This window comes from Micromonospora fulviviridis, assembly GCF_014648395.1.
In the GTDB taxonomy this organism is placed as follows: domain Bacteria; phylum Actinomycetota; class Actinomycetes; order Mycobacteriales; family Micromonosporaceae; genus Micromonospora; species Micromonospora fulviviridis.
Map to the genome: position 1 here is coordinate 647,090 of NZ_BMRA01000002.1, position 97,642 is coordinate 744,731.

Consider the following 97,642-nt stretch of genomic DNA (forward strand, 5'->3'; position numbering starts at 1 on the left):
TCCGAGTCGGCCAGGGTGAGCAGCCCGTCGATGAGCCGTTCGTGGCGTTCGTTGACCGCCATCAGGGTCTCGCCGAGCTGCCGCAGTTCGGCGGAGGCACCCGGCCGGGACATCGCCACCTCCAGCAGCGACCGGTTGAGCGCGAGCGGGGTACGCAGCTCGTGGGACGCGTTCGCCACGAACCGCCGCTGGACGTCGAAGGACCGGTCGAGCCGCTCCAGCATCAGGTCGAAGGTGTCGGCCAGTTCCTTCACCTCGTCCCGCGGCCCGCGCAGCGCGATCCGCTCGTGCAGCCCCCGCCCGCCCGCGTCGGCGGCGGCGATCCGCCGCGCGGTGCCGGTGATCTGGTGCAACGGCTGCAACGCCCGCCCGGCGATCAGCCAGCCGAAGCCGAGGGCGACCGCCGAGATCAGCAGCAGCGCGATCCCGCCCTGGGTGAGCAGCGACTCCAACGCGTTCCGCTTCGCCTCGTCCTGGGCCTCCTGGATGAGGACCCGCAGCTGATCGGCCGCCCCCACGCCTGGCAACTTGCCGAACGGGGTCTGGACGATCTGAGCCTTCACCCCCGTCAGCGGCTGCCGCATCCGCTGGTCGACCAGCACGTACGTGACGGCGAGCAGGACCACCCCGGCGAGCAGCAGGAGCCCGCCGTGCACCAGGGTCAGTCGGGCCCGGATGGTCAGTCGTTTCACCGGATCTGATACCCCACTCCCGGCACCGTCTCGACCACCTGTGGGTCGCCGAGCTTGCGGCGCAGCTTCATCACGGTCACCCGCACCACGTTGGTGAACGGGTCGATGTGCTCGTCCCAGGCCCGGTCCAGCAGCTCCTCCGCGGAGACCACCGCCCCGCCGGCCCGCACCAGCTCCGCCAGCACGGCGAACTCCTTGCGGGACAGCGCGACGTACCGGCCGTCCCGGTAGACCTCCCGGCGGGCCGGGTCGACCACGATGCCGGCCCGGCTCAGCCTCGGCGGGACCGCCGGCCGGGCCCGCCGGGCCAGCGCGTGCACCCGGGCGGAGAGTTCGACAAGCGCGAACGGTTTGACCAGGTAGTCGTCGGCGCCGAGGGCCAGCCCGGCCACCCGTTCCCGGACGGCCGCGGCGGCGGTCAGCATGAGCACCCGGGTCTCAGCGCCGCTGTCCACCACCGCCCGGCAGACGTCGTCGCCGTGCACCACCGGCAGGTCCCGGTCGAGCACCACCACGTCGTAGTCGGTGACGCCGAGCCGTTCCAGCGCCGCGTCCCCGTCGTACGCCACGTCCACGGCGAACGCCTCCCGGCGCAGCCACTCGGCGATGGAGTCGGCCAGCAGCGTCTCGTCCTCGACCACAAGCACTCGCACGTTCCCCATGGTGCCGCGCCCGCGGATAACGGCGGCGTTAACGCCGGCGGTTACGCCCGGGATACCGCCGCTGCGGTCGACTCGTCCGTATCGGCCGGCGATCGGCGCCGGCCGGGAGGAAGGAGTTGTGCCATGCGCCGACGAATGTCGGGCACACTGCTCGTCCTGCCCCTGCTGCTGGGTCTGGCGACCGCGGGCTGCGGGGGTACCGACCGGGACGGGGAGCGGGTGGCCACGGCCGGAGGCGGTGCGGGCGGGGCCTCGCCCAGCGCCAGCATCGCCCCGGTCAGCGACGAGGACCGGCAGCGCGAGTTCGCCAGGTGCATGCGGGAGAACGGGGTGCCGGACTTCCCCGACCCGGAGCCCGGCGAGGGCGGTGGCTTCCGCATCCGCATGCCCGCCGGCGCCGACAAGGAGAAGGTCCAGGCGGCCATGGAGCAGTGCCGCAGCCTGATGCCCAACGGCGGCAAGGCGCTCAAGCTCGACCCCGAGCAGGTGGAGAAGGTGCGGAAGCTGGCCCGGTGCATGCGGGAGAACGGCGTGCCGGACTTCCCGGACCCGGGCCCGGACGGCAGCATCGAACTCAAGGGCGGCGCCAACATCGACCCGGAGAACCCGACCACGCGGGCCGCGCTGGAGAAGTGCCGCGAGGGTGACGCGCCGCTGCTGATGAAGAGGACGCAGTGAGCGCGAGGAGTGAGCCGGGTCTTGCGAGCCCCACAGTCGCGAACAACAGCGGCCCCGTGAGCGCGAGGAACGAGCCGGGTCTTGCGAGCCCCGCAGTCGCGAACACCAGCGGCCCCGTGAGCGCGGGCATCACCACGCCGGTCGAGGCGACCATCACCGCCGATCCGCCGGCTGCCGCGCCGGCGAGCGCCGGGCGCAGCCGCCGCCGGCGCGCGCGTACCCGGCTGGTGGTGGCTTCGGCGGTGGTGGTCGCCGCCGCGGCGGGCGTCACGGCCGCGGTGGCGGCCGGTGGCCGCGACGGGGGTACGGCGGCCGCTGGTGGCCTGCCGCCGGCGACCGCCGAGGTCACCCGGCAGACCCTTGTGGACGCGGAGAGCTTCGACGGGGAACTCGGCTACGGCGCCACCCACCACGCGGCGCCACGCGCGGGCGGCACGCTCACCTGGCTGGCCGCCACCGGCGCCCAGGTCACCCGGGGCAAGCCACTGTTCGCGGTCGACGACGCCGAGGTCGTGCTGCTGTACGGGAAGCTGCCGGCGTACCGGACCCTGGGGCCCGGCATGTCCGGCGCGGACGTACGGCAGTTCGAGCGGAACCTGGCGGCGCTCGGCTACTCCGGGTTCACCGCCGACGACGAGTACACCTCGGCCACGGCGGACGCGGTGCGGGACTGGCAGGAGGACCTCGACCTGCCCGAGACCGGCCGGGTCGAGCTGGGCCGGGTGGTCTACGCCGAGGGCGCGGTCCGGGTGGAGAGCCACGAGGCGGAGCCCGGCGATCCGGCCCAGCCCGGGCAGGCGGTGCTGAGCTGGACCGGCACCACCCGGGTGGTGACCGTGTCCCTCGACGTCGACGACGAGCGGCTGGCGAAGAAGGGCGCCAAGGTGACCGTCTCCCTGCCCGACGGCAAGGAGGTCGCCGGCACGGTCGCCGACACGGAGACGGTGATCGAGACCGGCGCCGACGGCGGGGCGGGCGGCCAGGGCGAACCGGAAACGAAGATCGAGGTCACCGTGACGGTGGCCGACCCGAAGGCGCTGACCGGCTTCGACCAGGCCTCGGCCAAGGTCGCGTTCACCGCCGCCGAGCGCCGCGACGTGCTCACCGTCCCGGTCGCCGCGCTGCTGGCGCTGGCCGAGGGCGGCTACGGCGTGCAGCTGGTCGAGGGCGCGAGCACCCGGATCGTCGCCGTGCAGACCGGGCTGTTCGCCGCCGGCCGGGTGGAGGTCTCCGGCGCCGGGCTGGCCGAGGGGGCGACCGTGGGGATGCCGACGTGACCGGCGAGACGGTCGTCGAGCTGACCGATGTCAGCAAGGTCTACCCGGGCGGCGTACGGGCCCTGGACGGGGTCTCGCTGACCATCCGCCCCGGCGAGCTGGTGGCCATCGTCGGGCCCTCCGGGTCGGGCAAGTCCACCATGCTGCACCTGATCGGCACCCTGGACCGCCCGTCCACCGGCCGGGTCCGCATCGACGGGCACGACGTGGCCGCGCTCGGCGACCGGCAGCTCTCCGCGCTGCGGTCCTCCCGGATCGGCTTCGTCTTCCAGCAGTTCCACCTCGCCCCGAACGTGCCGGTGCGGGACAACGTCGCCGACGGGCTGCTCTACGCGGGCGTACCTCTGCGGGAGCGGCGGCGGCGCGCGGAGGCCGCGCTGGCCCGGGTCGGGCTGGGGCACCGGCTCGACCACCGGCCGCACGAACTGTCCGGCGGCGAGCGGCAGCGGGTGGCGATCGCCCGTGCGGTGGTCGGCGCGCCCGCGCTGCTGCTGGCGGACGAACCGACCGGCAACCTGGATTCGGCGTCCGGCGCCGGGGTGCTGGCGCTGCTGCGCGACCTGCACGCGGCCGGGACCACCATCGTGGTGATCACCCACGACCTGGAGATCGCCGCCGGCCTGCCCCGCCGGGTCCAGATGCGCGACGGCCGGATCGTGGCCGACCACCGCCCGGTGGGGGTGCCGGCATGAGCGGGCCGACCAGGCTGGCGCCCGCCCGGCTCCGCCCCCGGGACGTCCTGCGGGTCGGCGGCGTCGGGCTGCGCACCCGGCCGCTGCGGGCGTTCCTCTCGGCGCTGGGCATCGCGATCGGGATCGCCGCCATGGTCGCGGTGGTCGGGATCTCCGCCTCGTCCCGGGCGGAACTGGACCGCACGCTCGCCGAACTCGGCACCAACCTGCTCACCGTCGGCCCGGGCAACACCCTCTTCGGCGACGACGCCGAGCTGCCGGCGGAGTCGGTGGCGATGATCGGGCGGATCGGGCCGGTGCGGGAGGTCGCCGCGACGGCGCTGCTGGCGGACGCGCGGGTGTACCGCTCGGATCTGATCTCCCGGGGCGAGAGCGGCGGGATCGCCGCCCGCGCCGCCGGCCTGGAGCTGCGCGACACGGTCGGGCTGGAGGTGGTCAGCGGCACGTGGCTGAACGCCGCCACCGCCCGCTACCCGGCGGTGGTGCTCGGCGCCACCACGGCCCAGCGGCTCGGTGTCGGCGCCGCCGGACCGGACGTGCGGATCCAGCTCGGCGGGCGCTGGTTCACCGTGGTGGGCATCCTGGCGCCCGCGCCGCTCGCGCCGGAGCTGGACCTGTCCGCGTTGGTCGGCTGGGACGCGGCGCGGTCGTACCTCGACTTCGACGGGCACCCGACCGCGGTCTACACCCGGACCTCGGAGACCGCGGTCGAGGCGGTACGCGCGGTGCTCGCCGCCACGGCGAACCCGGAGGCGCCGAACGAGGTGAAGGTGGCGCGGCCCTCCGACGCGCTCGCCGCGAAGCAGGCGACCGACGAGGCGTTCACCGGGCTGCTGCTCGGCCTCGGCGCGGTCGCCCTGCTGGTGGGTGGCGTCGGGGTGGCGAACACGATGGTGATCTCGGTGCTGGAGCGGCGCCCGGAGATCGGCCTGCGCCGGTCGCTCGGGGCCACCCGGGGACAGGTCCGCACCCAGTTCCTGGCCGAGTCGCTGCTGCTGTCCGCCCTCGGCGGTCTCGGCGGGGTGCTGCTGGGTAGCGCGGTCACGGCGGGTTACGCGTTCTCCCGGTCGTGGCCGGCGGTGGTGCCGGCCTGGGCGCTGGGCGGCGGGGTCGGCGCGACCCTGCTGATCGGGGCCCTCGCGGGGCTGTACCCGGCGATCCGCGCGGCCCGCCTCGCGCCGACCGAGGCGCTCGCCACGCCGTGAGCGCCGGCCGGCGGATTGTGGCCGGTGACCGGTCACGCCCGCCGGCCGTTTCACCCGGATCCTCCCGGGTATCCGGGTCGCCCGGCCGGATCGCCGTCCCGCGACGACCCGCCGGGCGGCGGTCGTCGCGTGAGGTCGGGTAACGGGGCAGGTTCGGGGGACGCATGCGCGCGCTGCTGAACGTCGTGGCCTGGGTGGTCGCCGCCCTGCTCGTGGCCTGGCTCGCCGGGCTGTTCTTCCGCTGGGCGTGCCGGACCCGCTACGGGTGGATCATCAAACCGGTCTACGAAGCGTGCCGCCGGCCGGCGGTGGCCGTGCTGGTGATCGGGGCGTTGTTCGCCTCGGTCCCCGGCCGGCGGTACGAGTGGTTGTCGGCGTTCCGGCACGGGCTGCTGCTGGCGTTCGCCGCGGCCTGCGCGTGGCTGGTGATCAGATTCCTGCAGGTCACCGAGGGCCTCGCGTTGGGGCGCCTGTCCCACGAACCGACGGCGAACCGGCAGCACCGGCGGGCGCGTACCCAGATCCGGTTGGTCCGGGGCTTGACCGCCGTGATCGTGACCCTGGCCGCGATCGCCGTCGCGTTGATGAGCTACCAGCAGGTGCGGGTGGTCGGGGTCTCCCTGGTGACCTCCGCCGGCGTGATCGGCGTGCTGATCGGGGTGGCCGCCCGCACGTCGCTGTCGAACGCCTTCGCGGGCCTGCAGATCGCCTTCACCGACGCGATCCACGTCGACGACGTGGTGGTGGTCGACGGCGCGTGGGGTCGGGTCGAGGAGGTGAAGCTGACCAGCGTCGTGATACGGATGTGGGATGAGCGCCGGCTCATCCTGCCGACCACCCACTTCACCGACCGCCCGTTCCAGAACTGGACCCGGCACGAGTCCCGGGTCGTCGGCGAGCTGCGGCTGCACGTCGACTACACCGCCGACGTGGAGCAGATCCGGCGCGAGGCCCGCCGGCTGGTCGAGGAGTCACCGCTGTGGGACCGGGCCCTCTGGGTGCTCCAGGTGGTCGACGTCACCCCGCAGACGCTGGAACTCCAGGTACGTGTCTCGGCCGCGGACGGGCCGAGCAGCTGGGACCTCCGCTGCGACCTGCGCGAGGGCCTCATGAAGTACATCCGCGACCAGCACCCGCAGTGGCTGCCCCGGACCCGCGCCGAGCCCCAGCCCTAGTGCGGTGTCCACGAACCTTCACCGGGTGTCCGGTGGTTGTTGTGGATCCTCGCCTGCTGGGCAAGCGACTCCCCACTACTGGGTGGGGCGGGCCTCCGCGGGCCAACTGATCTTCGCGCCGCCCGTTCTGGGCTGCGGGGCACCACCCCTACGACAATCTTCCTCGGCGGCGAACCCGGCGAGCGTTAATGGACACAGCACTCGCTGGGAGTTGGTGGACACCGCGCTAACGGAGCACGGCTTCGCCGAGGGGTGTACGCCGATAGCGGATCTCGTGCCGGTGTCGTTCCCCGGCGACAAACCCGGCGTCGCGCAGCACCGACAAATGCTCGGACACCGTCCCGGCTGCCAGCGCGTGGCGGTGGGCCAGCGTCGTCGTGCTGGCGGCCTCGTCGAGGCTGAGTAGCAGCGCCGCCCGGGTTCTGCCGATCAGCCGCCCCAGAGCCGCATGCCGATCCGTGGAAAGGGGCTGCCAGAGCGTGCCGAGCCCCCGCGCCGGATAGATCACTGTGGGCTGCCACGGCGGGTCCACGATGACCACGACCTGATCCCACTTGAAGGCGCTGGGCACGAGGGCCAGCCCCTCGCCGCGCAGATCGCGATGCTCTTCGTCGCCGTACTCGCGGGTCAGCACGCCGCTGTTCCAGCGCAGTCGGGGATGCAGCTCGGCGAACAACCGGTCCAGGCCGCCTTCAGCGAGACGTCGGGTCTGGAAGGCCACATCGGCATCGAGCAGCCCACGTACGTGCGGCCAGACCGGTTCGACCAGGACCTCCCATGCCTGCTTCACGAGTGAGACCAGGGTCTGGAGAGCAACCGCTGGGTCGCCCAGCAGGAGCCGTCCGGTCGCCGACTCGGCCGCACCCGGAGTGTCCGCCAGTGACCGTCGCACCTCCGCACGTACCCGATCATGGTCAGTGGCCGTTACGGCCGCGAGCTCGTCCTCGAACCGGGCGTGTGGGCTGACCGGAGGCGGCGAGAGGAAGTCGGGGGTGTAGCCGCGACGCGGCTGGAGCAGGGCGATCGGTCGCAGGTCGAGTTCCCGCGTGTCGAGGGTGTCGAGCCAGCGGCGGTGGGGGCCGACGCCTTCGCGCGGGGAGAGCAGGCGCACCGCGGACAGCGTCTCGAGCATGGGCGAGATGGCGAAGCGGCAGCGCAGCAGGTCGGCGGGGGTGAACCTCAGCGTGACCGCCATCCGCAGCACCTTCCGGGAGAAGAGATTCGGCGCTTGCCGAATCACTCGCAACCACGCTACCCGTGCTCGCAGAGTGTCTCTCGCCTGAACCGACGATCACGAGGAGAACGACGATGAACCCGAGCGCCGACTGGGAGCAGCGCAGCGCGGACCTGTGGGCGGCCTTCAACGCGGCACCCGACGACTGGGACGAGGTGGAGTTCCGCGAGCGGGTCGACGTCCTCGCCGACGAGTTGGGGCCGGATCATCCGGTGGCGGCGTTCGAGCGGGCCTGCGCCTGGGACTCGACCGGTCATTCGGACAAGGCGGTTCCGCTCTACCGAAGGGCACTGGAGCTGGGCATCGACGGCATCCGCCGCCGGCGCTCGGTGATTCAGATGTCCAGCTCGCTGCGGAACACCGGGCAGCCAGAGGAGAGCGTCCGGCTGCTGACCGAGGAGCGCCAGCGCGGCTCCGACGAGCTCGACGACGCGGTCAGCGCGACGCTCGCGCTGGCGCTGACCAGCGTCGGCCGGGAGCGGGAGGCGGTCTCGATCGCCGTCGGGGCACTCGCGAAGCACCTGCCGCGCTACCAGCGGTCGATGGCCAACTACGCCCGGCTCCTGGTCGAGCCCAACTGACCACGGAACTACTCGTCTAGGTGCTGGCCGGGAAGCGCTCGTGCCCCAGCACGGCGAGCAGTTGCAGCTTCTCGTAGCCCTCGCTGCGCGGCGGCGCTGTGAGCACGAGCAGCGCCTGGGACTGGTCCTCGGTGAACAGCACCTGGCAGTCCAGCTCGATCGGCCCGAGCTCGGGATGGATCAGGGTCTTGTGGTCCGCGAAGCGCTGGGCCACCTCGTGCCGCTCCCACAGCTCCGCGAACTCCGGGCTGACCTTCTGCAGCGCCCGCACCAGCTCACCGGCCCGCGACTGCGGCCCCATCGACCCGTACGCGGCGCGCAGGTTGGCGACCTGGGCGCGGCTCTGCCGGTCGCGGTCCTCCTCGGGGTAGCGGATCCGCTCCGCCGGGTCGGTGAACCACCGGTAGATCTCGCTACGGGCCAGGCCCGTGTGGCCCGACCGGTCGCCGAACAGCGCCTCGGCCATCCGGTTCTGCACCAGGGTCTCGCCGAGGTTGGACAGGATGAGCGCCGGGGTGTCCGCCAGCCGGTCGAGCACCCGCAGCAGCGCCGGGGAGACGTGCGTCGCCACGGACACCGAGGCCGGCGGGTTGTGCCCCGCCACCCGGAACAGGTAGTCGCGTTCGTCGCTCGTCAGCCGCAGCGCCCGGGCCAGCGAGGCGAGCAGCTGCGGACTCGGCTGCGGGCCGCGCTGCTGTTCCAGCCGGGTGTAGTAGTCGGTCGACATGGTGGCCAGGGCGGCCACCTCCTCGCGCCGCAGTCCCGGGGCGCGTCGGCGGACGCCGGCGGCCAGCCCGACGTCCCCGGGCTGCAGCGCCTCGCGGCGGCGCCGGAGGAAGTCGGCCAGAGCTGCACGGTCCATGATCCCAGTATCCGCCCGTCGTGCGGGCCAACCAGGGATTGCCGATCCCCCGACAACCGCTCTCTTCATCCGCCGGTCGGAGCCGGCCAGGCTCGGAGCATGAACATCTCCGGAAACACCATCTTCATCCCCGGCGCCACGAGCGGGATCGGCCTCGCCCTCGCCCTCGAACTGCGAGCCAGGGGCAACACGGTCATCGTCGGCGGCCGGCGTACCGACCTGCTCGACACGATCGCCGCCGAGCACCCCGGCATCGACACCGTGGAGATCGACACCGCGGAACCGGCGAGCATCGACTCAGCCGCCAAGGCGGTGCTGGCGCGGCACCCCGACCTCAACGTCCTGGTCACCATGGCCGGCATCATGCGGATTGAGGACTGGCACCGGCCCGAATCGTTCCTCGCCTCGGCCGAGGCGACCGTGACGACCAACCTGCTCGGCCCCATCCGCCTCATCGCCGCCTTCATCGAGCACCTGCGGGCGCAGCCGGACGCCACGATCATGACGGTCTCCTCGGGCCTGGCGTTCACGCCGCTCAAGGTCACCCCCAGCTACAACGCGTCGAAGGCCGCGATCCACATGCTCAGCGAGTCGCTCCGGCTGCAGCTGGCGGACACGACCGTGAAGGTCGTGGAGCTGGAGCCGCCGGCGGTGCGTACCTCGCTGCTGCCCGGCCAGGAGACCAGCGAGTTCGCCATGCCGCTCGACGAGTTCGTGGCGGAGGTCGTCGCGCTGATCGAGTCGCAGCCCGACGCCCGGGAGATCCAGGTCGAGCGGGTGAAGTTCCTCCGCTACGGCGAGGCGCGCGGCGACTACGACCAGGTCGTCGCGACCCTCAACGCGGCCGACCCGCACGGCAACTGAGCGACCGCGGTCAGCGGGCGTGGTGCGCGGCCAGGTGGGCGAGCATGGTGTGGTTGGCCTCCCAGCCGTCCGGGAACTTCACCGGCACGTCCAGGTGCACCCGCTCGGTTGAGGGGTGGGCGTCCAGCAGCTCGGCGATCCCGGCCCGCGCCACCACCACGCACGCGTGCCGGTGCCGGGACGCCAGTACGCAGAGCCGCCCCGACTCCAGATGGAACGCGGTCGCGTCCCGCCGGCCCGAGAGCGGGTGCAGCACGATCGTCACGTCGTACTCCCGGCCCTGGAGCCGGTTGGCGGTGTCGACCGTGATGCCCGCGCCTGCTGTGCCCAGGTGCGACCGGATGGCCGCCACCTGGTCGCGGTGCGCGGCCCCGACGGCGATCCGGTCCGCGGTCACCGGCGCGCCGCCGGGCGCGTGCTCGTCGAAGCCGACCGGTTTCCGGTCCAGGAATCGCAGGGCGAGGGCGGCGCAGGCCGCGGCGGCCTCCCCATCGGTACGCAGCGTGTGCCGGGCCGGCAGCTCGTGCAGCGCCCAGCCGGCGGCGGCCGCCACCTCGACCGTCGCGTCGAAGCGGTCGCCCGGCCCCGGCTCGGTGAAGGTCAGCGCCCTCTCGGCCGGCCCGGTGCCGGCGCGGAACCCGGTGAACGGGTAGAACGCGGCGGCCACCACCGGCGCGGCGGTGGCGGGCAGCCGCCACGACACCGGCAACCGGTGCACTGGCAGCTCCGGGTTGTGCCGCAGCAGGGTGGCCACCGCCGACTGCATGGGATCCCACGTCAGCCCCGTCCACCGCGCGGTCTCCACCGTCGAGAACGGGTCGAGCTGCCCCGGATCGCCCACGAACAGCGCCCGCTCGAACCGCCCGGCCACGCGCAGCAGCGCGTCCGAGCGCATCTGGTACGCCTCGTCCACGATCGCCCACGGCCAGACGCCCTCGGCGACGGTGGCCCACTTCGCGGCCGTACCGATCACGACGGCCGAACCACCGAGGTCGGCGACCTTGGCGGCGACCCGGACCGTGTCGTGGCCCTTGACCCGGTCGGTGGGCTGGTAGTCGGTGGCGGAGAGCCGGCCGATGCGCAGCTCGGGGGCCTTGCGGGCGAGCCGGTCGATGAGGTCGTCGACCTGCTCGTTGGTCTGCGCCACGACGATCAGCGGCTCGCCGGCGGCGGCCAGCTCGACCGCGGCGCGGACCACGAGGGTGGACTTCCCGGCACCTGGCGGCGAGTCGACCACCACGCCCCGGTGGTCGCCGGAGCGCAGGTCGGCCAGCACGGCGGTGATCACCCGCTCGGCCGCGACGGCCGGCGGAGCTGTCAGTTCCGCGAGCATGAGCCACCCTCCCCGAGCCGACTGCCACGCCCCGCCACCATACGAGCCGGGTCCGTCAGCGGCGACGCTGCCCACCTGCCGACACCCGGGGCCCGGGCAGGTCCTGTTGGTCCTGCCCGGGCCCCTCTCTGTCAGCGGTGCCCGCGGGTGTTCAGCACCATGGCGGTGATGATCAGCCCAGCGCCGACGAGCCCGGTCGAGCTCAGGCGATCGCCGAGGAACAGGGTGGCCAGGAGTGTGGCGACGAGTGGTTCCAGCAGCGCGATCAGCGCTGCCGTACCGGCCGGGGTGGTGCGCAGGCCGCGGAAGTACAGGGCGTACGCCATCGCGGTGGGCACGGCGCCCAGTAGGAGCAGCAACCCCACTGACGTCGGCGTCGGGACGAAGCTCATGCCGGACGTCAATGTCGACGCGGCGGCGAGCACGGCCCCGCCGATGGCGAAGCTCACGCCGGTGGCGGTGAGATCGTCGAGACCGGCGACGGGCCGGGTGCCGATCAATGTCATCGCGGCGAAGCCGGCGGCCGACAGCAACGCCAGTCCGCCCCCGGTGAGCGCGCCGGTGGTGGTGATGTCGCCAGCCGGCGTGCCGACGAGCAGGGCCAGACCGGCCACGGCCAGCGCCACTGCGGCGAGCATCGACGCGCTGACCCGCCGCCGTCCGGCGACCCGTTCAGCGAACAGGACCAGGGCTGGTGAGGCGCCGATGGTGAGCAGCGTGGCGAGGCTGACGTTGGTCAGTGACACCGCTGCGAAGAAGCAGGCCTGGAAAACCGCGGCGAGCAGTGCGTTCACGGTTATCCGAGCCCAGGCTTCCCGGCCGCGGGGCAGCGGTTTTCGCGCCAGGCAGAGCCAGCTGATGACGAGCATGCCCGCGACGGCGAGCCGGTAGGACGCCACCGCCAGCGGTGACAGCCCCGTTTCGTGGGCGAGGAGGCTGCCGGTGGGGCCACCGGTGCCCCACAGCACGCCGGCGGGGACAAGCGACCACAGGCCGGTGGCGGAGCGTCGGGCGGCGGCCACCGGCTGTTCGGAGACAAGCATGAGGAAATCGCTCCTGCGACGAGAGGAATTGGGGTCGCGGAAGCGGGGCGTGCCGGACTCAGCGCTGGGTGAACCGCGCGTCCAGCCGACACCGGCGGGACACGATGAGCAGAGGCGCCCCGCTCAGGAGCGCGGCGGGGAGATGATGTCGAAGGTCCGGCCCATGACCCGATCCTAGGCACCGCCACCGGACGCCACGAACCCGATTTCGCCGGCGCCTCTCATGGGTCGGGGCCACCAGGGGCCACGACGGCTGTGCGAGACGCCACACCGCAGGGTCATCACACGTCCGACCGGCACTCCGTCCATAGAGGCGGGACCTACAGGAAGGAACCGAAGCCATGAGAGTGCTGCTCGCCGGCGCGTCGGGCGCGATCGGTACGCCCCTCACCCGCCAACTCATCGCCGCCGGCCACCAGGTGGTCGGCATCAGCCGCAGCGAGTCCAATGCCGAGCGGCTGCGCAACGCCGGCGCCGAGGCCGTGGTGGCCGACGTGCTGGACCGCGAGAATCTGCTCGCCGCCGTACGGGACGTGCGGGCCGACGCGGTCGTCCATGAGTTGACGGCGCTGGGCACCACGAAGATGGGCGAGGCGCTTCAGGGCACGAACGCCCTGCGTACCACCGGCACGGCCAACCTGCTCGCGGCGGCCCGGGCGGTCGGCGCCCACCGCTTCCTCACCCAGTCGATCGTGCTGGGCTACGGCTACCGCGATCACGGCCCGCGCGTGATCAGCGAGGACGACCCGTTCGCCGAACCGGTGAGCGGCAAGCTGGGAGAGGCCGTCGCGGCCATGGGCTCCACCGAGGAGCAGGTGTTCTCGGCCGACGAGATGGAGGGCATCGCGCTGCGCTACGGGTTCTTCTACGGGCAGGACCGCATGACGAACATGATCGTCAACCTGGTGCGCAAGCGCCGGTTGCCGGTGCCCTCGTCCGGTGGCTTCGCCAACTTCATCTACCTGGAGGACGCCGCCGCGGCGACCGTGGCCGCGCTGGAGAAGGGGCGGGCCGGGCAGGCTTACAACATCGTCGACGACGAGCCGGTGCGCTGGGGCGACTACCTGGACACGCTCGCGGCCGCATTCGGGGCCCGCCGGCCGTGGCGGGTCCCGAGCTGGATGCTGCGGCCCATCCCGTACGCGCACGCGATGATGACCACCTCGATGCGCGTCTCCAACGCCAAGGCCAAGCGCGAACTGGGCTGGGCTCCGGGGGTGCCGACCTACCGTGAGGGCATCCCGCTGATCGCGAGGGCGACCAGCTGAGCGCCCGCCGCCCGGTCAGCTCCAGCGGTCGTGAAACAGCGCCATCTCCACCTCGTCGGGCTCGACGCCCCGGCGGTGCGCCTGATCCGCCGCCCAGCCCAGGTAGGCGAGCCACTCCTCCGACACCCACCCGGACTCGCGTCGCATACCGGCGTCGACGGGCAACCGACGCCGAACGACGCTGTCGAGGATGAGCGGTTGCCGGCCGGCCGCGCCGCGCCGGTAGCCGGCGAAGTAGAGCAGCTTGGTGAAGAACGCGGGGCCGAGACGCGGCAGCCGCGACTCCTTCGGGTCACGCAGGCGCTGGTAGGCGGTCCGCAGGGCATCCTCGTCCGGGTCGGGCGTGCGCAGCCCTTCGAGCGCGTACGCCAGCCGCTTGCCGTCCGGGTCGCCCTCCAGCGACCGCGCGGTGCGCCACGGGCCGTAGCCGATCGGGCCGTAACCCCACATGAGCACCGCGCTCAGCAACTGCCGGGGGTGCGCCTCTCCGACGCGCCACGCCTTGGCGACGGTGAAGACGTCCCGCCGCCACACTGACCCGACCTCGGGAAAGCCGTCGGGCCAGGCGTCCGGCGGAAGCGCGGCACGCCACTTCTCGATGTGCACGGTCACGGGTTTCGGCTCGCCGGGGAGTGCCGGGCTGGGTGGCTGGCTCACGCATCCTCCTCGATGTGGTGGGGATCGCTGACCGGTCACCCGAACGCTATTGGCGGCGCCGGGGCCCACGCCGCCCCGCCCGGGCAGGTGGCGGTATCCCGCCCGGGCCGCCGTTCGGGCCAACCGCGAGGGTTCGGTGGTGAGTCAGGCTTCAGTGCGGCCTCCAGAACCTCTACGACCCGGCGCTGGATGAGTGGTTCACGATGGGCGAGTTCTGGCACCAGCCGGGGCAGACGACGCTGCCCGACAGATGCTCCCCCACCCGGTAGCTGACCAGGTTCGGGTCGGCCCGCAGCTGCCGCTCGGTGAACTTGATCGTGTCCCAACCCTTCCGGGAGTAGAGCGTGGTCTGGTCGGCGTACCAGGGTGAGTTCGGGTTGGCCGACTGCGAGTAGGTGAGCAGCTGCCGGCCCGACGGCCCGCCCGGGCCCAGCTCGACGGCCATGAGGTACGAGGTGCCGTGCCGCACCTTCGGGTAGCCGACGCCGGGCACCAGCATGTCGACGGCCATGTTGAACGCGCCCGGCTCCGGACGACCGCCGTGGATCGGAATCCGCCGGCCGGCGCGCGGCTCGGTCTGAAGGTCGCCGAGGCGGGCATCGAGAGGGATGCCGACCAGGCGGCGGACGGCGTCGGCCAGCGCGGTGCGTACCTTCGGGTCGTCGACGGCGAGGCGGCGCGGGGTGGTGAGCGGGGCCGCCGGGTCGAAGCGGTCGGCGAAGCGCAGCCCGCCGGCCAGGGTGAACTCGCTGAACAGGTGCGCGCCGCGGCTGTCCAGGTCGACCCGCAGGTCCCAACCGCGCAGCGCCCTGCAGGCGGCGGTGAGGTCCGTCCTGGTCCCGTCCGACGCGGGGGCCACCGGGTGCGCGGTGCAGACCTTCACGAGGTCGTCGCGGACCAGCTCGCCGGCGTACGTCCGGTTGCCGAGGGTGACCGCCCACAGCCGGTCGACCGTGAAGCGGGTGCCCGGGAGCCCGTCGCTGCCGGCCAGCCGCTGCCGCACCTGGTCCACGCCGAGGCGGGTACGCAGACTGCGCTCGGTCCGTTCGTCGCCGATGACGCGCGGGAAGCCGGTCAGCGGTCGGGCCGGGTTGGCCAGCCAGTAGCTGTCGTTGGAGTTGGTGACATAGTCGCGGCGGACCAGCGTGGGCAGGTGCGCCGGGCCGAGGATGCCGGGCACCGCGGCGTCGGGATCCCGGCCGAGCGCGCAGCGGGACCGGGAGCCGTCGAGGACGGCCTGGCCGGTGGTGGCGTAGAGGTCGCGCCAGACGGGCGGGATGCAGGCGGCGGCGAGCCGGTCGGTGACCCGGGGCACGACCGAGTGGTCGGCGTAGAGGGCGGTGCCGGAGCGGTCCGCGGCGATCACGTTGACCCAGGGCAGGAACTGCCGCCGGTCCAACTCTTTGCGCAGCTCCCTGGTGGCTCTCGCGCGGCCCATCGCGAGCCAGCCGTCGAGCGCGCGGAGGTTCGCGGCATTGGGGTCGGAGATCGCGTACGCGGTGTCGGCGGTCCAGTCGAAGACGCCGGGAACCAGCACGACCGGGCCGAAGTGGGTGTCGTAGAGGATGCGGCGCTCGCCTGATCCGCTGATGGCGACCGTGCGGGCGGTCATCTTTCGGGATCGACCGTCGTAGAGGTAGCTGGTCGGGTCGCCGGGGACGAGGGTCAGCTTGTGCCAGACGAAGCGGCGGGCCGTGGAGACGGTGTGGCTCCAGGCCAGCTTGCCGTTGTGGCCGATCTCGACGATCGGATCGCCCACCAGGGCCGCGCCCTCGACGTCGTAGCGGCCGGGCAACTTGAGGTGCATCCGGTAGAACCGCTCCGGGCCGTCCCACGGGAAATGGGGGTTGGCCAGCAGCATCCCGTTGCCGCTGGCCGTCGCGTCCCGGCCGAGGCCGTACGCGTTGCTGCCCAGCCCTGCCGGCGCGCCGTCGCGGGCCTTGACCACGGCGGCTGCTCTCGGTGCGGGCAGTTGGCCCGTGATCACCTTCGCGCTTCCGGTTGCCGATTCTGTCGCTGCGGGCGTCCCGCTGACCCGGGTTGACCGGGTGGACTGCGTGGTGCGGCTGGATTGCTCAGCGGTCCCCCGCCTCCCCGGAGTGGTCATGGCGGTTGAGGGCACGGCATCACCGGAGGCGCCAGCATCGGGCTGGGGGGTGCGCACAGCGGGTGGGGCGGCGGCGATGATGCCGTCGGCGAGGGCCACGGAGCCGGCACGGACCATGGTCGTCCAGTGAACGCGCCAGACGTCCAGCTCGGTGATCGGACGCATCCAGGGCTTGCCAGCGCAGGCCGGGTCGGTGATGCCGGCCGGGCCGGTGCGGCGCAGGTAGGCGTTGTAGCCGGAGGCGAAGCCGCCGACCAGGTCGCGCACCTCCTGCGACGGCGCGTGGATGCCGTCGCGGGGGCCGGTGAGCAGACGCTCGACGGTCCTGTCGTCGATGGCCTTCTGGTGGAACAGGTCGCTGGTGACGTTGCTGCCGTCCTCGCCCGTCGGGCCGAACCAGCGGGTGCGCTGGCCGCGGACGGTCACCACGTTCTCGGCGATGAGGCAGATGTTGTCCTCGGCCTGGGCGTAGCCGACGCCGAAGCCGAGGCTGCCGAAGTCGCGAGCCGTGATGTGCGGTACGCCGTAGGAGGCGCGGCGGATGAGGGCTTCGTACCCGGCCTCTCGGGCGGCGGCGGGCCCGGTGGGAACGGTCAGGGTGACGGCGAGCAGGGCGAGGGCGGTGATCGCGGCGAGCCGGCGTCGCCACGGATGTGAATGGGGCATCAGAGTCCTCCTCGCCTGTCAACCGTCCAAATCGGCTTGAAGTTCACGATGCCTGTGTGATGCGAACATCGAGGGAAATTGCTATTTCGATCCGTTTTGGTGGCTTAGCGAGGAGTGCCAGGAGCGGAGGGCGTCTCTGATTCGCTGACCCTCATGGCACGCCTCGTCCCGCTTCTGCGTACGGCGTTGCAGCTCGAAGGCGAGCCGGTGCAGCAGCGACCGGATGACGGCGGTCTGATCGGTTCCGCGGCTCCGGGCGCATGATGGGGCGCCAGGCCCGGCCGCCTGGCGCAAGCTGTCCCTGATCCACGCCGGCGATACGGCGAGCCTCGGCGCCACCTCACTGGGCGCGCCGCGTTGGCCGTTTCTCAGCGCGAACGCTGGTCGGTCGACGGCTGGGCCACCAGCCGAGGTTCCACATCCTCCGGCAGCTCAGCACCGCAGAGCGCGCAGATGTAGTCGTCGTCGCGGACGAGGTTGCGCTCGCCGCAGTCAAGGCAGCGCCGGAAGACGACGGCCGCGGTGAAGCATTCCGGGTGACAGATACCGGCCTTGTCGAGGGCGCCCGCGACCGCCGTCCAGGAGGTGGGATCGGGGCAGTACCCGGTGGAGTGGTTGCTCACCTCGGTGACGACCCAGCCGCCCCGCTCGTCGGCGAAGGCGATCTCCCCCGCTCCGAGGACCTCCCCACCACCGGCGCAGGCGACGTGCTCGCTGCGTCTCGGCGCGAGCCGCAACGTAGCGTCGAGGTCGATGACATAGGTGAACGGCTCGTCATGGTCGCGCGGATCCGCGGCCGCCAGGTAGGTGTCGAGATCGACCGGCGATCGGACGGGCCAGCCCTCGGGGACGTCGGCGGCCGACGCCTGCACGTCCGCCGGGCCGACGTAGCGGTATCGACGCCCCACCCCTGCCACGGCACCGACCCTACGCCCGCGCGGCGGCCGCGGTGGACGATCACGCTGGTCCGGCCCGCTGGACCTGTCGCGGGCATCGGGTCGATCGTGGGAGTGCCTCATCGGAGTTGAGCGCGCCGGCTGGGCTGACAGCTCATGTCCGAAGTGGCTGGACAACGTGAGTATACCGAGTATCATACCCGGTATAATCACGCTGGATGGTGGACCATGAGCATCCGACATGCCTTGCTGGCGCTGCTGACCGAGGGAGCCAAGTACGGCCTGCAACTCCGGCAGGAGTTCGAGGCCCGCACGGGTGAGGTGTGGCCGCTCAACGTCGGCCAGGTCTACACGACGCTGCAACGCCTCGAACGCGAAGGGCTCGTCGAGTCGGACGAGCGCGACGGCGCGCAGCGACGGTTCCGGATCACCGCCGGCGGCGAGCGGGAACTGGACACGTGGTTGCGGACCCCACCCGACGCCACGGCGCCACCGCGCGACGAACTGGTCATCAAGGTGCAGGTGGCGGTACGCATGCCCGGCGTCGACGTACGGGAGATCCTCCAGGTCCACCGCCGGCGCCTGGTCGAGGAGATGCAGCGGTACACCCACCTCAAGGCCGAGGCGGACCCCGAGGACATCGCGCTCGGCCTCGTCGTCGACGCGGAGCTGTTCCGGCTCGAGTCGGTCGTCCGCTGGCTCGACGCGGCCGACGCCCGACTGCGCCGCCTACCGGCCACGCCCACCGCCGGCGCGGCGCCGAGCGACCGCGCCAAGCCGGCCGCAGCCGACGAACCGGCCCAGCCCGCGCCGGCACGCGAGGAGGCCCGTCGATGAGCGCGGTGCTGAGCATGCGCCAGGTGTCCAAGGTGTACGGCGCGGGCCACGCCGCCGTATCCGCGTTGCGGCAGGTGGACCTCACCGTCGACGCCGGTGAGCTGGTGGCGATCATGGGGACGAGCGGCTCCGGGAAGAGCACCCTGTTGACGATCGCCGGCAGCCTCGAGGAGCCGACCGACGGTGCGGTGCTGGTCTGTGGTGACGACGTGTCGACCATGTCCGCCGACGCGCGGGCGAGGCTGCGCCGCCGGTCCATCGGCTTCGTCTTCCAGGACCTGAATCTGCTCGCCGGGCTCTCCGCCGTCGAGAACGTGGCGCTGCCGCTGGAACTCGACGGCGTCGGCGCGCGGGCCGCCCGGGCCGCCGGCCTGCGCGTACTCGAGGAACTGGGGCTGGCCGAGCGGGCCACGCGCTTCCCCGACGACCTGTCCGGCGGCGAACGCCAGCGGGTCGCGATCGCCCGCGCGGTGGTCGGCGACCGGCGCCTGCTGCTCGCCGACGAGCCCACCGGCGCGCTGGACTCGACCAACGGCGAGGCGGTCATGCGGATGCTGCGCGCGGCCTGCAAGCGCGGGATCGCCGGGGTGATGGTGACCCACGACGCGCAGCTCGCGTCCTGGGCCGACCGGGTGGTGTTCCTCCGGGACGGCCGGGTGGTCGACCAGACCGCGCCGACGGTCGGCCCGGACACGCTGCTCGCCGGGGACGTGGCCCCGTGACGGCGACCACGGCCACCCCGCCGGCCACCGACCGGCCGACGCCCCGCCGCGCCCCGGGCGGCGGCCTGCCGGCCCGCCGGGCCGTGATCCGGTGGGCGGTACGGCTGTTCCGCCGCGAGTGGCGCCAACAGGTACTCACCCTCGCGCTGCTCACGGTCGCGGTCACGGGTGCCACGTTCGCCGTCTCGGCGACCTACAACATGGCCTCCTCCAGCGACGCCACGTTCGGGCGCGCCGACCACCTCCTGCAGCTCGACGGCGGCGACCCGGCCGCCCTGGACTCCCGGCTCGCCGCCGCGCGGCAGTGGTTCGGCACGATCGAGGCGATCGGTCACCGCTACGTGTCGGTGCCGGGCCTGTTCGACCCGATCGACGTCCGGGCGCAGGACCCCGCGGGTGCGTACGGGCCACCGATGCTGGCGGTGCGGCAGGGGCGGTACCCGGCCGGCACGGGCGAGGTCGCGCTCACCGACGCGGTGGCGCGCACCCTGCGGACCGGACTCGGCAAGCGGGTCAGCCTCGACGGCCACGACCGGCTGGTCGTCGGGATGGTGGAGAACCCCAGGGACCTGACCGACGAGTTCGCCCTGGTGGACGCGGCGCACGCCGACCCGCCGAAGACCGTCACCGTCCTCGTCGCCGGGGGCCGGGCTGACCTGGAGGCGTTCCGCGCGACCATCGACGGTCCCCTCGTACGCGAGTCGCGGCCCGGCACGAGCCGTACCGTGATCGCCGCCACCACCCTGGCGCTGGCCACCGTCGGCCTGCTGCTGGTGTCGCTCGTCGCCGCGGCCGGGTTCATCGTGGTGGCGCAACGCCGGCTGCGGCAACTCGGCATGCTCGCCGCGATGGGCGCCACCCGACGGCACCTGCGGCTGGTGATGCTCGCCAACGGCACCGTCGTCGGGGCGGTCGCGGCGGTGCTCGGCACCGCCGTCGGCGTCGCCGCCTGGCTGCTCGTCGCCGAGCGGGTGGAGACCGCCGCCGGGCACCGCATCGACCGGTTCGACCTGCCCTGGGCGACGATCGGCGCGGGGATGGTGCTGGCCGTGGCGACCGCCACCGCCGCCGCGTGGTGGCCGGCGCGGGCCATCGCGCGTACCCCGATCATGAGCGCATTGTCGGCGCGGCCGCCACGGCCCCGACCGGCCCGGCGCACCGCGGTGGTCGCCGTGGTCCTGCTCGCCACCGGTGTCACCTGCCTGCTGCTCTCCGGCGGGACCAGACCGGTGCTGATCTCCGCCGGCACACTCGCCACGGCCGCCGGTGTGCTCTTCGTCGGGCCGGCGGCGATCCGGTCGCTGGCCGCGGCGCGCGGCGGGATGCCGGTGGCCGTCCGGCTGGCGTTGACCGACCTGGTCCGCTACCAGGCCCGGGCCGGCGCGGCGCTCGCCGCGATCAGCCTGGCCCTGGGGATCTCGGTGGCGGTCGTCGCCGGCTCCGCCGCCGCCGACTACCAGGCCAAGCAGGCTGCCGGTCTGGGCAATCTGGCCGAGGGCCAGCTCCTGATCCGCATCGGCCGACCCAGCCCGGTGATCCCGGTACGCACCCCGGAGCAGATGGCCGGCCTGCAGGCCCAGGTCGACACGATGGCCGGCAACCTCGGCACGCCCACCGTGACCCCGCTCGACATGGCGGTGGTCGCCTCCTACACCGACCCGGGCGAGCCCGGAGGCCAGCCCGGCCATCCCGCCGTCGAGATCGGCACGCCGGTTGCCGACCGCCAGCACATGACGACGTACCCCCTCTACGTCGCCACCCCGGAGCTGCTGCGGCTCTACCGGCTGGACAGTGCGGCGGTCGCGGCCGACACCGAGGTGCTCACCGTCCGCACCGGCGCACTCGAGCTGGTGAACATCCCCGAACGCCGCGTGTACCCGAAGACCCAGGCGCTCCCGGGCGCCCGCTACTCCTCGATGCCGAACTCGATGGTCACCGCGAGCATGATGTCCCGCCACGGCTGGCAGCCCACGCGGGTCGGCTGGCTCATCGAGGCGAACCACCCGCTCACCGAGCACGAGCTGACCACGGCACAGAACCTCGCCGCGAGCGCCGGCTTCACCATCGAGTCCCGCCACGAGCGGGCCTCGCTCGGGTCACTAAGGACCGGGTCGGTCGCCGCCGGGGCGCTGCTCGCCCTCGGCATCCTGGCCATGAGCGTCGGCCTCATCCGCGGCGAGGCGGCCGGCGACCTGCGCACCCTGACCGCGACCGGCGCACCGAGGCGGGTCCGACGCACCCTGACCGCCACGACCGCCGGGGCGCTCGCGCTGCTCGGCGCCCTCCTCGGCGTCGTTGGCGCCTATGCCGGGTTGGCCAGCGTGCTGCACCGCGACCTCGACGCGCTCACCGACGTGCCGGTCGCGCACCTGGCGGCGACGACTCTCGGGCTGCCGGTGCTCGCCGCGGTCGCCGGCTGGGTGCTCGCCGGCCGCGAACCACCATGGCTGGGCCGCCGCAGGCTGGACTGACTGCCCGAATTCGGGTGCTGGGCCCGTCAGTCGATGGTGTTGAGCTCGGTCAGGGCCTCGTCGGGGAGGGTCAGCGCGGCGGCGGCGACGTTCTCGCGCAGGTGCGCGACGGATGAGGTGCCGGGAATGAGCAGGATGTTCGGGGACCGGTGCAGCAGCCAGGCCAGCGCGACTGCCAGCGGGGTGGCCTCCAGGCGGGCGGCGACGGCGTGCAGTTCCTCGGACTGCAGCGGGGAGAAGCCGCCGAGCGGGAAGTAGGGAACGTAGGCGATGCCCTGCGCGGCGAGGGAGTCGATCAGGTCGTCGTCGTCGCGGTTGGCGATGTTGTAGAAGTTCTGCACGCACACCACCGACGCGATGGACTGCGCCTCGGCGACCTGCTCGGCGTTGACGGTGCTGAGCCCAAGATGCTTGATCAGCCCCTGCTGTTGCAGCTCCGCAAGGACCGTGAACGGCTCCTCGATCGAGCCGGGCGTGGGCCGGTCGAACCCGCCGACGCGCAGGTTGACGACATCGATCACGTCGAGGCCGAGGCGGCGCAGGTTGTCGTGTACGGCCTGGCGTAGCTGCTCCGGAGCGAGGGCCGGCGGCCAGTTGCCCTCGGCGTCGCGCAGCGCCCCGACCTTGGTGACGATGTGCAGGCCATCCGGATACGGGTGCAGGGCCTCCCGGATGATCTCGTTGGTGACGTACGGGCCGTAGTAGTCGGACGTGTCGATGTGGTTGATCCCCAGGTCGACGGCCTCCCGCAGCACGGCCACGGCAGCGGCACGGTCGGCCGGTGGGCCGAAGACGTGCGGGCCGGCCAGCTGCATCGCGCCGTACCCCATCCGGGTGACCGTCAGATCCCCCATGCGGAACGTGCCGCCGGGCAGGCTGGTCGACGTCATGCGGCTTCCTCTCCCTGTGGTGACAAACCCGCGGGTTTCCCGCGGGCCCGGCCACCAAACCCCGGCGGCACAGACGGCGAGGCGCGTTCTCGTCGACCACGTTGTCCTGGTTCGCGGTGGCCACGATGGGCACTGAAGGTATGACGATTTTCGTGGCAAGCAGAAGGGAGCCTGTGGTGGCGAGATTCGTGACGATCGGATATGGGGACCGGGAGGGCTACGACAGTACCGAGGCTGCGGTACTCGACGAGGCGCACGCCCATGACATGCGCCTGCGCGAGGCCGGGACCGTGATGGGTATTGCCGACTCTCCCGTACAGGTGCGGAACCTCAACGGCGCCGGCATGACCGTGCAGAGCGGCTCGTTCCTGTCCTCCGCGCTGCCGGTGGCCGGATTCGCGATCATCGAGGCGGAGACGCTGGAGGAAGCCACTCAGATCGCGTCGAGGACGCCATGCGCCGTCGCGCAGGGAGTCGTCGAGGTTTGGCCGTTGCTGGAGGCACCGTAAGGCCGAGGTGGTGGTGGCCGCGGCCGCCGACCGGCGTGGGTGGGTTGCTCTCGGCTTACCTGCGCGACCCCGAGGGCAACCTGATCGAGGTACAGACCCGGACGGCCCACTGAGGGTGCGGCCGGCACCGCCGTACCAATTTCGCCGCTCCCCCGGCTCTGCTCCCGTCCGTGGCGGCATCAGTTCCTGCCTGCCGGGGCTGACGATCAGCCGGCTCCTGTCGTCAGCGCGAACGCTGGTCGGTCGCCGGCTGGGTCGTCAGCCGAGGTTCCACATCCTCCGGCAGGTCAGCACCACAGAGCGCGCAGACGTAGTCCTCGTCGCGGACGAGGTTACGATCGCCGCAGTCCAGGCAGCGCCGGAAGACGACTGCCACGGTGAAGCCTTCCGGGTGGTCGAGACCCGCCCGGTCTAGGGCGCCCGCCACCGCCAGCCACGAGGTGGGATCGGGGCAGTAGCCGGTGGAGTGGTTGCTCACCTCGGTGACGACCCAGTCGCCTCGCTCGCCCGTGAAGGCGATCTCGCCCGCGCCGAGGACCTCCCCACCGCCGGCGCAGGCGACGTGCTCGCTGCGTCTCGGCGCGAGCCGCAGGGTGCCGGCAGGTTCGATGACGTACGTGAAGGGCTCGTCGCGGTCGCGTGGATCCGCGGCCGCCAGGTAGGCGTCGAGATCGGCCGGTGATCGGATGGGCCAGCCCTCGGGGGCGTCCGCGACCGAGGCCCGCACGTCGGCCGGGCCGACGTAGCGGTATCGATGCCCCGCTCCTACCACAGCGCCGACCATACGCCCGCGCCGCGGCCGCTGGGGACGATCGCAGCCGAGCTGGGCCCGGCGGCCGGCCGGCTGGCCGGCCGCCGGGCCCTCGCTCGCGAAGCGGGTGCTCCCGGCCTACCGCTCCCCCACCCGGTACGTGATCAGGTTCGGGTCGGCCTTGAGCTGCCGCTCGGTGAACTTGATGGTGTCCCAGCCCTTGCCCGAGTAGAGCCGGGTCTGGTCGGCGTACCAGGGTGAGTGCGGGTTGGCCGACTGCGAGTAGGTGAGGATCTGCCGGCCCGACGGCCCATTGCGGCCCAGCTCGACGGCCATCACGAACGACGAGCCGTGCTGCACCTTCGAGTAGCCGACGCCGGGCTGCAGCACCCCGATGATCATGTTGAAGACGCCGGCTTCCGCGCGGCCGCCGTGGATGGGGATGCGCTCGGCGCCGCGCGGCTCCGTCTGGATGTCGCCGAGGCGGGCGTCGAGCGGGATGCCGTCCAGTTTGCGGACGGCATTGGCGAGGGCGGTGCGTATCCGCGGGTCGTCGACGGCGAGCCGGCTCGGCGTGGTGAGCGGGGCGGCCGGGTCGAACGGGTCGGCGAAGCGCAGGCCGCCGGCGAGAGCGAATTCGGTGAACAGGTGCGCGCCCCGGCTGTCGAGGTTGACCTTCAGGTCCCAGCCGCGCAGGGCGGCGCAGGCGTCGGTCAGGTCGACGGTGGTGCCGTCGGAGGCGGTGGCGGTCGGGTGCGCCTCGCAGACCCGGACCAGGTCGTCGCGGACCAGCTCTCCCCCGTACGCCCGGTTGCCGAACGTCACGTCCCACAGCTTGCCGGTGGTGAAGCCCTTGCCGGGGAGCCCGTCGGTGCCCGCGATCCGCTGCTGCACCTGGTGCACGCCGAGCCGGGTCCGCAGGCTGCGCGGGGTGCTCTCGTCGCCGATGATGCGCGGGTAGCCCTCCAGCGGGCGGGCCGGGTTGGCCAGCCAGTAGCTGTCGTTGGAGTTGGTCACGTAGTCGCCGCGGACCAGCGCGGGCAGGTTGCCCGGGCCGAGGATGCCGGGCACCGCGGCGTCCGGGTCCCGGCCCAGCTCACAGGCGGAGCGGGAGCCGTCGAGGACGGCCTGGCCGCTGCCGGCGTACAAGGCCTGGAAGGGCGCCGGGATGCACGCGGCCGCGAGGGAGCCGGTGACCCGGGGCACGACGGAGTGGTCGGCGTAGAGGGCATTGCCGTCGCGGTCGGCGGCGATGACGTTCACCCAGGGTAAGAACTGCCGCCGGTCGAGCACCTTCCGCAGCTCACCCACCGACTTCGCCCCGCCCATGGCGAGCCAGCCGTCGAGCGCGCGGTTGTTGGCGGCGTTGACGTCGGTGATCGCGTACGCGGCCTGCGCCGTCCAGTCGAAGGTGCCCGGCACCACGACGACCGGACCGAAATGGGTGTCGTAGAAGGTACGGGTAACCGGGCCGCCCGGCGTCTGGACGGTGACGGTGCGGGAGGTCATCTTCCGGGGCTGGCCGTCGTAGAGGTAGCTGGTCGGGTCGCCGGGTACCAGCGTGAGCCGGTGCCAGACGAAGCGGCGGGCGGTGGAGACGGTGTGCGACCAGGCGATCCGGCCGTTGTGGCCGATCTCGACAATCGGGTCGCCGACCAGGGCCGCGCCCTCCACGTCGTACCGGCCGGGCACCTTCAGGTGCATTCGGTAGAAGCGCTCGCCGCCGTCCCACGGGAAGTGCGGGTTCGCGAGCAGCATGCCGGCACCGCTGGCGGTGGCGTCACGGCCCAGGCCGTACGCGTTGCTGCCCACCCCGGCCGGCGCGCCGTCGCGGGCGGCGACGACGGCTTCGGCCTGCGGGGCGCTCGCGGTCCCGCCGGCACCGGGTGGCGTGGCGGCGACGATGCCGTCGGCGAGCGCGCCGGAGCTGGCCCGGATCATCCGGGCCCAGTTCGCCCGCCACATGTCCAGCTCGGTGATCGGGCGTACCCAGTCCTTCCCCTTGCAGGCCGGGTCAGTGATCTTGTTCTTGGCGCTGCGGAGGTACGCATTGTAGCCGGCGACGAAGCCGCGGATCTGGTCGCGTACCTCGTTGGAGGGTGCGTGGATGCCGTCGCGCGGGCCGGCCAGCCAGCGCTCGGCGGCGCGGGCGTCGACGGCCTTCTGCTGGAACAGGTCGCTGGTGACGTTGCTGGTCGTCGCGCCGAACCAGCGGGACCGCTCGGCGCGGACGGTGACCATCTGCTCGGCGATCAGGCAGATGTTGTCCTCGGCCTGGGCGTAGCCGACGCCGTAGCCGAGGCTGGCGAAGTCGCGGGCGGTGATGTGCGGTACGCCGTAGGACGCGCGCTGGATCAGGGCGGAGTAGCCGTTGCCGTGGGCGGAGGCGGTGCCGCCGTTGATGGTGAGGCCGGCGGCGACCAGGACGGTGGCCGTCGCCGCGGCGGCAAGTGGGCGCGCCCTCATCGGGCGCTCTGGTGGTGGTGTGGACGGAACATTGGACGTCCTCCCCGAGTAGTGACTGTCCAGGTCCGACCGACGCTAGTAGTGAAAGTTGCTCAAGTCACCCATCGATCACCGCTGGCGACGTGGGGGGCCTCGACCCACCGGCGCGTTGCGTGCCTGGTGGTCAGCCCGGTACGGTCACCTGCTGCTCCGGGGTCGGCTTGCCGGCGCCCGGGAAGTGCACCTCGGTGTCGAAGGCCAGCACGCCGTAGTGTCCGCCCGAGGTGTATCCGGTGAATCGGATCGTGTAGGCATCGCTGCCGGTCGTCGGGGTGACCGCATGCGGCACCAGCCGGCCGCAGGACGCGGTGTGGCCGGGCCCGTTCCCGCTCGGTGAGGTGGCGGTGAGGGAGTAGTCCTGTTCGCCGGCGTGGACGACCCGGCAGGTAATGGAAAGGCTCACCGGCTCACGGGAGTCCGGGAGCCAGCGGCCGCCGTCGAGGTAGAACGGCTCAACGAAGACGTACGGGTTCAGGTAGTAGCCGCCCGTGTCGTTCTTGCGCAGCCGTTGGGTGCAGAAGCGGAAATTGCCCTTCGTCTTGCCGCTGCGCGAGACGTACACCTGCTGGCCGACCTGGAGGGTGCAGGTCTGCGACAGCAGGGTGTAGCCGCGGGGGAATTCCGGGGCCGGGGTGGCCTTGGCGGCCGGGACCGGCGGCGGGGCGGCGGCCGAGCCGCCGAGCGCTGCCCCCGTCGGGCGCGGTTTCGGCTTGGCGGAGGGGCTCGCGGAGCGGTTGCTCGGCGTTGGTGACGCCACAGCGCTCGTGGTCGCCGCAGCGGCACTTCCCGTCGGTTCGGCGGTGGGCGCCGGGGTGTCCCAGACGGCGCCGGCGGCACCTGGTCGGGCGCAGCCCGCGAGGCCGGTGGCGAGCAGCAGCAACGCCAGTGCGCTGCGGCGGACGAGCGGACCGCGACGCCGGGTCGGTGCGCTCACCGCTGCAGCACTGCGGTTGCGTAGCCGTCCGGGTAGAACTGCCAGTAGTCGCGGTACCGGACCGTGAAGGTGGTGGTGCCGCGTGGCAGCGAGTAGGTGAGGGTGTACCGGCCGCTGGCGTCCATCTTGCCGCGCCAGAACTCCCGCTCGGCCCCGCCGTTGGTCGAGGCGGTGATCCACCAGTAGTTGTCGTCGCCGATCGGCGAGCTCCAGGTCACGGCGAGCTGTGCGACGCTCTTGTCCTTGCCGGTCCCCACCTGGGCGGTGACGGCCAGGTCGGTGACCGGCGGCCTCGGCGGGTGCGCCGGCCCGAAGGAGTGCAGCAGCTGCGTTTCCTGGTAGGGGTCGGTCGAGCTGACCGCCCAGGCCCGGGTGCCGTCCCGGTTGACCAGCAGCGTGCCCTCCCAGAGGCTGTCGCCGTTGCGGAAGTCGACGGCGTACGTCGGGACCGTGCTGCCCTTGCCGTAGAGGTAGACGTCTGCGTCACCGGAGGCGGTCGAGGCGCGGCCGATGGCGACGGTGGAGCCGTCCCCGGACCAGGCGGCGTCCTGCGGATAGACCCCGCTGGGATAGACGGTGGCGTCGGCGAGATCCGGCAGCCGGTACGAGTGGTGCTCGTACGGGTAGCCGACCGTCTCCACCACCTCGGTGCCGTCCGGGCTCACGGCGTAGTCGATGAGGTTGCTGCCGGTGTTGTCCCGCCGGGCGATGATCTTCGGGCTGTCACCCGAGACGTCGATGACGTACGTGGTGACCGGCGAATACCCGGTGTCGCCGGCGACGAGGAGGCCGGACGCGCCGGGGCTGGCGTCGATGATCGGGTGGTAGTTGGGGCCTGCGGTGTAGACCACCGGCGGGGTGCCGGGCGCGGACCAGATCAGCAGGCCGCCGGAGCCGATGCCGGCGTCGATGAAGCCGCCGACGACCTTCTCGCCGGTCGGTTCGACGGTGTACAGGTGGGCGCCGGGGGGTGCGGGGTAGCTGGCGATGATGGTGAGGGTGTCGGCGTCCAACGCGACGATCCGGTTGAAGCCCTGGGCCGCGTACAGGGTCCGCCCGTCGTCGCTGAGGACGAGGTCGGAGATGTCGGCGATGGCCGTGACCCGGTTCAGCAGCCGGCCGTCGAGGTCGGTCACCACCAGCGGCAGCCCGCCGCCGACCCCCTGGGCGATGTAGAGGCGGCCGCGCGCCTCGTCGAGCTCGATCGCGCGCAGGTCGTTTACCGGCAGCTGGGTGCCCACGCTCTTCAGCGGGGTTGTCTCGGCGGCGGCCGGCGCTGCTGTCAGTAGCTCGCCGGCGCTGAGCCCGATCGCCGTGAACATCCCGGACGCCAGCAATTGACGACGCCGCATGACACCTCCCCGTGTCGGCCAGCCGCCGTTTCGACGGCCAACGGAGACCCTAGTACCGGGCTCGCCGCTGCCGCTGTACCCCACCGTCCGGCCCGCTCTAGAGCGAGGTCCCACAAACTACTGTGAGGGGCGATGACAGGACCGCTGGACAGCGTCGAGGCGCTGCTACCGCCCGAGCACGGCATCATCATCGTTGCCGGTGCGGCCGCCGATTTCCTGGATGATCTCTTCGCCGGTGAGGTGCCGCTCTGCTCCGCCGGCGACGACATCCTGTACCTCATGAGCGCCTCGGATTCCTACCACTGCGCCCGGGTCGTGCTTGAGTCCTGGGCCGCGACCCCACCCGACGACCGGCAGGACGCGGATGCTCAGCAACAGGTGACCCTGGCCCTGAGCGAGGGCACCGTGCACGTGTCCGGCATGTTGGAGTTCCAGGCCAGCCCGATCCTGACGCTCGGGCCGCCGGGCCGCTACCACGCCCAGGTCAGTATCACCGGACGGAGCCAGTTGTGCCGGATCGCAGCACAACCAGACCACCCCATCCCGATCATGGACGCCGAACGATTCCGGGTCCGATTCTGGGCTGCCGACAACTGACAACCAGGGCGGCCACAAAGGGTGGCCACCGATACTCAGGCCGCACGTTTGCGCCGCTCAAGGACTACCCCAGCTAGAACGCCTCGAAGGCGGCGGTCCACCGGCTCAGCGTCGTGTGGCGCCCGGTCAGGCGACCCCGGGCAGGCGGCGCTGGCCGACGACAAGTGCCGCCTCAGGATCGACATCGATCAGACGCAGAAACCAACCTGCCAGGCCGGAGGGGTCGGCCAGCAGCTCGACGAGCAGCTGGGTCGTGCCGGCGTACGGGTCGCGGCGCCGGAAGGCGGCGAGGCTGGCGCGCCGCTGTGACAAGCAGCTCAGATGGTGAGGACCACCTTTCCTGCCGGGTGCCCGTCCCGGAGGTGCCGGATCGCGTCCGATGCCTCGGCAAGGGGGTAGGTGCGGTCGACCACCGGGGTCAGCGCGCCGGACTCGATGAGATCTCGTAGCTCGTCCAGGTCCTCGGCCCGCTCCACGGCGCTCACGCTGCGAAGCCGTTGGCCGACGAACAGGGACAGCAGCGGCGCGCGGATCATCTGCCGGTCGTAACCGCTGAGCATCGGGCCCTTGGCGTACGCGCCACCGACCAGCGCCAGCGTCCCGTGCGGGGTGAGCGCACGCCGCAGCAATGACAACGGCCGATCACCGCCGGTGTCGATCACCACGTCGTGCACCGGACCGTCGCGGTCGACCTCCTCGCTCGTGTAGTCGAGGACGTCCTCAGCGCCGAGGGAGCGGACGAAATCGGCCTTGGCCGGGGCGCAGACTGCGGTCACCGTCGCCCCGTACGCCTTGGCGATCTGCACGGCCAGAGACCCGACACCGCCCGATGCGCCGATCACCAGCACCCGGTGCCCCGGGCGCACCTCGCCGCTGTCGCGTACGGCGCGCAGCGCCGTCATCCCGGAGACCGGCACCGCGGCGGCCTGCGTGAACGACACGTTGGCCGGCTTGCGGGCCAGTCGCCGCTGCGGTGCGCTAGCGAACTCGGCGTACGAGCCGCGCAGGCAGGTGCCGTACACCTCGTCGCCCGGCCGGAACCGGGTCACCCGGGCGCCGACCGCGGCTACCACCCCGGCCAGGTCCCGGCCGCGCACCGGTGCCCGGGGCCGGCGCAACCCGCTCGCGAGCCGCGCCAGGTAGGGGCGGCCGGCCATGAAGATCCAGACTCCGGGGTCGACCCCGGCCGCGCGGACCTGGACGAGGACATCCTCGTCGCCGATGGCCGGCCGTCCGATGTCGCGGAGCTGGAGCACGTCCGCCGGGCCGTAGGTGTCCTGGACGATGGCCTTCATGGTGCCGCCTCCTCGGGATACTGGAACACGTCGTCGAGCCGTACGCCGAACACGCGGGCGATCCGGAACGCCATTTCCAGCGAGGGCGAGTAGCGGCCCTGCTCGATGGCGATGACGGTCTGCCGGGTCACGCCGATCCGCTCGGCGAGTTCGGCCTGGGTCATCTCGTCATGCGCGAAGCGCAGTGCGCGGATGTTGTTCGTGACCTGGGTCGGCTTCACCACTGCGGGACACCCGTGCGGTAGACGATCACCTTCGTGAGGGAGCCGACCACCGCCGACAGGACGAAGCACAGGTAGACGACGTTGGCGATCCAGAACCAATCCCACTCGGCCAACGCCATGAGCATCGCCGACACCGCGCCGATGACCACGAACGCCTGGCCAACATGGTCGCCGAGCCGCCCGATCTCCCGGTCGCGAACGTCCTTGACGTGGGACGCCCGCGGGTTCACCACGCCCATCGCGATCTCGGCCACGATGTTCGCGACGATGGCGCCGCCGACCGTCCACAGGAGAACGTCGACGTAGGGGGTCGCGGAGAGCGGCCCACCGTCGACCCGGCTCAGGACGACCGCCGCGTAGACCGCGTACCCGACGACGCTGACCACCAGCATGGTCCAGGCGCGTTTCTCCTCATGCGTCATGATCGACTCCCCATGTAAAGAATCCTTGACACTCCTAGAGTAAGGCGTCCTTGACACCGTGTCTAGAAACTTTTACATCGCGTGGGCGGCGGGAACCGGTGACAGGCCCGGCGCGGTCGCGCCGGCCGAGGTTTGGTGCCGGTCAAAAGGGCATTGTCGCCCTGCCGGCCCACGCCTAGCGTGGGGCGATGAGCTCGCGACTTCTCTCGGTGACGTTCGATGCGCGCGATCCGGACCGCGTGGCGCAGTTCTGGGCCGGCATACTCGGCCGGGAGATCCTCGAGGACGCCGGTGGTGTACTCCTGCCGGGACACGGAACCCAGCTCAGTCTCCGGTTCGCCCGTAGCGGCGCGGAGATGGTGCGGCCGAACCGCATGCACCTCCATCTGACCAGCGCCAGCCTTGACGACCAGCAGCAGACGGTGACGACGGCGCTGAGGCTCGGCGGAAGTCACCTCGACGTTGGGCAGCGCCCCGAGGAGGGGCATGTCGTCCTGGCCGACCCCGAGGGCTACGAGTTCGACGTGATCGAGCCGGGCAACAACTACCTCGCCGGGTGCGGCTTCCTCGGGGAGCTCACCTGCGAAGGCACCCGGGACGTCGGCCTCTTCTGGAGCGAGGCGCTGGGCTGGCCGCTGGTGTGGGACCAGAACGAGGAGACTGCGATCCAGTCACCGCACGCCGGCACGAAGGTTGCGTGGGGCGGCCCGCCCGTGGCCCCGAAGCAGGGGCGGAACCGGCAGCGTTTCGACCTCGCCCCGGCCGGTGGCTACCAGCAGGCGGAGGTCGAACGGCTGCTGTCTCTCGGGGCCACTCGGCTCGAGGTCGGTGACGACGGCACCGTCGTGCTGGCCGATCCGGACGGCAACGAGTTCTGCGTACGAAGGAACTGACCGGAGCTCCCCGTCGCCGGTCCCGCTGGAACATCCACTCCCCGGGCCTTGCTCGGGTCGATGGTGAGCACGTTGACCACCCATGGACCCCGGGTGGTGTTGATCTGGTCGGCCGGCGCCGGCTCGCTGCCCCGCTCGATCCGGGTCAGGGTGACGCCGTCGGCTAGGGCGCGGCTGATGCGTACCACCGTCAGGTTGGCGTCGCCGAGTGAGAGCGTGCTGGCGGCGGCCTCGGCCCGGGCCCCCGGGGCGACGCCGAGGGCCGCCGCGGCGAGGGCGGCCGCCGCGAGCGCCGCAGCCCGGCGGAGGCGGGACAGGCCTGAGTGGAAACAGTCATGACCGAAACCCTGTCGGCGCCGTGGAACGACGTACCCGACGCAGCCTGAGTTGGCGAAATGTGCTGTAAGGAGAGTCTACCTGTGGCGGGGCTTCGGCACCTGGCGGCGTCAACCTCCGCGCACGCGTCGGCCCGTGGACTCCAGCAGCTCGTGCAGCGCCTCCAGCTGCGCCCACCCGTTGACGCCGATCCGACCAGAGGCATCGACAGTGACCTCATGGCGGTCCGGGGTGGAGTCGAAGTCGACGAGAAGATCCGGGAACTGATCGGTCAGCAGGACGAACTCCTGGTTTGTCGAGCCGACCCAGGGCCGGACCGTGGCGATGTGATCGGCGAGGAACCGACCCGCGACGAGCAGATCTGTCTGGGCCAGCAGCCTGGCTACATCCTCGCGGCCCCCGTCCACAGCATCATTTAGTTGCTTCATGGTGTAGCCGGTGAAGGTCATGACCGACCGGCCGGCCCGGCGTACCCCCGCTGCGACCGTTGATAGCGGGGCGGCCTGGTCGAAGGGCTCGCCACCGAGCAGCGTGAGGCCCTCGGTGTTGGCATCGAGGATCCTGGCGATCAAGCCATCCGGTGCGACCGTCTCCCCGCCCCGGAAGCTCCACATGTGCGGGTTGAAGCAGCCGTGGCAGCGAATCGAACAGCCCTGCACCCAGATCGCGGTGCGTTCGCCCGGCCCCTCGGCGCGGGTCGATGAGACGAATCTGGCGATCGACACCAGCGCCGGGTCGGTGACGGTGCGCGGGAGGTGACGGGCATCAGACATCGAGTACTCGGCCGTGCGGCGAATAGCCCGCCGGCGGCTGTGGCGGCGGCGTGCAAGTCAGCAGGTTCCTGAGGTGAGCGAACTCGTGCGGCGCGAGGTTCGCGACCATCGCAAAGTCCTCGATACTGCCGAACCCGCGTCGGTGGTGCCGTTCCGCCAGCACCCGGCTCGCGCGCTCCGTCCCGAAGCCGGGCAGGGCGGCGAGTTCCTCGAACGTTGCCGCGTTGACGTCCAGGGGCCGCGGGGCCGTGGCCGGCGGCGACGGGGGAGCCGGTGGGGTCACGGGCGGTGCCGGCTGCTGGGGTACGGATGTCGCGGCTGGACCCGCACCGTAGTACGCCTGCGCGCTTGTCGTCAGGTCGGCAATCGTGGGCGGCGCGGTGGTGGGAGGGTAGGGGTTGCCGGGCCAGGTGGGAGGCGGCGCCGTGGGCTGGGCGTACCAGGGAGTGTGGCTGGCCCGCCAGCGCAGCCAGGCCGGGTTGATCAGGCAGGCGTGCAGGATGTTGGCAATCCAGCTGGCCAGGACAACGGCGGTTGCCACGCTGCTCAGCGCACTCTGCTGGTCGGCGCGTCACTCCGCTCCCCCGGCTCAGCGAGCGGATCATGGGAGAACGCCGGCACGAGGGTCAGCCAGTCGTGGGCCTGCTGAAGCTTGTCGAGAGTGATCGCGTCGTACAGGCTCGCCACGTCACGGCTTCCCACGATCAGCGTCACGTGCCGACTGTCCGGGGCGGCCGCGACCTGCTCGACGATCGCGCGCAGCGGCGCGCCAGCCCGGTGCCGCCGGCGATCAGCAGCAAGTCCCCGTCGTGCAGGCTCAGCCCGGTGTCCGTTGGCGGGCCGAGGTAGAGCAGCTCTTTGGGGCGGACCTGATGGACCAGGCTGGTGGAGACGGCGCCGCCGCGGACCGCGCGGACGTGCAGCTCGAGGGTGCCGTCCGGGCGCGGCGCGTTTGCCGGGCACAGCCAGCGCCACCGGCCGGGCCGGCGCGGCGTGCAGACCGGCACCGCCTGGCCGGGCCGGTAGGGCAGCCGCCTCCAGGGCCGTACCGTGATGACGGCGACCCCGTCGCAGGCCGGGTCGTGGTCGAGCACCTCGACCGGCCACCAGGCCGGGCCGTCCCCCGCTGTTGTGGCTGCCGACTCGACTTCCTGCCAGGGCACGGTGGTCCGTAGCGCGTCGTCGATGACCGTCTGGTGCTCTGGTCGCAGGCCGTAGCGGCGGTGCGCGCGGCCCAGGACGCTCAGCAGCGCCAGCTTCTCGGAACGGTCCGGCCGGTCGGTGAGCCGGCGCAGGGTGGCCTCGATCAGCGGGGCGTCCCGCTCGGGCAGCAGGCCCGGGCAGCGGTCCTCGACCTCCTCCCAGAACGAGCGCCGCCGCAGGTAGCTCTCCGCGCGGCGCTGCTCAGCCTCCGACCAACCGAGATACGGCAGGTCCGCGTTGGTGGCCAATGCTCTTGCAACCTGTTCCGTCGGCCGGTCCCGGTCCACGCCGATCAGGTACGGGGACAGCTCCGCGTCCGCAGCGACCAGACTGAGCCAACGGGCGACCGCCTCGGGTGTCTCCTGTTCCGTCACGCCGGCTCCCCGAACTGCTCCCCCTTTAGGCCCGCGGCGTGGGTCCAGCGGGCCAGGCGACACGGGTACGGGACGCGTTCGCTGCGGCACAGCTGGCCCTGCGGCCAAGGCCCGAGGGCGTGGACGCGGGCCGCGTGGGCGGCGAAGGCCAGGTCCTCGTCGGTGATCGGGGTGAGCACGGGAAAGTCGGGGAGTACGGCGGACATCGGCAGGCGCCTCCGGCGGTGGGATGCGTGGAGTGGCGCCGGGGCGGGCGGGGACGGCCGCTGCCGTACGGGGGAACGACGCGGCCGGAGCCCAGCACCCGCCCCGGGCCATGCGTTCACCCTGGTCAGCCACTCGAACTCACAACATGACTACGCACTGCACCTCAGCCGTAACTGTGCTGCACGTGATGGAGCTAGGCTGCCCGAGAACTGATCTCAACGTGACCTGAGGCGGCACGATGACGACCGTGCACCGGTGGACCGGCCTGGAAACGCGAGCTCTGCGCCAAGCCCTACGAATGAGCATCCGGGACTTCTCGGCGCACCTCGGCGTTGCTGAACGGACAGTGTCAAAATGGGAAGCCGGGCAGGAAGCGGTGTGCCCGCGACCTGAGATGCAAGCCGCCCTCGATACAGCGCTGAGCAAGGCGGGTGAGGACGTCCACGACCGGTTCACGGTCGTGCTCCGCGCAAACGAGTCAGGTCCCGTCACTGGTGCTGCCCAGCCAGACCTCGGCACGCTTGCGCGCCGGCGGGTGGCCGGCGCCCGTGCCGCCACCGCCCTGACTCCCGACGAATTCGCCCAACTGCTCGCTTCAGCCCTCGGCTGGCGCCCGAACGGCGAGGCGGTCCTGCGCTGGGAGAGCAGCGAAACCCCGCCCGGCGACGTCATGCTCGCGCTCAACATGCTTGACCGGCAAGCCGCGCCGCAGCCGTCCGATGCGCTTGCCGGTTTGACAGCCGTCTACCCGAGCCGGTCCCAGCTCTCTGCGCACCTACCGCCGGATCAGCTGCTCGACAGCGCCCAGGACATCCGGGCGGTCGGCCTGTCGCTCAACATGCTGTGCCAGGGCTACGCCGACCGCCGCTGGCAGGCACTACTCGCGAACGGTGCCCGAGTCCGATGCCTATTCCTCGATCCGGCCGGCTCGGCGATCCAAGCCCGGGAGGTGGAGGAAGGGTTCCCGGCTGGTCAGCTCTCGGCTCTGACGAAGCTCAACATGGAAACGTTGCTACGAGTGCGCGACCGGCTGCCTGCCGACATGCAGGACAGCATGAACCTCGCGACTTACGACGAGACCCTTCGCTTCAACATCGTTTTGGTGGACGATCTGTGTGTGGCGCAGCCCTACCTTGCGGACAGCCGAGGTATCGACTCTCCCGCCTTCGTCATTGGCCGAGATCAGGCGGGGACAGGGTTGTACCCGGTGTTTGAGCAGGTCTTCGAGTCACAGTGGCAGCGGCGGCGGATGCTGTGAGCGAATACCGTAACCTGCTGCCGATCGCAGAGGAAGCCGTGATGCGTGCGTCCGAGGCGATGCGACGGCGGCCAGCAGGCGCTCTGACGGTGAAGGGTGACCGCGATGTGGCCTCGGAACTGGACTACGCGATCGAACGAGAGGTCCGGGCGTTCCTGGTCACGGAGACGCCAGAGATCGGGTTCCTCGGCGAGGAAGAAGGACGGGTCGGCTCGGCCGAGATGCAGTGGGTCCTTGATCCGATCGACGGCACGGCAAACTTCGTACGCGGCCTGCCCATGTGTGCCGTCTCACTCGCACTCGTGAACGGGAGCGAGGCGGTCCTCGGCGTGATCGATTTGCCCTTCCTCGGATCTCGATTCACCGCCGCCAAGAGCGACGGCGCCTACGCGAACGGTCAAGCGATCAGCGCAAGCAGCACCAGCCGCCTGAGCGACGCCATCGTCGCAGTTGGCGACTACGCGGTGGGCCCGGACGCCGAGCCCAGGAACCGCTTACGACTCGCCCTGGCAGCTCAGCTCGCCGCTGAGGTACAGCGGGTACGGATGACGGGCAGCGCCGCACTCGACCTGGTATGGCTCGCCGAGGGCCGGCTGGACGCCGCACTCACCCTGTCGAACCATGCCTGGGACATGGCGGCAGGAGTTGTCATCGCGCGGGAAGCGGGAGCGGTTGTCATCGACCAAGACGGTGCGATTCATGACGTCGACTCGACTGTCACTCTCGCGGTCGCACCTTTGCTTGCGGAGGCTGTCCTCGCGACTTACCACCAGGCCGCCTCGATGGCGACGGGCAATCAATAACCCTCGGACTGCGGCCCGACCGTTGGACACCCCGGACCGCAGCGTCACCCATTCCGCCGTGCGCGACGCCGGGAATTCTTGACTGTCACAGTCTTCTTCCTCGTCTGAGCGATCCGTCGCACGACAGACACTCATAGCGCACGTCCGGCGCTCCTCGGCGAGGCAGCTCCAAGCGGACGAGCATCCGTTGGCAGCGCCCGCATTCGTCGCCGAGCTGGCCAGTGCCCGGTACCGCCGCCGATCGCCTCCGACGCTGAGTGCGACGCACCAGGTCGGCGAACCCGGGGCTCTCTGTGCGTAGAACGACCCCCGGATCGGAGCCGAGGAGTGATGCCCCAGCCGACCAGACGATGTCGCCTACCACGGCGCTGGACTCCAAGATCGGAGTGCAGGGACGAATATTGACGCCTTCGCGTCTGGCGTGAAGCGCCTCCGCTGGCAGATACCCGTCTCCGTCTGGCTCCACCCAGATCGTGTTCGACTGAATTTCGCCGTGGGCTGCCGGTAGCGACCGCAGGGCCGGCAGGAGTTTCGGCAGACCGACCAGCGGAGCGGACGGTAGCCACATGTCGACGGCGGTGGCATTGGCGATGTCCTCGCGCAGCCGCGGCAGCACCTCCGTGGATGGGACGTGCTCCGTGGTCCCGTCGGAGAGATCGACTGCCTCCTGCCAGGACAGGTGGACCGCCTGGTCGAGCAGGTGGGCGAAGAACCGCCACAGCGGGTCGGCGGACGAGCCGGTGCGGTGCAGCTGATCGAACGCGCCCACCACGACGAGGTGATCCTTCGCCCGGCTGGCCGCCACGTTGAGCAGGCGCGTTCCGGTGCTGTCCGGATCAAGATCGGTGAACCAGGAATGAAGTTTGGCCACGCCACGTCCTGTGTCCACCGTGTCGTAGACGACGATGTCGCGCTCGCCGCCCTGAAAGCGGTGCACCGTTGAGGACGCCCACCCGTCCAAGCCAAAGTCGATCAGCAGCGACTCCAGCAGCCGCGCCTGCGCCGTGAATGGGGTGATCATCGCCAAGTCGCGGGTCAGGGTGGTGGCGCTGCCAAGTAATGCGGCGATCACCTGCGCATGCATGAGGTTGTACCGCGAGGTGCTGCCCTGCCGGCGGGCGGTGCGGGCGGCAAGCCGTGAAGTGTCCAGTGCCACCAGTTCGCCGCTGGCCCAGCGAATTCGGCTGCGCCGTTCGCGTACGAGGACCGTGTCGTCGGTGATGAGGGGGCTCTCCCGGTAGAAGGCCGTGCTGACGACGTGGCCGATGGCGGGACGCATCCGGTACTGCGCGGTCAGCGCCGCGAGCCGATCCGGGAGGTGGCCCTCCTTGATGACGGCACGCGCTACGCCGGCCTTCTCGAAGGGACCTTTGTGCAGCCACTCCCGCGCGGCGGGCGTGTCGGCGACGGCTACCGGCGGAAGCTGCCGGAAATCGCCGGCGATGACGGTGTGCCCGTGCCCGGTGCCGGCTACCAGCATGGCCAGCACAGCGGTGGTCATACTCGCCTCGTCGAGCACCACCACGTCGAACGTCAATTCCTTGAGGGTGTCAAGGACAGTCTGGTGAGCGGTGGCGGCCACGACCGTCGCCTCGCGGCAGATCTTGCGGCGAAACTGCAGCAGGAGGCGATCCAGCCCCTCTGCCAGCGACGCAAGTTCAGCCGCCTTGCTCTCCAGCTCGGAACGCCTCTGCTGCTGCTCATCGGTGAGCGGTCCCTTGACGCGCCGCAGCTCGGCCAGATCATGCCGCGCCTGTTGCAGCCGTTGCCCGACGTCCACACGCTCGGCGGCAAGCACGGCACCGCGTTGCGCGGCGACGACGTCAACCAGGACGGTGCCGCCGGCGGGGTGGTTCAGAAGCTTGTCGGTCGGCTGGCCAAGCCGGACGACCGCTCCGTTTTCGGCAAGCTGCGGCGCACGGTCGAACAACGAGGTGACCGCCACGTCCAGCGCCGCGTTCGTGGGCGCAGCCAGCAGCACCCGCTTGCCCCGCGCCGCCAGAGCGGCAACCAGGGCCGAGATCGTCGTGGTCTTGCCCGTGCCGGGTGGTCCCCACAGCCAGGTGACTCCATGCGTGAGGGCCAGCTCGACGGCTCGGCGCTGGCCCTCGTTGAGCCGCTCGACCTCGCCGGACCCCAGCCGTACCTCAGCGGGTGGCGAGGTCGGCGTGGCGGCCGGCTTCTCGGGCGTAACGGCTGTCAACGCTGCCGCAGCATCAAAGCCGGGACCGCCGTCGATCAGCTCCCACAGCCGCCTGCTCTGGGCGCTCAACAGCCATGACATGTCGAGCCGCAGCGTCGCTTCGCGCGTGACCGGCGCGTCCGACGGCAACGAGAGGGTGACAACCGCGCCGAACACCGAGATCACCTCGACCTCGATCTGCAGATCCTGAACGATCAGCAGGCCACTGGTCCCCTCAGCGGTACCGATCTCGCTCTGCGCCTCGAAGCGCACCAACCGCCGCGTGGCGGTCTGGCCCGTCTCTTGACCATCCATGAGCGGCACATCCGTCTCGGTGCGGCGGCTGGTGACCTTCGCCAGCTCGTCGGCCAGCGCCCGGGATGCACCCCGCGCCACTTCGTTCCAGCCGGCCGGCACCGGCCCGACCGGCGGTACGGGTTCCGGCGTCCCCAGTCCGACCGAATCCGCCAGCCGCTGTACCTGCGCGTCCGCGCGCCGTGCCACACGATCCTGCGTCGGCGGACCCGCCTTGGTTCGTTGCGCCGGCAATCCGGGCCCCAGAACACCCGCCGAAGCTGACCCAGCGGCCTCGCAACGTTCGTTGACCGCTGCCGCCCACCCCCTCGGTACCCAGAGGTCGCCGCGAAGATCGGCCAAGCCGTGGATACGGCATGTCTCCCACAGCACGCCCACGTCCACGCGAATTCCAGCCTGATGCAAGCTCGTGATCAGCTCGTCCTGGGACACCGGACCAGCCTCCAGCGCCCGCTGCACGACCTTCACGAGTCTCCTGGGCTGGCCGCTGGCCATACACAACCTCCAGAAACAGGCGCTGGCCGGCTCGTCAACGACATGATCGGGCCAGGAGCGGGGTGATGGAGCAATGACGCTAACCGCACCGTGCCGTCGCGTGGGTGCCGCCTCGCGTACAAGATCTTTTACCGATCCGAAGGATGTGGCGGCCCGGCGGAACCGCGCGGGGACATCTGGCTCCGGTTCGTCATGATCGACGACCCGTGCAGAGCATGGTCTCTTCGAAAGTCGACGGCTTGGCGCAGGTGCTCGCCGGCCTGGCGGAGACCCGACAGGTCATCGTCTTCACCCACAACAACCGGCTACCCGAGGCGGTACGCCGGCTGCGCATAGGGGCCACCATCTGGGCCGCTACCCGCCGCGACGAGTCCGTGATCGAGATCCGGAAGAACAGCGACCCGATCGAGCGATACCTGAGCGAGGCCGCCTCGATCCTCAAGGCCGAGGAACTGGCCGAGACTGCGCGGTCCCCTTGGTGGCCGGCTGCTGCCGCTCAGCGCTGGAAGCAGCCTGCCACGAGCGCATCCGACGCGAGCGCATCAGTCGCGGGGAACGGCATGGCGGTGTGGAGGAGCTCATCGAGAAGGCGATGACGCTGAACCAGGTCACGGCCCTGGCCCTTCTTCGGCGACATGCACGAGGGCGGCAAGATGCTCAGCCGGCTGAACAAATTCGGCGGATGGGCCGGTGACGTGTTCCAGGCCTGCAAGCAGGGGGCGCACAAGCCCGGGATGTTCGATCTCGAGGTGCTCGTACGGGACACCCGCCGGCTCGCCGAGCAGCTGCGATGACCGAGACCGCGACTCTGTCTCAAAGCTGCCTCGACGCGGCCGACCAGCTGCTGACCAGCGTCGTGCGCGGCACACGTGGCGCATGGCCGGGCTTGCGCCCGGCTGCTCCGGCTGGCATTGGAGGCGGCGATGGACGACTACTGGAGGCGGCTTCATCCCGAAGTCGCTGGCATGCGTGCCCCGTCGCCGCAGTTCCTGATCCTCGACCGCTATGCTGGCCGGCACATCGCCGGCCGGGCCGGTTACGCCTGGTCAGCACTGTCCCGCGCGGGTCACCACCACTGCTACGAGCTCGGCCTCATCGCTGGGGAGCTTCGCCGGCTACGGGAAATCGTGGGCGCAGTAATCAATGACCTCGCTACGCAGACGGAACCGCAACCGAAGGCTGACGCCTGACGTCCGGTAGCAGCATGAACCTCACCGCGTGTCATGTGCAGCGGGCCAAGCGTTCGAGGCCTGAGGTGACAGTGCCGTTCACATCCAGGTTTTCATGACGGCCTGACTCAGCGGCCGGACTTACGAACAGGGGCTGCGCCGTACGTTCCCTGCGGTTGGAGGGATTCGTCCACCGTGTCGATCAACGACCGGACAGCGCCGCTGAAAACTTCGGTCATCAGCTCAGCCAGCTGCTCGTCATCCAGCGCCTCCAAGCTGACAAGCACGCTCATTCGCCGCAGGCGGAGAGCAGCGACCCGTAGCAGACTGGTGCGAGCGACCTCGGGATACCGGTCAGCGAACGCGAGGTGGGCACCTGCGATCGCTCGCGCGGTACGAGGGTTGCTCCCGAGTGATGGCCGCTCGAGCAGTCCGACGGCCTCGTCCTCGAACAGCCTGCCGCCCAGGTCCGCTCCAAGGATGTGAACCCTGTGCCAGAGACGGCGGAACACGTTGCGCGGTTGGCCGAGGATTCGTTCATACCTGGGCCGCCTGTCCGGGTTGGGCCATCGCCAGAAGGCAACGTCAGGCAGCAGGACGAGGCTGAGGAAGGACCACACCTCTTCAGATGCCGCGTCCGCAGGCAGGATCCGCATCTGCCGGTAGAGCTCCCCGGCCAGCTGTCGGTCGAATTGTGTGGCGGCCTGGCGGGACAAGGCTCCGGGCCAGCCGTTGTCCCGCGCGATTCTGCGAACCAGCTGCTGTAGCTCACTGAGCTGTTCTGCCGCGACCCGGTTCGGCGCCGTGGGATACCAGGTTGCCCGGGTGTGTGTGGTCTCTGCCTGCGGCGCGAGCTGCACCGGATCCACCGCGGAGTGGGCGTGCAGGAGCTCTTCGGCGATGCCCGCAGGGAGTCGAGGGTAGGCCCAGAGGACATTCACCTGTTCACCACTCCCAGCGCGGCCTGGATGCGGGCCTCGAACTCGCCTGGATCGCTCTGGCGGTCTCCGCGCAGCTCATTGAGTGTTCGCAACGGAAAGCAGCGACGCAGCAGGTTCGCGAGCAGATCACCGAGCGTGCCTGACTCGTATCCGCCATCGAGGTCCAGCTCCTCATGGCTGAGGGCGTGCAGGACCAGTTGCCGTGCGGCGTCATAGCGAATGACGTCGGCCAGGACCTGTGATCTTTCACTGTCGGGCGAGTTGAGGAGCGAAGCTGTAGCCGGGTGATCGGTGTTGAGGTAGAGCCGGATGCTGCCGGTGTCAGAGGAGTCAAGATCGGTGCCACAGCTGAGGTACCACATGGCCGGTCGCCCGTCGGCAATGCCGGAGTTGGCGAAGCTTGTCTGCACAACTGGGAATCGACTGCCGGATCCCTCCAAGACAGCGATCGTAGTGTCCTGCCAGAGAATGCTGCCCGGGCGGCGGGGGGCGAGACGACCAGCAGCCGGATCGGTCTCGGCAAGGACGATCCGTAGACGGAGGTGGAGCTTTCCACCCAGTTCCTCACCGGGAATGTCGGCCATGGCGAGGTTTTGTCCGTCTTCGATGCCGATGACGGGGCCGGCGCCCCGCGTCCCTGTGCCGGAGGCGTGCCAGGCGATGACGGCGTGCACTCTCGCCCTGCTCGTCAGGGTGCAGTCATCGAGCAGGGCGGCGAGGTCAACAGAAACCGGCCAGTGCACGGTCAGGTTCTTGAAGTAGTCCCACTCCGGGACCACCCCGCCGGCCAGCATGGTCCTGCCGTCCGCCGTAGTGATGGTCACTTCTCCGCCGAGGATGCGATCGGTGGCCGGCAGCAGGAACCCGACGCTGAGCGGGCTGTTGCTCATGCCGCCCCCACTTCCGTTCGTACTGTCACCGTGACAGCGGCATCGTTCGGCTGGGTGACGCGAATACTCCAGGCCGTCGGGGTCGCCGGGGTGACAGTGAGTCGACTACCGGGCTGGAATTCGCCGGTGTCCCTGCTTCGCCATCCGATGACCGTGACCCGGACGCCATCATCCGCCTTCTCGGGCCGGCCGTCCGCCACAGCGATGAGTGGGTCCGCGACGAGGACCACCCCGTCGCCCGCTGACCGCGTGTCGAGGTCGACCGCGAAATCGGCACACGGGACGCCGTTGGGCATCAGGGCGGGCTGCGCCTGCGGGTGGAAGCGGACAGTGACGCTGCCCCGCCTGGGTGCTGGAACCGAACGCCCGCGTTCATCCTGTCCCCGCCCCACGTCAGGTCCCGGTCCGGATCTGCGTTCCTCGGGGGTAGTTCGCGATCCGTTGGGGGACCGATGGTCGGATGCATCGACGGGGGAAACGTCCGCTCTGCCACCGGCACGGGGGGCGGGAATGCGCGGGTCCGTGCCGCCGGGCTGCGTATCGAGCAGGGAACCCAGCAGCGAGGCCAGTCGGGTGATGCCGGGACCGTTTTCCGCGTCGACCATCTCCGCACGATCCGCTCCTCGCCGGTCTTTGAAGATCCGGTCGATGTGGTTCAGAGCCTGACTCACCGGGTTTCTTGCAAATCGCTGGCGCTGCGCCAGACGGGGCTGCCACCGGTCATGAGTTGGCGGCTCGGCGGCCGCGAAGTCGTCGTTCAGCTCTGGATCGGCGATGAAGACACCTGTGATGGCCTGCCCTGACGCGTCCGCCGTGACGTCGCGGTAGTCAACGACCATGCGCGGCCCCCGCATGAGGGCGATCTGGGCATCCGCCCGCTCGTGTGCTCCGGCGGCGCCGGGCAGGTGAGTCCGCCAGGCCAGAACCCCCAACCGTTGCACCGGTCGGGACCCAAGGACCTCCTGCACATTCCAGGGATAAGAGGTGGGCGTTGCAGCAGTTCCCCTCAAGACCGTCTCGCAACGGCGGTACGCCTCGACGAAGTGTTTGAGGCGCTGGTCGGTTGCCGGATCCGGTGCCGGGACTGCTTGACCGTTGCAGGTGACCTCGACCGTCAACCTCGGTCGTCCACCGGTCGGCGCCGTCAGGTGGGGCCATGCGTAGTCAGCGGCCGCCTGACCGAGGGCGTCGATCACCTGCCGCAGGCTGTCGTCCTCGTCGATCCGGGGCGCCAGGATCATGATTGTCGTCCCGGTCGCACCGGCTTGGAGGCGGTTCATACCCAACGCGAGCGCGAGCCGCTCGGCAGGCTCTCCGGTCAGTGGCTCTGCGCCGCTCTCCGGGTCCGGCACGCCCCACCAGTGCCGGCCGGTGAACGTCCTTCCCTCGAAGTCGTACGGCCTGGTCAAGGCCATCGCGATGAGCCGCGACACGGGCCTGTCTTCAACTTGCGTGCGGGTGAAGATGACGACCGTGGCGCAGGAGCTGGCTTCGAAGAGAACGGCCTTGCCGTAGCCGTAGGTCCCGCCGTCGTAGCCTTTGGCCGGGTCGCGTCCGATGTTGCGCACCAGGTCGACAAAATCCCGCCTGCCGCTGCTCACCTGGTCCGCGCGAGTGGGACCGCCGAGGCCCCGGGTGCCCGTGTCAGTGACGGTGAGCACGTCGATCGGTTCGCGGCGGAGGAGAGTCCCGAGCTCAGAGCCCACCGGTCGGTCCCGGAGGAGGTCGCACCGCAAGGAGTCGTACTGGCCGTCGGTCAGGCGCCACGCGTCGACGGCGAATGTCACTCCTTCGCTGGCATCGGCCCGCGCGTCCCAGCTGTTCTGCAGCGTCTCCCGCAGGAAAAGCTGCCAGAAGTCCATGGAAAAGGTGCCAAGCGTGCGGCGAGCGGAGTGCGCATCGATGCCGCCGTAGGGCGGGAACGGCTCCGCGAACATGCCGAGTGAGGTCATCGCTTCCCCAACAGGTCGTCAATCGCCTGGCTGGTGTCGCTCTGCCCGGGCACGGCGGTCAGGTCGAGTGTGTATCTCATCCGCAGTATGTGATCGAGAACTTTTGGATCGGCAAATGATCCGTGGGTGATCCGAGGAAACCCGGGACGGTTGACCAGGTAGATGCGCCGCTGCCGCAGGCCGTAGCGGACGCGTTTGTAAGCGGCGGAATCCGCCGTCCGGTAGCCGAGGGATGCCAGCCTGGTCAGTAGGGCGTGCCGGTCGGCTCCGACGCCGAGCAGGCGGTCGACCGCATCCGGGACACTGTCGCCGTCGCCGTCGCCGCGTTCGAGCTGTTCAATGTAGAGGTACAGATGCGTGCCGGGCCGCTCCTCGAGCTGTCCGACACCGTGAATCTCCACCTGGAGTCGCTCCCGGGCGCTGGTGGACTTGACCTCGACACTCGCGCCGATTCCGGTGAAGTCGGCGCGCGCGGCATCCGGCCCTGTCCAGAGCCGCACCGCGGCATCCGGGTCCCGCTCGGCGACCTGTTCCATCAAATGAAGTTCGGCCAACAGCCCGGCGAGTGCATCCATCCCCAGCAGCGGACTGTCGCTGGGCGAGAGAAGGTCTCGCCACCTGTCCAGTACGGTGAGGCAGACGAAGCCCGGTTGCGTTGGGCTGCCTGCGAGGCGACCGATCATCTCGTCCGTCAGCTCTGCGAAAAGGTCGTGCAGGTGATCCAGTTCGCAGACAACGTCCTGATACCGCGTGGGCATCGCCCCTGGCCCTTCGACAAGCCGCCGTGTGGTGAGGGTGACGCCCCGGCTGCTGGCGTCCTCGACGCCACGCTCGTCTTCACCCAGGGGCACCAAGAGGTGCCATCGGCCCCGGGAATCGATCCCATGGGCGATGGCTCCCGCGGCGACCCGGGTGTCACTGCGGCGTATGCGCAGGTCGGCCGGGAGCCCTGCCCCCTCGAGGAGGCCGAAGATCTCCTCTGCGCGGTCAGCCATCGGCTCGGCCCGCCGCGTTTTCCTCGCCGGCGCGTTCGTCCTCCGCGTCGAGGGCCTCGACGTCGATGACGTCAACCCCTTCCGCTGGCGGTGCGATGCCCGACAGATCCACCGAGACGTAGTCCTGCTCCTCCGGCCCCCATGCTTCAGGGAAGAACAGGCCCACACCGATGATGTGTTGCTCGGCCCGCAGATCGACCCGCGGATATTTTCCCCTTGTGTGAGACTCGTCGACCGAGTCCCGGCTGATCGGGTAGAGACACAACAGGCCGACCGGCCCCAGCTCCCCGTCGCGGAGAACCCGCAACCGATCGTCGGTGGGTTCACCGTCGAGTCGGGCCCGGATTTCTGCGACGGTTCCCGGGAGGTCGGCGACCCGGTCCCACGTCGATACCAGAGACTTGATGTCGGCATAGGTGTCCGGGGTCCTCAGCCGGCTGCGGTTGATGAGATTGACTCTGCAGCCGCCCAGGTCCATGTGTCCGACTCGGTCCCGTTCCTGGCCGACCACGACGACGTTCCAGTTTCGGAGCGCGCCGTGAGCGTTCTGCTTTCGGATGTAGTCCCGCAGAGCCTGAGAGCGCAGGTTGGGGCTCCGCTCGTGGAACTCGTAGTCATTGAGGAACTTCAGCACCAGGTCGGCCGGCACGGAGCGCAGCAGACGGCGGCCGGCCCGTGCGGTGACCTCCGTCACGCCGGGCGTCACCGCAGCACTCCGGAGCAGCCGGTCGGCTGCGGTGATGTTGTGCTTCAGCCAGTTCCCATCACGATGATGAAACTTGATCGTCTGTGCCACCTGGCAGCTGTAGCTGTTCCTGACTGTGATGCCCGCGCGCATCTTCGCCGCAGACGTCACGGCCAGCGAGGGATGCTTGCGTATCTTGACGGCAAGCTGGTGGGGCGTCAGGTGTTCGTCCTCGTAGCGGCGTATCTGCTGGCGAATCTCCGCCTCAACAGTGGCCAGGTCGATGAACCAGGATGCGAGCTCGTTGGTCATCCAGATCCGAGGCAGATCCTGGTAGCCCGGGCGGTACCCGAACCAGCGTCCCATCTGCAGGAGCGTGTCGTAGGCGGATGCGGCCCGGACGAAGTAGCTGCAGACCAGGCCCTCCAGCGTGAGACCGCGCGCGAGGGTGTTGCCGCCGATGGCGACGGCGGTCACCGGGGCATCGCCATAGACCAGCCGATCGCCTGACTGATAGTTGTCGATCACGACGCCGATGTGGTCGAGAACCGGCATGATGTTGCCGGCCACCTCTTCCCACGGAACCGGGGCCAACCCCATGGCCGCAGCCGGTAGCCGCTCGGTCTCGTTCCGCCAGTCCTGCCGAAGCTGGTCCCAGGCCACCCGGTCATCGGCACGCAGGTCCTCGGCCAAGCGCTCCAGATGATCTGCCACCGACACCGCGAGGCGCTGGTGAGCGACGGCCCGCATCGATGTGTGGATGAGCATCGTCGAATCGGTAGGCGTCCCCTCGCGGTGGCGCCGCGCGGCGGTCGCGAGAACGAACCACCGCAGGGCAGCGGCAAGGCTGGACGGCACCCCCGGATGCCAGCTGTCCACCGAGTCCCTGCTCCGTGGCGGCTGAACCTCCGGCACCTCGCCGTCCGGTACCTCCCGGATCACGTCCAAGCCCTGGTCGGGCTTGCCATCCTCATGGGCGAGCAGGTCCCGTCCGAAAATCGTCTCCGCGCCGAAGTAGTCGTCCGGGCACGGGAGATCGACGACGAAATCCCGAGGGTAGAGGTCATCCGGTACCGAGGGGTCGATCAACAGGTTCGCGAAGGGCGTGGCCGTGTATGCCAGGTAGGCGACCTTGGGCTTGTTCAGGATCCTTCGTATGAGCCAGTTGATCCTGGATTGCCGACCGCGGCTTCCGACGTCGATGCTTGCCTGGTCCGCCTCATCGTCGATCAACACGATCGGACAGTCGCGCAGGACACTGCCAGCTGCGTCCAGGAACTCGGCCAGCCGCCGCAGGCGGTACGGATTCTTCTTCACCACCGCCAGCAGCCGGTGCTCCGGGTTGCCGAGCAGGTTTGCTGCGTTCCGGGGATTGGCGTCAAAGTCGGACCAGCTGCCCGTCAACAGGTGCCATCGGCCATGGGCGTCGCCGACGAGCATCTTCTCGAGACGCTGCTGGGTCTGCGAGCGCAGGTTGTCAGTGATCCCCGACAACACGATGACGAGGCGATAGCCGACATCGCACATCTTGGCGACGACGGACATGAAGTTGGTGGTTTTCCCGCTCTGCACGTGACCGAGGACAAGCCCACGTGCGCTGATCTCGACGTCGCCTGGGCGCGGCAGCAATGACACAATCTTGGTGGATGAGGCGTTGATCGAGTCCAAAGGCTCTCCCCGCAGACCCGACTTTGCCAGTCGCTGCTGCAACGCCGGCCAGAAAAGATCTCCCGGCTGAGGGCCGGCATACCATCGGCCTGTCAGCCTTTCGTTGTCGACCAGGGACCGAGGATCCCGTAGCTCGCGGACTCGTCCCGTCTGCGTCTCAAAGGTGAGCACGGCGCGATCCAGGATGTGCGCCGGGACCCACCGGCCGAGCTGGCGACGGACTGCCTGGATTGTTCCGCCTCCGTAGACGTTCCGGGAGATCTGCGCAACGAGGTCGAGCAGCTCGTCCTCGGGCACATCTTCAATCAATTGGAACCCCCAGTTCATCAATGCCGCGGGCGTGGGCAAGCGGCGTCTGGCCGGCTCCTGTCCTTCCTGCTCCAAGCGATCGACGCATTCGAGCGAGCGCTCCGGGACAAAGTACGACCATCGACATCGATGCTCGCCCGCCAGCTCGACTGGGACGTTCCGCAGGAGAGGTCGGCTGCCTCTCTCCGAATACGTAAGTCACGTGGTCGTCGCGGGAGCCAGCTTCAGACAGCAGGCCCCGTACGTCCGCCGGACACAACTGCGGTTCCGGCCCGGGCCGCATCCTCCCACCTCCCCACTGGCGGTTCCCGCACGATACCGCCAACGGTCCCATCTGCGGGACCCCTGAATGATCAACCGTTCAGGCGATTCCTGCTGCCCTCCGAGGGCGGTCCATCCTCAGGTGCTGATCGCCCGGACGCAACGGCACGAAAGGGCAGGCACGGGCTCCCGGCAGTGAGGTTGTCCGGGCGGGGTGATAGGGATGGACTCGGAGGCGGCACTCCTCGGCGGCGAGAGGTGGGACAAATGGGCGGGCGGAGGTTGAGATCGCCTGCCGCTCGCCGTCCTGCCCCTCTGAGCGCGGCTGTCTCGAACCAGATGAAGCGGATGGGGCGCGCATCGACAAAGCCGGAGCTGCTCATCAGGAGGGAGCTTCACCGCCGGGGTCTCCGGTTCAGGATCAACCATCCAGCACTGCCCGGACGCCCCGACATTGTCTTCACCAGAGCCCGTCTGGCCGTCTTCGTCGACGGCTGTTTTTGGCACCGGTGCCCTCAGCACGGCGTGATGCCCAAGAACAACCGCGAGTGGTGGGAGGCGAAGCTGCAGCGCAACGTCGAGCGGGACCGGGAGAAGGACACGGCGCTGTCAGCGCTGGGCTGGCAGGTCCGCCACTTCTGGGAGCACGAGGACCCAGCCGCAGTCGCCAGCGAGATTGATCAGACATGGCGGCAGCTGCTCACCACGCCGAAGCCTGACTCAAGATCAACACAGGATGTGTGACATCCTGGTCCTCTTCCCGACGACTTGACGGAGGTGGGCAGATGCCCGGCAAGGCCTGGTTCGATGTCGCACCGTCGGCTGCCCGCCTGACCAGCTCGCTTCGCGACATCGGTTACGACTTCCCCACCGCTGTGGCGGACATCGTCGACAACAGCGTGGCTGCCGGAGCGACCCGGGTGGAGGTGATGATCGAGTTTGCGGGATCAAGGTCCCGGGTCTACATCGCGGATGACGGCCGCGGCATGTCGCCGGGCGCTTTGCTTGAGGGCCTGCGACTCGGCACACGCCGCACCTACAGGCTGGGCGAGCTGGGCCGCTACGGGTTGGGTCTCAAGACCGCCTCACTGTCGCAGTGCCGATCGGTGGCGGTGGTTTCCCGGAGCAATCCGGAGGTGATTCGGACGTCGGCCCGGGTCCTCGACCTTGACGTAGTGGAGGAATGGGACCAATGGGTCGTGGTGGACCCGGGCAATGATCCGGACGTCGCCAGAGCCAAGCAGTGGCTGGCCGAGGGAACCGGGACGGTTGTCCTCTGGCGTCACCTTGACCGGGTGCTGCCCGAGAAGCAGCCTGAGGGCGGTTGGGCTCGGCGCCGATTCGAGAACCTTGCCGCAAAGACTGCGGAGCACCTCGGAGTCGTGTTCCACCGCTTCCTCGAGGGCGTCGACGGCAAGGCTCCACTGGTCATCACGGTCAATGGTCAGAAGGTCAGGGCCTGGAACCCGTTTGCACCCGAAGAGCCTGGCTTGTCCGAGCTACCGGCGCAGCGCTTCGAGGTCACGGTCGGTGATGTGTCAGGCCACGTGGATCTTCGACGCTTCATCCTCCCTTCGCGCGATCGGTTCTCCACTCATGGCGAGTTCGAGCGGCTCTCCGGTCCGCTCAACTGGAACCGGCAGCAGGGCCTCTACGTCTACCGGGCGAACCGACTGGTGCAGTGGGGCGGCTGGAGCGGTATCCGGGGCATTGACGAGCACACGAAGATGGCGCGTGCCGCTCTTGACTTCAGCACCGACCTCGACTCGGCCTTCAACATCAACGTGGCCAAGATGAGGGTCTCATTACCGGCGCAGCTACGTCAGATGCTCGAAGCGCCGGTCAACGAACTCTGCATCTACGCCAACGACGCCTACCGCCGGAGCGCACGACCCAAGCCGAAGCCGGTCCCCGCTGACCTCAATGCCGCTCCCGACGTCCGTGCCGCCACGCAGGCCGCGACCACCGCCGGGCTGGCGCTCCGAGCCGCAGCGATGCAGGCCGGCGAATGGGACGCGTGGCAGCGGATCGCCTCGTCGCTGCGGAGGGAGGCGCCTGAAATCGCAAAGTCGCTGGGGCTCGACGGCTGAGCCCTCCGCGGCCCGGCTCAGAAGAGCCGCAGCGGGTCGGCGCGGGACTCGACGCAGAGCTTCTGCAGCGGGCAGGCATTGCACTCGGGCTCCACCGGTCGGCACAGGGTGTTCGCCAGCTCAACCAGTCCGAGGTGCGCACGTCGCGCGTCACTGTCCGCGCCGATCATTCGGGCAATCTCGAGCCGCCCGTCGGTTAGCCGGTTCCGGCGGTTCACGGGATCGCCACTGAAGCGCGCCGCTACCCGCAGTACGCCCTTTGTCACCAGGACGGGCTCCTCGGAATCCTCATCTCCATGCGCGGGCACGACCAGGACCGCCAAGTCGGCCACCGCCTCCGTCAGCCCAGCCACCTGGCGCAGATGATCGTCATCATCGAGCAGCTCAGGGTTTTCGGCGAGCCGCCCCGCCAGTTCGAGAATCGTCCCGGCACGCTGCGGCCGCGATGCCCACTTGCTGATCTCGACAAGCTCGCTTTCCGCCAGGACCGTGTCCTGAGGCGCCCGCCAGCGGGCAAGTAGCGGCCAGATGAAACGCACGACCTCGGCCGGAGCCCGGTCCAGCAGCATCTCGGCCTGGATCACCTGCCAGCGCGTCTCAGCCCGCAACCAGGGAAGACCCCGAACGGACGCGCTGTCGAACCATCCGGCGAGCATCGCCGCGATGTCCTGGGTCGTGGCCGCCACCGGACGCGGATTGTCCAGCGATGCCCGCACGGCACCGGCGAGGTGCTCGCCGAGCAGCGGCGGCACGGCATTGCCGATCTGGCGGAACGCCGCCGACGGCGGACCCGCAAAGCGAAACCAGTCCGGGAAGGTCTGCAGGCGGGCCGCTTCGCGGACCGTGATGGTCCGGTTCTGACGAGGATGGATGTACCAGTAACCGTCCTTGGCGATGTGCGCGGTGATCGTCCGGGAGAGGTTGTTCTCGTCGAGCCGCTTGTACTTGTCGTCGAAGATGTCGTCCCGGTACCGCTTCACCTCGTCCGGCAGGTCGCTGTACCGCGTGCTGTGGTCCATGGCCTCGAAGGCACGCGCGTCGTCCTCGCGGACCGGCCTGGTGATGTGGTCGAAGACCTTGTGCTTGTCGCTCGCGGACACCGCCTTGCGCATCCGGCGCTGGAACTCGCTGACCGGGCCCTCGTAATCGCTCCAGCCCTCGGCGCCACCCTCCGGCCGCCATCCCCCCTCGACAGGAGGAAGGTCGCCGATGGCATTCCAGACCGTGACCCGCTCGGGCTGTTCCCGCGGCCAGGTGAACTGGACGCCGTCCCGTAGCGCCACGAGGATGAGTCGCTGACGGAACTGCGGGACCCCGTAACGGAAGGTCTCCACCGACCGCTCCTCGACCGAGTACCCGATCGATTCGAGCTCGTGGACCATCGTGCGAAGGATGAACATCTCCTTGTCGAGCGCCATGTCGGGCACGTTCTCCATGAGCACGGCCTGCGGACGCGCGGTCCGGGCGATCTCCAGGAACGACCGCCAGAGGTCGCGGCGCTCGTCATACGGATCACGGAGACCGTGGCGGACCCGGTGTCGGATCTTCGAGCGCCCCGCCTTTGAGAAGGGTTGACACGGCGGGCCGCCCGCCAGGAGTTCGACTCCGGCGGCCTTCATGAGCTCGCCGACCTGCCGCACCCGGTCCGGGTCACCGAGGTCCCAGTCCACACTGAGTCCCGGGTGATGATGGCGGTGAGTCTCGACTGCCTCCTCATCATGATCGACCGCGAGCACGACCTTGTAGCCGGCGGCGTCGAGCCCGAGGCTCAGTCCACCGGCACCACTGAACAGGTCGGCTGCAAGCCGCCCACCCTCGGCGCGGAGATTCGCCGCGAGGGAGATGAGCTCCTCGGGTCCCGAGCATGCCGCGGGGTGCGGTGCGAGCCGGACGAAAGGACCACGAACCAGCTTGACTCCGTACCCACGGCGTCGGGCAGGGGCGGTGGGCTGGTCTTCACTGGTCACGATCAGGCAGGTTACCGCCACGGCGCCCAAGTCAGCGACCGCCGGTGGCGACACACCGCGACAGATACTGGTACGGATCCCAGGCCACCGTTGATCTGAGGCAACTATTGCCCGTACGGCTCAATGTTGGCAGAACAAAAGGAACAAATTGCTCGGAAGCTATAAGAAACGCTCTTGCGGGGCTGACTGAGAGCAGCGTCACCTACCTATACTCGCGACACCCGCTCCAAGGTTCGAGGTCCGCCGAGATCCGGCTACGCCTGGCTGGATCGGGCAGCAACGAGTGCGACTGTGCGGCACCGACAAGGTTCCTGCACCGACTGGAGCCGACTGCCTTGAGCTATGACATCGCGAACCCCGACCCCGCGGGCACCATCACGTCACTGCGGTCGTTCGGCTACAGCGTCGAGGCCGCTGTGGCGGACCTGGTCGACAACAGCGTCTCTGCCGGCGCCCGTCGCATCGACGTCTACTTCACCTGGTCAGGCCCCGCCTCCTGGGTTGCGGTGGTGGACGACGGCCGGGGCATGACAGCGGAGGAAGTCGTCACCGCGATGACCGTGGCGGCGCGTGGCTCCTACCAGGCTCGCGCCTCTGAGGATCTCGGGCGCTTCGGCATGGGCCTGAAGAGCGCTTCCTTCTCGCAGGCAGCCCGCCTCACTGTGGGCACGAGGACTGAGACCAGCTCTGAAGAGGCAGTGCGGACCTGGGACCTGTCCGTGGTCTCCGAGACGAGCGAGTGGCGGCTGCTGCACGGAACCGACGAGGAGACCGGCACGGTTCTGAAGCAACTCCGGCCCGATGGCCGTGCCGGAACGACCGTCATCTGGCGAGATCTGCACCGGTTCGCCCTGGAAGGCCTCACCAACGAGGACGCGCGGGCGCAGAAACAGTTCTACGCGGAGGCGAGCCGGGTCGAGGAGCACCTGGGCATGGTGTTCGCGCGGTTCCTCGTGGGCAGGAACCGGATCGCGATGACCGTCAACGGCACACCGGTCAAGGCCTGGGATCCCTTCCTGCCCGGTCACCCGTCGGTCCAGCGACTACCGGCAGAGGAGCTGCCTGTCGGCAACCACACGGTCCGCATCGAGCCGTTCATCCTGCCGCACCCCAAGAAGCTCAGTCCCGAGCAGCAGCAACAGGCGGCCGGCCCGGGAGGCTGGCTCGACCAGCAGGGCTTCTACGTGTACCGGCGGGATCGACTGATCCTGGCCGGCGACTGGCTGGGCATCCGCGGCTTCCGACGGGACGAGCGATACAACCTCGCGCGCATCATCGTCGACGTGCCGGCCGAGGCGGACGCCGAATGGGCCATCGACGTCCGAAAGTCAACGGCGGTGCCCCCAGTCGGGGTCCGGCGGCACCTTCAACGGATCGGTACCGCCGCCCGGAGCCGCGCCGCGGAGGTGCTCAGCCACCGGGGACGTATCGCTGCCCGGGAGCATGGCGCGGAGTTCATTTACGCCTGGCGTGTCGACAAACGGGACGGCAGCATCCGCTGCCGCATCAACCGCGATCACCCGCTTGTGCGGGAGGTCCTCCAAGGTGGGCCGGATGCCGCGGTCGACGCCAAGGCGCTGATCAGGCTCCTCGAGGAGACCGTGCCGGTCGCAGCCCTCCGGATCATGCACGACGGCGACGTCACGGACGATCCCGAGCCCTTCTTGGGAGCTGCATCCAAGGAGGTGGGCGATGTGGCGAACCGCATCTACGCGGCCTTCGTCGCGCAGGGCCGCACACCAAGAGAGGCGAAGGAGCGACTGGCGCTCATGCCGCCCTTCGATCAGTTCGACGGGTTCTGGCAGCAACGCTGACGGCCTAGTGCGGGCTAGCGCAGAGCAGATTCAACGGGGAGGGCCCAGTGACCGCGCACACCCAGGACAACGACGACGTAATGGAGCAGGCGATCCGGCTGGTACTCGCCATGCTGCCGCAGGATCGCCAGGCGACCGACAAGGAGGTCGAGGAGAACGTTGACCCTGTCTGGATGATGCAACAATCCCGGGGCCACCTGCTTGACCGGGAACTGCTGCTCAAAGAGGTTCAGTCCCGCGTCGCGGTGTGGCAGGACGACTCCGTCGGCTTGACCGACGATCGGGACCACATCGAGTGGCTGACCGAAGCTCAACTGGAGCGCAGCTGGGACTTCTGGGATCGCTACCGCCGCTACCTGGAGAACGTCCGCCTGATGCCACCGCGGGTCGTGCGGCGGCTCGACCACAGCACGGACCGCATTCTCCGACAGATGGAGGACCCGCAGCGCCCAGGTTCGTGGCGCCGCACCGGTCTCGTGGTCGGCCAAGTCCAGTCGGGCAAGACCGGCAACTACATCGGGCTTGCCTGCAAGGCGGCTGACGCGGGTTACAAGCTCATCGTGATCCTCGCCGGAATTCACAACAGCCTCCGTAGCCAGACCCAGCTCCGCGTGGATGAGGGCCTCCTCGGCTTCGATACTCAATATCAGCAGCGCTACGACGAGAACAACAACACGGCGCGCATTGGCGTCGGCGTGATGCCAGGCGTGAAGCGGCTCAAAATCGCCTCACTGACCAACAGCGCGGAGGGCGGCGACTTCCGGCGCCACGTGGCCAGCAATCTCAACCTGCCGATCGGCAACTACCCGGTGGTCCTAGTCGTCAAGAAGCACCAGAGCATCCTCGAGTACGTCCGAAAGTGGATCGTCGAGGTCGAGGGAGAGCCGACTGTCGCAGGTGGGCCCAAGGTTGTACGGGACGTCCCGCTACTGGTCATCGACGACGAAGCTGACCACGCCTCCATCGACACGACCAAGGACGAGGATGCTGATCCCACCCGCATCAATGCCGCCATCAGGCACCTGCTGAACAGCTTCGACAAGGCCGCGTACGTTGGCTACACCGCCACGCCGTTCGCCAACATCTATATCCGACCGAACGCGGATCACGAGGCCTTCGGGCTCGATCTGTTTCCGGACAGCTTCATCGAGAGCCTGCCCGCACCGTCAAACTATCTGGGACCCGAGCGGGTGTTCGGCCTCCGCTCCGACGACTCGGACGAGGACGACATCAAGGCCCTGCCGATCTTCCGCCCGGTCCACGACCACGAAGCCTGGATGCCGCCTCGGCACAAGAAGGAGTGGCTGCCGCCGGAGCAACTGCCTGCGTCGCTCCGTGAAGCCCTTGACGCCTTTGTACTGACCTGCGCCGCAAGGAGAGCCAGGGGACAGGGCAGGCAGCACAACTCGATGCTGGTGCACGTCACCCGGTACATGAATGTGCAGAACCGGGTCCGTGACCAGATCGAAGAGTACGTCGGGCTCATGAGCGACCGGCTCCGGGACAGCATGGGCGGTGAAGCGGCTGAGGTGCTCGCTGAACTACGTGACGTCTGGAATCGGGATTTCGCCCCGACCAGCGCGATGTTTCCAGCCGAGGATGCGGCGCCGCTCTCGTGGTCCCAGGTTCAGCAGGAGCTGAGGCCTGCGCTCCAGAAGATCGATGTACGAGCGATCAACGGCAGCTCACGGGACGCGCTCGAGTACTACGAGCATCGGAAGACGGGCGTCTCGGTGATCGCGATCGGCGGAGACAAGCTCTCGCGAGGTCTCACCCTCGAAGGCCTGAGCGTCAGCTACTACCTGCGCGCGTCGAAGACCTACGACACCTTGCTGCAGATGGGACGTTGGTTCGGATACCGGCCGGGCTACGAGGACCTCTGCCGCTTGTACACGACGCCTGGCCTCCGAGACGCATACGCGGAGATCACTGCGGCGGACAACGAGCTTCGCCGAGACTTCGAGGAAATGGCGGCTCTCGGTGAGACGCCCAAGCGGTTCGGACTGCGAGTTCGCTCGTCCTCAGCAGGACTCGCAGTCACGGCTGCCAACAAGATGCGCCGCGGTCTCAAGGTCCGACTGAGCTACTCTGGCGAGCTGCCCGAAACCACGATCTTCAGCCTGCGCCCCGAGGTTGTCAGACAGAACTTTGACAACCTTGAACGCTTCGTCACCGCACTCGCGACTCTTTCTGAGCCCGATTCCGACACCAACAGCCTGGTCTGGCGGGACGTGCCACCAGCCGAGATCATCGACGGCTTCCTCGAGGGGTACCTGACGGATCGCGGCTCCTACCGCGTGCGACCTGCCTTCATCGCCGAGTACATCCGCCGGTGCGCCGCGCTCGGTGAGCTGTCCAACTGGACTGTGCGCTTGGTCGGGACACCGAGCGGAAGAGAGAAGAAGATCGGAACTCGCACCATCAGACTGGTCACGCGCCGCCCTCCGAAGGTCGACGGAACCGAGCAAGCAATCGAAGGCGAGCGCTTCGTCATCAAGCGAGTGTTGAATCCTGCTGATGAGAGCCGCGACCTTGCTGAGGACGCGAAGGAGCTGGCTCTGGCAGCCACCAGGGCCGCGCGCCGCGCATGGGCGGAGCGCAAGGGCAGGACGTACACAGAGCCTGAAGTGCCCACGGGTCAGTCTCTGCGCAGGTTTCGACCGGTTCAGCAACCTCTCCTAGTCATCTATCCCATTGAACACCCCAGGCCGAACGTGAAGCAGGAAGTCCTTCCACTTGTCGGCTTCGCCATCAGCTTCCCCTTCTCTGAGCACCCGACCGAAACCGAGTATGTGGTCAACGAGATCTGGCGCCAGCAGGAGATCGACTACTACGACGACGACGAGGACTCGGACGAGTGAGAATTGACGAGGAGGACTGGGAGCCGCTCGAAGCCGAGCACCACCCCTACGGCGTAGTTGCCCGTCGCCTGTACCCGCGTTCGCAGCACGAGATCTTCCTTGCCGTTCAACAGCCGAGCGGGCGGCGGGTGCTGCTCTTCCGGGTACCGGCTGCCGCGGCCGAGGCGGTGGCGGAACGGAACCCGACGGTCGCCAGTACCCAAGGATTGGCGCTTCAGTTCGCGACCGCTCCTGATGGGAGCGCCGAGCTGCGTGTCGTTCTGACCGCTGACGATCGCCGAGAAGTTTTCAACCCGCTGATAGCCGACGTAGCGATGACAGCTCAGGCAACGGACGGGCCGGTAGAGGCCCTCACCGCCGCGATCGAGCGTTTCGAGCACTGGCGCCATCTTCTTCAGTCCCTCCGCGACACCGGCCTCGGTGCAGACGCCCGACGAGGTCTGTTCGGGGAACTCGTGGTGCTCCGTGACCATCTCCTTCCGGTCCTCTCGCCGCAGGACGCGGTGTCGGCTTGGCGAGGGCCCACCGGAGCAAACCAGGACTTTGAGCTACCGAGCTGCGCGATCGAGGTCAAGACGGGAGCAGGCAGGAACCCCGGAAGCATCGTCATCGCCAGCGAGCGTCAGCTCGACGAAACCGGCACGGATCATCTGCTCCTGGCCCACCTGTCCGTGGACGAGCGGCGGAGCGGCTCGGGACAGTCGCTGAATGATGTTGTCGACTCCGTGAAGGAAATGATGGCGACAGCCCCGGCACGAGCTGAGTTCGGTGACCGGCTCGTTCGGGTCGGCTACCTCTCCGAGCATCGACATCTGTACGACGACGCCCGGTACACCGTCCGCCGGACCGATTTCTGGCACGTCAACGGCGACTTCCCACGAATCGTGGAGGCGGACCTGCGGTCGGGTGTCGGGGACTGCCGCTACCGAATAAGCACTGTCGGACTGGATCAGTACGGTGTCTCCGCTGAGCGGGTCGCCTGCATCATCAAGGGGGAGGCATGAGCCAGACTAGCCTGTCGGCCTACGCGCGGGAGCTCGTCGCCGACGTGCTCGCGACAGCCGAGGCGGAGAACGCCACCGCTCCTGACACCTTCACCCGTCGGGTGCTGGACGAACTGGAGCAGGCCGGTGAGGTCGAAAACACCTTCACCGCCTACCACAGGGCCTTGGGGTTGGAGGTCAACGGCTACGGCACGAACGAGTCGCTCGGAACCCTGGATCTGTTCATCACCCAGTTCAGCCTCAAGCCCGAGGAGGAGCGTCTTCCCCGGGCACAGGCCGAGACTCTGTTCAAGCGACTGGCGACCTTCGTCCGCAAGTGCCGTGACGGCTTGGCCCGGGACATCGATGAGTCCTCCGACGTGCACGACATGTGTGCCGCCGTGGAGAAGGCCCTGTCGGAGGCTCCCCGCATCCGTCTCTTCCTTCTCACTGACGTCGTCAGCGCCGTCTCCACGCTGGCGCCAGGCGACCTTGATGGCCTGAAGGTGACCTACGAGGTCTGGGACCTGACCCGGCTTCACCGCCTAGCCTCTTCCGGGACGCTCAGTGAACCCATCGCAGTCGACTTCGATCCGCCGCTGCCCTGCCTGGCCACTCCTGAGACGGACCGCAACTACTCGGTCTTTCTGGCCATCATTCCCGGCCAGGACCTCGCGGACCTCTACGGCCGGCACGGCACACGGTTGCTGGAGCTCAACGTCCGCTCCTTCCTGCAGACCAAGGGCGGAGTCAACCGGGGCATCCGGGAGACCCTGCTGCACAACCCGGACCGCTTCCTCGCCTACAACAACGGGATCACGGCCACGGCGTCCACCGTCGAGTTCACCGAGCTCCCCGGTGGCGGCCAAGCGATCAGTCGGATCCACGATCTCCAGATCGTCAACGGCGGCCAGACGACTGCGTCCATTCACTACGCCCACACCCGGGACAAGGCCGACCTCAGTCGGGTGCATGTCCAGATGAAGCTGACCCGGGTCTCTCCGGACCGGCTGCAGGAGATCGTTCCGGAGATCTCCAAGTACTCGAATACGCAGAACAAGGTCACGGTCGTCGACTTCAGCTCCAACCACCCGCTGCACGTGGGAATCGAACAGGTCACCCGCTCGCTGTGGGCCCCGGCAGCGGACGGGAGCGGGCAGGAGACCCGCTGGTTCTACGAGCGTGCCCGGGGCCAGTACACCGACGCTCTGGCCCGCGAGCGCACGCCGGCGAATCAGCGCAAGTTCAAGAGCCTCCACCCGATAAGCCAGAAGTTCACCAAGTCGGACGCCGCCAAGTTCATCCATGCCTGGGCCGGCCTCCCCTATCTGGTCAGCAGGGGGGCCGAAAAAAACTTCCGCGAGATGATGATGCGGATGGGTGAGAACGTACCGTCCGTGAACGTCAGCTTTTGTCAACGTCTGATCTCGAAAGCAATCCTCTTCAAGGCCACGGACAAGATCGTGGCGTCCCGCGACTTCGGTGGCTACAAGATCAACATCACGTCGTACTCGATCGCTCGTATCGCCGAAGCCACCAACCGGCGTATCGACCTTGACCGCATCTGGCGGGACCAACGCCTCACGCCGGCCCTCACCGCCGCACTGGACGAGCTGTGCGTGCCGGTACGCGAGGTCATCGTCAACCCTCTCCGTGGCGGCACCAACATCGGCGAGTGGGCGAAGCGCCCCGACTGCTGGGAGGCGGTCCTCGCCATTCCGTGGACGGTGCCGGACGACCTCATTGCGGAGCTGGCTGACCAGCCCCTCGAGGACAGCGCTCCGGCCGCGCCGGAGGACAACACCACCGGTGACATCGCCTCGGTGATGGCCATCCCCGCACCCGAGTGGTTTGCCGTGGGGCGTTGGGCGAAGGAGACCCGCAACCTGCAGCCGTGGCAACGCCAGTTGGCCGAGACCGTGGGTCGGTACGTCAACAACAGTTGGACAGTCACCGACAAACAGGCAAGTCAGGCGCTCCGACTCATGGACGAGGCGAAGCGGCTCGGGTTCCACGCCAACTCCTGATCAGCGACTCGACGTCGAGCACCAGCGATGAAAGGACAACTGTGACCAGCACAGCATTCGGGGATCTGCCCCCTGAGGCGTACCATGACGCGCCTTGGACCCGGCTGCTGCCCTGGCTGGCCCCGTACACGCCGGCGACAGCGCACGAACTCACCGATCTGACTCCTTCACCTGACTGGTGGATTACCGAGTCGCCGGCGGTCACGACGATGACGGCCGAGCACGAGACGCTGTGCCGTCACCTCGCCCAGCTGTTCATCCTCCGTCACCCGACCGCCACCTTCGGGCCGAGCTTTCCCACGGTCCCCCGCAGACTCCCCCTGTCCACTCTAGCGACCAGCTCCAGGGTCGGGACGGCATTCCAGCGACTGCAGGTGCAGACGGTCGCCGACCTCGAACCGCTGACAGTCAGGGACCTCTATGACGTGCGCGGGACGGGGCACAACACGGTTGAGGATGCCGTCACGGCTCTCGTCTCGGCAGCGATCGTCCGGTCCGGGGAGCTGGACGAGTGGGAGGACCCGGGAGACGACCAACAGCCGCTGGGCGGGACGCGGCAGGCGAACCTGCCTCCCGCGCAGCTTCAGCTGCTCGAGGACCTCACCCAGCTGGCGGCTTGGCGCCAGATCCGACGCCGCGGAGATGAGCCCCTGCTGAAAGTCGTGATCGAGGACGGCGCGCCTGAGGAGATCCAGGAAACGGCTCTCCGGCTCAACTCACTCACCGCGGCAGACATGGCTTCCGCCAACGGAAGCGTGGACCCGGTCCTCGAGTTCACAGCGTTCCTGTCCGAGCTCGACGAACGACAGGTGCGAATTCTGCGCGATCGATTCCTCGGCAGGCCTCCGAAGAAACTCGCCGAGTTGGCGACCGACTTCGACGTGTCCCGCGAGCGAATCCGGCAGATCGAAACCAAGGTGAAGGATGTGCTGGCCGGAAGGTTCCACTTCGGCACCGCCATCGGTAATCTCCTGGCCAGTCTCCGCACGGAGATCCAACCGATCGCCGCGCTGGACCGGCTGATCACCCTGCACCCCGACCTCGCCCGCGATGTCCCGGTGGTGAACGTCCCCTTCTGGCTCGTGCTGGACCGCTTGGACGACTATTTCGAGGTGACGGACGGGTGGGCGGCCGCTCCCGACGTCGCCGCCGCACGGGAGCAGACCCGGATCCTGCTCGAGGACTTCGCGACCGAACACGGCTTGGTCGACCTGTCCGCGGTCACCGCCGCCACCTCGATGCCGAAGACCGAACTGGTCGCCTGGCTCAGCTGGTGCGGGTACGTGCTTCACAACAACCAGATCCTGACCCGTACCCGCTCCCTCAATGATCACGCGGCGGCTCTTCTGGCTGCGACTGGCGAACCACTCCATATCGACGAGCTGCAGCTGCAGATGGGCCGGGACAACAGCATCCGGAGCCTGTCCAACCAGTTGGGCGACGACGAACGCTTCGTGAGGACCGACCGAGCGACCTGGGGGCTTGCGAGCTGGCAGCTGGAGGAATACACGTCGATCCGACAGCAGATCGGCCTTGAACTCGCCGCCGCAGGGGGCGAAGTTGAGATCGGCCAGTTGATCGAGTCGATCACCAGCCGATTCGACGTGTCTCCAAGCAGCGTGCAGGCCTACGCCGGAAACGGTGACTACGAGATCGTGCAGGGTGTGGTCCGACGTCGAGAGTCCCCAGCAGCGCCCCGAAAGGCGCCGAGCGCCACTCGCCGACTTTTCAAGTACGACGACGGCTGGTGGAAGTTGCGTGTCACCGTCACCCGAGACCATCTCCGCGGCTCTGGTTTCCCGGTGCCATCTGGAGTAGCCAGCCTCGTGGGATGCGCACAAGGCGAGGTGGTGGAGCTGGAGTCGGAGCTCGGCACGCAAACCATCCGATGGACGGGGCTCCAGCCGTCCAGCGGAACGATCAAGAGGTTCCTCGACCGCTTGCAAGCGCAGGAGGGGCAGAATGTCTTCCTCGAGTTCGAGCCGTACGGTCGTTTCAACGTCTCGCTCCAGGATCCGGTCAACCCGGAGGACCACCCCTTGGAGCAGGCTGCGGCGCTTACGGGTTGCGACGAGGGCGTCGGGGACCCGGAAGACGCGCAGATGGCGCTGGCCGTGGCAGTTGATCTTCCGGTCCATGCCAAGCCTCGGCAGATTCTGTCCGCCTACCGGCAGCGGGGCGATGATGACATCGCCGGCCTCCTGGAGCAGGTATGGACCCGTCCCCGCCATCAGTGGGTAGAGCAATCACCAGGTGACGGGTCTGATCCCGAGGACGAGCGGAACGAATACGACGAGGGCGATGCCAACGATGAGATGATCGGCACCGGGTCGGGGGAACAGCACGACCAGGTGTCGTCCGACATCGGCTCAGTGTCAGTGCCCACGGGGTACCGCAGTGTGGGGTGGGTCCGGCCGCACGAGGCGGAGGCCGCTGTGCTGGCATACCAACTGCACTCCGACGTTCCCGTGCACGATGGAGACAAGATCGCGGGTTGGGCCCGTTACGTCGACGACAGCTCCGGTGACGCGTCCAAGTTCCGTGCCAACGTCATGCTGGCCAGAGCCAGGTCGCAGGGCGAGCGCATCGTGTGCTGGATTCGCGAGCACGAGGCGTTCAGCATTGTCCAGGCAGCGGCGGACGAACGGTCGATGTCCATTCTCGGCCCCGACGGCGTCGCCACAGGACTGGTGCAGTACTTCCAGCCAGGCAGCGAGGCCGCCGAACGCTACAGGAGCACCACTCGACTGCTGCGCGGCCACGGACGAGCCGGCTGACACTGAGCGCAAGCTGAAGACGAGGTCGCGCCCTTCCAGTCACCTCGGCAGCCCCTGAGGATGGCCGTCAGCACGCTCTCGCCGTGCTGACGGCCACCTCATTGCAAGCTCAGGAGCTGCGCGACGAGGCCCCCTCGACCCGGCTGCTGGCCACCGTCAGCTCTTCCTCGGTGAAGAGCGACTGGAACTCCGGCTGCAGCGCGAGAGCCTCCACCGTCAGATCCACGCGGCCCCGCTCCCACAGCGCGGTGAAGCCATCCGAAACCACCGGATTGCGGAGAAGCCGTCGAGCCGCAGCGAGTCCCCCCATTTCCGTAATCATCCTGAGCAGGAGAGTCGGGTTGTAGTTGGCCTCATCGCGCGCCCGCACGAGGATGCGGACCATCGCTTGGTGGAATGCTCGCTCCAGCCCCGATTGCTCGCTCCCTCTTGCCGCAGATGGGTCCGGCAGGTGTCGGCGGGCCTGAGGTACCCGTTCCACCTCTTGAGTCGTTGTTCCCCGCGGCGGCTGCTCAGCGTCAACTCCCTCGACTGGCTTCGCGATTTCCCGGGCATCCCCGCCGCCGAGCTCCGTTGCGTCGCGGTCCGCCAAACGCAGCAGACGGGTCACACTCCGGTGCCGGAGGGCGGCGGGGCTGGTGGGAGAGAAGTACTGGACCAGTCCCCCGCGGCTACCCTGGGGGACCTCCCAGCGAATGTCCTGCCTCCAACTGGCTGCTTGGATGACCGCCTTCGCCTCGTTCTGGTGCACCCAGCAAACTTCTTCAGGACCATCGGGACCAGCCCGGTCAATTCTGATATTTGCCCGGTGAGCCCGAGCCTCCGGAGAGGTACCTGGGTGGAACCTGGCCCACCCGAGGACCTTTCCGTCGTGCCGGATGGGAATGTCGCACCGATTCTGGTAGCTGGTGATGGCCGCCCGAGCCTCGTACGGTCGCAGCCACGCGAAGCTGACGTATCCAGCAGGCACCGGAGGGTCCAGTTCCTTGTTGCTGGTCGCGAGGGATGTGGGTGGGAGGGAGGCTTGCCCGGCTGCCGGAGGAGGTGCCGTCGGCTCATCCGGATGTTCGGCATCCGTATCTGTTGCTGTGTTTTGGCGCGATGCCGTGGAGGGCGGCCGTTGCGTGGCCTGATCTCCCGGGTGCGACGGCGCCCCGTTCCGCAACTGATCCAGCGGACGAGCCTCAGCGACCGATCCAGGCTGGTGCGCCGATGGCTCGTCCGGTGCCGCGGATTCACCCTCGCTGCCGGCCTTTTGAAGGGCGGAAGGGTCCTTCCCGGATGTCTGAGCCGGCTCGGCCGACGACCTTCCTACCGTTGCCTCCACGTCTGGCAGGTTGTCCAGCGCTCGAATCTCGGCTATCGACCGCGGTTCCGCTGCGGCAGAGTCGCCAGCAGCGGCCTCTCGGCCAACATGTGTTGGGGCTGAGCCGTCGGCAGCAGCGGAGGCGTTGGCCCCAGCGGTCGCCGACCCGTCAGCTGCAGTCGCATGCGGTTCCCTGGGCAGGGCTTCCTCGTCACGAGCAACGCCATCCACGACTACCGTTGAATTGACGGTGTCGACTGCGGGGAGGCCCGGCGGAGACGAGAGAGCCAGCTTAGCGATGCCCAGCTCGTCGATTCGCTGCCACAGCGGCTCCAGCGCCGCGTCCGGATCCCGGCTGAACACGCTCCCTCGGATCCGTACGAAGACGCAGTTGCCGACCCGCTCCAGCACCGTCTGCCGGCGCATGTCGCTCTCCCACTGGTCCGGCCCGTGGTACGCGTCGCCGTCGCATTCGATGGCGAGCCGCCGCCCGTCCGGCGCGGGCAGGACGAAGTCGATCCGGTATCCGCCGATGCGGAACTGTGGCAACGGCCGGTACCCGTGGCGCAGGATGCGGCGGAGAACCTCGCGTTCGAAGTCGCTGTCGCAGCGCTTCTCCAGGTCGTCGTACGCCTCGTCGACAGCGGTGACGTTCTGGCAGTAGGTGAGCAGCAGCCCGCGGGCGTCGTCCTGGCGCAGGTCGGCCGGCTGCACCGAGTGAAACACCCACATCTGGTCCCTGGCCCGGGAGGCGGCGACATTGACTCGCCGGTGGTGGTCACGTTTGGTGAAGGCGGAGACCGGGCCGTGATGCGGCTCCACGACCATCGACACGAGGACGATGTCCCGCTCGTCGCCCTGGAAGGTGTACGAGTCGCCGACGCGTAGCCGGCGCCGTTCCATCTCCTCCTCGCCGATCTCCTCGCGGAGGCGGGTGAGCAGGTAGAGGGCCTGGCCGCTGGTGCTGAGCAGGCTCACCACGCCGATGCTGCGTCCCTCGTACGCGGGGTCGGCGACGATCGCCGCGACCCGTGCGACGAGGGCTTCGGCCTCGGGGACGTTGACGTCGCCGTAGCCGATGACGCCCTGGCGGATGCCCCCCGGCACATGCACGGCGATGACGGGTTCGCCGATGCCGGCGGGCCGGTCGGTGCGCAGCGGTTCGATTTCCCCGCCGTAGTACGTCTCGCTGGAGAAGCCGATGATCGCCGGCACGGAGCGGAAGTGCTCGGTGAGCAGGATCCGCTCAGGGGAACGTCGGACGGCGTGGTCGTAGAGGCTGCTCTCCGGGTCGAAATGCTCCGCGGAGGGCACGTCGACCAAATGCGAGTTGATCAGGCCGGCGACCGTGCCGACGAACGACAGCTGCGGGCCGATCTGCTGGTCGTCGCCGACGACGACGGCCCGTTCGGCGAGGCTGAGGACGGGCAGGGAGAACATGTCGGCCTGCGACGCCTCGTCGACGATCACAACATCGAAGTGGGCGCCGCCGGCGAACTGCTCGATGGCCCGGTCGACGGACATGACCCAGACCGGCACGGCATCGACGGCTGCGCTCATGGCCCGCTGGGCGTGCGCCTGCCACTGGGCGGCGTTCTTACCCGTACCCTTGCCGATCTTGCGGAGGGCGGTGGTCCAGTCGGCGAGCGCGGCCCGCCGACGGTCGTCGAGCGCCAAGGAGACCTCCAGCCAGGAGGAGGCGACGACGAGTTCCTGGGTGAGCCGTCGAATCCGATCCCGGGTCTGCTCGACCCGCCGGCCGAGCGCGACCGGGTCGACGCTGCCCACGACGGCGTCGAACCAGGTCTGGGCGCGGCGCCACTGCCACCGGTGCAAGCATTCGCCGCCGGTGCCGGCGAGGGCGGACGCCTCGCCAGCGTCGATCTGGGCGGTCCACGCGGGGGCCGCCTGGCGGAGCCGTTCGGCGAGCTCGACGAACCGTTGCGCGTCCGGGCGTAGACCGGCCAGGCGGCGCACCTCGTCCAGGAGGCCGTCCCAGCCTTCGACGTCCGCCCGCTGGCGGCTCTGGTCCAGCAGCCGCCACAGCTCGCTCGCCTCGGCGTTTGACATGCCGTGCTGCAGCAGCGCACCGAGGTTCTGCTCGTCGGTGACCAGCCGGTCGTACTCGAAGACCGCGGTGCACCGAGCGACCGTGTCGGTGAGCGCGGTCAGCCGGCGTACGTCGACCGCCGGCTCGCCCCGGGGCACCAGGCGGCGGATCGTCGCGTGCAGGGTGGGCCAGCGCCGGCGGTCCCAGTCCAGGGCGGTCGCCGCGTCGGTGAGCAGCCGGCCGGCCCAGAGTTCGGGCTCGCCGGTTTCCTGCGGCAGGTTGAGCCGGTTCCCCCACTCGGTCCACCGGGTGGCCACTTCCTGCCGGAGCCGCAGGCGGTTGACGTACGCGAGGACGACATCGACATCCTGGGTTGTACGCAGGATCTCACCGTCGATGCGGCAGTCGGCCGCGAGCTTGGCAAGGGTCCCCTGGAAGAGTTTGCTGACGCCCTTGCCGGCGGCGAAGCGCTGACGCAGTTCGCCGAGCTGCGCCAGCAGCCGACGCGGTTCGGCGAGGTGCGGATCGGGGACGGTCACCCGGTGCCCGGCAACGACCCGGGTCGCCGCAGCGAGCTCGGCAAGCGCGCGCTGACATGCCGCGACGTGGTCCTCCCACATGGCCCGCCAGTTGGGGTCGGCCTGCAGCAGCCTGGCGAGCGTGTCGGTCCAGGCGCCCTCGCGGGCGGTCAGGACGGCGAGCGCCTCGCGCAGGTGTCCGACCAGTTCGTCGAGCGCGGGCCGCCCGAACGCCCGTACCTCCGCGAGCGTCACCCCGTCCGCGATGAGCCGGTCGAGCTCGGCGCGGGTGGCGGCGAGTTCCCGCCGTGCGGCGAGGAGCGCCGAGGCGGTCGGCAGCGCGGCTGCCGTCGGCAGGTGCCGCAGCGACTGCGTGCGGTCCTGGCGGACGGTACGGCGGGCGATGTCGAGCAGGTCGGTGAACTCCTCGACGGTGAGCGGGGCGTCGAGGTGCGGCGGGATCTCGTCGGGGATGTCGCCGTACCGGGCGGAGCGGTCTCGTAGCCAGCTGCCGACGTCGCTCGGCGACAGCCGGATGCCGTCGATCTCGTACTGTGCGGACTCGTTTTCGGCGAGGGTGCGCAGCGCGCCGAGCGCCTGGCCGAGGTCCCGTTCGGCTTCCTCGAGCTGCCGGCGCAGCCGGTCCACCCGCTGCTGCTCGCTGCGCCGATCCAGGGTTGCGCCCCGGTCGGAGAGTTCCCGCGCGGCGAGCTGAAGCTGGACGAGCTGGTCGGTGGAGCGGCCGAGTACGGCCAGGCAGAGCGACTGGATTTCCTGAGGCAGGCCGTCGCGCAGGACGCGCAGGGGGTCCTCCTTCTGGGCGACCACGAGTACCCGCTTACCGTGGGCCATCAGGTGGCAGATCAGGTTGCGAATGGTGTGGGTCTTGCCGGTGCCGGGCGGGCCCTGGACGGCCACGTTGCGGTGTTGGGCGAGGCGGCGGGCGATGGACTCCTGCGCCTCGTTGGTGGGCAGCGGCATGAGCAGCCGCTCGCCCAGCGGCGTCCAGCGGGCCGGCTGGTCGTGCGGCATCTCCAAGCGGCTCGGCTCGTGGGCGAGGATGGCGGCAAGCGCACCGATGCTCGCCGTGTCACCGGTGAGCAGACGAGCACGCAGTTCCTCGAGAAAGCGGCGCAGCATCCGCTGCCGGGGCCGGACGAAGAGCACACCGGTGTCGTGGACGTACGAACCGGTCGGGGCGGGCGCGTTGGCTGCACGGAGGGTCGGATCAAGCCCGAGCCGACGCAGCGCCCGTTCGAGGAACTCCTGGCGGGAGAAGTCGTCCCACACGTCGAGGTCGAGCTGTCCGCCAGAACCGGCCAGCGCGAGCAGCTGGCTGAGGTACCGCTCGTCGAGGCCGGTCATCGGGTCGGTCTGGAGCCGACCGGCGCCCTGCGGCACCACCGTGATCATGGACCGATCGGCGTCGAACTCGATGGCCACCGGCGTCACGACCAGCGGGTACTGGACCCGGTGCGCGGCGATGTCCGTCCGCAGCACACCGTGCCCCCACACCAGCTCGTGGGTGGCGGCGTTCATGTCGGTCCGGTGCTTGAGGTCGAAGAGGCTCCGGTGCAGCCGGCGGACCGCCTCGGTGCGGCCCGCCTGCTCGGCCCAGGGACGCCAGTCACGTTCCCGCCACTGCTCGAACCGGGCACGGAGGCGATCAACGGTTTCCTCGTCCCCCGCCAGCTGCGGCTCGGTCTCGTGCGACACCGGCCCGACGAGATACGGGGTGAACTCGGCGGGCGCTCGCAGCGGCTTCGGCGCAGGTGGTAGACCGACGCGCAGCCAGCTGCTGCCGTCCGGGGAGACGCCCACCTGGCACTCGGGGTGGTCGGGCAGTTCGTGCTGCCAGAACGCGTCGGCCTGCGGCACCGTCCGGGCCGGCTTCTCCATCTGGGCCCGAACGGCCAGCAGGTACTCGACCAGGGACGTGGCGCGGTCGAGGATCAGGGACGGCGATTCCGCCGGGGACGTGGAGCGGCTGAACATGTAGCACCTTCGGATCAGGTCAGCGGGCTGCGCAGCCAGCCCGACGACCGGCGGGTCTCAGGGGAACGTGCGTCGGGCGACTCCGACAGGAACTACGAGGAACGCGCCCGAGCGAGGCTCTCCGGTGTGCAACCGACAGATGCGTCTGCGGTGGGGTGAGCCCTCCGACCTCGCGAGAGAGGCCGCCGTCTCCCGTCTGGCCCAGTCACCAGCCCAGCATGCATTCACCCACCTCCCCATGGCGGTTCTGCCGACCCTACAGCCAGGGTCCTGCCAACGGGACCCCCGACCGGCCACTGGTTCAGTACCAGTGCAGACCGCAGGGACGACTGAATGCTCAATGTTGCGAAGGAAAATGTTGCTGTAGAAAGCTCTGCCATGGGTCGAGCATGGAGCCTCCTCACGATCGACGATGACGACCGCCAGTTCGGGGGCAACTCTGGCTATCGGGACATTCTGGGCAGCCGCTATGCCTGGGACAACACCGTCCCGCACCATGCCTCCGTCCGGCCGGGAGACCTCGCCGTGCTACGTGACCGCAACTTCGTCCTCGGGGTCGGCTGGATCGACGATATTCACACCGAGACACAGACCAAGGTGAGGCGTCGTTGCCCCGAATGCCGGAACACCTCGTTCAAACCGCGTAAGCAGGCAACACCGCGTTACAAATGCTCACCCTGCCAGGCAACCTTCGACCTGCCGGTTGAGGAGAGCATCGACGTTACTGTCTATGTGGGTGACTACACCCGTACCTGGCGGCCAACCAGGGATTTCCGGGTGACTGAGCTGACGCCCGCCTACCTTTCCCGCTCCCAGCAGCACTCAATTCGGGAGCTCGACCCAGACTTGGCCCTGCATCTGTTCTCCGACTCTGTCGACCCGAGCCTGCAGTGGTGGATCGCTTCGACCGACCCGCAGATCCCGGGTGGGCACCGCAACACGCTCGGCCGCTACCGAATCGGGCAGGCGAAGTTCAGGCAGGTGCTCCGCCAACGGTTCGGTGACCGCTGCCTCATCACGGGGCCGCAGCCCGCTGCTGCCATCGAAGCCGCCCATCTTTACCGCTACTGCAACGCCGGCGAGCACGATGTACAGGGCGGCATTCTGCTTCGCCGGGACCTGCATTCGCTCTTCGATCATTTCCTGCTAGCTGTCGACCCGGCCGGCTGGATCGTACGCTTAGCGCCCTCGCTACTGCCTTTTCCGGAGCTTGCGCTTCTCGACGGCAGGGTCCTAGCCATTCCTGCTGACGTCCGCCCCCGTCCGGACTACCTGGAGGCCCACCTGGCCTGGGCGTTGGATCTCTGGTCGTCGAAGGGATCGCAAGTATGAGCTGCCAGCGCATTCCGCCTCGCGTTCCTCCTGCGGCACCATGACGTCTGACCGAGGGCGAGGCCGGTAGCGGCCTCAGCCGTTCACGTACACGAGCACCGCGCAGGCGGGCAGTGCCGAAGCGAACGGTGCCGCACTCCGGTACGCGCAACGTCAGCCACTCCGCACGGGGCCAGCCTTCCACAGGCTGGTGGCCGCCGACCCGTGGGCGGCGGCCACCAGTGTTCAAGCGGTCCACGCGCTATTGGACGGCCACCCTCTGCTTGTTGTAGTTGCTGCCTTCACCGTCCGGCTTGTAGTTGCTCTCTACGTTGCCGGCGACGTCGATCGAGAACCAATTGACGGTGGTGTCGCTGTTCACCGTGATGTTCTGGACCCCCTCCCGCATTCCAGCCAGCGCCAGCTTCGGCGAGTTGTACGTCGGCCGACTGCCGTCGAGCGTGTAGTACACGTTCGCCGGCTCGCTCGTACTGAACGTGAACGCCGTAGCTCCCGCCTCCTGCTTGACCACCTTCAGCGACGTCTTCGGCTGGATCTTGTCCGTCGCGTACGCCCGGGCCACCTCAAGGATGCCGATGTTGCCGTTGGCGAACTCCATCGCTTCCTCGTGCCCCTCGGCAAACGGTGGCTGGAAGCCGACCGCGCTGAACCGCCCGGTCGCAGGATTGTAGATGTCCGCGCCGACCTCGAAGTCCCAACCGATGATGCCCCGGTTGTACCAGTGCTCATCGGCGCTGTTGCCGGCCGCCGAGTACAGCACGTCGGTCACCGGTCCGGTGCGGCCCGGCCAGATCGCCGTGCCCCGGTATTCCTGGACCCGGGAGAGGATGTAGTCGGAGGAGGTCCAGAAGTACGCCTCGGTGCCCTGGTCGACCCGCGGCAGCACCTCCCGCCCCTCGGCCTTGTACGCCCCCGGCGGCCACATGAAGTACCCGCCGTAGGAGTGGGTGTTCATCGAGAGCTTGATGTTCGGGAAGGTGTCGACCAGCCAGACCTCGTTGCGCGCCTCCGGCTCGGACAGCTCGTTCGGCCCGGCGAACGTGTCGCTGACGCAGTTGGTGGCCGATGCGCCGACGTAGCCGTCGAAGACGGAGCCGACCGAGAAGTTCCGGTTGATGTCGACGCCCCAGGCGTTGCGGCGGCCGGGGTCGGCGTTGGACGCCGGGCAGTAGTTGGTCAGGTTCCGCCGCTGCATGTTGAAGTCGTACATGCTGTAGTGCGCGCCGTCGGGGTTGACGACCGGCAGGATGAAGATGTCCAGGTCGTCGACGATCTTGCGGGTGTCCGGGTCCTTGGCGTAGTTGCGCAGCAGCCGCTCGGCGGACTCCACGCAGACCAGCGGGGTCACCCACTCCCGGGCGTGCTCCTGGCAGTAGAGGAAGACGCCGACCTTCGAGCCGTCGCGGTGCTTGCCGATGCGCAGCACCTTCATCTGGAACGGCTCGCGGGACACGCTCGCCGGCGCCTTCAGGTTGTCGGTCAGCTGGGTCACCGGAGCGGCGGCCACCACGCCGGCGCCGGCGTTGCCCCGGTACGTGCTGGCGGTGAGCAGCTTGGCCGCGTCGGCGTTGCTGTTGACCGCGGCGACGACCTGCGCCGCCGTGCTGGTGATCGCGCCGGAGCCGTTGGTGGCCAGGCGCACCGTGACGGCCTTGCCGGACACGCTCACCGTCAGCGGGGCGTTCGCCGCAGCCGGGTCGTCCAGGGCCATGGTGACGTCGTTGCCACCTTCGGAGCCGTACGCGGTCGAGGTGACGTAGAGGGTGCTCGCCGCGGCGGTGCCGAACTGCGCCTGCGCGTTGCGCCGGTAGCCGTTCGTCTTGTACGGCAGGTCGATCAGCTCGGTCAGCTTCGGGAACTCCGCGGCCAGGCCGGTGAACCGCGCGGTGACCTCGGTCGGGTCCATGTAGTGGTCGACGAAGTCCGACACGTACGGGTGCTTGCCGGGGTCCTTGCGCGGGCTGCCCAGCCACTTCGCGACGTCGACGGTGGTCGAGCCGCCCTTGTTGCTGGTGATGGTGGCCCTGGCCGGTGCGGCGGCGACGGGGACCGGGTTGCTGAACCGGTGGTACATGTACTGGCCGGCGTCGGTGAACCGGGACATGGTGGCGGTGCCGCCGGAGCCGATCTCCGTGCCGGGTCCGCTGTCCCAGCTCGCCGTCAGCACGGTCGTCGAGTCGGTGCCGGCGCTCGACTTCACCTCGATGTTGAGGAAGAGCTGGTTGTCGAGGCTGGAGAACCATTCGGCCCGCAGCACGGTCAGGGTGTCGGTGGTGGCGGTCGCCGCCGTTGCGGCTCGGATGGCGGCGGAGCGTTCGGCCATGTTCTGCGCGTAGTCGCTCTGGTCGGAGATGGCGTCCTGGACGTCGAAGCCCTTGTCGCGCAGCGCCTGACTCTCCTCGGGGCTGAGGATGGCGTGCACCTCGATGCCGTTGTCGACGGGCTTGACGTACTCGGCGAGGTCGACGCCGAGTTGGTTGAGGCGGTCGATGCGCGACTTGTCGGCGACGACGATGCGCATCAGGCCGACGCCGTTCTGTTCGCCGGTCGACGAGCGGTCGGGGGCCACGGCGCGGTCCGTGGTCGGGCTGGCGAGGCCGGGTGCGCTGGTGGCGAGCGCCAGTGGTAGGGCGAGTAGGGCGAGGAATCGGCGCGGTCCGTGGGATCTTCCTGTACTCCTCATGAGAGTCCTTCCGGCGAGGCGATCCAGAAGGCCGCGCAGTCGAGGAGTCGGGGTAGGTCACCCCGGCTGCCGCAGCTACACAAAGCGTCGTCGCCGTATCACCATCAGTCAAGATCTATGGCGGCCCGGAACTTCGTCCGCGCGGGAAGCGGTAGCCGCAGACGCCGGCGGCCAGCATGTGGACGAGGTCGCCGGGCGGGACCCGGCGCCGGGCCGGGACAGCGTGACGGTCAGCCAGTGATGGTCAGCTCCACCGGCAGGCCCTGCGTCACCTCCAGGACTGCCCGCTCCCCCAATGGTCGGGACAGCTTGAGGGTGGCGCTGCGCTGCGCTCCGATGGCCAGGCATGCCTCGTCCTTGGCGTGCCGGTACTCGATGACGATCACGACGACTGCCAGGTCCGACTCGGCCGCTTCGGCGCCGTAGTCGGCCCCGCACGGCTTGCTGCGGGGGCCGGGCGTGCCGGTGAAGGTGACGGTCAGTTCGCTGCTCGCGGTCGTGGTGGTCGCTGACTCGATCGCCAGCCCCTCGTGTGGGTGATCGGCGTCCCAGGGCGGCGGGGTCACCCGGACGATGGCCGACGGATCCACGGCGACTCGCGCCAGCCGCACGGTCGTTCCATCGAGGGTGTATTCCCACGCCGGGGCGGTCGCCGGGCCGCGGGTGGTCGGGACCGTCATGGTGGTCAGGCGAGCCCCGGTGAGCTTGAGCGGCGCGCAGCCGGAACAGTCGCCCGTCCCCGAGTCGCGTAGCTGCGTCAACGCCCCGTCCGCCGAGATCAACGGTACGTCCTGTCGGGTGCCGTTGGCCCAGACGATGGTGCCGGCCGGCGTCGGCGCCCCGGGCAGCGTCGAGGCGGCCTCGACGCGGCCGGCCGACAGGGCCTCCTTGTAGACCCCGTTCGCCGGCTCCCAGTCGCCGAGTTGGCGGGTCAGCTCCCCCACCGGAACGAAGCGCGCACCTCCCGCGGCGCGAACCGCCTGGTCGTACCGGGTCAGGGCACCGCCTGCCTGCTGGCGCAGCCCGTCGAGCGGGTCGATGGCCGGGCTGTTCCCGGCGGCCCCACAACCGCCGAGCAGGGCCGCGACCGTGATCCAGGGCAGTACCCGGCGCCGACGCATCCTCGCTGCCTCCATCTCCGTGAGACGCCCGCACGCCGGTCCGGGTTGCACCTCACCGGCGTACGGGCGTCGGCTCGATGGAACCCGAACGGCCGGTCCTGCGCCCGCCGGAGCCGACCGCTACGCGCTCGCCACGCTCGCGGGCTCCGGCGGCGTCTGCGGCCCACTGACCCGCCGCTCGTCCCCGTGCCCCGGCCACCACGCTTTGTGCCCGATCAGCGCCGTCAACGCCGGCACGAAGAACATCGACATGACGAACGCGGACAGCACGATCCCGATCGCCACCGCGAACCCCATCTGCTGCAGGAACGAGATCGGCGCCAGCATCAGCACCCCGAACGTCCCGGCCAGGATGAGCCCGGCCGCGGCAACAGTCGGCCCCGCATGCTCCACGCCGATAGCGGCAGCCTGGTGCGGCTCGTTCCCCTCCCGAGCTTCCTCCCTGAGCCGGGCGATCATCAGGATGTTGTAGTCCGTCCCGATCGCCACCACGAAGAGATACAGGATGATCGGCAACTGGAAGGTCACCCCGGGCTTGTCCTGCAACCCCTGGAACAGGTAGACCGTCGCCCCCAGCGTCGCCGCGAAGTTGAGCAGCACCGCGATCACCAGGTAGATCGGCGCGACGAGGCTGCGCAGCAACAGCGCGAGGATGAGCGCGATCAACCCCGCCGCCACGGGCAGGATCACGGACAGGTCCCGGTTGTTCGCCGAGTTGATGTCCGCGAAGATCGCGGTGGTCCCGCCGACCAGCGCCTTGGTGCCGGGTGGGGCTGCCTCGTGCACGGCGTCGCGCAGGTCGTCCCGGACCAGCGTGATCGCCTCGTTGGAGACAGGGTTCTCGTTCAGCAGCAGGTTGACCCGGGCCACGCTCGGGTCGCTGCTCCGCTCCGGCGGCTGCACCCGGCCCACGCCCGGGGCCTTCGCCGCGGCCGCCGCGAAGTCGGTGATCTGCTGCTCGGTCAGCGGCGTCCCGTTGCCGGTGGTCAGGTAGACCTCGGTGGGGGCGAGGGCGCCGGCGGCGAACCCGCGCTGGAGGTCCTTGGCGGCCTTCGCCGACTCGGTGTCCTGGGGGAAGCCGGCGCTGAAGTCGTAGTCGGCCTTGTAGCCGAGCACGCCCGCGGCGAGCGCGACCAGCAGGGCGCCGGAGGCCGCCGCGACGAGCGCGGGCCGGCGGCCGACGGCGGTGCCGAGGCGCCGCGACAGGGTGGCCTTGGGGGTACGCTGCCACGCCTTCGACGGCCAGAAGACGTAGCGGCCGAGCAGGGAGACGACCGCCGGGATGAGGGTGAGCGAGGTGATCAGCATGACGGCGACGGCGATGGCGAGCGCCGGGCCGAGCGAGCCGAAGAAGCCCAGCGAGGCGAGGAGCAGCACGAGGAACGCGACGATGACCGCTCCCGCGGCCGAGGTGATGACCTCGCCGACGCGCTCGACGGAGACGATCATGGCGGTGCGCTTGTCGTCGCCGGCACGCAGCCGTTCGCGGTAGCGGAAGAGCAGGAACAGGATGTAGTCGGTGCCGATGCCGAACAGCACGATCAGCAGGATCGTCTGCAGGTCCTGGCTGACGTTGAGGTCGAACGCCTTGCCGGCCGCGGCGACGAGCCCGGTCGTGATGGTCATGACGATGCTGACGACCACGACGGGCAGCAGCGCGGCGATGGGGCTGCGGAAGATGATCAGGATCAGTCCGATGATCAGGATGATCGTGGCGACGCCGACCACGGCGAAGGCCTTGTTGAAGGTGTCCTCGTTGTCGACGAAGCTCGCCACGTCGCCGGCCACGCCCGCGGTCAGCCCGCTGCCGGCCAGCTCCGGCCCCATGGCGGACCGCAGATCGCGTACGGAGCTGAGCAGGGCCGGGTCGTCCGGGGTGGTGGCGTCGAGGCCGACGTTGACCACCTGCACCGACTTGTCCGGCGCGACGGCCGGCGGGCCGGTCTGGTAGCCGGACGTGGCCGGGATGTTCCGGGCCTTGAGCGCCTGGGCGAACTGCCCGACCTTCGCCTCGTCTGCCGGCGTGAGCGGCTTCCCGTCCGCGCGCTTGACCACGATGGTGGCCGTGGCGGTGGCCTGCTGCGGGAACGCCTTCATGCCGAGTTCGGTGGCCTGCACCGACTCGTACGAGTGGGGCAGGAAGCTCTCCTGGTCGGCGGAGGTGATGTCGCTCAGCGACGGCGTGGTGAGGATGATGGCGGCGGCCGCGATCACCCAGCCCGCGATCACCCACCACGCCTTGCCGACGACGAATCTGCCCAGCCGCTCGAACATGGTTGCCCCCGTGTGTCCGGCTCTCCTGACGTCCGGGCGGGAACACTGTCGCGCGCCCGCCCGTCACCATGACGGCAGCCCTTCGCTACCCGCGGTGAATCGTACCGCCGGGCGTCCAATCCTTTTCGGACGCCTCGCGGCGTGGGCCCTGTGGACCGACGCCTTACGACGTGGACCGGCGGGCGCGCGCCAGTCGGCGGCCGCCAGCCTCCACGGTGTCGCGCCGCTTGAGCCCGGCCGCGTCGAGTGGCGGCGTGGCCAGCAGGGCGGTGAGCTGGTCCTGCATCCGTTCCAGAGGCCCGTCGGCGCTGTGCAGTCCCTGGTGGAGGTCGCGGAGCACCTCGTCGGATCCGTTGGTGAAGGCCAGTATCTCGGCGAGGGACAGCTGGTGGTTGAAGATCTCCGCCTCGTTCCGCCAGTCGTGCAGCAGGCCGACGAGCGCCTCGTCGCGTCGGGGGGACAGCACGGCCGAGGACAGCGCGGCGTTCACCGCCGACAGGCTCAGGCGGGGGTAGACCTGTCGGCGTGCCGGCTGTGTGGTGCCCGCGGTGAACGGCGGAGAGGACAGGATTCTCCCGTTGTCCCGCAGCTCCTCGCCGATGGCCTGGAGGGCCTCGGCGCGCCGCTCGCGGCCTGCCGCCCACCGTTCGGCGACGATGCCGGTGATGCCGCCGAGCAGGCCCAGGACCTGGACGGTCGGCTCGAAGCTCGACGTGCCGGAGGACCGGGTCCACCAGACGGCACTGACGACGAAGGCCACCGTCAGGCTGCCGGCGGTGACCACCATGATCCAGGTGCGTGGTGCCGTCACCCACGACGGCAGGGCTGCGGGGCGCGGCCGCCCCGGTCCGGTCGTCATTTCCCGGGTCGGCGGAAGACGTCCCGGGCGGCCGTGTCGGGACCGGCGCCGGCGTCGCTGCTGGACAGCAGCATGAGGTCCATGCCGAACCGCCGGACCCGCTCGTACGCCTGGAACTGCGTGAACGCCTCGCTCTCCACGAACAGGCCGGCCTTGGCCAGTGCGGCGGCCAGGGCCTTGAGCTGGTATTTCCGGGTGATGAGGAGGCGGATGGTGTCGCCGCTCGGGAAGTGGACCTCGCTGCGGTTCGGCAGCACGATCTTCAGGTCCTCGGTCGAGCGGTTGCAGTAGATCACCTTGATGACCAGTGACCGGCCCTCCTCGACCACCCCCTCGAAGCGGACGTAGTTCATGTTCACCGAGAGGTCGGTGTTCTGGCGCAGGGCGCTGATGACGAACTCGCGGAACACCCAGCTGGTCTCGTACTCCCGGGCCGCCTGCTGCGCCATCCGCTCGTCGAGGTGGGAGGCGGTGGCGACCTCCACCAGGAGCCGGTCCTGCGGGCGGAGCAGTTGCTTGCTGAGCCGCTCGACCAGGTCGACGTCCTCGTCGAAGTTGGCCATCGTGTTGCCGAGCAGGGAGAACAGCACCGGCTCGTCGCCCATGAGCCGGTCCCGCAGTTCGTTCAGCTCGGCCACGTTCTCTTCGACGGAGAAGTCGAGTTGCACCGGGAGCAGTTGATTCCGGAACTGCCGGAAGAACGGCAGGGACTTTATCGGCCTGAGCCCGAGGCGCAGCATCTCGGCGCTCATGTCCACGGGCACGTAATACATTTCCGGGTTCAACGGGTGAAGGTCGGCCAGCACCACCGCATCCTTCTCCCCGGTTCCCGGGCCGAGGCTGATGTAGTGGTAGGGCCGGCCGTTGTGCCGGGAGTGCAGGTGCCGCCAGCGCCGGCTGAAGGTCTCGATCCCGTCCCTCATGACGGGATAGTTCGGGTCGGTGCAGGCCCGCTGCCAGTTGACCGCCGGCTCGATTCCCCAGTAGGAATAGCCCGAGACGATCCGCTTCTCGTCACCGGTGGACGAGAAGGGCCGCTGCAGCTCGGCGGCCAGCTCGTTGAGCTTTCGGGACTGGTCTTCGCCGACGAGGCACAGCGACCAGGAGAACTCGGTTTCCGAAATGACTTTCTCGAGTCGGCGCAGCAGCTTCAACTGCTCCCTGGCCTGCTGCTCCATGTTGTGCCATCCCCCGCGAGGTCCGACCGTCCCCATGTTTCGCTCAACCCTAATGGGATCGGGGGTGAGGAAGCCATGGTGACAATTGCGGCCCTTCCCGGAGCAGCCGCGTCGCCCAGCCTCGTACCGGTGACACCGACCGGAACCCACGACGGCCCGGCGCGGTGGTCCCTAGCCTGGCGGGAGGCACAGTGGGCCAACTGTCGGGGGGCATCGTGGCGAACGCGGTCTGGGACGCGCTGGATGGCGTACGCGAGGTCGAGATCACCGTGACCGGCCGGAAGACCGGCCGGCAGATCACCCACCCCGTCTGGTTCGTGCTGGACGAGGACAGCGTCTTCCTGGTCCCGGTGACCGGCTCGGACAGCCAGTGGTACAAGAACGTCCGGCAGACCCCGATGATCGAGGTGTCGGCGAACGGCACCGCGTTGAGTTCGAGTGCCACCCCGATCACCGAGGCCGGCCGGGTCAACCACGTGGTGGAGCTGTTCAAGGCCAAGTACGGCGCCGACACGGTGGAGCGCTCCTACCCGAAGCACGACGTGGCGGTCCAGGTCCCGCTCGGGTAGCCGGCCTGGTCGTTATGCGGGCAGAGCCTCCCCGGCGATCCTTCCCGAGGAGGCTCTGACCACTGCTGGCGGACCGGTTCGGCTATCTCACAGGCGCGGGTCCTCCTGGACCTTCAGGGCGTTGAGGATCGGATCGCTCTCGCTCTTTTCGCCGCGAAGCTCGATCTTCAGATCGCCACCGGCATGCTCGACGGTGACCGAGTTCATGTCCGCGGTCAGCGCACCCACCTTCGCCTGGACGTCGTGGTCGTAGAGCACGACCTTGCCGTCGGCCAGAACATCGAAGGCACGCTTGCCGGCCTTGACGTTCTCGATCTCCGCGAAGTCGAGGCCGACCCGGTACGTCCCGGCGGGGGCGTTCTTGAACACGTAGCTGAACGTCTCGCCGGTCCGCTGGGTGCGGAACAGCGCGTCGTCCTCGGTGCCGGCGATGTCGGCTCTGGTGGTACGGGCCTTGCCGCCGACGTAGCCCCACGGCCACGAGCCGAGCTCCTGGTCGGGCGACCAGACGAAGCCGTCGGTGCCGACGTACCCGGATCCGCCCACGTCGACGCCCTGCCAGTAGGCCGAGGTCGCCAGGCGGACCGGCTTGAGCTGGGCCTCGCCCTTGCCGGCGTTCGACGCCACGAGCACGTCCCCGACGAGCACGCCGGGCGCGACGCCGGCGTTGTCGGCCGTCGCCGTGACCGTGGTCGACTCACCGACCGCGAGCTTCACCGTGCCGGTTGCGGCCGCGCCCGTGAGGGTCAGCCATGGAAGGTCGGCGGCCTCGTGCCCACCGTCGCTGGTGCGCTTCTGCTCGCTGAGCCGCACCTCGAGCGGGGCGGAGCCGGTGTTGGTCACGGTCACGTCGGCCGTCGCCTTCTGGCCCTTGTCGAGAAGCCAGTCGAGGTCACCTCCGGTGACGGTGGCGATGCCCGTGGTCAACGCCGTGTCGACCACCTCGGCCTGATCCTTCTTGGCGATGGTCACGGGGTGGCTGGCGGTGACGTAGTTCGGCGACTCGACCTGCACGGTGTTCTCGCCGACCAGCGCCTGGGCCTTCCACCGGCCCTTCGCGTCGGCCGTGATGACCCGCTCACCGTTCGGCCCCTTGAGCGTGACGATCGCGCCCTCGATCGGCTTGCCGTCGTTCTTGTCGGTGACCGTGCCCTCGATCGTGCCCGCGGCCGGGAGGGTGTACTCCAGCCCCAGGCCGGCCTTCAGGATGGGCTGGTTGAAGGAGTACTGGCCCGCAGGGTTGTGCGTCAGGCTCTCCACACCGACCGTCGCCGACGACCCCCGGGTGAGGGGGTTGTCGCCGCCGACGCCGTCGCCGTACCCGATCTGGATGCGGCCGTCGGCGATCAGGGTGACCGAGAAGCTCACGCGAGCCGTCTGGTCGCTGTAGAAGGTGGCGTTGCGCCACTCGATGACCTCAGCGGCCAGGCCGTCCACCTCGGTCCTGCCGAAGTAGATGCCCGCCTCGTCGTCGACGACCAGGTCGTCCCAGAGCGGATAGATCGCGTCGAACGCGTACGGCGACGGCAGCTCCGTATTGCCTCCCACGGCGCTGGCCTGGTCGAAGATCAGCTGGCCGTTCGTCGTCACGCACACGCCGTCCCAGGCCGTGTCGTAGAACGGGAACAGGAAGCTGGAGTCGAACCACAGCACGCCGCAGACGTCATCGCCGTGCCACCCGGACTCCTCCGTGCCCTGGCGGTAGAGCCCGTCGGTCACCTTCATCGAGTACGAGCGACCGGCGGGGGCCACCGGCACGGGGCCCGGCTCCGGCTGCTCGGGCTGGGGCTCCGGCTCCGCCGTGTCTGCCCGCGGGTCGAGCGTCACACGCAGCGCGGCGATGCTCGGGGCCTTCAGGCCCTTCGAGCCCCGCAGCTCCACGGTCAGCGGACCACCCTCGTGCTTCACGACGGCGGTGCGCCAGTCGGCGGCGTTCGGCCCCACGGCCGCGGCCGCGTCGTACGCGTAGTCCGTCAGCGTTCCGTCCACGAGGACGTCGAACACCCGCTTGCCCTTGGCCGCGTTCTCGATCTCGGCGAACCCGAGGTCGATCGCGTAGGTGCCCTTGGGCGCGTCGGGGAAGCGGTAGAACAACTGCTTGTCCGGCGTGGTGCGCTGCGACTGGAACAGGGCGTCGTCCGTCGTACGTTCGATCCCGGACTGGGTGGAGGCGACCTTCGTCTTCCCCTCGTAGCCCCACGCCTCCTTGCCGGCGGCCTGGTCCCCGGACCAGGTGTAGCCGGAGCCGTCGGTGAACTTCGAGCCGCCGGCGTTGACGCCCACCTGGTACTTCGTGGTCGTGAGCGTCACCGGCACGTACGTCTTGGACTGCCGTCCGGAGTCGGACCGCACCACGATGTTCGCGCCGAGGACGCCGGGCTTGGCGTCCTTCGAGGAGATCGAGACCTTGACGGTCGTCGACTGACCCGGGGCGAGGGTGCCGCCGGTCGAGGACAGCGACAGCCACGGCAGGTCGGTGAGCAGGTCGTCCTCGACGTCGACCAGCACGACGTCATCGGCGACCTGGTCCGCCGCCCACAGCGCCCCGGTCGAGTCGGTCTCGAGGCCGCCGCCCTGGGTCGCCTTCTGGCCCGGGAACCACCACGCGTTGACCAGCGAGCAGTCGTCGGGGTCGACCTGCAGCAGCCGGGTGGGCCTGTTGAAGGTGAGGTCGGTGTACCAGATGGTGTCGGACGCCTGGTTGTAGGCCAGGCCCATCACCTCGGGCAGCGGCGGCGCGCAGAACGACAGCAGCGCACCCGCGTTGTCGTGCGACGTCCCGGCGACGGTGCCGATCATGCCGTTCGCCCGGCCGCCGACGTAGAACACGTCCTCCGCCGGGTTGTAGGCGAGGCCGGTCAGCTGCAGCGTGGACCAGTCACCCTTGATCTGCCGGGTCTCCTTCCCGGTCTCCCGGTCGAAGCAGTGGATGTAGCTGGCCGGGCTGTCCTCCATCTGGCACATGTCACCGGTCCTGGTGTCGAGCGCCATGTCGAACGCCCGGTACGCGGGGTTCCACGACGCGTCGAAGACCTTGCCGGTCGGCTTGCCCGACACCGTGTAAGCGGTGTTGGTCCGCGCCATGTAGTCGTGGACCCAGACGTCACCGTCGTACCCGATGCCGGTGGGCTCCTTCTCCGCGATCGTGCCTGGGATGGGGATCCGGGTGATGACATCCCCGCCGGAGGTCGGGCCGACCTTGGCGGCCGCCTGTGCTTCCGCCGTGCTCGCCGTCGCCGCCTTGCCGTCGGCGTTCGACGGCTTCATGCCGCTCGCACCGGCCTTCCAGGCGGTGAGGTCGATCGTGCTGTGCGCACCCGTCCCGGTACGCGTCGTGGCGCCGGCGGCGTCGAGCTCGGGGTGGCGCGCGGCCTCGCCCAGGTCGTACGTGAGCGGGGCGGAACCGGTGTTGGTCAGCGTCAGCGAGCCCACACCGTTCTGGTCGGTGCCCATCACGGCGTCGAGGCCGTCGGCCTTCAGGCCGGCGACGCCCGTGGTGAGGCGCGCGTCGACCGTCGCCTTCGCGTAGAGCTTGTCGAGGGTGAAGTCGTACGACCCCGTCACGTAGTTCGGCGCCTCGACCGTCATCGTGTAGTCGGCGACCGGCAGCTGCCGGTGCACGATGCCCGTCGCGTTGGTCGTGACGCTCTCGACGAGGCCGTCCTTGTCGGTGAACGAGACCTTGGCCCCGGACACCGGCAGCCCGTCGTTCTTGTCGACGACGGTCGCGTCGAGGTAGCCCCAGTCGGGAAGGTCGTAGGTGACGATCTCCCCGTCGTGGAGCACCGGGGCGCTGTCGGAGAACCGGATGCCGTCGACGCCGGCCCAGCCCTGGATGCCGGTGATGGTCTTGGCGCCGCCGGTCACCGGGTCGTCGGTGCCGATGCCGTCGCCGTACCCGAAGATCACCTTGCCCGAGCGGGTGAGCGTGGCCGAGAAGTTGACCGGCTCCGTGTACTCCGACCGGATCGGGTAGGCCCAGATCTTGGCGTTACGGAACTCGACGACGAACGCGTCCTCGCCGTCGACCTTGGTGGCCGCCGTGAAGACACCCCCGCCGGGGGCGAACTCGACGGGGGTCTGGACGTAGAACGGGAAGACGCCCGCACCGCCGCTGCCGGGTCCGGTGCCCTCGTCCGGGGTGATGACGCCGCGCAGGCTGACACCGAGGGTGTCGTGGCTGCCGTTGTAGAGCGCGATCGGGAACGGCAGCTTCACCGTCGCCCACACGCCGCTGGTGAACGCGACCGGCTCGGTGCCGCGCAGGTACTCGCCTTCGGAGACGGCGCAGCTGTAGCCGCCCTCGTCGACGACGTGCCCGACCGGGATCTCCAGCGACGTGTTCTCGGTGCCGACGGTCAGCGGGAGGGACGTCGGCGAGAGGCAGGCGTTGGGCGTGACGGCGAGCCCGTACTGGCCCTCCGGCACACCGGCGATCGTGAACGCGCCGTTGGCGTCCGTACGTACCGGCTTCAGCGGCGTGTCCTTGACGGAGACGTCGGCGTTCGGTACCGGCTGCTTCTTGTCGTCGACGACCCTGCCGCTGATGTCGTGGCGCGCGGCGGCCGTGAGCGGCAGCGTGACGGAGGTGTCCTGGCCGAGGGAGATCGTGACGTTGGCGGTCGCGGTCAGGTAGCCGAAGACCTTGGTGCTGATCTGGTAGTAGCCGACCGGGAGGTTGATCTTGAACCGGCCGTCCTTGTCGGTGCCGATGGACCGGCTGAACGGTCCGCTGATCGTCACGTCGGCGGCGGGTACCGGGGCGCCGTCGGCGGTGACGACACCGGTGAGGGTGCCGCCCTGCCGGGGCGCGAGCTCGAGCAGGCGGACGAGGTCGAGCCGGCCTTCGCCGTACTTGTTGTTGACGTCGGCGGTGCCGCCGCACTCGGTGTCGTCGACGTCGACGGCCGAGTCGGCGAGCAGGCGGCGGGTCTGCTCGACCTGCCCGATGAGGGTCGGGTCGTAGCTCCACAGGTCGGCGACGGCGCCGGCGACGTGGGGAGCCGCCATCGACGTACCGGCCATCTCGACGTAACTGTTGTTCGGGTAGGACGAACGGACGGCGACGCCCGGAGCGGAGATCTCGGGCTTGATCCGGCCACCCTCGCCCTCACCCTTGCGGGAGAACGACGCGAGCGTGCCGTCCGAGTCGTACGCGCCGACGGAGTAGGCGCTCTCGGCGGAGCCGGGCGAGGAGACGGTGTCGCAGGCCGCGTACGGCGTGGTGTTGCCCGATGACCAGACGCTGAAGATGCCCGCGGCGCTCCAGGCCTCGTCGATGGCCTGGAAGAAGTCGTCGAAGTTGTGCTCGACGGTCTGGCCCCACGAGTTGTTGATGACGTGGGGGCGCTTGGACGGGTCAGGGTTGTTCCCGTTGACGTCGGTCGGGGCGAGCAGCCACCAGCCGGACTTGAGCAGCGACTCGACGCCGCTGTTGTCGCAGCAGCCGTTCGTCGCGATCCACTGCGCGTCCGGGGCGACGCCGACGTGGTTGGTGCCGTCGTCGCCGACCATGGTGCCCATGGTGTGCGTGCCGTGTCCGTTGTCGTCGCACGGTGCGCCGGTGCACGTGCCCCGGGTGGCCATCCAGTTGTAGTTGTGGTCGATGGTGCCGTCGGGCTTCGTGCCGCGGTACTGGTGCATCAGGGCGGGGTGGTCGAACTGGACGCCCGAGTCGAGGTTGGACACGGTGATGCCCGCACCGGTGGCGCCCATGGCCCACGCCTCGGGGGCGTGGATGGCGTCCAGACCCCACGTGGTGGTGCCTTCCGCGGCGGCGGCCTTCGGGGCGGCAGGGCGGGCAGCCTGGTCGGCGGGGACCTTCGCATCGACGGGCTCGACCAGCGCGACCTGCGGCGTCGCGTGGATCTCGGCGACCTGCCCGACCGAGGCGACGTCGAGCGCGAGCTTCTGCGTGCCGCCCTTGACGAGCACGGCGTTGACGAGCGGGTAGGACGTGTACTTCACGCCCGCCGCGTCGAGCTCGGCGGCGACGGACGCCGCGGAGCTCTTCGCTGCCGCTTGCAGCGCGTCGTAGACGAACTGACCGCGGGCGGTCCAGTTCGCGATCTTCTTGGCGGGGGCGAGATCGGCCTTGGTGTCGAACGTAATCCAGAAGTCGGAAGCCGGCTGCGTGCGGAAGCGATCCTTCAGGTTCGGCGCGATCTTGTTGGCGGCCGCGCCGGGATCGGGCTCAGCGGCGGACGCCGGTAACGGCTGAATCATGCTCAGGCCGACCGCTGCGGCCAGCGAAGCCGCGAGGGCTTTGAGTCTCATGCAAAGTCCTTCTGCCTACAGGGGTTGGTAGGGGTCGTGGCTCTCGTGGTCGTCGGCACCGTCGGCGTCGTGGGCGTCGGAGGCGTCGCGGGCGCTGACGCGCGGCTCGCGCGACAGCTCGAGAGGTGGCTGGTGCTGGCCGGCGGTGTCGTCACGCGCGACGGGTAGCTCAGGCATGCATTGGCCTACGGCTATGGATCATGCAGTCATGCTCGGCGGACGAGTGACCGCTCGCTATCCAGCGGATACGTCAATTTTCACGACGCGTCGCCGAGGGAGTCCTCTTCTGCGAACACTCCGGCCTCCACCGCCTTGACCGCGAGCGCGGTCCGGGAGCTCACCTTCAGCTTGCGCATCGCCGCACGTAGCTGTTGATCCACCGTGGCCGGCGACTTGGCCAGGACCCGGCTGATCTCCCGGTTCGTCTTGCCGGCGACGACCAGTTGGACCACGTCGAGCTCCCGAGGTGAGAGCTGGTCCCCGTACCCTCGTCGGCCGCCGCGCCACAGTCGCGGGACCTCGGCGCCGTGTTCGCGAAGCCGCTGTGCGACACGGTCCGCATCGCCGCGGGCTCCGAGCCGGAACAGCTGCTCGTACTGTGCGGCCAGCAGCTCTCGACCTTGCTCGATCTGGCCGTGCGCGATGAGCGCCTCGGCTTGACGCTCGCGGGCGAGCATGGCGTCGTAGGGGCGCGGCAACGCGCTCCAGGCGCGCGCCGCCCGCTCGTATGCCGTCGCCGTGCGGGCGTGGTCTCCGGCTGTGGCGAGCAGCAGGGCGCGGCATACGGTGAGCGCGGCGCGAGGCGCAGGCGCCGTCCGGCCGCGCAGTCCTCTGGCGAACTGGTCGCCCAGGCGTGTCGCGGCCTTCAGGTCGCCCGCGGCGAGGTGCGCCTCGATCCGGGCGGGGACGAGGTCCGTCGCCCAGACCCAGATGCCCTTTCTCCGGACGGTGTCCATCGGCTCGTTCGTGACCTGCAGCGCTCGGGCGCTGCTTCCGTCCGTCAACCACAGTCTGGCCAGCGCAGCGGCGGCCTCCATCGTGTCGTCGGCCGCGCCGAGACGGGCGGACTCCTCGAGGACCAGCCGGAACTGCTCCTCCGCGGCGCGCCGCCGTCCTGCTGCGGCTGCCAGCCGGGCCGCGAGGCGAATGCTGCCGAGGTAGTGCGCCGGCCGGTCCCGGTCGGCATCGGCGAGTGCCGCGCTTCGCTCCGCGAGACCCTCCCATCGGCCGGTCAGCCACGCCAGGTTGGCCTCTTCGAGTCGGACGTTGTGCTGCAACCGGGACGCCTGCTCGGCCTCGGCAAGGCGCATGGCCACGGCGAGGTGCTTCTCCGCGTCGGCGTACCGACCCCAGATCAGTGCGCCGGTCCCGACATTCGCGTGGATGCGGGCCACGTCGAGACGCTCCGCCGAGCTCGCGCCGTCGGTGGGCAGGCCGGCGACGACGTCCCAGGCCTCCTCCTCGCCGAGCATGAGCAGCGCCGCGGCTCGGTTGCCGGCCAGGTTCAGCCGCTCCGCGGGGGAATCGAATTCGGCGGCGAGCTCGGCGGCGCGATCCAGCCAACGGCGGTGGGTCGACGCCGGCCATGGCCCCGCATAGGCCCATCCCAGATAGGTCATCGCCCGAGCCGCCTCGACCGGGTCATGGTCGAGGTTGGCCACCGCCTGCTCCAGCTCGCCGAGTGCGGCCTGCGCCTCACCCCCGGTGATCAGCAGCCGACCCAGGGGGTTGCGGATCTCGGCCTGCTGGCGGGCGGACAGATCGGGGGTCTCCAGCACCGAGCGCAAGGTACGGATCACGCGGTGGTAGACCTCATCGACCGGTTCACGCCGGCCCAGTGCGGCTACTCCGGCGATGCGCGCGACTCGTGCCCGGTCCGCCGGCGGCAGCACGGCCCACGACAACAGATCGACCAGCACGTCGACCGCCTTGGTGTGGTCACCCGAGGCCATGGCCAGCTCGGCAACCTGCTCGGCGTACCGCGCCCAGGACCGCGTCTCGCCCGCCTCACGGAAGTGATGGGCAAGGCGTGCCACAGGCGGCGGATGGATGTCCTCCAAGGCACGGCCGGCCAGCAGGTGGAAGTGTCTGCGGTCGGTCAACGGGATCGTTTCGTAGACAGCCGTGGCGGCCAGCACGTGCCGGAATCGCCACCGGCCGCGGTCGTCTCCGTCCAGGACGCCGGCGTCGGCAGCCTCCGCGACAGCGCCTCGACACGCAGTTGGTGACAGACCGGCGGTCATCGCGATCGTGGCCAGCGACGACCGTTCAGCCAACGTGGCCGCGGCACGCAGCACCTGCTGCGCCGTCGGCGACAGACGGCCCACCCGCTCCCGGGTGGAGTCGCGCACCGTTGGCGGCACCTGCAGCTCGCGCAGCTTCAGCCGGACCCACTGCCCGTCGCGAAAGACGAGGTCGGCACGGTCGCACATGAGGCGAACCGACTCCTCCAGCGCCAGCGGAACGCCACCGGTCCGCTCGTGCATGAACGTCGCGAACTCCTGCGACACCGGGTTGCCGTCCAGCATCGAGGACACCAGCGCTGCCGTGTCGTCGGGTCGCATCGGCGCCAGGGCGATCCTCAGCTGGGTCACGCCAGCGGGCAACCGGGACGTCAGCCGCAGCAACAGCGACCCGACGTCCACCTCCTCCGGCCGATAGGAGATCACCAGGCTTGGCCCGTCCGACTGCTGTCGGGAGGTGACGAACAGCAGGAACTCCAAGGTCACCTCGTCGGCCCAGTGAGCGTCCTCGAGCACGAGAACGTCGACACGCAGAGCCCGCAGCAGCTCGTCCAGGGCGCGGAACAGGCGATGCCGTGCCGCCTTCGCATCGTCCAAGGGCGGCAGTGCGGGCGGCAGGTCCGAGGACCATTCAGGGAACAGGGGCCGTAAGGCACCCGCAAGCTCGCTGAGCCGCAATCGCGATACCGGGCGGTCGATCCCACGGAACGCGTCGACGATCGGCCCCAACGTCAGCGACTCGCGAAGCGGTGGGCACACCGAGACCAAAGCGGTGTGCTGGTCCGGCGCGGCCAACCACTCCCGCAGCAGTCGGCTCTTCCCGATCCCCGCCTCGCCCTCCACCAGCACGATCGCCGGTGGCCGGGCCAGGGCGCCCCGAAGCGCCGTCATCTCCCGATCACGACCCACGAAATGCGGCGTGGAAACCGTCGGTGACGTCCGTTCGTCCTCCGGCGAGGGGTCGAGCATGCGTGATGATCTCTCTTTTCGCTGCTCGGGCACAAGTACCATCGCGGCGCGATCCACGTACTGCGGGAAGCGGAGGGCCGGGCTGCCTCGCCCGGCCCTCCCCGACCGAACTCACTCGTTCCGGGCGGTCTCCGGGCCGGTGATCCGGCGCAGCAGCGGCAGCGTCGAGGCGACGATCCCCAGCGACGCCGCCAGCCCGCCGACGGCCATGAGGTAGAACGAGCCGTCCGGCGCCAGCAGCGTGTAGCCCAGTTGCGCCCGCAGGAACAGATGCGCCGCCAGGAAGCCCATCCCGGTCGCCACCGCGGCGACGGCCAGCAGCGGCACCACCGTCTCCAGCGCCACCACCCGCCGCAGCGTTCGGAGCTGCACGCCGCTGAGCCGCAGCATGCTGAACGGCCGCTTCCGGTCGGTCAGCCCGCCGGCCACGCTCACCGCCAGGCTGCACCCGGCGATCGGCAGGCTGGCCAGCATGACCACGTTGGCCAGCTGCTGGAACTGCACCATCAGCCGGGCGGAGTCCGACTCCCACTCGGCGGTGCTGGACGGGAAGCGCACCGCCGGGAACGCGTTGATCAGCATGGTGCGGGCCTGCTCGAACGCGGCGCGGTTGGCGGTGTTGACGACCACCGACCGGATCGGTTGCCGGTCGACCTGCGCCGGGTCCATGTGGGCGTCGGCCCAGACGTAGCGGTCGTTGGTCAGGTCCCACGCGCGCTCGCCGATGAGGTCGTCGGCCACGGTCGCGACCTGCGCGCCGGCGGGGCAGGTGCCGAACTCCGCCAGGCGGTCCAGTTCGGCGCAGGTGATGACGCCCGGCCACCACCATCGATACGCGGGCGACTCTGTCCCGTTCACCTCGAGCGGGGGTGGTGTGTCGACGGGATTGGCGCGGACCAGGGTCACGCTGCGGACCCCCGGGATCGTCGCGAGCCCGGCCGGGATCTGGTCGGCGGTCGGTGCGGGGCCGTCCTCGGCCGGGAACGACGTCGACAGGGAGGTGGCGGCCACCGAGTCGGTGCGCGGCTCGCCCCGGTTCGCGACGTAGGTGGTGATGATGCCGGTGGCGACGCTGGTCACGAAGAGCGCCACGATCAGCCCGCTGACCGCCCGGAATGCCGCCCGGGGATTGTCCGCGAGGCGTCGCCCGGCGATGAGGGTGGCCGGCCGGCTGGCCCGTCCGGCCAGCAGGCGGGCGCCGAGCATGGTCAGCCACGGCCCGGCCAGCAGCAGCCCGGTCAGGATCAGGAGAAACCCCGAGAGGTACGCGGTGAGCTGGCCGTTGGTGGTGGGGGGACGCCGGCCGATGAAGTACGTCAGCTCGACGAGCCCGGCGACCAGCGGGATCAGCCGCCAGGCGCGCGGCGGTTTCGGGGTGACCCGGCGCGCGACGCCCAGCGGGGAGATCTGCACGCGGCGCAGCGCCAGCCAGGAGGCCACGACGGCGCCGAGCGGGATGCCGAGCGCGACCGCCAGGACGTCAACGACGGTCAGCGACAGGTCGGCGGTGAAGAAGCGCTCGCCGGTGAACGGGATCGCGGCGAGCCCCGGGCGGAGCGCGAGGAACAGGCCGAACCCGACGGCCGTGCCCACCGCGGCCGCGAGCACGGATTCGACGGCGGAGATGACGGAGATCTGCCGGGGCGTGGCGCCGATCAGCCGCATGGCGGCGAAGCGCTGCTCCCGGCGGGTCGCGGCCAGCCGGGTGGCGGTGCCGATGAAGATGAGCACCGGGAAGAGCAGCGCGACCGCGACGATGGAGAGCACGAGGGCCATGCCGTCGTGGTTGATGCCGACGTAGCAGCCGCGGGAGCAGACGCTCGGCGAGGTGGTCATGATCTGCGTGGCCTTGCGCGCCCCCAGGTGCTCCAGGTCGCCGGGCGTCCGGCCGATGACGATCAGCAGCGAGTCGGGGGACGGCAGCGCCACCGGTCCGATGGTGCCGACCTGGTGGCCGGGGAACCGGTCGCCGAGTTGCGCGGCTGGGGTGGTGTGCAGCAACTCGCCGAGGGCGGGCGAGACGTAGTACTCGCCGGGTCCGGGCAGACGCGGGATGCCCGGCGGGACGGGCGAGTCCGGGCCGGTCGCCGCGACCTCGACCCGGCCGATCGAGTCGCCGTGGAAGTAGTCCTCCCGGATCAGCCACCACAGCGGGTCGACCGACGGGTCGGCGGCGGCCGGCGCGACGGCGGTGTTCAGCCAGGCGTATCGCTGGTTCTGCGCGTTGACCGCGTTCATGCCGGCGAGCGTGGCGAGCAGCATGCCGACGCCGAGCGCCACGGCGGTGGCGATGACGGCGAGCCGGGTGGCGGCCTCGCGCCCGCCGGCCAGGGACAGCCGGACCGCGAACCGGATCATGAGTGCACCAGCGCGTTCACCTTGCCGTCGCGCACGATGACCTGCCGGTCGGCGTACGCGGCGACCCGGGCCTCGTGGGTGACCAGCACGACGGTGGTGCCCTGCTCGCGGGCCGAGGAGACCAGCAGGTCCATGACCTGCTCGCCGGTCAGCGAATCGAGGGCCCCGGTCGGCTCGTCGGCGAACAGCGCCCCGGGCCGGGCGACCAGGCCGCGGGCCAGCGCGACGCGCTGCGCCTGCCCGCCGGAGAGCTCACCGGACCGGCGCCGCTCCAGCCCGCCCAGGCCGAGCCGCTCGAACCAGGGCCGCGCCTCCTTCAGCGCGGCGGCCCGCTTGAGGCCGCGCAGCAGCAGCGGCAGCGCGACGTTCTCCTCGGCGGTCAGCTCCGGCACGAGCTGCCCGAACTGGAACACGAACCCGAACTCGTCGCGGCGCAGGACGCTGCGCCGGGTCTCGCTGAGGGTGTCGATCCGGCGGCCGTCGTAGTGGATCTCGCCCTTGTCGGGCACCAGGATCCCGGCCAGGCAGTGCAGCAGGGTGGTCTTCCCGGAGCCGCTCGGGCCCATGATGGCGACGATCTCGCCCGGCTCCACCAGGACGCTGGCGCCGCGCAGCGCCGGGGTCTCGCCGAAGGACAGCGAGATGTCGCGCGCCTCGACGGCCTTCACTTCCGCACCGCCTTCGCGAGGGCGTCGAGCCGGGCGGCCGTGGTGTCGATCCAGTGCAGGTCGGCCTCCAGGTGGAACAGGCCGTGGTCGGCGAGCATGGCGTCGACCAGGGTGCCGGAGCGCTTGATGTCGGTGAGTTCCTTCATCCGCACCAGGTGGGCGGCGCGCTGGCGGTCGAGGTAGTCCTCCGCGGGGCGGCCGAGCATCAGCGCCAGCACGACCTTGGTGAACAGGACCGTCTGCAGGTTGGGCTCGGCCGCGACGGGCTCGGTCAGCCACGACTCGACCTCGGTGGCGCCCTGCTCGGTGATGACGTAGCGCTTGCGCTCGGGGCCCTCGCCCGGCTCGACCTCGCCGATCACGATCTTGCCGTCGCGGGCGAGCCGGCTCAGGGTCGAGTAGACCTGGCCGAAGGGCAGCGGCTTTCCCCGGCTGAAGAAGGCGTCGTAGTCGCGCTTGAGGTCGTAGCCGTGGCTGGGCTCCCGTTCGAGCAGGCCAAGGAGGGTCATGGGAACGCTCATGACGCGACTATAACCCGAGGGTATACCTCGCGTATATATCTTCGGCGTATGTCAGCGCGCCTTCGCACTGTCGGCGCCGGTGACGGCGGGCTGCCCGGACGCCGCCGACGGGGTCAGGACGAAGTGGACGGTGTGGCCGGTCCTGGCCCTGCCCAGCCGGTGGGTCAGCGGCACCAGCACCCCGTGCAGCAGCGGATGCTTGCGTACCAGCGCCTGGCTCGCCGCCCGGTACTCCGCCCCGCTCAACCGCCGCGCCACCGCCTCCACCGCCGCCCCGGTCGGCTTACCGAGGGCCGTCGACGGGGCCAGCGTCACGTGCGGGTTGTTGCGGATGCGCCGGGTCTTCCACGCCTTCTCGAAGCTGCGCACGTACGCCCGCTCCCCCGCCACCGCGACGCTCACGGCCGTCGGCACGGGGGTCCCGTCCCGCTTGAACGTCGTCAGCACCACGGTCTTCTGCCGCACCAGCGGCGCCCACCCGGGGGCCGGGGCGGGGTCGACGTACCCGACCACCCAGCCGAGCTGCCGCAGCCGGGCCACCAGCGCGGCGAGGGCCAGGAGGGCCGACAGCCCGACCAGCCAGGTCTGGGCCGCGCTGCCGCCGAGGTCGGCGTCGACCACGTGCGACACGGTGTGCGCCGCCGCGCCGACGACGTAGCCGGCCAGGGCGAGCGCCAGGGCATCGGCCCAGATGAGCGCCAGTAGCAGGGTCGCCCCGATGCCGAGCTGGAACGCCCCGACGTCGTGCACGAAGTGCTCGTGCGGCGGGAAGTCCACCGCCGAGCTGAACGAGTCCGCCCGGGCCAGCGCCCACAGTCCGACGACCACCGAGGCCACGCCGAGCAGTGCGGCCGTCCCACGTACGAGTGCTCTCATGTCGGTGAGACGGCCCGGCGCCCGACGGTGTGACCGCCGGGCGCCGAGAGGTCGCCCTCACGTGACCCAGGGTGGTCAGGGTGCGATCCGGGCCCACACCGTGCCGAGGGACCACCGCATGGTCGACTTGCTGTTGATCTCCATGTCGTTGGTGATCGAGCCGTCGCTGCTGCGGGTGCCGGCGCGGATGTGGACGGTCTGGCCCTGCTGGATCGGGCCGTTGCTGAACAGTCGCGCCGTGAAGGCGCCGCCCTGGGCGAGGAACTCCCGGACGATGACGCCGGTGCGGTCGGTGTTCCACCGGAAGCGTGACATCGAGGCGAACGACGGTGCGGTGACGTTGGGATGCAGGACATGCATCATCAGGAAGTTCTCCTGCGAGGTGGACGAGTCCGAGACGCCGAACTCGTCCACCACGCGCAGCTCGTGCAGAGCGCGGCCACACCGAGCCTCGATGAAGATCTCCACCGCACCCGTTGCCGGTGCCCGGAAGTTGAACCCGATCTGGGTGTCGACGACAGCCCAGCCGTTGTCGAAGTCGTCCGCGTTGTTGTTGTCGAGCGTGAGGTCGTGACCGGTCAGTCCGGTGAACCTGTCGAGGGCGTGCACCCGCCCGACGCGGAAGCCACCGAGGTTGTGCGGATCGAAGCCCTGCTGAAAGCCGGGGTACGGCGGACGGAACGGTGTCCAGGCGTGCGGATCGTCCCGACCCCCGCCCTGATCCGGCGGTGTCGGCGCCTGGACGTCGTGCAGCCACGAGGCGTATCCGCCGGTCGCCTCCGTGCGGGGCAGCAGCTCCTGCACGGCCGCCCTCGTCTCCGCGACGATTCGCCGTAGCTGCGTGCCGTCGACGTCCAGGCTGTCGAAGTACGCCTGGACGTTCGCCTTGCGCTGGGCGTCGAGGGCCTCGTAGTCGGCGTCCAGGCCGACGGGTGGTTGGAGGAGGTCGCGGAATCTCACGCGCTCACCGTGCATTCGCTTCCTCAGCGACAGCCAGTTCTCCTCGCCGAGCAGGTCGCGGATGCGCTGATTGCCACGCTCCACGATGTCCGACAGCCGCACGTCACGAACTTCCGCCGCACTGCGCCGGCGTCGGTCGTAGTCCTCGGCAACCTCCTCCGCCCTGCGACGATCCGCTTCCGGGGTGTCGAGGTCGAAGGGCATGTGGTACTGGCTGGAGTACTGTCCCGCTAGCATGTGCTCCCCCTCGCAAGACCGGGACGAACCGGCATAAATAGGACGATGGGGACGACAGTAGCGGTATGGCCGTCTGCTGACGGACGGAACAACAATTCCCGCCCGGTCTCGGCGGCGGCCGGCACCGGTTCACACCGGCACCGGCCGCCTCTGCTCAGCCCTCGTGCGGGCCCTCACTCACCCGCCGCACGTCGACCTCGACGTCGAGCCCGCTCTCGGTGAAGACGTCGACGAACCGCTTCGCCCACTCGACCGCCTCCTCCTTCGACCGGACCTCGATCAGCCCGAACCCGGCGATCAGCTCCTTGGTCTCGGTGAACGGCCCGTCGGTGACGGTCTTCTTCCCCTTGGTCGCGGTGATCCGCGCCGACTCCTCGCTGCTCTTGCAGAGCCCCTCGGCGGCCAGCAGGATCCCCGCCCTGGAGACCTCCTCCATGTAGGCGCCCATCCGCTTCATGAACTCCGGCGACGGCTCGAAGTTGCCGGGAACGGCCTCGTCGAGCTTGTGCATCAGCATGAATCGCATCTCAGTGCTTCCTCTCGGTGATCGTGTGCAGGGAAACCGCGGTGAGCCAGCCGAAGACCAGGGCCGAGCCGAGCGCCATCCGGACGCTGATGCTGTCCTGGTCGGGCCAGGCCATGACGGCGACCGTCGCCAGCGCGACGAGGATCGACGACAGCGCACCCGCCCGCCCGAAGCGGCGGGCGAAGACCAGGCAGGCGACGGTGAGCGAGCCGAAGGAGAGCATCGCCCCGACCCCGTGGCCGTAGGAGTGCCAGCTCATCGTCTCGGGGTTGCCCTCCGGCGCGCCGGCCGGCCAGCCCATGCTCGGGTCGGCCCGGAGCACCCCGGCGACGATCAGCCCGACGCCGAGCACCGCCACCAGCGCCGGCCCCCATGTCGCGGCCGGTCCGCCGCGCAGCGCCCGCCGGAAGCCGACCGCCCCGGCGAGAGCCAGCAGCCCGGAGACGACGAAGTTGGCGATCTGGATCCAGCCGTGCTCGCCCAGGGCGAGCAGGCTGAGCGGCTGCCGGCTCAGGTCGAAGCCGTCCCGGGTGAACGCCTGGGCGAGGCCCAGCCCGAGGAACAGCGGTCCGGCGGCGGCGCCCGCGGTGAGCAGGGTGGCGGTCGAGACACCCCGTGTGGTCCCGGCCTGGGTGAGCGTCGTACTGGTCATCTCGATCTCCTCGTCATCGGTTCTCGCTGACGCGTCGATCGGGGCGACCCGGATCCGACATGAGTTCTCAAGATTTTTTACGAGCCGCACGCGGCGGCGCGATCGAGCAGCAGGGCGCGCTCGCGGGCGTTGCCGGTGAGCGACGCCGCCCGCTCGAACTCGGCCCGTGCCTCCGCGTGCCGGCCCAGCTTGAAGAGCAGGTCGCCGACCACGCTGGGCAGCAGGTGGTAGCCGGCCAGCGCCGGCTCGGACTCCAGCTCCCGGGCCAGTTCGAGGCCGGCGGCGGGCCCGTCGGCCTGGGCGACGGCGACGGCCCGGTTCAGCTCCACCACGGGCGAGGGAACGAGCCGGGCCAGCTCCGCGTAGAAGCTCGCGATCCGCGCCCAGTCGGTCTCTTCCGGGGTACGCGCCCGCGCGTGGCAGGCCGCGATCTCGGCCTGGAGGGTGTACGGGCCGGGGTGGTCGGTGCGGGCCTTGTCGAGGGCGGCCAGGCCGCGCCGGATGAGCAGCTGGTCCCAGCGGCTGCGGTCCTGGTCGTTGAGGAGGATCGGCGCGCCGTCGGGGCCGGTGCGGGCGCGGGTACGCGACGCCTGGATCTCCAGCAGCGCGGCCAGCCCGTGCACCTCGGGTTCGTCGGGCATGAGCCCCTGGAGCAGCCGGGCCAGACGGAGCGCTTCCTGGCTGAGTGCGGGGCGCATCCAGTCGTCGCCGGCGGTGGCCGAGTAGCCCTCGTTGAAGATGAGGTAGACGACTTCGAGGACCGAGTCGAGGCGTTCGGCGGCCTCGGCCGGGCCGGGCACCTCGAAGGGGATCTTGGCGGTGGCGAGGGTCTGCTTGGCCCGGGTGATCCGCTGGCCGACGGTGGGTTCGGTGGTGAGGAAGGCGCGGGCGATCTCGCCGGTGGTGAGGCCGCCGAGCAGCCGCAGGGTGAGCGCGGCGCGGGCGATCGGCGACAGGATCGGGTGGCAGGCCACGAAGATCAGCCGCAGCAGGTCGTCCTCGATGTGCTCGTCCAGCGCCGCGTCGAGATCGGGGGTGACGTGCTCGTCGAGGTCCCGGCCGAGCTCGGCGAGCGTACGCTGCTGGGTCTGCCTGCGGCGCAGCATGTCGACGGCCCGGCGCTTGCCGACGGTCGTCAGCCACGCCCCCGGGTTGGCCGGCACGCCGTCGCGCGGCCACTGCTCCAGCGCGGCGACCAGCGCGTCCTGGGCCAGCTCCTCGGCCTGGCCGACGTCGCGGACCAGCGCCGCGATGCCGGCGACCACCCGGCCGGCCTCCATCCGCCACACCGCCTCGACGGTGCGCCGCGCGTCGGACTCCCCCATGGGCACATCACAGCAGCCCGGTCCGACGTTCGCCAGCAGACGGGGAAGTGTCGTAGGCGGCTCGTAGCCTGGCGCGGTCATCGACGATCGCTGGAGGCGATGTGCTCGACCACTTCTCCATCATGGTGCGCGACCTGCCGGCCAGCGCCGCCTTCTACGACGCGGTGCTCGCCCCGCTGGGCGGCCGGCGGATCATGGAGCCCGGCCCGATCGGCTACGGCGTCGACAGTCCCGACTTCTGGCTGGTGCCCGCGCCCGCCCAGGCCGGCGGGCCGCTGGAGTCGCACATCGCCTTCATCGCCCCGGACCGGGCGGCCGTGCAGGCGTTCCACGACGCCGCGGTGGCAGCCGGCGCGGAGGTGCTGCACGCGCCGCGGGTGTGGCCGGAATACCACCCGGGCTACTTCGGGGCGTTCGTCCGCGACCCCGACGGCAACAACGTCGAGGCGGTCTGCCACCGGCCGGAGTGAGGCGCCCACGCTTCCCGGCCGGTCTCGGGACCCGGTGCGGCAACACC

At 69.9% G+C, this 97,642-nt stretch carries 76 protein-coding genes (1 of these 76 only partly in view); 29 read left to right on the forward strand and 47 right to left on the reverse strand.

What is annotated here, in order from left to right; genetic code table 11:
• A protein-coding gene (locus IEY96_RS08020; protein ID WP_189194137.1) for a sensor histidine kinase crosses the window boundary here: on the reverse strand, positions 1-692 show its 5' portion. It extends 565 nt beyond the left edge of the window; the window shows 692 of its 1,257 coding nt (coding positions 1-692); it begins with the start codon at positions 690-692; the stop codon falls past the left edge of the window.
• Entirely contained in the window at positions 689-1,345 is a 657-nt protein-coding gene (locus IEY96_RS08025) for a response regulator transcription factor (RefSeq protein WP_189194138.1), read from the reverse strand. Before IEY96_RS08025 ends, IEY96_RS08020 begins: the two co-directional genes overlap by 4 nt.
• 132 nt (positions 1,346-1,477) lie before the next feature.
• On the opposite strand from IEY96_RS08025, the gene IEY96_RS08030 reads away from it, so the two are divergent.
• The 5 genes from IEY96_RS08030 to IEY96_RS08050 all read left to right on the forward strand — a co-directional run bounded on the left by IEY96_RS08030 (position 1,478) and on the right by IEY96_RS08050 (position 6,381).
• Entirely contained in the window at positions 1,478-2,032 is a 555-nt protein-coding gene (locus tag IEY96_RS08030) for a hypothetical protein (RefSeq protein WP_189194139.1), read from the forward strand.
• 224 nt (positions 2,033-2,256) lie between these two features.
• The gene (locus IEY96_RS08035; RefSeq protein ID WP_189194278.1) at positions 2,257-3,309 is read left to right on the forward strand and encodes a peptidoglycan-binding protein; all 1,053 of its coding nucleotides are present in this window, start codon (positions 2,257-2,259) and stop codon (positions 3,307-3,309) included.
• A complete protein-coding gene (locus tag IEY96_RS08040) occupies positions 3,306-4,001 on the forward strand; it encodes an ABC transporter ATP-binding protein (protein WP_189194140.1) in 696 nt (231 codons plus the stop codon). Before IEY96_RS08035 ends, IEY96_RS08040 begins: the two co-directional genes overlap by 4 nt.
• Positions 3,998-5,206, forward strand: coding sequence for an ABC transporter permease (locus tag IEY96_RS08045; RefSeq protein ID WP_189194141.1), 1,209 nt, complete (start codon positions 3,998-4,000; stop codon positions 5,204-5,206). Before IEY96_RS08040 ends, IEY96_RS08045 begins: the two co-directional genes overlap by 4 nt.
• 164 nt (positions 5,207-5,370) lie before the next feature.
• Positions 5,371-6,381 (forward strand): mechanosensitive ion channel family protein, encoded by a 1,011-nt coding sequence (locus tag IEY96_RS08050; RefSeq protein ID WP_189194142.1) that lies wholly within the window; start codon positions 5,371-5,373, stop codon positions 6,379-6,381.
• 226 nt (positions 6,382-6,607) lie between these two features.
• On the opposite strand, the gene IEY96_RS08055 is transcribed toward IEY96_RS08050, so the two are convergent.
• Positions 6,608-7,576: an ArsR/SmtB family transcription factor gene (locus IEY96_RS08055; protein ID WP_189194143.1), complete on the reverse strand. Its 969-nt coding sequence runs from the start codon at positions 7,574-7,576 to the stop codon at positions 6,608-6,610.
• A 113-nt stretch (positions 7,577-7,689) separates the two neighbouring features.
• On the opposite strand from IEY96_RS08055, the gene IEY96_RS08060 reads away from it, so the two are divergent.
• Positions 7,690-8,196 carry a tetratricopeptide repeat protein gene (locus IEY96_RS08060; RefSeq protein ID WP_189194144.1) on the forward strand — a complete coding sequence of 169 codons (507 nt, stop codon included), beginning with the start codon at positions 7,690-7,692 and terminating at the stop codon, positions 8,194-8,196.
• Positions 8,197-8,212: 16 nt separating this feature from the next.
• Here IEY96_RS08060 and IEY96_RS08065 read toward each other — a convergent pair whose 3' ends face one another.
• Entirely contained in the window at positions 8,213-9,058 is an 846-nt protein-coding gene (locus IEY96_RS08065; protein ID WP_189194145.1) for a helix-turn-helix transcriptional regulator, read from the reverse strand.
• Positions 9,059-9,157: 99 nt separating this feature from the next.
• Here IEY96_RS08065 and IEY96_RS08070 point away from each other — a divergent pair, with 99 nt between their 5' ends.
• Positions 9,158-9,922, forward strand: coding sequence for an SDR family oxidoreductase (locus IEY96_RS08070; protein ID WP_189194146.1), 765 nt, complete (start codon positions 9,158-9,160; stop codon positions 9,920-9,922).
• 10 nt (positions 9,923-9,932) lie between these two features.
• Here the strand turns inward: IEY96_RS08070 and IEY96_RS08075 are convergent, their stop codons facing one another.
• Positions 9,933-11,255: an AAA family ATPase gene (locus IEY96_RS08075; RefSeq protein ID WP_189194147.1), complete on the reverse strand. Its 1,323-nt coding sequence runs from the start codon at positions 11,253-11,255 to the stop codon at positions 9,933-9,935.
• Positions 11,256-11,386: 131 nt separating this feature from the next.
• Positions 11,387-12,277 carry a DMT family transporter gene (locus IEY96_RS08080; protein ID WP_229791437.1) on the reverse strand — a complete coding sequence of 297 codons (891 nt, stop codon included), beginning with the start codon at positions 12,275-12,277 and terminating at the stop codon, positions 11,387-11,389.
• 362 nt (positions 12,278-12,639) lie between these two features.
• Between IEY96_RS08080 and IEY96_RS08085 the strand changes: the two genes are divergently transcribed.
• Positions 12,640-13,566, forward strand: coding sequence for an NAD-dependent epimerase/dehydratase family protein (locus IEY96_RS08085; protein ID WP_189194149.1), 927 nt, complete (start codon positions 12,640-12,642; stop codon positions 13,564-13,566).
• 15 nt (positions 13,567-13,581) lie between these two features.
• On the opposite strand, the gene IEY96_RS08090 is transcribed toward IEY96_RS08085, so the two are convergent.
• The 3 genes from IEY96_RS08090 to IEY96_RS08100 form a co-directional block, all read right to left on the reverse strand.
• The gene (locus IEY96_RS08090) at positions 13,582-14,223 is read right to left on the reverse strand and encodes an 8-oxoguanine DNA glycosylase OGG fold protein (protein ID WP_189194150.1); all 642 of its coding nucleotides are present in this window, start codon (positions 14,221-14,223) and stop codon (positions 13,582-13,584) included.
• A 172-nt stretch (positions 14,224-14,395) separates the two neighbouring features.
• On the reverse strand, positions 14,396-16,996 hold the full coding sequence (locus IEY96_RS08095) for an acylase (RefSeq protein WP_189194151.1): 2,601 nt from the start codon (positions 16,994-16,996) through the stop codon (positions 14,396-14,398).
• Between the two features lie 368 nt (positions 16,997-17,364).
• On the reverse strand, positions 17,365-17,913 hold the full coding sequence (locus IEY96_RS08100) for a hypothetical protein (protein ID WP_189194152.1): 549 nt from the start codon (positions 17,911-17,913) through the stop codon (positions 17,365-17,367).
• A 207-nt stretch (positions 17,914-18,120) separates the two neighbouring features.
• Between IEY96_RS08100 and IEY96_RS08105 the strand changes: the two genes are divergently transcribed.
• The 3 genes from IEY96_RS08105 to IEY96_RS08115 are packed head-to-tail and all read left to right on the forward strand — an operon-like array spanning position 18,121 to position 21,922.
• A complete protein-coding gene (locus IEY96_RS08105) occupies positions 18,121-18,729 on the forward strand; it encodes a PadR family transcriptional regulator (RefSeq protein ID WP_189194153.1) in 609 nt (202 codons plus the stop codon).
• The gene (locus IEY96_RS08110; RefSeq protein ID WP_189194154.1) at positions 18,726-19,451 is read left to right on the forward strand and encodes an ABC transporter ATP-binding protein; all 726 of its coding nucleotides are present in this window, start codon (positions 18,726-18,728) and stop codon (positions 19,449-19,451) included. Before IEY96_RS08105 ends, IEY96_RS08110 begins: the two co-directional genes overlap by 4 nt.
• Positions 19,448-21,922: an FtsX-like permease family protein gene (locus IEY96_RS08115; protein ID WP_189194155.1), complete on the forward strand. Its 2,475-nt coding sequence runs from the start codon at positions 19,448-19,450 to the stop codon at positions 21,920-21,922. The genes IEY96_RS08110 and IEY96_RS08115 overlap by 4 nt, the downstream gene beginning before the upstream one ends.
• Positions 21,923-21,948: 26 nt before the next feature.
• Here the strand turns inward: IEY96_RS08115 and IEY96_RS08120 are convergent, their stop codons facing one another.
• Positions 21,949-22,812, reverse strand: coding sequence for an aldo/keto reductase family oxidoreductase (locus tag IEY96_RS08120; protein WP_308429889.1), 864 nt, complete (start codon positions 22,810-22,812; stop codon positions 21,949-21,951).
• A gap of 176 nt (positions 22,813-22,988) precedes the next feature.
• Between IEY96_RS08120 and IEY96_RS08125 the strand changes: the two genes are divergently transcribed.
• Positions 22,989-23,321 (forward strand): YciI family protein, encoded by a 333-nt coding sequence (locus tag IEY96_RS08125; RefSeq protein ID WP_189194156.1) that lies wholly within the window; start codon positions 22,989-22,991, stop codon positions 23,319-23,321.
• Positions 23,322-23,544: 223 nt separating this feature from the next.
• Here the strand turns inward: IEY96_RS08125 and IEY96_RS08130 are convergent, their stop codons facing one another.
• The 4 genes from IEY96_RS08130 to IEY96_RS08145 form a co-directional block, all read right to left on the reverse strand.
• Positions 23,545-24,105 (reverse strand): TFIIB-type zinc ribbon-containing protein, encoded by a 561-nt coding sequence (locus IEY96_RS08130; protein ID WP_189194157.1) that lies wholly within the window; start codon positions 24,103-24,105, stop codon positions 23,545-23,547.
• 105 nt (positions 24,106-24,210) lie between these two features.
• Entirely contained in the window at positions 24,211-26,538 is a 2,328-nt protein-coding gene (locus tag IEY96_RS08135; RefSeq protein WP_189194158.1) for an acylase, read from the reverse strand.
• 163 nt (positions 26,539-26,701) lie between these two features.
• Positions 26,702-27,511 (reverse strand): hypothetical protein, encoded by an 810-nt coding sequence (locus IEY96_RS08140; RefSeq protein ID WP_189194159.1) that lies wholly within the window; start codon positions 27,509-27,511, stop codon positions 26,702-26,704.
• Positions 27,508-28,863: a hypothetical protein gene (locus IEY96_RS08145; protein ID WP_189194160.1), complete on the reverse strand. Its 1,356-nt coding sequence runs from the start codon at positions 28,861-28,863 to the stop codon at positions 27,508-27,510. Before IEY96_RS08145 ends, IEY96_RS08140 begins: the two co-directional genes overlap by 4 nt.
• Positions 28,864-28,995: 132 nt before the next feature.
• On the opposite strand from IEY96_RS08145, the gene IEY96_RS08150 reads away from it, so the two are divergent.
• Complete coding sequence (locus IEY96_RS08150; protein ID WP_189194161.1) at positions 28,996-29,460, forward strand: hypothetical protein; 465 nt, start codon at positions 28,996-28,998, stop codon at positions 29,458-29,460.
• 126 nt (positions 29,461-29,586) lie between these two features.
• Here the strand turns inward: IEY96_RS08150 and IEY96_RS08155 are convergent, their stop codons facing one another.
• Genes IEY96_RS08155 through IEY96_RS08170 form a run of 4 tightly spaced genes read right to left on the reverse strand, consistent with a single transcriptional unit; the run spans position 29,587 to position 31,401 of the window.
• Positions 29,587-29,772 carry a hypothetical protein gene (locus IEY96_RS08155; protein ID WP_189194162.1) on the reverse strand — a complete coding sequence of 62 codons (186 nt, stop codon included), beginning with the start codon at positions 29,770-29,772 and terminating at the stop codon, positions 29,587-29,589.
• Between the two features lie 5 nt (positions 29,773-29,777).
• Positions 29,778-30,755, reverse strand: a complete 978-nt coding sequence (locus tag IEY96_RS08160; RefSeq protein WP_189194163.1) for an NAD(P)-dependent alcohol dehydrogenase — start codon at positions 30,753-30,755, stop codon at positions 29,778-29,780.
• Positions 30,752-30,979 carry a helix-turn-helix transcriptional regulator gene (locus IEY96_RS08165; protein ID WP_046567934.1) on the reverse strand — a complete coding sequence of 76 codons (228 nt, stop codon included), beginning with the start codon at positions 30,977-30,979 and terminating at the stop codon, positions 30,752-30,754. Before IEY96_RS08165 ends, IEY96_RS08160 begins: the two co-directional genes overlap by 4 nt.
• The gene (locus IEY96_RS08170; RefSeq protein ID WP_189194164.1) at positions 30,973-31,401 is read right to left on the reverse strand and encodes a hypothetical protein; all 429 of its coding nucleotides are present in this window, start codon (positions 31,399-31,401) and stop codon (positions 30,973-30,975) included. Before IEY96_RS08170 ends, IEY96_RS08165 begins: the two co-directional genes overlap by 7 nt.
• 188 nt (positions 31,402-31,589) lie before the next feature.
• On the opposite strand from IEY96_RS08170, the gene IEY96_RS08175 reads away from it, so the two are divergent.
• Positions 31,590-32,294, forward strand: a complete 705-nt coding sequence (locus IEY96_RS08175) for a VOC family protein (RefSeq protein ID WP_189194165.1) — start codon at positions 31,590-31,592, stop codon at positions 32,292-32,294.
• Positions 32,295-32,740: 446 nt separating this feature from the next.
• Here IEY96_RS08175 and IEY96_RS08180 read toward each other — a convergent pair whose 3' ends face one another.
• Genes IEY96_RS08180 through IEY96_RS08195 form a run of 5 tightly spaced genes read right to left on the reverse strand, consistent with a single transcriptional unit; the run spans position 32,741 to position 35,186 of the window.
• Positions 32,741-33,355 (reverse strand): 4Fe-4S single cluster domain-containing protein, encoded by a 615-nt coding sequence (locus IEY96_RS08180; protein WP_229791438.1) that lies wholly within the window; start codon positions 33,353-33,355, stop codon positions 32,741-32,743.
• Positions 33,356-33,395: 40 nt separating this feature from the next.
• Positions 33,396-33,944, reverse strand: a complete 549-nt coding sequence (locus IEY96_RS08185; RefSeq protein WP_189194167.1) for a ComEA family DNA-binding protein — start codon at positions 33,942-33,944, stop codon at positions 33,396-33,398.
• A gap of 5 nt (positions 33,945-33,949) precedes the next feature.
• The gene (locus IEY96_RS32535; protein ID WP_229791439.1) at positions 33,950-34,117 is read right to left on the reverse strand and encodes a ferredoxin reductase domain-containing protein; all 168 of its coding nucleotides are present in this window, start codon (positions 34,115-34,117) and stop codon (positions 33,950-33,952) included.
• Positions 34,114-34,980, reverse strand: coding sequence for an FAD-binding oxidoreductase (locus tag IEY96_RS08190; RefSeq protein WP_229791440.1), 867 nt, complete (start codon positions 34,978-34,980; stop codon positions 34,114-34,116). The genes IEY96_RS32535 and IEY96_RS08190 overlap by 4 nt, the downstream gene beginning before the upstream one ends.
• A complete protein-coding gene (locus tag IEY96_RS08195; protein WP_189194168.1) occupies positions 34,977-35,186 on the reverse strand; it encodes a hypothetical protein in 210 nt (69 codons plus the stop codon). The genes IEY96_RS08190 and IEY96_RS08195 overlap by 4 nt, the downstream gene beginning before the upstream one ends.
• Before the next feature lie 239 nt (positions 35,187-35,425).
• Between IEY96_RS08195 and IEY96_RS08200 the strand changes: the two genes are divergently transcribed.
• Positions 35,426-36,445 (forward strand): DUF5919 domain-containing protein, encoded by a 1,020-nt coding sequence (locus IEY96_RS08200; protein ID WP_189194169.1) that lies wholly within the window; start codon positions 35,426-35,428, stop codon positions 36,443-36,445.
• Complete coding sequence (locus tag IEY96_RS08205) at positions 36,442-37,248, forward strand: inositol monophosphatase family protein (protein ID WP_189194170.1); 807 nt, start codon at positions 36,442-36,444, stop codon at positions 37,246-37,248. The genes IEY96_RS08200 and IEY96_RS08205 overlap by 4 nt, the downstream gene beginning before the upstream one ends.
• A gap of 85 nt (positions 37,249-37,333) precedes the next feature.
• On the opposite strand, the gene IEY96_RS08210 is transcribed toward IEY96_RS08205, so the two are convergent.
• Positions 37,334-40,213 carry a DEAD/DEAH box helicase gene (locus IEY96_RS08210; protein WP_189194171.1) on the reverse strand — a complete coding sequence of 960 codons (2,880 nt, stop codon included), beginning with the start codon at positions 40,211-40,213 and terminating at the stop codon, positions 37,334-37,336.
• A 233-nt stretch (positions 40,214-40,446) separates the two neighbouring features.
• Between IEY96_RS08210 and IEY96_RS08215 the strand changes: the two genes are divergently transcribed.
• From IEY96_RS08215 to IEY96_RS08225, 3 genes are all read left to right on the forward strand, one after another.
• On the forward strand, positions 40,447-40,836 hold the full coding sequence (locus tag IEY96_RS08215; protein WP_189194172.1) for a hypothetical protein: 390 nt from the start codon (positions 40,447-40,449) through the stop codon (positions 40,834-40,836).
• 57 nt (positions 40,837-40,893) lie between these two features.
• Positions 40,894-41,034 carry a hypothetical protein gene (locus IEY96_RS08220; protein ID WP_229791441.1) on the forward strand — a complete coding sequence of 47 codons (141 nt, stop codon included), beginning with the start codon at positions 40,894-40,896 and terminating at the stop codon, positions 41,032-41,034.
• A 129-nt stretch (positions 41,035-41,163) separates the two neighbouring features.
• Complete coding sequence (locus IEY96_RS08225; protein WP_189194174.1) at positions 41,164-41,430, forward strand: hypothetical protein; 267 nt, start codon at positions 41,164-41,166, stop codon at positions 41,428-41,430.
• A 107-nt stretch (positions 41,431-41,537) separates the two neighbouring features.
• On the opposite strand, the gene IEY96_RS08230 is transcribed toward IEY96_RS08225, so the two are convergent.
• Genes IEY96_RS08230 through IEY96_RS08250 form a run of 5 tightly spaced genes read right to left on the reverse strand, consistent with a single transcriptional unit; the run spans position 41,538 to position 48,924 of the window.
• The gene (locus IEY96_RS08230; RefSeq protein WP_189194175.1) at positions 41,538-42,350 is read right to left on the reverse strand and encodes a DUF6339 family protein; all 813 of its coding nucleotides are present in this window, start codon (positions 42,348-42,350) and stop codon (positions 41,538-41,540) included.
• Positions 42,347-43,240: a hypothetical protein gene (locus IEY96_RS08235; protein ID WP_189194176.1), complete on the reverse strand. Its 894-nt coding sequence runs from the start codon at positions 43,238-43,240 to the stop codon at positions 42,347-42,349. The genes IEY96_RS08230 and IEY96_RS08235 overlap by 4 nt, the downstream gene beginning before the upstream one ends.
• A complete protein-coding gene (locus IEY96_RS08240) occupies positions 43,237-45,192 on the reverse strand; it encodes a hypothetical protein (RefSeq protein ID WP_189194177.1) in 1,956 nt (651 codons plus the stop codon). Before IEY96_RS08240 ends, IEY96_RS08235 begins: the two co-directional genes overlap by 4 nt.
• Entirely contained in the window at positions 45,189-46,187 is a 999-nt protein-coding gene (locus IEY96_RS08245; protein ID WP_189194178.1) for a PD-(D/E)XK motif protein, read from the reverse strand. The genes IEY96_RS08240 and IEY96_RS08245 overlap by 4 nt, the downstream gene beginning before the upstream one ends.
• Positions 46,180-48,924: a Z1 domain-containing protein gene (locus IEY96_RS08250; protein WP_229791442.1), complete on the reverse strand. Its 2,745-nt coding sequence runs from the start codon at positions 48,922-48,924 to the stop codon at positions 46,180-46,182. The genes IEY96_RS08245 and IEY96_RS08250 overlap by 8 nt, the downstream gene beginning before the upstream one ends.
• 525 nt (positions 48,925-49,449) lie before the next feature.
• On the opposite strand from IEY96_RS08250, the gene IEY96_RS08255 reads away from it, so the two are divergent.
• Positions 49,450-49,854, forward strand: a complete 405-nt coding sequence (locus IEY96_RS08255; RefSeq protein WP_189194179.1) for a very short patch repair endonuclease — start codon at positions 49,450-49,452, stop codon at positions 49,852-49,854.
• Between the two features lie 41 nt (positions 49,855-49,895).
• Positions 49,896-51,200 carry an ATP-binding protein gene (locus tag IEY96_RS08260; protein ID WP_189194180.1) on the forward strand — a complete coding sequence of 435 codons (1,305 nt, stop codon included), beginning with the start codon at positions 49,896-49,898 and terminating at the stop codon, positions 51,198-51,200.
• Positions 51,201-51,217: 17 nt separating this feature from the next.
• Here the strand turns inward: IEY96_RS08260 and dcm are convergent, their stop codons facing one another.
• A complete protein-coding gene (dcm, locus tag IEY96_RS08265) occupies positions 51,218-53,167 on the reverse strand; it encodes a DNA cytosine methyltransferase (RefSeq protein WP_189194181.1) in 1,950 nt (649 codons plus the stop codon).
• 335 nt (positions 53,168-53,502) lie between these two features.
• Between dcm and IEY96_RS08270 the strand changes: the two genes are divergently transcribed.
• The 5 genes from IEY96_RS08270 to IEY96_RS08290 are packed head-to-tail and all read left to right on the forward strand — an operon-like array spanning position 53,503 to position 63,629.
• Positions 53,503-54,981 carry an ATP-binding protein gene (locus IEY96_RS08270; protein ID WP_189194182.1) on the forward strand — a complete coding sequence of 493 codons (1,479 nt, stop codon included), beginning with the start codon at positions 53,503-53,505 and terminating at the stop codon, positions 54,979-54,981.
• Between the two features lie 47 nt (positions 54,982-55,028).
• Complete coding sequence (locus tag IEY96_RS08275; protein WP_229791444.1) at positions 55,029-57,842, forward strand: Z1 domain-containing protein; 2,814 nt, start codon at positions 55,029-55,031, stop codon at positions 57,840-57,842.
• Entirely contained in the window at positions 57,839-58,846 is a 1,008-nt protein-coding gene (locus tag IEY96_RS08280) for a PD-(D/E)XK motif protein (protein ID WP_189194183.1), read from the forward strand. The genes IEY96_RS08275 and IEY96_RS08280 overlap by 4 nt, the downstream gene beginning before the upstream one ends.
• Positions 58,843-60,852, forward strand: coding sequence for an AIPR family protein (locus IEY96_RS08285; protein ID WP_189194184.1), 2,010 nt, complete (start codon positions 58,843-58,845; stop codon positions 60,850-60,852). Before IEY96_RS08280 ends, IEY96_RS08285 begins: the two co-directional genes overlap by 4 nt.
• Before the next feature lie 41 nt (positions 60,853-60,893).
• Complete coding sequence (locus IEY96_RS08290) at positions 60,894-63,629, forward strand: sigma factor-like helix-turn-helix DNA-binding protein (protein WP_189194185.1); 2,736 nt, start codon at positions 60,894-60,896, stop codon at positions 63,627-63,629.
• A gap of 109 nt (positions 63,630-63,738) precedes the next feature.
• Here IEY96_RS08290 and IEY96_RS08295 read toward each other — a convergent pair whose 3' ends face one another.
• Positions 63,739-69,498, reverse strand: coding sequence for a PDDEXK-like endonuclease domain-containing protein (locus IEY96_RS08295; protein ID WP_189194186.1), 5,760 nt, complete (start codon positions 69,496-69,498; stop codon positions 63,739-63,741).
• Positions 69,499-69,831: 333 nt separating this feature from the next.
• Here IEY96_RS08295 and IEY96_RS08300 point away from each other — a divergent pair, with 333 nt between their 5' ends.
• On the forward strand, positions 69,832-70,830 hold the full coding sequence (locus IEY96_RS08300; RefSeq protein WP_189194187.1) for an HNH endonuclease signature motif containing protein: 999 nt from the start codon (positions 69,832-69,834) through the stop codon (positions 70,828-70,830).
• A 241-nt stretch (positions 70,831-71,071) separates the two neighbouring features.
• Here the strand turns inward: IEY96_RS08300 and IEY96_RS08305 are convergent, their stop codons facing one another.
• The 5 genes from IEY96_RS08305 to IEY96_RS08325 form a co-directional block, all read right to left on the reverse strand.
• Positions 71,072-73,513 carry a M14 family zinc carboxypeptidase gene (locus tag IEY96_RS08305; RefSeq protein ID WP_189194188.1) on the reverse strand — a complete coding sequence of 814 codons (2,442 nt, stop codon included), beginning with the start codon at positions 73,511-73,513 and terminating at the stop codon, positions 71,072-71,074.
• A 230-nt stretch (positions 73,514-73,743) separates the two neighbouring features.
• Positions 73,744-74,634: a hypothetical protein gene (locus IEY96_RS08310; RefSeq protein WP_189194189.1), complete on the reverse strand. Its 891-nt coding sequence runs from the start codon at positions 74,632-74,634 to the stop codon at positions 73,744-73,746.
• 120 nt (positions 74,635-74,754) lie between these two features.
• Complete coding sequence (locus tag IEY96_RS08315) at positions 74,755-76,908, reverse strand: MMPL family transporter (protein WP_189194190.1); 2,154 nt, start codon at positions 76,906-76,908, stop codon at positions 74,755-74,757.
• A 163-nt stretch (positions 76,909-77,071) separates the two neighbouring features.
• The gene (locus IEY96_RS08320) at positions 77,072-77,719 is read right to left on the reverse strand and encodes a hypothetical protein (RefSeq protein ID WP_189194191.1); all 648 of its coding nucleotides are present in this window, start codon (positions 77,717-77,719) and stop codon (positions 77,072-77,074) included.
• Positions 77,720-77,763: 44 nt separating this feature from the next.
• A complete protein-coding gene (locus tag IEY96_RS08325; RefSeq protein WP_189194192.1) occupies positions 77,764-78,945 on the reverse strand; it encodes an L-histidine N(alpha)-methyltransferase in 1,182 nt (393 codons plus the stop codon).
• Between the two features lie 191 nt (positions 78,946-79,136).
• Between IEY96_RS08325 and IEY96_RS08330 the strand changes: the two genes are divergently transcribed.
• Positions 79,137-79,514, forward strand: a complete 378-nt coding sequence (locus tag IEY96_RS08330) for a nitroreductase/quinone reductase family protein (RefSeq protein WP_229791445.1) — start codon at positions 79,137-79,139, stop codon at positions 79,512-79,514.
• An 87-nt stretch (positions 79,515-79,601) separates the two neighbouring features.
• Here IEY96_RS08330 and IEY96_RS08335 read toward each other — a convergent pair whose 3' ends face one another.
• From IEY96_RS08335 to IEY96_RS08385, 11 genes are all read right to left on the reverse strand, one after another.
• Positions 79,602-85,790 carry a S8 family serine peptidase gene (locus IEY96_RS08335; RefSeq protein WP_189194193.1) on the reverse strand — a complete coding sequence of 2,063 codons (6,189 nt, stop codon included), beginning with the start codon at positions 85,788-85,790 and terminating at the stop codon, positions 79,602-79,604.
• A 15-nt stretch (positions 85,791-85,805) separates the two neighbouring features.
• Positions 85,806-85,967 carry a hypothetical protein gene (locus IEY96_RS08340; RefSeq protein ID WP_189194194.1) on the reverse strand — a complete coding sequence of 54 codons (162 nt, stop codon included), beginning with the start codon at positions 85,965-85,967 and terminating at the stop codon, positions 85,806-85,808.
• Positions 85,968-86,047: 80 nt separating this feature from the next.
• The gene (locus tag IEY96_RS08345) at positions 86,048-89,002 is read right to left on the reverse strand and encodes an ATP-binding protein (protein WP_189194195.1); all 2,955 of its coding nucleotides are present in this window, start codon (positions 89,000-89,002) and stop codon (positions 86,048-86,050) included.
• Between the two features lie 111 nt (positions 89,003-89,113).
• A complete protein-coding gene (locus tag IEY96_RS08350) occupies positions 89,114-91,360 on the reverse strand; it encodes an FtsX-like permease family protein (protein WP_189194196.1) in 2,247 nt (748 codons plus the stop codon).
• Positions 91,357-92,028, reverse strand: coding sequence for an ABC transporter ATP-binding protein (locus tag IEY96_RS08355; RefSeq protein ID WP_189194197.1), 672 nt, complete (start codon positions 92,026-92,028; stop codon positions 91,357-91,359). Before IEY96_RS08355 ends, IEY96_RS08350 begins: the two co-directional genes overlap by 4 nt.
• Positions 92,025-92,549, reverse strand: a complete 525-nt coding sequence (locus tag IEY96_RS08360) for a PadR family transcriptional regulator (RefSeq protein ID WP_189194198.1) — start codon at positions 92,547-92,549, stop codon at positions 92,025-92,027. Before IEY96_RS08360 ends, IEY96_RS08355 begins: the two co-directional genes overlap by 4 nt.
• Positions 92,550-92,600: 51 nt before the next feature.
• A complete protein-coding gene (locus IEY96_RS08365) occupies positions 92,601-93,425 on the reverse strand; it encodes a PPOX class F420-dependent oxidoreductase (RefSeq protein ID WP_189194199.1) in 825 nt (274 codons plus the stop codon).
• Positions 93,426-93,500: 75 nt separating this feature from the next.
• Positions 93,501-94,622, reverse strand: coding sequence for a hypothetical protein (locus IEY96_RS08370; protein ID WP_189194200.1), 1,122 nt, complete (start codon positions 94,620-94,622; stop codon positions 93,501-93,503).
• A gap of 154 nt (positions 94,623-94,776) precedes the next feature.
• The gene (locus tag IEY96_RS08375) at positions 94,777-95,148 is read right to left on the reverse strand and encodes a YciI family protein (protein ID WP_189194201.1); all 372 of its coding nucleotides are present in this window, start codon (positions 95,146-95,148) and stop codon (positions 94,777-94,779) included.
• 1 nt (position 95,149) lies between these two features.
• A complete protein-coding gene (locus IEY96_RS08380; protein ID WP_189194202.1) occupies positions 95,150-95,800 on the reverse strand; it encodes a DUF998 domain-containing protein in 651 nt (216 codons plus the stop codon).
• 77 nt (positions 95,801-95,877) lie between these two features.
• Positions 95,878-97,125, reverse strand: coding sequence for an RNA polymerase sigma factor (locus IEY96_RS08385; RefSeq protein WP_189194203.1), 1,248 nt, complete (start codon positions 97,123-97,125; stop codon positions 95,878-95,880).
• Between the two features lie 101 nt (positions 97,126-97,226).
• Here IEY96_RS08385 and IEY96_RS08390 point away from each other — a divergent pair, with 101 nt between their 5' ends.
• Positions 97,227-97,595, forward strand: a complete 369-nt coding sequence (locus IEY96_RS08390) for a VOC family protein (RefSeq protein ID WP_189194204.1) — start codon at positions 97,227-97,229, stop codon at positions 97,593-97,595.
• The last annotated feature ends 47 nt before the right edge of the window (positions 97,596-97,642 follow it).

What these genes read in the sequence shown, in the direction of transcription:
- IEY96_RS08385 (WP_189194203.1), bottom strand. Translation starts at nt 97,125, where the DNA reads ATGGGGGAGTCCGACGCGCGGCGCACCGTCGAGGCGGTGTGGCGGATG.
- IEY96_RS08305 (WP_189194188.1), bottom strand. Translation starts at nt 73,513, where the DNA reads ATGAGGAGTACAGGAAGATCCCACGGACCGCGCCGATTCCTCGCCCTA.
- IEY96_RS08295 (WP_189194186.1), bottom strand. Translation starts at nt 69,498, where the DNA reads ATGTTCAGCCGCTCCACGTCCCCGGCGGAATCGCCGTCCCTGATCCTC.
- IEY96_RS08030 (WP_189194139.1), top strand. Translation starts at nt 1,478, where the DNA reads ATGCGCCGACGAATGTCGGGCACACTGCTCGTCCTGCCCCTGCTGCTG.
- IEY96_RS08110 (WP_189194154.1), top strand. Translation starts at nt 18,726, where the DNA reads ATGAGCGCGGTGCTGAGCATGCGCCAGGTGTCCAAGGTGTACGGCGCG.
- IEY96_RS08335 (WP_189194193.1), bottom strand. Translation starts at nt 85,790, where the DNA reads ATGAGACTCAAAGCCCTCGCGGCTTCGCTGGCCGCAGCGGTCGGCCTG.
- IEY96_RS08060 (WP_189194144.1), top strand. Translation starts at nt 7,690, where the DNA reads ATGAACCCGAGCGCCGACTGGGAGCAGCGCAGCGCGGACCTGTGGGCG.
- IEY96_RS08055 (WP_189194143.1), bottom strand. Translation starts at nt 7,576, where the DNA reads ATGGCGGTCACGCTGAGGTTCACCCCCGCCGACCTGCTGCGCTGCCGC.
- IEY96_RS08300 (WP_189194187.1), top strand. Translation starts at nt 69,832, where the DNA reads ATGCTCAATGTTGCGAAGGAAAATGTTGCTGTAGAAAGCTCTGCCATG.
- IEY96_RS08245 (WP_189194178.1), bottom strand. Translation starts at nt 46,187, where the DNA reads ATGGCTGACCGCGCAGAGGAGATCTTCGGCCTCCTCGAGGGGGCAGGG.
- IEY96_RS08135 (WP_189194158.1), bottom strand. Translation starts at nt 26,538, where the DNA reads ATGAGGGCGCGCCCACTTGCCGCCGCGGCGACGGCCACCGTCCTGGTC.
- IEY96_RS08365 (WP_189194199.1), bottom strand. Translation starts at nt 93,425, where the DNA reads ATGAGAGCACTCGTACGTGGGACGGCCGCACTGCTCGGCGTGGCCTCG.
- IEY96_RS08285 (WP_189194184.1), top strand. Translation starts at nt 58,843, where the DNA reads ATGAGCCAGACTAGCCTGTCGGCCTACGCGCGGGAGCTCGTCGCCGAC.
- IEY96_RS08345 (WP_189194195.1), bottom strand. Translation starts at nt 89,002, where the DNA reads ATGCTCGACCCCTCGCCGGAGGACGAACGGACGTCACCGACGGTTTCC.
- IEY96_RS08255 (WP_189194179.1), top strand. Translation starts at nt 49,450, where the DNA reads ATGAAGCGGATGGGGCGCGCATCGACAAAGCCGGAGCTGCTCATCAGG.
- IEY96_RS08195 (WP_189194168.1), bottom strand. Translation starts at nt 35,186, where the DNA reads ATGTCCGCCGTACTCCCCGACTTTCCCGTGCTCACCCCGATCACCGAC.
- IEY96_RS08045 (WP_189194141.1), top strand. Translation starts at nt 3,998, where the DNA reads ATGAGCGGGCCGACCAGGCTGGCGCCCGCCCGGCTCCGCCCCCGGGAC.
- IEY96_RS08065 (WP_189194145.1), bottom strand. Translation starts at nt 9,058, where the DNA reads ATGGACCGTGCAGCTCTGGCCGACTTCCTCCGGCGCCGCCGCGAGGCG.
- IEY96_RS08225 (WP_189194174.1), top strand. Translation starts at nt 41,164, where the DNA reads ATGGACGACTACTGGAGGCGGCTTCATCCCGAAGTCGCTGGCATGCGT.
- IEY96_RS08370 (WP_189194200.1), bottom strand. Translation starts at nt 94,622, where the DNA reads ATGCTAGCGGGACAGTACTCCAGCCAGTACCACATGCCCTTCGACCTC.
- IEY96_RS08315 (WP_189194190.1), bottom strand. Translation starts at nt 76,908, where the DNA reads ATGTTCGAGCGGCTGGGCAGATTCGTCGTCGGCAAGGCGTGGTGGGTG.
- IEY96_RS08200 (WP_189194169.1), top strand. Translation starts at nt 35,426, where the DNA reads ATGACGACCGTGCACCGGTGGACCGGCCTGGAAACGCGAGCTCTGCGC.
- IEY96_RS08235 (WP_189194176.1), bottom strand. Translation starts at nt 43,240, where the DNA reads ATGAGCAACAGCCCGCTCAGCGTCGGGTTCCTGCTGCCGGCCACCGAT.
- IEY96_RS08105 (WP_189194153.1), top strand. Translation starts at nt 18,121, where the DNA reads ATGAGCATCCGACATGCCTTGCTGGCGCTGCTGACCGAGGGAGCCAAG.
- IEY96_RS08050 (WP_189194142.1), top strand. Translation starts at nt 5,371, where the DNA reads ATGCGCGCGCTGCTGAACGTCGTGGCCTGGGTGGTCGCCGCCCTGCTC.
- IEY96_RS08145 (WP_189194160.1), bottom strand. Translation starts at nt 28,863, where the DNA reads ATGCGGCGTCGTCAATTGCTGGCGTCCGGGATGTTCACGGCGATCGGG.
- IEY96_RS08380 (WP_189194202.1), bottom strand. Translation starts at nt 95,800, where the DNA reads ATGACCAGTACGACGCTCACCCAGGCCGGGACCACACGGGGTGTCTCG.
- IEY96_RS08360 (WP_189194198.1), bottom strand. Translation starts at nt 92,549, where the DNA reads ATGAGCGTTCCCATGACCCTCCTTGGCCTGCTCGAACGGGAGCCCAGC.
- IEY96_RS08375 (WP_189194201.1), bottom strand. Translation starts at nt 95,148, where the DNA reads ATGCGATTCATGCTGATGCACAAGCTCGACGAGGCCGTTCCCGGCAAC.
- IEY96_RS08085 (WP_189194149.1), top strand. Translation starts at nt 12,640, where the DNA reads ATGAGAGTGCTGCTCGCCGGCGCGTCGGGCGCGATCGGTACGCCCCTC.
- IEY96_RS08170 (WP_189194164.1), bottom strand. Translation starts at nt 31,401, where the DNA reads ATGACGCATGAGGAGAAACGCGCCTGGACCATGCTGGTGGTCAGCGTC.
- IEY96_RS08340 (WP_189194194.1), bottom strand. Translation starts at nt 85,967, where the DNA reads ATGCCTGAGCTACCCGTCGCGCGTGACGACACCGCCGGCCAGCACCAG.
- IEY96_RS08095 (WP_189194151.1), bottom strand. Translation starts at nt 16,996, where the DNA reads ATGCCCCATTCACATCCGTGGCGACGCCGGCTCGCCGCGATCACCGCC.
- IEY96_RS08175 (WP_189194165.1), top strand. Translation starts at nt 31,590, where the DNA reads ATGAGCTCGCGACTTCTCTCGGTGACGTTCGATGCGCGCGATCCGGAC.
- IEY96_RS08240 (WP_189194177.1), bottom strand. Translation starts at nt 45,192, where the DNA reads ATGACCTCACTCGGCATGTTCGCGGAGCCGTTCCCGCCCTACGGCGGC.
- IEY96_RS08150 (WP_189194161.1), top strand. Translation starts at nt 28,996, where the DNA reads ATGACAGGACCGCTGGACAGCGTCGAGGCGCTGCTACCGCCCGAGCAC.
- IEY96_RS08120 (WP_308429889.1), bottom strand. Translation starts at nt 22,812, where the DNA reads ATGACGTCGACCAGCCTGCCCGGCGGCACGTTCCGCATGGGGGATCTG.
- IEY96_RS08220 (WP_229791441.1), top strand. Translation starts at nt 40,894, where the DNA reads ATGCTCAGCCGGCTGAACAAATTCGGCGGATGGGCCGGTGACGTGTTC.
- IEY96_RS08070 (WP_189194146.1), top strand. Translation starts at nt 9,158, where the DNA reads ATGAACATCTCCGGAAACACCATCTTCATCCCCGGCGCCACGAGCGGG.
- IEY96_RS08075 (WP_189194147.1), bottom strand. Translation starts at nt 11,255, where the DNA reads ATGCTCGCGGAACTGACAGCTCCGCCGGCCGTCGCGGCCGAGCGGGTG.
- IEY96_RS08310 (WP_189194189.1), bottom strand. Translation starts at nt 74,634, where the DNA reads ATGCGTCGGCGCCGGGTACTGCCCTGGATCACGGTCGCGGCCCTGCTC.
- IEY96_RS08260 (WP_189194180.1), top strand. Translation starts at nt 49,896, where the DNA reads ATGCCCGGCAAGGCCTGGTTCGATGTCGCACCGTCGGCTGCCCGCCTG.
- IEY96_RS08130 (WP_189194157.1), bottom strand. Translation starts at nt 24,105, where the DNA reads ATGGTCGGCGCTGTGGTAGGAGCGGGGCATCGATACCGCTACGTCGGC.
- IEY96_RS08160 (WP_189194163.1), bottom strand. Translation starts at nt 30,755, where the DNA reads ATGAAGGCCATCGTCCAGGACACCTACGGCCCGGCGGACGTGCTCCAG.
- IEY96_RS08325 (WP_189194192.1), bottom strand. Translation starts at nt 78,945, where the DNA reads ATGGAGCAGCAGGCCAGGGAGCAGTTGAAGCTGCTGCGCCGACTCGAG.
- IEY96_RS08350 (WP_189194196.1), bottom strand. Translation starts at nt 91,360, where the DNA reads ATGATCCGGTTCGCGGTCCGGCTGTCCCTGGCCGGCGGGCGCGAGGCC.